The sequence below is a fragment of the Kocuria sp. SL71 genome, from assembly GCF_026672465.1.
Taxonomy (GTDB): Bacteria; Actinomycetota; Actinomycetes; order Actinomycetales; family Micrococcaceae; genus Kocuria; species Kocuria palustris.
In genome coordinates this window covers 338295-453637 of record NZ_JAPPRE010000001.1, presented here as the reverse complement: position 1 = coordinate 453637, position 115343 = coordinate 338295, and the positions used below count along the sequence as shown (strand labels likewise).

Below are 115343 nucleotides of genomic sequence, written 5' to 3'. Positions count from 1 at the left end.
GCCCTGCAGCGTGGTCGTCAGCAGGCGAGCTCGATTGAAGCTCACGACGACGGCGACCACCACGGGCTCGCTCGCAGAGACGGGCACAGCTTCAGCTCCAGACGGGAATCGAGGATTCGGGTCCGAGGACCGGTGCGCGGGGCTCGGGGGCTGCGCAGCCTGTCTCGGGTTCCGGAACATTAGCACCGGTGCCTTCGCCCGTTCTGTGATCCTCCAGGAGCCTGCCTGAGGCTCCCCTGGACGGTTCCTGCATCCACTTGCCGGATCCGCGGCCTCTGTACGATGAGCAGCGATGGACCGCGGCGCCGCGGTCCACGGGTCTGCAGACAGGAGAGTTCTCATGACGGCGAGGAACTGGCGGGTCGTGGGTGCGACCGGCTTCGCAGGATCGGCGATCACCGCCCGACTGCATGCCGAAGGCCACACCGTCCAGGCCGTCTCCGCTCCGCGGCTCTCCAGCAGCGCGCGCACCGTCCACCACCTGATGGGTCGCGCCCGGGACCTGGAATCCGTCATCGACTACCTGGCCGACTCGTTCGCCGGTGCAGATGTGGTCGTCAACGCCGCGGGACTCGCCCGCCCCGATGGCACCGATCAGGACGCCCTGGTGGGCGCCAACGCCCTCCTGCCGCTGCTGATCCTCGCCGCGGCCGAGCGCACGAGCGTCACCCGCGTGATCCACCTGTCCACCGCGGCGGTCCAGGGCAGCACGCCGTGCCTCGACGAGACCACGCAGACGGATCCCTTCTCCCCCTACTCGTTCTCCAAGGCCCTGGCCGAGCGCGCCCTGCTGCGCGTGCTGGACCGCGAGGCCGATACCCGCGAGGGCCTGCCCGAGCTCGTGCTGCTGCGCGCGACCTCCGTCCAGGGCCGAGGACGCTCGACCACCCAGCGCCTGGCCAGGTTCGCCGCGACCCCGCTGAGCTCCGTGGCCGGCGACGGCACCGCGCACACCCCGGTGACCTCCTCGGAGGCCCTGGCGGAGCTCGTGGCCAGTCTCGGCACCTTCAAGGGCGAGCTGCCCCGGATCGTGCTGCAGCCGTGGGAGGGGGCCACGACCGCCTCGATCCTGCGCGATGCCGGCCGTCGGGAGCCTCTGCACCTGCCCACCGTCCTGTGCCGGGCGGCAGTGCGCCTGGGCTATCTGATCTCCTCGGCCGCCGGGTCCCGCTGGCATGGCCCGCTGCGCCGGATCGAGGTCACGTGGTTCGGCCAGCAGCAGGTGCCCGGCTGGGTCCAGGAGCACGACATGCTCCCCGCCCCCGCCATCACGCCCGTGCTGCGCGCCGTGCACACGGCCCAGGGTCGCTGAGCCCCGGCACGCATCCGGCACCTGCGCCGCTGGGCGCTCGCCGCTGAGCGCGGAAGGGCCCGTCGGGCTGAGGATCGGCTCCTCTGCCCGACGGGCCCTTCGCGCTGCAGTCCCTGTGCCTCAGCGCTGCTGGTCCACCCCGGCCTGCGGCAGGGAGGCCTCCGCCTGGTCCTCCGGCACGGCGCGGGCCACGAGCGCGCTGGCCTGCGCCACCCCGAGCGGGCGAGTGCTCTCGGGATCCCTGCGCTGCGGACGGGTGCGGTTCTGGTCGGGTGCACCGTGCCTCCCGCCTCCTCCGCCGGCAGCCACGACGGCGGCTGCGGCCGAGACCCCTGTGGCGGCGCTGGCCCCTGCGAAGTCCTCGGGCCCAGGTGCCGCGGAATCCTGCTCGGCGCGAGCCTGCTCCACGATCCCGATCTCCGGGTCGGCGACGGTGCTGCCGCCCGAGCCCTCGGGTCTGCCCTGCGGCCCGGACGGCTCATCGGCTCCGGCGGGGTCCTGATCGGGACCGGTCTGCTCGCCGGAGGCATCCTGGCTGCGCTGACCGGGGCCCTGCACCGACGACTCGTCGGCGGCTTCCCCGTCCGCGGAGGAGACGGCGTCGGGCTGCGCCGTCTCCTCCTCGGCATCGCTCGGGGCGCTGCTGCCGTCGCGGGCGATCACCGAGGGGACGACCTCGCGCAGGCGGGTCAGGGAGATGCGGCCGTCGCGCACGACGACCGGAACGCCGCCGGTGCAGTCGACGATCGTGGAGGCCACGGGCTGTGCGTCGGCCGTGCCCTCCCCAGCGGGGTCCATGCCCTCGGTGCGCGGGCCGTCCTCCAGGTAGACGCGCACCGAGTCGCCGAGCATCTCGCGGGCCTGCTCGGCGGTCACGGCGGCTGTCATGCCGGTGCGGTTGGCCGAGGACACGGCCAGCGGCCCGGTCTCCTGCAGCAGCTGCTGGGCCACGGGATCGTCGGGCACGCGCAGCGCGACCGTGCCGCGGGTCTCGCCCAGATCCCACTGCAGGGACGCCTGCGCGTGGCAGATGAGCGTCAGTCCGCCGGGCCAGAAGGCTCCGGCCAGGGCGCGGGCCTCCTCCGACACGGAGTCCGCGAGCCCGTCGAGCACGCCGCTGTGGGCGATGAGCACGGGCGGGGGCATGGTGCGATCGCGGCCCTTGGCCTCGAGCAGGCGCTGCACGGCCTCGGCCGAGAACGCGTTGGCCGCGATGCCGTAGACGGTGTCGGTGGGCATCACGACGACCTGGTGGCGGGCCAGCTCGCGGCGGGCGGCATCGACAGCGGCGCCGCGCGAGCGCTCGTCCTTGATGCGGAAGAACTCCGCGGGCACAGGCGCCTCCGCCTGCTCCTCGGCCTCCTGCTCGGGCTCGACGTTCTCGGGGGCCTCCTCCAGGGACTGCTCGGCGTCCTCGGCCGGGATGGCGTCCCGGGGCTGCGCTGCGAGGTCGTCGGGGTTCTGGGGGCGATCGCTGGAAGTGTCGTTCACGCCGTTCATTGTTGCACTCCGCCGCCCCTGTCCACCCCCGACGGCCCCTGCGGTCCCGATCACGCGAGGACCCCGCTGGTGGCCCTGGGCCGACCCGTCAGGTCCTGATGCAGCTGCACCTGCTCGAATCCCGAGCTGCGCATCTGCTCCTGCATGTCCTCAGCCTGCGACTCGGCGTGCTCGAGCACGCACCAGCCGGCGGGGCGCAGGAGCTGGGCCGCCGCGGCGATGATCCGACGCGGCATCTCCATCCCGTCGTCTCCACCGCCCCACAGCGCTGCCGCGGGATCGTGCTCGAGCACCTCCGGCTGGGTGATGGGCTCGCGGGCCGGAACATAGGGGGGATTGCTCACCACGGCCGCGCAGCGCCCCCGCAGATCCTCGGGAGCATGCGTGGCGTCGCCCCCGCGCAGGTCCACCCGGGTGCCCTCGAGATTGCGCCGTGCCCAGTGCAGGGCCTGCGGGTCGAGCTCGATCGCGTGCACCCGGGCGTGGGGCACCTCGTCGGCGACGGCGGCGGCGATCGCCCCCGAGCCGGTGCACAGGTCGACGACTACCGGGCGCGCCTCCCCGTCCGCCTGGTCCTCGCGCAGGCGCTCGACGAGCAGCTCGACGAGCAGCTCGGTCTCCGGGCGCGGGATGAAGACCCCCGGCCCCACCTGGATCGCCAGGCGGCGGAAGGGGGCCGTGCCCACGATGTGCTGCAGCGGCTCGCGGGCCGCGCGCCTCTCGACCAGCTCGTCGAGGCCCTCGGGCGCGTCCGCGCCGATGATGGCGCGCGCGGCGACCTCTCCGCGCTGCAGTCCCAGCAGGTGCCCGGCCAGCTGCACGGCATCGGCCTCCGCAGCGGGCACCCCCGCGCGCTCGAGCCGTGCCGTGGCCCGGCGCAGCGCCTGGGCGAGGGTCTCGGCCATCAGCCGAGGCCCTGGGCGCCGGCGCCCTGGCCGATCTGCTGGAGCCGGTGCTGCTCGTCCAGCTCGATCGCGGATTCGATCACGGGCCCGAGCGCTCCGTCCAGGACGGCGTCGAGGTTGTAGGCCTTGTAGCCGGTGCGGTGATCGGCGATGCGGTTCTCGGGGAAGTTGTACGTGCGCACCCGCTCGGAGCGGTCCATCGTGCGCACCTGGCTGCGCCGGGCCTGGGAGGCCTCGGCGTCGAGCTGCTCCTGCTGGTGGGCCAGGATGCGCGCGCGCAGCACGCGCATGGCCGCCTCCTTGTTCTGCAGCTGGGACTTCTCGTTCTGCATGGCCACGACGATCCCCGTGGGCAGATGGGTGATCCGCACCGCCGAGTCGGTCGTGTTCACGGACTGCCCGCCGGGGCCCGAGGAGCGGTAGACGTCGATCTTCAGGTCGTTCTGGGTGATCTCGACCTCCTCCGGGGCATCGACCTCGGGGAAGGCCAGCACGCCGGCGGCGGAGGTGTGGATCCTGCCCTGCGACTCGGTGGCCGGGACCCGCTGGACGCGGTGCACGCCGCCCTCGTACTTGAGCTTGGCCCACACGCCCTCGGCCGGGTCCTGGGAGCGTCCCTTGACCGCGATCTGGACGTCCTTGTGCCCGCCCAGGTCCGCGGGGGTGTCGCTGAGGACCTCGGTCTTCCAGCCCTGGGACTCCGCGAAGCGCAGGTACATGCGCAGCAGATCGCCGGCGAACAGCGCGGCCTCCGCACCGCCCTCCCCCGCCTTGATCTCCAGGATGGCGTCACGGGCGTCGTCCGGGTCCCGCGGGATCAGCAGCCGGCGCAGCCGCTCGCGGGCCGGGTCGATCCGGCCCTGCAGCTGCTCGGCCTCCGCGGCGAATTCGGGGGCCTCAGGTGCCAGCTCGCGGGCCGCCTCCAGGTCCTCGCGCAGGGCCTGCAGGTCCCGATGGGCGCCCACCACCCGGTCCAGCTCCGCATAGCGGCGATTGAGCCGACGGGCCAGCAGCTGGTCGGCATGCACGGACGGATCCGCAAGGCGCTTTTGCAGCTGCTCGTGCTCCTGGAGGATCGCCTCCAAGGGCCCGGTACCCTCACGGGCTTCGATCTCGGTCACGGGTTCGCGCTCTCCTGAGGGGCTGCGGGCCGGGCGACGGCGGTCGCCGGGCGGGGATGGCATGCGACCGGTCGACGGACGCAGGACGACTCAACCCCGAGGACCGCTCGTCGAGCGGACCCCGGGGCTGGTCGCGAGGGACCTCAGCGGTCGTCGTCCGCCTTGACGTTCAGCGTGGTCTTCTGGACCTGCATGAGGAACTCGGCGTTCGACTGGGTGTCGCGCAGCTTGGAGGTCAGCAGCTCGAGGGCCTGCTGCTGATCCAGGCTCGAGAGCACTCGACGCAGCTTCCACATGATCTTCAGCTCATCGGCGCCCATGAGGTTCTCCTCGCGACGGGTGCCCGAGGAGTTGACGTCCACGGCGGGGAAGATGCGCTTGTCCGCCAGCTGACGGGACAGGCGCAGCTCCATGTTTCCGGTGCCCTTGAACTCCTCGAAGATGACCTCGTCCATCTTGGACCCGGTCTCCACCAGCGCGGTGGCGAGGATGGTCAGTGAGCCGCCGTTCTCGATGTTGCGCGCGGCGCCGAAGAAGCGCTTGGGCGGGTACAGCGCCGCCGAGTCCACGCCGCCGGAGAGGATGCGCCCGGAGGCCGGAGCCGACAGGTTGTACGCACGGCCCAGGCGGGTCATGGAATCCAGCAGCACCACCACGTCCATGCCCAGCTCCACGAGGCGCTTGGCGCGCTCGATGGCCAGCTCGGCCACGGTGGTGTGGTCGTCCGCGGGACGGTCGAAGGTCGAGGCGATGACCTCGCCCTTCACCGTGCGCTGCATGTCTGTGACCTCCTCGGGGCGCTCGTCCACGAGCACCATCATGAGGTGGACCTCGGGGTTGTTCGTGGTGATCGCGTTGGCGATCGACTGCAGCATCAGCGTCTTGCCCGCCTTGGGCGGGGAGACGATCAGGCCGCGCTGGCCCTTGCCGATCGGCGAGACCAGATCGACCACTCGCGGGCCGACCTTCTTGGGCTCGGTCTCCAGGCGCAGGCGCTCCTGCGGGTAGAGCGGCACGAGCTTGGAGAACTCGGTGCGATCGCCCTGATCCTCCGGCTTCTTGCCGTTGACGCTGGTCAGCTGCACCAGGGCGTTGAACTTCTGGCGCTGGCCGCGCTGGTTCTCCTCGCCCTCGCGCGGGGCGCGGATGGCGCCGACGACGGCGTCGCCCTTGCGCAGGTTGTTCTTCTTGACCTGGGCCAGCGAGACGTAGACGTCGTTCGGGCCGGGCAGGTAGCCGGAGGTCCGCACGAAGGCGTAGTTGTCCAGCACATCCAGGATGCCGGCCACGGGCAGCAGGACGTCGTCCTCGGTCAGCTCCGTGTCATCGACCTCGGGGCCGTTGCCGCCGCGGTTGCGACGGTTGTTCCGGCGCTCGTTGCGGTCGTTGCGATCATTGCGGCCGCGGTTGCGACGGCTGCGGCGCGAGCCGCCATCGTCGTCGCCGTTCTGGTCGCTGCCGCCCTGGCGCTTGGACTGCTGCTTGCCGCCCTGGCTGTTCTGGCCCTTGCCGCCGTCGTTCTGGCTGTTCTGGCCCTTGCCGCCCTGCTGGCCGCCGTCGTTCTGGCCGCCCTGGCCCTTGCCGCGGCCCCTGCCGCGGCCGCCGCCGTCGTTCTGGCCGTTGTGACGGCGCCCGCCCTCGTCCGAGGACTCGGAGTCGTCGTGGCCGCCGCCGTGACCGCCGCTGCTCTGGCCGGCGCTGTTCTGAGCGCCCTGATCGTCCGAGTCGGATTGACGCCCCCGGCCGCGTCGCTGGGAGCGGGAGGGGCGCCCGCCCTCGGAGCGCTGCTGGGAGTCATCGCCCGACGGGGTGTCCTGCCCGGACTCCGAGCCGGACTGGCTCTCGCGGTCCTGGCCCTGTTGCTCGCCCTGCGAGCCTTCGGAGCCCGAGGAGCGGCGGCCGCGGCCGGTGCGTGCGGAGACCTTCGGCAGATCGCCCGCCTCGGGCTCCACCTCCGGCTCCCCCGCCTGGGCCGAGGAGGCGTCATCGCCCTGGGCCTTGGCGGCGGCGCGCTGCGCGGTCTTCTCGATCTTCTCGGCCACCTCGACATCGCGCTCGGCGACGGCGCCGCCGCGCTGATGCGCTTGGATGGCGTCGACCAGCAGCGACTTGCGCATGCGGCGAGCCCCGGTGATGCCCAGCTGCGCGGCGAGGGCCTGCAGCTGAGCCAGCTTGAGGCCCGAGAGGCCGGTGCCCTGGTTCTGCTCGGAGTTCTGATCCGTACCTGAGGTCAGGTCGGTGGATTCGGTCACGAAGGTTTCCTTCTCCCTCGGTGGAAGGCCTCGGCACTCAGACGCCGGACCTCTTGTGCATGGTGGCGGGCCGCTAGCTGCGGGCCTGATCGCGCTGCAGATGGCGACGATCTCGCCGACGGAGCCCCCATCCGATGAGATGCCCGCCCGACGGCATGCACGCAGGCCGTGCCGAGGGCGATATCGCGATGGAGACTGGACGAGCCTTCCTGCCGGAGCAGGCGGGGCTTGCGTCGGGTCGGGCGGAGACTACGAGCACCCCCGGCGGACCTCGGTCTGCTGGAGCGGGCTCGAACGCCCGTGCGCATCCTAGATGCTGTATGGATGCTCGCTCACCTTAGCACCCTGCTGAGGCACGGACAGGCGCAGAACACGCCAGGTGACGTGCTCGCTGCCCGGGCCCTGGTGCGCGGCGAGCTCGCCGATGGCCTTCTCCGCGGCATCAGCGGAAGGCGCGGAATCGGAGAGCACCAGAACGGTGGGTCCGGCTCCCGAGATCAGCGCGGCGTGCCCCTGCTCCCGCAGCGCGGCCACCAGGGCCGCGCTGGGCTCCATGGCCGGTGCGCGGAAGGGCTGGTGCAGGCTGTCGGCGGTGGCGGGCATCAGGTGCTCGGGGCGATGCGACATGGCGTCGATCAGCAGGGCGCAGCGCCCGGCGTTGCGGGCCGCCTCGCGGTGGTCGACCGTCTGGGGCAGCAGCGAGCGCGCCAGCGCCGTGGAGACCTCGTAGTTGGGGATCGCCACGATCTGAACGATCTCCGGCAGCACGTCCACGGGGGCCGTCCGCCAGGCCCCGGGCTCGCCCCACGAGATCGTCAGGCCGCCGTAGAGGGCCGGAGCCACGTTGTCCGGATGACCCTCCATGCCGGCGCAGACCTGGAAGACGGCGTCCTCGTCGAGGCGCTGCTGCTCGGCGAGCAGGGCGTTGCCGGCCACCACTCCCGCCACCGCGCAGGCGGCCGAGGAGCCCATGCCGCGGCCGTGGGGGACGCGGTTGCGCGCCACGATCCGCATGCCGGGCTGGTCCTGAAGGCCTGCCGCGCGCCAGGCGGCGCGGACGGCGCGCACCAGGAGGTGGTCCTCCGTGCGGGGCACGGACTCGGAGCCCTCCCCCTGCAGCTCGAACTCCAGGCCCGATTCCAGGACGGTGAGCTCGATCTCGTCGCGGTGCTCCAGGGCCAGGCCCAGGGTGTCGAAGCCGGGGCCCACGTTGCCGGTCGAGGCCGGGACGCTCACGGCCACGGAGCGCCCCGGGACCAGGACCTCGCGCCAGTCGCGACGCGCCACGGGGCTCACTCGAGGCCCAGAGCGGAGGCGACGGACACGACGTCGAAGTCCACGCGCACCGGCTCGGCGGCATGCGGGTCCTCGGCCTCAGCGCCCTTCACGGCCCACTGCGGGTCCTTGAGACCGTGGCCCGTCACCGTGATGACGATCCGCGCACCGGCAGGGACCTGGCCCTGCTCGTGCTTCTTGATCAGGCCCGCCACGCCGGCGGCGGAGCCGGGCTCCACGAACACGCCGTCGCGCGAGGACAGGAAGCGCTGAGCGGCGATGATCTCGGTATCCGAGACGGCCTCGATCAGTCCTCCGGAGTCGTCGCGCGCGGCGATCGCGGTGTCCCACGAGGCGGGGTTGCCGATGCGGATCGCGGTGGCCACGGTGTCCGGGTCATCGATCGGATGCCCGGCCACCAGCGGCGCCGAGCCCTCGGCCTGGAAGCCCCACATGGTAGGGGTCTTCGTGGCCACGGCAGGCAGGACGTCGCCCTGGTCGTTGGTGAACTCGGCGGCGTACTCCTGGTAGCCCTTCCAGTACGCGGTGATGTTGCCCGCGTTGCCGACCGGCAGGATGTGCAGGTCCGGAGCATCGCCCAGGGCGTCGACGACCTCGAAGGCGCCGGTCTTCTGCCCCTGGATCCGGTACGGGTTCACGGAATTGACCAGGAAGACCGGGTAGGACTCAGAGAGCTTGCGCGCGACCTCGAGGCAGTTGTCGAAGTTGCCGTTGATCTGGATGATGTCGGCGCCGTGGGCAACGGCCTGGGCCATCTTGCCCATGGAGATCTTGCCCTCGGGCACCAGCACGGCGCAGCGCATGCCGGCCTGCTTGGCGTAGGCCGCGGCGGAGGCGGAGGTGTTGCCGGTCGAGGCGCACACGACCGCCTTGGCGCCTTCCTCCTTGGCCTTGGTGATGGCCATGGTCATGCCGCGGTCCTTGAAGGAGCCGGTGGGGTTCATGCCCTCGAACTTGACCCAGACCTCGCAGCCGGTCAGCTCGGACAGCGCGCGGGCGCGGATCAGAGGGGTGCCGCCCTCGCCCATCGAGACGACGGGGGTGGAATCGGTGACCGGAAGGCGGTCGCGGTACTCGTTGATGACGCCCTGCCACTGATGTGCCATTGCTGCTCCTCGCTTCGCTGCGGCTGCCTCGCCCGGTGGGCGGTGCCGCGGGGTTGTCACTGCGTTGTCGTGCCGGGGCCGCTGGGGCCCGTCGGACTCGCGGGTCCGCCGGCCCGTGCGGCTGCGGACGAATCCGTGCTCAGTCGTCGGCCTCGACCCGGATGAGCCCGGAGAGGTCGTAGACCACGTCCAGGCCGCGCACGGCCTCGACGGTGCGCACGAGGTCCGCGTTGCGGGCCCGGTGCGTCACGATGCGGATCTCGGCCAGGTCCTCCCCGGGGCGGCGGGGATCGTCGCGGACGTCGTCCTGGCGCATGGTCGAGACCGAGACGCCGTGCTCGGCGAACACCCCGGCCACCGCCGCGAGCACCCCGGTCTGATCGGGGCACAGCAGGGTCAGGGAGAAGCTGGTCTGGACGTCGTCGACGCCGGTGGCCGGCAGGCCCGCGTGCACGACCGGGCCGATGCCCGGTCCTCCGGCCACGACGCGGCGCAGGGCCGAGACCAGATCCCCGAGCACGGCAGAGGCGGTGGGCCCGCCGCCGGCACCGGGGCCGTAGAACATGAGCTCCTCGGCGCCGTCGGCCTCCACGAACACCGCGTTGTAACCGCCGTGGACGCTGGCCAGGGGGTGGGTGCGCGGGATCATGGTCGGCACCACGCGCAGGTTCACGCCCGAGGAGACCCGCTCGGCCACGCCGAGCAGCTTGATCACGAAGCCCGCGGAGCGCGCGGCCTCGACGTCCTCTGCGGTGATCCCGCGGATGCCCCGGCAGTAGACGTCGTCGATCGTGTACCACGAGTGGAAGGCCAGCCCGCCCAGGATCGCGACCTTGGCGGCGGCGTCATGGCCCTCCACATCAGCTGTGGGATCGGCCTCCGCGAAGCCCAGGCGCTGGGCCTCGGCCAGGGCGTCGTCGAACGAGGCCCCGGTGGTGTCCATCTGGTCGAGGATGTAGTTGGTCGTGCCGTTCATGATGCCGAGCACGCGGCGAATGCGGTCGCCGGACAGCGACTCGAGCACCGGGCGCACGATCGGGATGGCCCCGGCCACGGCGGCCTCGTAGTTCAGGGTGGTCCCGGAGGCCTCGGCCGCCTCGTGCAGCTCCTGTCCGTGCCGGGCCAGCAGCGCCTTGTTGCCGCTGACCACGGGCTTGCCCGCATTCAGCGCGCGCAGGATCCGGGTGCGGGCCGGTTCGATGCCGCCGGTCAGCTCGACGACCGCGTCGGCGGCGTCGATCAGCGACTCGGCGTCGGTGGTCAGCAGCTGCTGCGGCAGCTCGACGGTGCGCTGGGCGGAGGTGTCGCGCACGGCGATGCCGATCAGCTCGGGTCGGGCGCCGATGCGACGGGCCAGCTCCTCGGGCTGCTCGAGCAGGACGCGGGCCACCTCGGCGCCGACATTGCCGGCGCCGAGCAGGGCGATCCGGACGACGTCAGGACGGGTGTCGGGTGCGTGGGTCACGTGGAGGCTCCAGACGGGTGGGGTCGGGGCGTTCGGGTGGTCGGGTGCTGCGGGACTTCAGCGCTCGCCGAGGCGCAGCGGGCGGGAGGCCTCGGGGTCCTGGGAGACGTCGCGGGCGAAGAGGTCCTCCTCCGTCTCGCCGCGCACGATCAGCCGGGCCTCGGGGATGCCGTCGACAGTGCGCACCGCGACCACGCCCGGACGCGGCAGCCAGTTGTAGTTGCTGGACAGCGCCCAGCAGTACGCGCCGGTGGCGGGAACGGCCAGCAGGTCGCCGGCGCGCACGCCCTCGGGCAGGTAGGCGCTGTGCACCAGGATGTCGCCGGACTCGCAGTGCTTGCCGACCACGCGGGACAGCGCGGGGGCCTGCCCGCGATGCTCCTCGGCACGGTCGGCCACGACCACCGAGTAGTCCGCGCCGTAGAGCACGGGGCGGGCGTTGTCCGACATGCCGCCGTCGACCGAGAGGTACCGGCGGCGCAGTCCGTCCCGCACCGTGACGGACTTGCAGGTCCCCACGGTGTAGAGGCTGATCCCGGCGGGACCGGTGATCGAGCGGCCCGGCTCGACGGAAAGGTGCGGGATCTGCAGGCCCAGCCGCCGGCAGGACTCCTGGACGGCCCGGGCGATGTCCTGGGCGACGGCCGCGGCCGGGCGGGGAGCATCTGCGGCGGTGTAGCCGATGCCGTAGCCGCCGCCGAGATCCAGCTGCGGCAGCGTGACGCCGAAGCGGCGCTCGACCTCTCCCATGAGCCCGAGCACGCGATCGGCGGCCCGGGCGAAGCCGTCGGCGGCGAAGATCTGCGAGCCGATGTGGCAGTGCAGGCCCATCAGCTCGATGTCCGGGTGCGCCACGCAGCCGCTGATGGCGTGCAGCGCCGGGGACTCTCCGTCCTCTGCGGCCATGGAGAGCCCGAACTTCTGGTCCTCGTGCGCGGTCGCGATGAACTCGTGGGTCTCGGCGTGGATGCCCGGGGTCACCCGGATCATCACCGGCGCCTTCACCCCGAGCGTGCGGGCCAGTCGCCCGACGAGCTCGATCTCCTGCAGGGAGTCCACGACGATGCGGCCCACGCCGGCGTCCAGCGCCATGGTGATCTCCGCGGCGGACTTGTTGTTGCCGTGCAGCGCCATGCGCTCGGGCGGCATGCCGCCGCGCAGCCCTGCGGCCATCTCGCCGCCGGAGGCCGTGTCGAGGTTGAGGCCCTCCTCCTGCACCCAGCGTGCGATCTCCGGGGTCAGGAAGGCCTTGCCGGCGTAGTAGACGGAGGCCTCCGCGCCGATCGCGGCGAAGGCGTCCTGGAAGGCCGTGCGGAACTGTGCGGCTCGCTGGCGGAAGGCGTCCTCGGAGACCACGTAGAGCGCGGTGCCGTAGTGCTCGGCCAGTGCGGTGGCGGGGATGCCCGAGACGGTGAGCGTGCCCTCGTCATCGCGGCCGAACTGCTCCGGCCAGATCGCGGGATCCAGGCTGGTCCAGTCCTGCGGGACCTCGAGCCACTCGGGCGCCAGCGGACTGGGGCCAGTGTGGATCTGCTCCCCCCGGGCGGGCTCCAGCAGCGGGACCGGCTGCAGCCGGAACCCGGTGGTCACGACGTCCTCGGCCGGCTCCTGCGCCGGATCGCTGTCCAGGGGCATACTCACATCCTCTCCGGTGCGCTCACGCCCAGCAGCTCGAGGCCGTTGGCCAGGACCTGGCGCGTGGCGTCGTTGAGCCACAGGCGGGTGCGGTGGGTGTCGGTGATCTGCTCGTCGCCCTGCGGGGTCACGCGGCAGGCGCCGTACCAGCGGTGGTAGGACCCGGCCAGCGCCTCCAGGTGGCGGGCCACGCGGTGCGGCTCGCGCAGCTGCGCGGCCTCGGCGACGATCCGCGGGTACTGCCCCAGCCCTGCCAGCAACTCGGTCTCGGTCTCGTGGGAGAGCAGGGAGGCGTCGAAGGCGGCCGCGCCGTCCTCAGCGGTGCGGCGGACCCCGATCTCGGCGGCATTGCGCCCCACCGCGCAGGTGCGGGCGTGGGCGTACTGGACGTAGAAGACCGGGTTCTCGTTGGAGCGCTTGGTCAGCAGGTCCAGGTCGATGTCGATGTTGGAGTCGATCGAGTACCGGGTCAGCGAGTAGCGCGCGGCATCCACGCCGACGGCCTCGACCAGGTCCTCCATGGTCACCACGGTTCCGGCGCGCTTGGACATCCGCACCGCCGCCCCGTTGCGCACCAGGTTGACCATCTGCCCGATCATGACCTCGACCCGATCCGGGGAGTCGCCCAGCGAGGCGGCCACTGCCTTCAGGCGCGCCACGTAGCCGTGGTGATCCGCGCCCAGAAGGTAGAGGCACAGGTCCGCTCCGCGGTCGCGCTTGTCCTTGTAGTAGGCGATGTCGCCGGCGATGTAGGCGGCCTTGCCGTCCGATTTCACGACCACGCGGTCCTTGTCGTCGCCGTGATCGGTGGAGCGCAGCCACCACGCGCCGTCGGCGAAGTAGAGGGCTCCCTGCTCCTTCAGCTGTTCGAGCAGGGCCTCCACGGAGCCGTCGCGGAACAGCGAGTCCTCGTGGAACCAGACGTCGAAGTCCACGCCGAACTCGTGCAGCGACTGCTTGATGTCGCCGAACATGAACTCGACGCCGGCAGCGCGGAAGGCCTCCTGCGGGTCCTCGGACTCGAGCGCTCCGGGCTCTGCCTCCAGCACGCGCTGGGCGATGTCCGAGATGTACTCGCCGCCGTAGCCGTCCTCCGGGGCGGGCTGGCCCTGGGCCCGGGCCAGCAGGGAGCGTGCGAAGCGGTCGATCTGGGCGCCGTGGTCGTTGAAGTAGTACTCGCGGGTGACGTCTGCGCCCTGAGCCTGGAACACGCGAGCCAGGGAGTCGCCGACGGCGGCCCAGCGGGTGCCGCCCAGGTGGATGGGGCCGGTGGGATTGGCCGAGACGAACTCGAGGTTGATGCTGCGGCCCTGCATGGCGGTGCCGCGGCCGAACTCCCGGCCCGCCTCCACGATGGAGCGGGCGAGCTCGCCTGCTGCGGCGGCGTCCAGGACGATGTTGAGGAACCCGGGCCCGGCGATGTCGACGGAGGCCACGCCCTCGATCTGCTCGAAGCGGGCCTTCAGCACTGCGGCGACCTCGCGCGGGGGCATCCCGACCTTCTTGGTCAGCTGCATGGCCACGTTCGTGGCCCAGTCCCCGTGCTCTCGGCTCTTGGGACGTTCCACCTTCAGCTCGGGCAGCTGCGCATCCTCTGCGAGAGCGAGCTCCCCCGAGGCGACGGCCTGCTCGAGGCTGGCGGACAGGGCTGCGGAGAGTTCTTCGGGAGTCACCGGGACAGTGTACCTGCGGGCCTCCGCCGACCGGATCGTCCGACGGGGCCGCGACGGGCTGCCCGCCGATGCGACCCGGGGCGGCCGTGGTGATAGAGTCGTCGGGTCGATCACGGCATCCGTGCCGGAGCACCGACCCCCGCCCGAGTAGCTCAGGGGATAGAGCGCCTGCCTCCGGAGCAGGAAGTCGTAGGTTCGAATCCTATCTCGGGCACTTCCGGCCTGAGCCGCGACCCCGCCCACAGACGAGGTCGCGGCTCAGGCTTTTTGCATAGCTGTCGCCTTCGCCGTCAGAGCCGTGGGCCACGCCGGCTGAGGGCATCTCTGCCACCACCACGGTCGCCGCAGGTCAGGGACGCCGAGCAGTCTCGCGGACCTCGACCGCGCCACAGATAAGCCGCCAAGAAGTCACAGTTGAAAACATGTGACGGAATATAGGTGTGGGCTCTCACGTGGACCTACTCCGAGGCCATTCGCGACTCGTCGGTGACGCGTGGGCGCGCCCTCATCCGAGTCCTCACGTCGGCACCCCCCCCAGGCCGACAAGGCCTTTGGAGCACCATGCACAGCAGCGGAACCCCCTCCCCCACCAGCCTCTCGAGCGGGAGCGGACCCGCACCGCGTCGCGCGGCACGGCGCACGGCAGCCCGTCGGCTCGCCGCAGGCTCTCTGGCCCTGGCCTGCATCCTCCCCTCCTCGATGGTCGGCGCCGGGGCCGCAGGACCGTAGGCCTCGATCGCCTCGCCGGCAGTGCCGTCGCCCACCCGGGCCGTGAACGCCGACGGCACCGTGACCTGCACCTACGACTTCCCGTATATCCCCGCCGAGTCGCGCATGATGCTGAGCTTCCAGGGCCACGGGTACGTCAACGGCACCCAGCAGTTCGCCTCCGCGCTGCTCTACGGAACGCGCGTGAACCCGAAGATCGGCTACAGCCCGGGCCTGGGCACCGAGGAGGACCCCTACCTCTACGAGCTGCGCGACCTGATCCCGGGTGAGACGGTCTCCGTGCGCGTCCCGAACCCACTGAGGAACCGACCGCCGAACCGACGCCGGAGCCCGCACCGGCCCCGACTCAGGCACCCACGCAGCAGCCGTCGGAGGAGCCCGTCGTCCCGCAGCCGACGGCCACGTCGAGCCCGAGCGCCGCGGTCCCGGGCGACGGCTCCAGACGGCGCGGGCCCAGACGCCGGCCCCGCGCCAGAGCCGACCCCGGCCGCACCGGAGCAGGCCGCTCCTGCGCAGGAGGCCGAGCAGCCCCCCGCTGAGCAGTGGCGGGGCGAGCAGCTGCCGCACGCCGGTGTCTCGAACGGATCGGTGGTGATCGCCGGCGGCGTCCTGCTGCTGGCCGGAGCTGGCCTGGTGGGAGCGACCGCGCTGCGGCGCCGCCGGTCCTGAGAGCTGAACCGCCGAGGCGGCTGTGAGCGCTGAAGGGGCGCAGCACGGGGAGGATTCCCCGGTGCTGCGCCCCATCGGCGCCGTCTTGATGCCTCAGCCGATCCGGATCAGCTCCAGCGATCGCGCTCCCGCTGGCGAGCCGAGCGATGGCCGCTGTTGAACTCGGTCGGATCGAAGTCGATCATGGCGTCGTCGCCCCACTGCTCATCGAGCTCGCGGTCCTCCTCGGTGCGCGGCTCGCGGTGGGAGCGAGTGATCTGGAAGGCCGCGATGCTCAGGATGCCCCCGAACACAAGGGAGACAGGTCCGGCGATGATCGTCAGCAGCGCACCGTCGGTGAGCGGGACCGGGGCCTCCTCCGAGGTGGCCCGGGCCCAATAGATGATGCCCATGGGCACGGCATAGGTGGAGACCAGCAGCAGGACGATGCCCACGAGGGCCAGCAGGCCGGCGATCCGGCGTCGTCTGGCCCGCTGCTGCGGGGACAGGCTGGTCATCTCTGCGGCCTCCTCGGCCAGGGGCTCGGCGGTCGGTTGGGCGAATGCTTCGCCCGGGCGTGCGGATCCACCCTAATGGCGTCAGACTCGTGGCATGACACGTGATCGCAAGCCTGCTGAGCACCAGATCCACCGCAAGTCCTCCGACGGCTCTTCCCCCGGCGTCTTCGCCCTGGAGGCAGCCGGACTGCTGTGGCTCGATGAGGGTCCGGTGCGCTGCGCTCCCGTCCACAACGTCGGCGCGGACTTCCTGGAGCTGGGCCGCATCGGCTCCGCGCAGCCCACCCCTGAGGCGGCGCGGAGCTTCGGCCGGGCCCTGGCGCAGACGCATGACCTGGGCGCCGAGGCCTTCGGCGCGGCACCGCCGGTGCCTGCGGCCAGCTCGCAGTGGACGCGTCCCGCCCCGGAAGAGGCTGGCGCAGCGGCTGGTTCGGCCCGCTCGAGCAGCCGATCGAGGTCTCCCTCGAGCCGACGGATTCCTGGGGCGCCTTCTACGGCGGTCAGCGGCTGCGCCCCATGCTCGAGCGGCTGCGCTCCCGCGGCGTCACGGACTCGGAGCTCGAGGATATCGAGCGGGCGACCGAGGCCATCGAAGCGGGGAGGTTCGACGACGGCGACCGTCCCGCACGCATCCACGGCGACCTGTGGGCGGGCAATCTGATGTGGGACGACCAGGGCGCGGTGCTGATCGACCCCGCCGCCCATGGCGACCACCGGGAGCAGGACCTGGCCTTCCTGTCGATCTTCGGCGCCCCGCACCTGGAGGAGATCCTGGCCGGCTATCAGGAGGCGCATCCGCTGCGCGACGGGTGGCACGAGCGCACGGGGCTGCATCAGCTCTTCGTGCTGATCGCCCACGCGGTGCTCTTCGACCCGCCGCGCGGCGGGTCCTACCTGGAGCCGCGGACCGGGCCGCTCGCAGCGCCCTCGAGCTGCTCTGAGGCGCCGCGCTGCCCACGAGGGCGCCGCCAGAGGACGGCGGCCGCGGGGCGTCGTCCCCGCCCCGTAGACTGGCCCGGATATGACCACCACCGCGCACGAGGGCACCGGCCCCCGGATCGTCTATCCCGAGCAGCTGCCCGTCTCGGGCCGGCGCCAGGACATCCAGAACGCGATCCGCGACCATCAGGTCGTCGTGATCGCCGGCGAGACCGGCTCCGGCAAGACCACCCAGATCCCCAAGATGTGCCTGGAGCTCGGTCTGGGCGAGTCCGGCATGATCGGGCACACCCAGCCCCGGCGCATCGCCGCCCGCTCGGTGGCCGAGCGCATCGCCGAGGAGATGGGCGAGAAGATCGGGCAGACGGTCGGCTACCAGGTCCGCTTCACCTCGGAGGTGGGCCGGGACTCGCGGATCAAGCTGATGACCGATGGCATCCTGCTGGCCGAGATCCAGCACGATCGCCTGCTCTCGCGCTACTCCGCGATCATCGTGGACGAGGCCCACGAGCGGTCGCTGAACATCGACTTCCTGCTCGGCTACCTCAAGACGCTCCTGCCCCAGCGCCCGGATCTGAAGCTGATCATCACCTCGGCCACGATCGACCCGGAGCGCTTCGCCGAGCACTTCCACGAGCCGCTGCCGACCGATGGCTCGCAGGACGCGCAGCCCGAGCCCGCGCCGATCATCGAGGTCTCCGGGCGCACCTACCCCGTCGAGATCCGCTACCGGCCGCTGAGCGGCGAGCACGAGATCGACGAGGACAACGACGACGGCCTCGAGGACGAGGACCGCGACCCCCTGGACGCCGTGTGCGAGGCCGTCGAGGAGCTCTCGCACGAGGACCGCGGCGACATCCTGATCTTCTTCTCCGGCGAGCGCGAGATCCGCGATGCCCAGGACGCGCTCGAGTCCCTGGTGGCGGATCGTCCGCGGCTGCGCGGCACCGAGGTCCTTCCGCTGTTCGGCCGGCTGTCCATGGCCGAGCAGCACCGCGTGTTCTCCCGCGGCTCCTCGCGGCGCATCGTGCTGGCCACCAACGTGGCCGAGACCTCGCTGACCGTGCCCGGCATCAAATACGTGATCGACACCGGCACGGCGCGCATCTCCCGGTACTCCACCCGCACCAAGGTCCAGCGCCTGCCGATCGAGCGGATCTCGCAGGCCTCGGCGAATCAGCGCGCAGGCCGCTGCGGCCGCGTCTCCGACGGCATCTGCATCCGGCTGTACTCACAGGAGGACTTCGAGTCCCGTCCCGAGTTCACGGATCCGGAGATCCTGCGCACCAACCTGGCCTCTGTCATCCTGCAGATGACCTCTGCCGGGGTGGTCCACTCCCCCGAGGACATCGGCCGGTTCCCGTTCGTGGAGCCGCCCGAATCCCGCGCCGTGAAGGACGGCGTGATGCTGCTGCGCGAGCTCGGCGCCCTGCGTCCCGCCGAGTCCTCCCGCGGCCGTCGGGCAGAGCAGGACGGCGAGCGCTCCGGGCGCGGCTCGCGCGGACGCCGCGGGCGCGGTCGCGGCGACAGGGACGACGAGCGCTCTCCGCTGACCCGCACCGGTCGCACTCTGGCCGCGCTGCCCGTGGATCCCCGGCTGGGCCGCATGATCGTGGAGGGCCAGCGCCGCGGCTGCGCCCGCGAGGTCATGATCCTGGCCGCCGCGCTGACCATCCAGGACCCCCGCGAGCGCCCGCTGGAGAAGCGGGCTCAGGCCGATGAGCTGCATGCCCGCTTCAAGGACACGAGCTCCGACTTCCTGGGCTTCCTGCTGCTGTGGCAGCACCTCCAGGAGCAGCAGGAGCAGCTGTCCAGCTCGCAGTTCCGCAAGACCGTGCAGCGCGAGTTCCTGAATTTCCTGCGCATCCGCGAGTGGCAGGACCTCTACACGCAGCTGCGGCAGATGGGCCGCTCGGTAGGCATCGAGGTCGGCCGCGACCGGGAGATCGATCCGGCCGCCAAGGCCGATGACGTCCACAAGTCTCTGCTGGCCGGGCTGCTCAGCCATATCGGCCTGCGCGATGAGCGCACCCGCGACTACCAGGGCGCCCGCGGCACGCGCTTCGCGATCTTCCCGGGCTCGGCGCTGTTCAAGAAGAAGCCGGACTTCGTGGTCTCTGCCGAGCTCGTGGAGACCTCCCGCCTGTGGGCGCGCGTGAACGCCGCGGTCGAACCGCAGTGGATCGAGGAGGTCGCCGGCGATCTGGTCAAGCGCACCTACGCCGAGCCGCACTGGTCCCGCAGCCAGGGCGCGGTGATGGCCAAGGAGCGGGCCACCCTCTACGGCGTCCCGCTGGCGGCGGATCGGCCCGTGGGCTACTGGAGGATCGACCCGGTCGCCTCCCGCGAGATCTTCCTGCAGAAGGCCCTCGTGGAGGGCGACTGGCAGACCCGCCACCGCTTCGTGCAGCGAAACCGCAGGAAGCTCGCCGAGGTCGAGCAGCTCGAGTCACGGCTGCGCCGCAAGGACCTGCGGGTCGACGACCAGGCGCTCTACGAGTTCTTCGATGCCCGGGTCCCCGCCGAGGTCGTCTCCCAGACCCACTTCGACACGTGGTGGAAGAAGGCCTCGCGCCAGGACGAGCACCTGCTCGACTTCGACCCCGAGCAGCTGATCGACGACCAGGCCGAGACCTGGGACGACTCCGCCTTCCCGCGCCGCTGGATCGCCCGCACCGACGGCGGTGAGCTGAGCCTGGATCTGGACTACACGTTCGCCCCCGGCTCCGGCACCGGACCCTCCGAGCGGAAGGGGTCCGGGCGCGGGCGCCAGGCCGACGGCGTCACAGTGCGCGTGCCGATCCTCTTCCTGCACCAGCTGCGCCCGGGGCCCTTCCGCTGGCTGATCCCGGGTCTGCGCACGGAGCTGGTGACCGCCCTGATCCGCTCGCTGCCCAAGCAGGTGCGCAAGAGCGTGGTCCCGGCCCCGGATGTGGCCCGTCGGGCCGTCGAGCTGCTCGACGCTCAAGCCGATCCGGAGCAGGACGACCTGGAGCAGTCTCTGGAGCGCGCTCTGCGCCAGCTCAAGGGCGTCGTCATCCCACCGGGGTCGTGGGACTGGTCCGCTGTGCCCGAGCACCTGCGCATGCACTTCCAGGTCCGCGACTCCCGCAACCGGATCCTCGGCGAGGGCGAGGACCTCGAGCACCTGCAGGTCGCGCTGCGGGATCAGGTCCGCGCCGCGCTGGCCGAATCGCTGGGCACCTCGGCCTCGGCGCTGCCGGTGCCCGGCCCCGGTGCCGTCCCCGGCCCGGGAGGCGGCTCCGCTCCCAGGGGAAGAGCGGCGGAAGAAGAAGGGCCCTGCCTCCGGCGGCGGCAAGGAAACGGCCGGACCTGCGCTGGAGCGACGGGCTCACCGAGTGGCCCGAGCGGGACCTGCCGCGCAAGGTCGACACCGTGGTCTCCGGTCAGCGCATCACCGGCTGGCCGGCGCTCGTGGCCTCCCCCGGCGCCGAGGCCTCCGAGCCCACCGCCGACGTCCGCATCTTCTCCTCCGAGCAGGACCAGCGGGCGGCCCAGCGCTCGGGCACCATCTCGCTGCTGCAGCGCCGCCTGCCGAACACCCAGCGGTTCATCTCGGACCATCTGGACAACCGGGAGAAGATCGTCTTCACCCAGAATCCCCACGGGTCGGTCGACGCCCTCATCCAGGACTGCACCCGCGCCGCCGTGGACAAGCTCGTGCCGGCCGAGCCGCCGTGGACCCGCCAGGAGTTCGACCGGCTCTTCGACGACGTCCGCGCCGAGCAGATCGAGACCGTCTTCCAGGTCACCGCGCTGGTGGCCGAGGTCCTCACGCTGGCCAACTCCGTGCGCAAGCGGATCAAGCGACCGTCGTCCATGGCAGCCGTCAGCGCGTTCGCCGACATCCGAGAGCAGCTCGACCGCCTGGTCAAGCCGGGCTTCGTGACCCGTATCGGGTGGGCGCACCTGCAGCACCTGCCGCGCTACCTCAAGGCCATGGAGCTGCGCATCGACAAGCTCGTGGGCACCGCCAACATCCAGCGCGACGGCGTGAACATGAGCGAGATCCAGTCCCTCGAGGACGAGTTCGACAAGGCCGTGGCCGCCGTGCCGAAGGGCCTGCCGGTGCCCGAGGCGCTGGCAGTGATCGAGTGGGAGCTCGAGGAGCTGCGCGTCTCGCTGTTCGCCCAGGAGCTCGGCACCGCCCACACCGTCTCGGCCAAGCGCGTGCGCAAGGCGCTGCGAGACGCCGCTGCTCGCTGATCCGGGAAGGCACCGGGAGACGACGCCCGACCCGCGCCGTGCCCCGCCGCTCTGCCGCTGGATGCCAGCAGGCCCCGACGATCCGGGAATCGTCGGGGCCTGCTGACAAGGCGCCGTGGCGGCCGGGGTCCTGCGGGCCCCATCCGGTTCAGTCCTGCGGCACCTGGGCCTCGTGGCCGGCCGAGCGCAGTCCCTCGCGGATGCGCTGAGCGGCGTCGTCCATCACGGCCGGATCCGGATCGTGATCCGCATTGGCGAAGTCGAAGTCCGCGGTCGAGGACACGGGCCACACGTGGATGTGGACATGCGGCACCTCGAAGCCCTGGATCATCTGGCCCACGCGCTGGGGCTCGAAGATCTCTCGCTGGGCTCGGCCGATGACCTGGCTGACGCGCATGAGGTGTCCGGCCAGCGCCGGGTCGAGATCCAGCCAGTGGTCGATCTCCTGGCGGGGCACCACCAGGGTGTGCCCGGTGGACAGGGGATCCGCCGAGAGGAAGGCGACGCACTCGTCGTCCGTCCAGACGAATCGGCCGAGGATCTCGCCGTCGATGATGCGGGTGAAGATGGTCGTCACTGCGTCCTCCTGGGTGTGCGGGTGTCTCCGGGTGTGCTGTGCGAGCGGTGCGCTCAGGCCTCGACGGTCGTGCCGGGGTCCAGGTGCTCGTAGTCGGTGCCGTACTTGGCGGCGAAGGCCGTGACCTGCTTCTCCACGATGCCGAAGCCGTTGTCCGAGAGCAGGGCGTCGTGGATGGGGTAGGCCTTCTCGGCCCGGACCGCGATGAGGAAGTCGATGACCTCCGCCATCTTGGACCACGGCGCGTGCAGCGGGACCAGCACGGTGGACGGGGTGATGCCGTCCGGCACGATCAGCGAGTCCCCGGGATGGTAGACGCGCTCCTCGATGAGGTAGCCGACGTTGTCGACCGTGCGGATCAGCGGGTGGATCAGCGCGTGCTGCCCGCCGAAGGTGCGCACCCGCACGCCCGACAGATCGAGCTCGGTCTCGGCATCGACGTCGTGGATGCGCTCGCCTCCCTTCGGGTCGGTCGCGTCCGCGCCGAGCTGCTCGCGCAGATCGGCGGCCACCGAGCCCGGGGCCCAGACCTGCAGATCGCGCATCTGCCGCAGCTGCGCCGGAACGCGCTCGGGATCCAGGTGATCGGGATGCGTGTGAGTGATCAGCAGATGATCGGCCCCGTCCATGGCCTGCTCGACCTCGGAGAAGCTGCCAGGATCCAGCACCAGCACGGTGCCGTCGATCTCCAGGCGGACGCAGGAATGGGTGTACTTGGTCAGCTTCACGTGGGACTCCTCAGCGATGCCTGCACCGTGCGGTTCCGCCGCTAGCTGCGCGGCGCGGCCGGTGCTGTGCTCCCAGCCTACTGATCCGCTGCGACCTCGCGAGGGCCCCGTCCCCCGCGTCCACCGCACCGGGCCCGGGGCCGCGCCCGAGTAGCATGGAGGATCCCCCCGGTCGCCGTCCCCCAGGCACGGGTGCGATCGTGTTCAGGAGGTCCTTCGTTGTCCACGCCGTCAGCTCAGCAGCCGCACGCCGCCGTGCGCGTGACCCGCCAGCGCCGCGCGGTCCAGGCCGCCATGAGCGCGCAGTCCGACTTCATCTCCACCCAGGACCTGCACGCAGCTCTGCGCGAGAGCGGCGAGTCCGTCTCCCTGCCCACGACCTACCGGATCCTGCAGTCCATGGCCGAGGCCGGGGAGGTCGACGTCCTGCGCAGCCAGGACGGCGAGTCCATCTACCGCCAGTGCGCCGCCGAGCAGCATCACCACCATCTGGTCTGCCGCCGGTGCGGAGCGACCGTGGAGCTGCAGGCGCCGGAGATCGAGCGCTGGACCTCGCAGACCGCGCAGGATCACGGCTTCACGCAGGTCGACCACACCGTCGAGATCGTCGGGCTGTGCGCCCGATGCTCCGCTCAGGCCCCGGCCGAGGACTCGAGCGATGACGAGGGCGACGACGCCCCGGGTGCGGCATGAGCCGGTCCTCGGCGCGGACCGCGCCGCTGATCCTCCTGGTGGTCAATCCGCGGAGGCGCCGCGGCCCGGACACGGCCCGGCGCGCGGCGGCCATCCTGCGCACCGAGGCTTCCGCACCGAGACCGTCCGCACCGCCCCGGAGGACGCGACCGACCGCTCTGGCGTGGTGTGGGGAGCATCCCTGCAGCGCAGGCTGTCCCGGGCCGACGCCGAGGGCGAGGCCATGGCCGCCGTCATGGCCGTGGGCGGGGACGGCATGGTCCACACCGTGGTCAACGTCCTCAGGCAGCGCAGCGACCGGGGCCTGGAGCCGGTCCCGTTCGGGCTGGTGCCGGCGGGCACCGGCAACGACCTGGCTCGGCACATGGGCGTTCCGCAGAACGACCCGGAGCGAGCCGCCGGCCGGGTGCTGCGCGGTCTCGACGAGGGCCCGCGGTCCATGGATCTGGGGCGCATCGAGCCGCCGACGGCAACCGGCGCTGGTACGCGACCGCCGCCTGCTGCGGCATCGACGCCGCGGTCGCTCAGCGGGCGAACTCCTGGCGCTGGCCGCGCGGCGAGTCCCGCTATCTGGCCGCTCTTCCGGTGGAGGTGCTGCGCTACCCGTCTCCGTTCACGTCCCTGGAGATCGAGCAGCCGGGAGGGCGGACCGTGCTGTCGGCGCGGCGCCTGCTCATGCTCTCCGTGGCCAACACGTCCTCGATCGGAGGCGGTCTGCGGATCGTCCCGCATGCGGAGGCCTTCGACGGCGTCTTGGAGATCTTCCAGGTCCGGGCCATGCCGCGCACCCGCGTCGCTCGCCTGTTCCCGCTCCTGATGCGCGCCGCGCACACCGAGCTGCCCGAGGTCAGCATGGATGCGGCCCTGTCCGCGCGGATCGACGCCACCGGCCCGATCTACGCGGACGGCGAGCCCGTGGGCTCCGGCCCTGCCGTCATCTCGATCGAACCCGCGGCGCTGCCCGTCCTGCTCTGAGCCTGCGGCTGCCCCGCGGGCGGCTCGCTGCGCGGAAGCCGTCCGCTTGCCCGGCGGCGCCGCCCCAGCAGCCGGGCGATGCCCCACAGCAGGAACGAGATCGTAGTGACGTACGGGCTGATCGGCAGCGATCCGCCCAGCGCCAGAAGCGTCCCCCCGAGCATCGCCGCCTCGGCGAAGACCACGGACAGCACCACCACGCGTCCTGGGGAGGCCGTGAGGCTCATGGCCGCTGCGGCCGGGGTCACCAGCAGGGCCAGCACCAGCAGGGCGCCGATGATCTGCACCGACAGCGCCACGGCCACGCCCAGCAGGAGCATGAACACGATCGACAGCCCCCGGATCGGCAGCCCCCGCGCCTGGGCCACCGCGGGATCCAGGCTGGCGAAGCTCAGCGGCCGCCACAGCAGCCCCAGCCCCGCCAGGACCACGATCGACAGGATCGCGATCGAGACCAGCTGGATCTCGGAGACCGAGACGATCTGGCCCGTCAGCAGCGCGAACTGGTTCGCGCTGCGCCCCTGGTAGAGCGACAGCGCCAGGATGCCCAGGCCCAGCCCGAACGGCATGAGCACTCCCACCACCGAGTTGGCCGCCCGGGATCGGGCACCCAGCAGACCGATCAGCAGCGCTGCGATCACCGAGCCCAGCAGCGAGCCGGTCACGATCGAGGTCCCGGCCAGCAGGGCGATCGCCCCGCCGGCGAAGGACAGCTCCGAGACGCCGTGGACGGCGAAGGCCAGGTCGCGCATCATCACGAACGTGCCGATGATGCCGCCGACCAGGCCCACAAGGGCTCCGGCGTACAGGGAGTTCTGCAGCAGGACCAGGACCTCGCCGTAGCGCTCGAAGACGAAGACCTGCTCCAGCAACGTGCTCAGCGAGATGGCGTCGTCCACGGACGGCTCCCTTCGTCGTGGGGCGGTCGGACCGCAGCGCCCTCGTGGGCTGAAGGGTCCGAATCGAGATGGTGGGCGTGCTCGCGCTCGGCGCCGACCACGATGATCCGCCCGCCGGCGCGCACGACCTCGATCGGGGTCCCGTAGAGCTCGGAGAGCACGTCGGTGCGCAGCACCTCGTCCGGAGTGCCGATGCGGAAGGAGCCGTTCGCCAGGTACAGCACGCGGTCGACGTCGTCGATGATCGGGTTCACGTCATGGGTGACGAACACGACGGCCGCCCCGGTGCGCCGGCTCTGCTGCGCCACCAGTCCGGCGACGTCGCGCTGCCTGCTCAGGTCCAGCGACAGCAGGGCCTCGTCGAACAGCAGCAGGTCCGGGTCGGTGATCATGGCCTGGGCGATGCGCAGGCGCTGCTGCTCGCCTCCGGAGAGCAGTCCGACCGGGGCATCCGCGAAGTCCAGGGCGCCCACGCGCTGCAGGGCCTCGTCGATCCGGCGCCGGGCGGACGCGCGGCCGCGCAGGCGCGGCCCCCAGCGGTGCCCGTCCAGGCCCATGCCCACCAGGTCGCGGCCGCGCATGGGCACCTCGCGGGCGAAGGCCCTCTGCTGGGGCACATAGCCGATGCCGGTGGAGCCGCGGCGCGGGGCCTGGCCCTGCACCTGGACCTCTCCGCCGCTCAGCGGCTGCAGGCCGAGCAGGACCCGCAGCAGCGAGGTCTTGCCCGTGCCGTTGCCGCCGAGCACGGCGATGTACTCCCCCGGCGAGATCTGCAGGTCCAGCCCGGACCACAGGGTGCGCCGCCCCATGGACAGGCTCGCCCGGCGGAACTCCACCACGGGTGCCGCCTCGGTGCTGCCGGCGCTCATCGGATCTCCTCCAGCTGGTCGACGTTCGCGCTCATCCACTCCAGATAGGTGACGCCCTCCGGGACGGTCTCGGTGAAGGACACGACGTCCGCCCCGGTCTCCTCAGCGGTGTCCTGCAGCCGCTGGGTCTGCCCGCTGGCGGTGTGCTCGTTGTAGGCGAGCACGTCCGCCTCCCCGGATTCCAGGGCCTCCTCGGCCTCCAGGTACAGCAGCGGCGGGATGTCCAGCCCGTTCTCTACCGCGGCCGTGAGCTGCTCGGGAGTGGCGTCGTGGAGACCGGCGCGCTCGAGCAGGTGATCGGCGACGGGCTCGGTGGCCAGGAAGGAGCCCTCGAGGTGCAGGTCCTCGGCGCGCACGCCCAGCTCGTGGAGGCTGTGCGCGTACTGCTGCCCGCGCTCGGTCACCTCGGAGGCCTCCTCCGGCGCCAGCTCGCCGATGCCGTCGGCGAGGGCCCCGCTGAGGCGCTCCATGGACGGCAGGTCGTACCAGACGTGCTCGTTGAAGGCGGCGTGATCGTGGCCGTCGTGGGAGTGCGCCTCATGCGCGCTCTCGCCCTCGCTGTGCTCCTCGTGGTCGTGCTCGTCGTCAGCCTCCTCCGATGCCTCCAGGCCGGAGACCTCGACGGCGTCGATCACCCGGGCCTCGGAGCCCTCGAGCAGGCCGTCCATGAAGCTGTCGTAGCCTCCGCCGTTGACGATCACCAGGTCGGCGTCGCGCACGGTGAGGGCATCCAGCGGCGTGGCCTCGTAGGAGTGGGGGTCCTGGGCCGGGGAGTCGATGATGGCCGTGACCTCGACGTCATCCCCGCCGATCTCCCGGGCCATGTCGGCATAGACGGAGGTCGAGGCGACGACGCGCAGCGTCTCGTCGTCCGCCGCTGCCCGAGCCTGATCGCCGGAGGTGCACCCGGTCATCGCCAGGGCCCCGACGGCGGCCAGAGCCAGGAGGCCGGTCGCTGAGCAGCGGCTTCCGCGGCGAGGCCGCCCGCGGGCCGCCCTGCGCGGGCCGCGGCGGGAAGCTCGTCGGCCGCCCCGCCGGGCCGGCTCTTATTGATAATCGTTTTCATCTAGGCGCCGACAGTAGCAGATGCTGCCGCCCGGACCCAGCCCGAGCGCGATCCGACCGCTCTCGCACTCAGCTCCAGCTCTCGGAGCGCGCGCGGCCCTCCTCATATCCCGAGCGGCTCTGGATGCCGAGCACAGCGCGATCTGCAAACTCCGGCAGATCCGAGGCTCCGGCGTAGGTCATGGAGCTGCGCACCCCGGCGGTGAGGTGATCGATCAGGTCCTCCACCCCCGGGCGACGCGGGTCCAGGTACATCCTGGAGCTCGAGATGCCCTCCTCGAACATGGCCCGGCGCGAGCGCTCGAAGGCCTCCAGCCCCTCGGTCCGAGCCAGCACGGCGCGCGTGGAGGCCATGCCGAAGCTCTCCTTGTAGAGGCGGCCGTCGGCGGCTCGCCGCAGCTCCCCGGGGCTCTCGTGGGTTCCGGCGAACCAGGAGCCCACCATGACCTGGCTGGCGCCCGCGGCCAGCGCCAGGGCGGCATCCCGGGGATGCTTCACGCCGCCGTCCGCCCACACGGACCCGCCCAGCTCGGCGGCGGCCTCGGCGCACTCGAGCACGGCCGACAGCTGGGGACGCCCCACGGCGGTCATCATGCGGGTCGTGCACATGGCCCCCGGGCCCACACCGACCTTCACGATGTCCGCCCCGGCCCCCAGCAGGTCGCGCACGCCGTCCGCCGTGACCACGTTGCCCGCCACGATCGGGCGGGAGGCGGCCACCGTCCGCACGGTCTCCAGCGCCTGCAGCATCTTCCGCTGGTGCCCGTGAGCGGTGTCGACCACCAGCACGTCGACGCCGGCCTAGACGAGCGCTCGGGCCCGACCCTCCACATCGCCGTTGATGCCGATGGCCGCGGCGACCCTCAGCCGTCCGTCGGCATCCGTGCTCGGCGCGTAGATCGTGGCGCGCACAGCCGTCTGGGAGGTGATCACGCCGAGCGCGATGCCCTCGGCGGAGACCACCGGGGCCACCTCGGTGCCGGACTGCGCCAGGCGCCGGCTGACGGCTGCCATGGTCGGCACCAGCGACGACGGGGCCGCACCGATGCCCTCGACGGCCAGGTCCTGCTCCGGGATCGCCGGCAGGTCCGTGCGCATGACCGAGCGCAGCGAGGCGCCGCTGTCCGCCTCCTGGCAGTCCGGCTCCTGGACGAGCCCGAGCAGTCGACCGTCGTCGTCGACGACCAGCACGCTGCCGTGGGCGTACTCGCCCAGTCGCGTCCGGGCGTCGTGGACGGTGTCCTCAGCGCGGAAGGTGCGCGCCGAGAGGAAGCGCAGGGGACGCGCCTTGACCCAGTCGGTCTCCCGGGCCACGACCTCCAGCGGGAGGTCCTGCGGCAGCACTGCCAGGCCGCCGCGCCGGGCCATGGACTCGACCATCCGCTTGCCGGTCACCGCGGTCATGTTCGCGGCCACCAGCGGGATCGTGGAGCCGGTCGGATCGGGCGCCGCCAGGTCCACGTCGAAGCGCGAGGAGGTCGCGGAGGACGACGGGACCAGGAAGGCGTCGTCGTAGGTCAGATCCGTGACAGGGGTGTTGAGGAATCGCACGCACCGAAGTCTAGGACCGCCGTTCAGCCGCGCGGGCCACGGGCGCGGCCCCTGCTGGCCCTGGCCGACTCGCCCTACTAGACTCTGGATGCATATGACCGCACCCGGGAGCAGCGCCTCCAGCCGCGTCCCGGGCTGAGTCGGAACGGGCGGATTCGACGACGAGCCGCCCTTCAGGGTCCGGACCCGGCAGGGCGGTCCTCAGGCGCGGCCGACGGCGGCCGCGGCGATACTGACGACAGAATGAGGCGTAGGCACGTGCCAAGCACACCACGAGATCTGATCCCGGAAGAGTTCGCGGGCAACGAGTGGCTGGTCGAGGACCTCTACGAGCGCTACCGGAAGGATCGCGACTCGGTCGATCGTGACTGGTGGCCGGTGTTCGAGGCCATGGACCGCGCCGCATCCTCCGGCAGCGACAGCGCGGCAGCTTCCCCGGAGCCCCCGGCAGAGGCCACGACGAACGAGTCCGCAGCAGAGGCGGAGGCACCGGCGAAGAAGCCGGCGCCGTCCTCCGCCGCGCAGCAGAAGGGTCCGAGCGCCGCCGCCTCGAAGCCCGCCCCCCAGAAGACCACGAACAAGAGCACCCAGGAGAGCACCCCAGTGGAGTCCACCTCGGCAGGATCCGCAGAGCAGCCGCAGGACGAGCCGCAGGACAAGGTGGTGAAGCTGCGCGGGCCGGCCAAGGCCGTGGCCGCCAACATGGAGGCCTCCCTGTCGGTCCCCACCGCCACGACCGTGCGCGCGGTGCCGGCCAAGCTGCTGATCGACAACCGCATCGTCATCAACTCCCACCTGGCCCGCAACCGCGGCGGCAAGGTCTCCTTCACGCACCTGATCGGCTACGCCGTCATCAAGGCGCTGAAGAAGATGCCGTCCATGAACGTCACCTATGAGGAGCAGGACGGCAAGCCGGTGGCCATCCACCCGGCGCACGTCAACTTCGGCCTGGCGATCGACCTGCCCAACAAGGACGGCTCGCGCAACCTGGTGGTGCCCAACATCAAGGGCGCCGAGGACCTCACCTTCCGCGAGTTCTGGAATGCCTACGAGGACATGGTCGGCCGTGCCCGCAAGGGCGAGCTGACCATGGACGACTACGCCGGCACCACGGTCTCGCTGACCAACCCCGGCGGCATCGGCACCGTGCACTCCGTGCCCCGCCTGTCCAAGGGCCAGGCCACGATCGTGGGCGTCGGCGCGCTGGACTACCCCGCCGAGTTCCGCGGCTCCTCCCCCCGCACCTTGGCGCGCAATGCGATCTCCAAGGTCATCACCCTGACCTCGACCTACGACCACCGCGTCATCCAGGGCGCCGGCTCCGGCGAGTTCCTGAAGCTGATCGAGTCCTACCTGCTCGGCGACGAGTTCTGGGACGAGGTCTTCCACGGGCTGAGGATCCCCTACGAGCCCGTGCGCTGGGTCACCGACAACCAGGTGAACCCGGAGACCGAGGTCAACAAGGTCGCCCGGATCCAGCAGCTGATCCACGCCTACCGCGTCCGGGGCCACCTGATGGCCGCCATCAACCCGCTGGGCTACGAACAGCGCGCCCACCCGGATCTGGACATCCGCACCTACGGCCTGTCGCTGTGGGACCTGGACCGCGAGTGGCCCACCGGCGGCTTCGGCGGGGCGCGCATGCTGACCCTGCGCACCATCCTGGGCCTGCTGCGCGATGCCTACTGCCGCACGATCGGCGTCGAGTACATGCACCTGGACGCCCCCCAGGAGCGCGAGTTCTTCCAGGAGCGCCTGGAGAAGGGCTACACCAAGCCCTCGCGCGAGGAGCAGTTCCGCATCCTCAGCCGCCTCAACGCGGCCGAGGCCTTCGAGACCTTCCTGCAGACCAAGTACGTCGGCCAGAAGCGCTTCTCGCTGGAGGGCGGCGAGTCGCTGATCCCGCTGCTCGACGCCGTGATCTCCGATGCCGCCGATCAGAACCTCGCCGGCGTGGCCATCGCCATGGCCCACCGCGGGCGCCTCAACGTGCTGACGAACATCGCCGGCAAGTCCTACGCCCAGGTCTTCCGCGAGTTCGACGGCGGCCAGGATCCCCGCGCCGAGGGCTCCGGCGACGTCAAGTACCACCTGGGCACCGAGGGCACCTTCACCTCGGATGCCGGCAACCAGACCCAGGTCTACCTGGGTGCCAACCCGTCGCACCTCGAGGCCGCCGATCCGGTGATCGAGGGCGTCGCCCGCGCCAAGACCGATGTCCTGGGCGCAGGCCCCGAGGGCGACGGCACCTTCCCGGTGCTGCCCATCCAGGTCCACGGCGATGCCGCCATGGCCGGTCAGGGCGTGGTCTACGAGGTCATGCAGATGGCCGAGCTGCCCGCCTACGCCACGGGCGGCACGGTGCACGTCGTGGTGAACAACCAGATCGGGTTCACCACCGGTCCGGAGGCCGGTCGCACCTCGACCTACGCCACGGACGTCGCCCGCGCCGTGCAGGTGCCGACCTTCCACGTCAACGCCGATGACCCCGAGGCCGTCACCCACGTGGGCCAGATGGCCTTCGAGTACCGCGAGCGCTTCCACAAGGACGTCGTGATCGACCTGATCTGCTACCGCCGCCGCGGTCACAACGAGGGCGATGACCCCTCGATGACCCAGCCGGTGATGTACGACATGATCGATCAGAAGCGCTCCACGCGCCGGGTCTACACCGAGAACCTCGTGGGCCGCGGCGACATCAGCCAGGACGAGGCCGATCGCGCGCTCAAGGACTACCAGGAGCGCCTGGAGCGGGTGTTCACCGAGACCCACGAGGCCCAGACCTCCGAGGCCCCGCTGGTCACCGGCGATGCCGCCGCGATCTCGAACATCGAGCGCCCCTCGGCCCAGCAGGCCGATTCCGGGATCTCCATCCCCCGCTCGACCGCCATCTCCGTGGACACCGCCCGTCGTATCGGGCAGGCCCACCTCGAGTCGCCGGAGGACTTCACGGTCCACCGCAAGCTCACCAAGCTGCTCGAGCGCCGCGCCAAGATGACCGTCGACGGCGGCATCGACTGGGGCATGGGCGAGATCATGGCCTTCGGCTCCCTGCTGATGGAGGGCATCCCGGTGCGGATGTCGGGCCAGGACGTCCAGCGCGGCACGTTCACCCAGCGCCACGCGGTGCTCTTCGACAACGAGACCGGCAAGCCGTGGATCCCGATCAACGGCCTGGTCGATGACCAGGAGACGCTGGCGATCTACAACTCGCTGCTCTCCGAGTACGGCGTGCTCGGCTTCGAGTACGGCTACTCCGTCGAGCGCCCGGACGCCCTGACCGTGTGGGAGGCGCAGTTCGGCGACTTCATCAACGGCGCCCAGACGATCGTGGACGAGTTCGTCTCCTCGGCCGAGCAGAAGTGGGGCCAGCGCTCGTCGCTGGTCATGCTGCTGCCGCACGGCTACGAGGGTCAGGGCCCGGACCACTCCTCGGCCCGCATCGAGCGCTTCCTCGCGCTGTGCGCCGAGCGCAACATGATCGTGGCGCAGCCGTCGACCCCGGCGAACCACTTCCACATGCTGCGTCGTCAGGCCTACGCCCGTCCGCGCAAGCCGCTGATCGTGGCCGCCCCCAAGCAGCTGCTGCGGCTGAAGGCCGCCAGCTCGCAGGTCGAGGACTTCACCTCGGGCACGTTCCGCCCGGTGATCGAGGACCAGGCCGGTCTGGATGCCGAGAAGGTCACCCGCGTGGTGCTCGTCTCCGGCCGCCTGTACTACGACCTCGCCGCGCACCGCGAGAAGAGCGACGATCGCAGCACCGCCATCGTGCGCGTCGAGCAGCTCTACCCGCTGCCGAGCGAGGAGATCCGCGCGGAGCTGGCCAAGTACCCGAACGCCGAGGTCGTGTGGGCGCAGGACGAGCCGGCCAACCAGGGCCCGTGGCCCTTCATGGCCGTCAACCTGGTCCCGGAGCTCGACCGCCGCGTCTCGCTGGTCTCACGCCCGGCCTCGGCCTCCCCGGCAGCAGGCTCGGCCAAGCGCCACTCCCTCGAGCTCGAGACCCTCATCGAGGAGCTCTTCGAGGGCCGCTGAGCCGATCGCCGCGCCCCAGGGTGCACCTGACGACGGCGCCCGGTCCGCCTCCCGCTGCGGCGGCAGGAGGGCCGGGCGCCGTCGTCACGACCAGGCGTCACCCGTCGTCCCATGTCCCGCACGGTGCCCGTGCGCGGCCCCGCAGGATGTACCGTTGCCACAGCGGCGGCACAGGCTGCATGAGACGGGTGCCTGAGTCACCGGCGGCCCGATCGAGGCCCTCCCCCGAGGCCCGGACCGCACCGCCCACCATCCGTGCTGAACATCAAGAAGAGGAACCCCGTGGAGCAACGCAGGATCAGAATGGTCGCGGTCGGCGACGAGCTGCTGGCCGGCGCCGGAGACCCCCGGGCGCTTGGCTGGTACGGCCGTGTGCTGGCTCGCACGCCCCATGACGTGGTCCCGATCTCCTCCTACGTCCTCGCCGCCCCCGGCGAGGGCAGCGAGGCGCTCAACGACCGCTGGTTCGGCGAGGCCTCCCTCCGCTTCGCCGCCGGTGCGGACAACCGCCTGGTGATCGCCCCGTCCACGCGCGACGTCGACCTGGCCATCACCACGGCGCGCTCGCGCCTGCACATGGCCAACATGGTCGACACCGCGGCGCAGTCCAACGTGAAGGTGCTCGTGGTGGGCCCACCGCCCACCCTGGACCCGGATCGCAACCGGCGTATCGCCGATCTCTCGGCCGCCTTCGCGGACGTCGTCACTCGGCGCAACCACATCTACGTCGACACCTTCAATCCGCTGCAGCACCACGAGCAGTGGCGCAAGGACCTCTCGGCGAACGACGGCAGCCCCGGCCAGGCCGGCTACGGCCTCATCGCCTGGCTCGTGCTGCACCGCGGCTGGTACTCCTGGCTGGATCTGCCCGAGCCGCAGTGATCCGCGCGATGGGCGCCGCCTCGTTCCCGCCGCATGCGCGGATGTGGAACAATGGGCGGATGTCCGCGGAAGGCTGCGGGCGGTTGTGAGCCGTCCGCCCCCGTCGGATCCCCGACCACTCGACCGAGGAGGCACGCATGAGCAAGCGTGGACGCAAGCGCAAGGACCGCCGCAAGAACAAGGCGAACCACGGCAAGCGCCCCAACTCCTGAGCCCGTTCCCGGGCCGGACTGGGACAGCAGTGAGCGAAGGCCCCGACCAGGGCGGCTCAAGATCCTCGAGCTCCTCCGGTCGGGGCCTTCGTCATGCGCGCGGGGACAGCTCTCCCGCGACTGTGCTCACTGGGTGCTCTGGCGGACGGACTCCGACTCCGCCTGGGCACCGGCCTCGGTGCGGCCGCAGGCCTCGTTGATGCGGGACATGATCGAGGCCCGCAGGGTCTCCGGGGCGGTCTCCGCGCAGGATCGCCGCACCGCGGTGCGGATCTCCCGCTCGAGGTCGTGCTCGTGCGTGCAGTCCGGGCAATCGTCCAGGTGCTCCGCGATGGCGCGGACGTCGTCCACGGTCAGGGCGCCGTCAAGGTACTCGTGGATCCGCTCGAGCTGGGCCTGCGAGCAGCCGCAGGGAGCACCGTCGTCGTGAGCATCGCGCTGGGAATCGGTCATGGTCAGTCCTTCTGCTTCTCGTCGGTGGTGCGCTGGGCGGCCCGGGCCCTGGCGGCGGACTTGGTGTCGGGGGCCGCGCTCTGCGTGGCGGAGGACTTGCGGCGACCGCCCTTGGTGGTGTCGATCCCCCGGTCGGCCGCGTAATCGCTGAGCATCTCGCGCAGGAGCCGACGGCCACGATGCAGCCGCGACATCACGGTGCCGATCGGCGTGCCCATGATCTCGGCGATCTCCTTGTAGGCGAAGCCCTCCACATCGGAGAGGTAGACCGCCATGCGGAAGTCCTCCGGCAGCTCCTGCAGAGCGCGCTTGACGTCCGAGTCGGGCAGGTGGTCGAGGGCCTCGACCTCCGCCGAGCGCAGGCCGGCGGAGGTGTGCTGCTCCGCGCGGTGCAGCTGCCAGTCCTCGACCGTCTCGGTGTCCGCCTGCTTGGGCTCGCGCTGGCGCTTGCGGTACAGGTTGATGTAGGTGTTCGTCAGGATCCGGTACAGCCAGGCCTTGAGGTTCGTGCCGGGGCGGTACTGGTGGAAGGACGAGAACGCCTTGGTGTAGGCCTCCTGGACGAGATCCTCGGCATCGGCGGCATTGCGCGCCATGCGCAGCGCCGCCGCGTAGAGCTGGTCGACGTAGACCATGGCCTCGCGCTCGAAGCGCTCGGCACGCTGCTCCGGGGTCTCGGTCTCGAGGTCCACGGGCTGCTCCTCAGGGGCAGCCGGGCCGGACTCGGCCATCAGGTCGTCATCGGGCGCGGTCTCGACGGGGCCGTCCTGCGCGCTCGGCTTGGTCCGGTCCGCGGTGTCATCTGCTTCGCTCATCGCGGACAAGTCTAGGCGGGCCGGAGCAGTCGCGGCCGTGCGGGTCGCTGTCAGCGCCATGTCCCTCCTTTCCTGTCCTGTCGGGTCCGGCAGGGTCTGTCTGCCTCCCGGTGCGTCGACAACTCGCAACGGTCGGCGGGGCCTGTCTATTCCGCCGGGTCGCGGCCGCGACCTCCCGGACCTCCGCGCGGCGCAGGTGAAGCGCTGTGCAGGCAGCCCCTTCCGGCCGCCGGATCGTGACGCCGTCCCGACACCTCGGGCCAGCGCCGGTGCGGCGTCCGACAGCCTGGTTAGGATGGCCGGTAAGAAGGGCCACCGGTCCGCGCACGCCGGACCGCCAGTACATCCAGGAGGACCCCTTATGAGCATCGTCCGCATCATCGCCCGCCCGCTGCTGGCCACCGGCTTCGTGGTCAACGGCGTCGACGCCTTCCGCAACTCGTCCCGCTCGGCCGAGCACCTGGCCCCCGTCCTGTCCGGGGTCGAGCGCGCCGTCCCGCAGGCCAAGCCCGCCGTGTCCAACAGCGCCGTCGTGGCCCAGGGCCTTGCCGCCGCGCAGGTCACCGCCGGGGTGGCCTACGGCCTGGGCAAGTTCCCCCGCGCCGCCGCCTCCGTGCTGGTCGTGACCACCAGCCTCAACGCCTACCTGGACTTCCAGGCCGCCGAGCACGGCTCCAAGGAGCAGAAGGCCGCTCGCCGCAACTCCGGTCTGAAGAACGTGTCGCTGATCGGCGCCACCATGCTGGCCACCGTGGACACCAACGGCCGTCCGTCGCTGGCCTGGCGCGCCAAGCACTTCGTGGATGCGGCCACCAAGTCCTCCAGCAGCTTCGCCGCCGATGCCTCCAAGCGCCTCGAGCAGGCCCAGAAGTCCGCTGAGAAGTCCACCCGCGGCTCCCGCAAGGCGGCCAAGAAGGCTGCCGAGCAGGCGCAGAAGCGCTCGGCCGAGCGCATCAAGCAGGCGCAGAAGGCCGCCAAGAAGGCACAGAAGAAGCGCTGAGCGCCCTTCGCCGAACCACCTCGTCGAACCCCGAACGGAGCACTGCGTGACCCGCGATCTCCCGGAGGAGCCCGAGCACCAGGAGCCGGTCGCAGCCACGTCGCTGTGGCCGGCTCCTTTCCTCGGCTCCCGTCCCGTCCAGGCCTCCCTCACCGTCCCCGGGTCCAAGTCGCTGACCAACCGCTGGCTGCTGCTGGCCGCCGTGGCCGATGCCCCGTCGCGCCTGAGGGCTCCGCTGCGCTCCCGGGACACCGAGCTCATGGCCCAGGCCCTGCGCGAGCTCGGCGCCCGGGTGGAGGACGTCCCGGGCCACGGAGACTTCGGCGACGACTGGCTCGTCACCCCCATCCCGTTCGAGCACCTGCGGACGCAGGCGGCCGCTGAGGATGCCGCCGGAACGGCGACCGAGCGGCGGATCGAGTGCGGGCTGGCCGGCACCGTCATGCGCTTCGTGCCGGCCCTGGCGGCCCTGGTGCCCGGTCGCACCGAGTTCCACGGGGACGCCGCCGCCGAGCGCCGACCCATGGGGCCGGTCATCGAGGCCCTGCGCGGGCTCGGGGTGGAGGTCCAGGAGCTCGGCGAGCCCGGGCGCCTGCCCTTCGCCGTCATCGGCCGCGGTGCCCTGCCCGGCGGGCAGCTGAGCATCGACGCCTCCGAGTCGTCCCAGTTCGTCTCGGCGCTGCTGCTGGTGGCCGCCCGCTTCGAGCACGGCCTGCAGCTGCGCCACGTGGGCGCTGACGGCGCAGGCGTGCCGTCCCTGCCCCACGTGGAGATGACGCTGCAGACCCTGCGGGAGGCCGGTGTGCGCGTCGAGGGCTCCGAGCCCGCCGCCTGGTCGGTGTCCCCCGGGACCGTGCAGGCCGTCGATCTGAGCATCGAGCAGGACCTGTCCAATGCCGGGCCGTTCCTGGCCGCGGCCGTCGTCTCGGGCGGCACCGTCTCGATCCCCCGCTGGCCGTTGCGCACCACTCAGGGCGGAGCCCACTGGCAGCAGATCCTCCCCGCCTTCGGGGCGCAGGTGGGCCTGGAGCCGGAGGCCGACGGCCAGCACGGGACCTTCACCGTCAGCGCCTCCAAGCCGCCGCACGGCGTGGACCTCGATCTCAGCCAGGCCGGGGAGCTCGCACCGACCGTCGCGGCGATCTGCGCGGTGGCCGACTCGCCGTCGGTGCTTCGCGGGATCGCCCACCTCCGCGGGCATGAGACCGACCGTCTGGCCGCCCTGGTCACGGAGATCCGTCGGATCGGCGGCCGCGCCGAGGAGACCGCCGACGGCCTGCGGATCGAGCCGGGGCAGCTGCACCCGGCCGTCATGCGCTCCTACGAGGACCACCGCATGGCCACGGCCGCCGCCGTGATCGGACTGGTCCTGGACGGGGTGCAGGTCGAGGACATCGCCACGACCGCCAAGACCCTGCCGCAGTTCCCGCAGCTGTGGAATCAGATGGCCACCGACTCGGCGCTGGACACCGGTGCCGTGCCCGTCCATCCCGGGTCCTCCCCCGTTCCCCAGCGCTCAGACAGCCATGGCGCGCGCTGATCGCGGGGCATCGTCCTGGGACGAGCTGGACGAGTCGGACGTCCGCGTCCGGGCCAACAAGAAGGGCTCCCGGCCGCGCACCAAGGAGCGGCCCGCCTACGAGGACGCCGTGATCGGGCGGATCGTCGCGGTGGACCGCGGTCGGTTCACCGCTGTCGTCGACGAGTCCTCGGACGACGAGCGCCTGGTCACCGCGGTGCGCGCCAAGCAGCTGCGCCGCACCCCCATCGTGGCCGGTGACAGGGTCGGCCTCGTCGGGGACGTCTCCGGACGCCCGGACACCTTGGCCCGGCTGGTGCGCCTCGAGCCGCGCACCACGCTGCTGCGCCGCAGCGCCGATGACACCGATCCCGTCGAGCGTGTGGTCGTGGCCAATGCCGACCGTCTGGTGATCGTGGTGGCGGCCGCGGATCCGGAGCCGCGCACGGGCTTCATCGACCGCTCCCTGGTCGCCGCCTACGACGCCGGCATCGAGCCGCTGCTGATCATCACCAAGACGGATCTGCAGGACCCGTCGTGGCTCATCGAGCACTACCGGGCGCTCGAGCTGTCCGTGCTGACCTCCGGAGCCGCCGGCGATGGCGCGGCAGCGGCCGAGGAGGACTCGCTGCCGCTGGATCAGCAGCTGGTCGACGCGCTGCGCGAGAGGCTGCTGGGCAGCGTCTCCGTGATGCTCGGCCACTCCGGCGTCGGCAAGTCCACGCTCGTCAACGCCCTGACCGGCGCACAGCGGGCCACGGGCGGCGTCAACGCCGTGACCGGTCGCGGTCGGCACACCTCGTCCTCGGCGCTGGCGCTGCGGGTCCCCGACTCCCCCGCCGGCACGTGGATCATCGACACCCCCGGTGTGCGCTCCTTCGGCCTGGCGCATGTGGAGCCCGATCGGATCGTCGAGGCCTTCGACGAGCTGGGCCCGGCGATCGCCGAGTGCCCCAAGGGCTGCACGCACCTGGCCGAGGCGCCCGGCTGCGCCCTCGACGAGTGGGTCGCACAGGGACGCGCAGGTCAGGCGGGCCCCGAGCGCCTGGAGTCGCTGCGGCGCCTGCTGAGCTCCGGACACGAGCAGGAGGCCGAGTCCAAGACCCTGGGGGCCTGAGCCTCCGCTAGCCTGGAGCGCATGCGCCCTCACGGTTCCTACACGGACGACCTCCGCCTCGCCCACGTGCTCGCCGACACCGTCGACTCGCTCACCATGGCGCGGTTCCGCTCTCAGGAGCTGCAGGTCGAGACCAAGCCCGATCTCACCCCGGTGACCGACGCCGATCGCGACGCCGAGCAGCTCATCCGGGCGCAGCTGGCCCGGGTCCGGAATCGGGACTCCGTGCTCGGCGAGGAGTTCGGCACCACCGGCTCCGGGTCCCGGCAGTGGGTCGTGGACCCGATCGACGGCACCAAGAACTTCGTGCGCGGCGTGCCCGTGTGGGCCACGCTGATCGCCATGATCGACGACGGAGTCCCCGTGGTGGGGCTGGTCTCCGCCCCGGCTCTGCAGCGGCGCTGGTGGGCAGGCGCAGGCACCGGTGCCTGGGCGGGACGCTCCCTGGCCAAGGCCGAGCGGCTCAGCGTCTCGTCGGTGGGTCGGCTCGAGGACGCCTCGCTGTCCTACTCCTCGCTCAGCGGGTGGAAGGACCGTGGGCGCCGCGACGACTTCCTGGAGCTCACGGACCGCGTCTGGCGCACCCGCGCCTATGGCGACTTCTGGTCCTACTGCCTGGTGGCCGAGGGCACCGTGGACCTGGCGGCCGAGCCGGAGCTGAACCTGTACGACATGGCCGCGCTGGTCCCGATCGTGGAGGAGGCCGGCGGGCGCTTCACCGGCCTCGACGGGGCCCCCGGCCCGTTCAGCGGCAACGCCGTGGCCAGCAATGGACTGCTGCACGACCAGGCGCTCGAGCTGATCGGGGACTGATCCCCTGCGCCTTCCAGGAGGGCATGCAGGAGGGGCCGAGGCATCATGCCTCGGCCCCTCCTGCATGCCCTGGTGGGTGCTTGCCGCTGGGCTCAGCCCGCGGTGGCACACCGGCCGCGATCGATCAGCTGGCGGTCGCGGGCTCCTCGTCGAGCTGCTGGTCGACGGCGTCGTTGAGGCACTGCTCGAAATCCGCCTGGTCCTGCGTGGTGACCTCGGAGGACATGTAGGTGTCGATGCAGGCGCGCGCGTCCGGGTCGTTGAACAGCGAGATCATGCTCGCGCCCAGGATCAGCGAGAACACCAGCACGACGCCGTTGATGAGGATGCCCAGGCTGTTGAGGATCACGCCCGCGATCCCGAACCCCTTGCCCGCACGCGCCTTGGAGGCCCGCACGAGGGAGACGATGCCCAGGATCAGGCCGATCACGGCGGCGATGATGAACAGGCCCAGGAGCCAGAACAGCAGGACGCTGACGATGCCGAGCACCAGGGACGCGATGCCCATGCCCTTGCCGTCCTTGACCTTGCGGCCGGGCTGGTAGCCGCCCTGGGCGTAGGGGTCCTGGTTCGGGTAGCCGCTGTAGGACTGCTGCGCCGGGGCGCTCGCGCCCGCGCCGTAGCCGGCGGTCTGCACCGGCTGACCGGCGCTGCGGGAGCCCTGGGCGTCGTCATAGCGCCCGTACTGCGGCACCCCCTGCTGCGACTGTCCCGATTCCTGCGGGGCGCGCACGCCGTAGCGGGGCGCCTCCTCCTGGCCGGGATCGTGCGCGGGGCCCTGGGGCCCGCCGTCGCGGGCCGCGCCGTCTGCCCGTGCGCCGCCGTCTGACCACGGGGACGACTGGTCTGCGTTGTGCGGGGGCTGGTAGCTCAAGTCCGTCTCCTGAGGGAGGTCCGATGTTCGTGGGTCGCCTCCGATTCTCCCACAGCCGCACCGGAGGAGGCGCCGTGCACAGGCGTGAGAAGGGCCGCCGAGCGCGATGCTCGACGGCCCTCCTGGGGTTCGATCGCCGGTCACAGCCCCTCGGGGCGCTGACCGACGTTGGGGATCACTTCTTGTCGCTGCTCCTGAGTCGGCGCAGCGTGCCCGTGACCGGGCCCGTGGTGCGCGAGAGCCGGTAGTCGATCCGGTTGTCCACGCGCGAATCCACCTGGGAGCCGAACCGCGAGTCGAAGTCGTCCTGGAGCATCTCGGAGACGCGCCGGTAGCGCTGCTCCAGCTCCCGGTCCTGCATCTGCTCCAGGTCCGTGCGCATGGCCTTGACCGTGGCGATGGCCATGAGGATCAGGATCACGGAGAACGGCAGCGCCGTGATCAGTCCCGCGGCCTGGATGACGGTGAGCCCGCCGGCCAGCAGCAGAGCTGCCGCGATCAGGCCCTCGAGCACGGCGAACGTCACACGCGACCACGTGGGCGGGTTCGGGTGGCCGCCGGAGGCGAGCATGTCCACCACGAGCGAGCCCGAGTCCGAGGACGTGATGAAGAAGATCGCGATGACGACGATCGCCAGCACCGAGAGGATCCCGCCTATCGGCAGCCCGGACAGCAGGTCGAACAGAGCGGACTCGGCGATCACGCCCTCCTCCGGGTCGACCAGGCCGCCCTCACCGAAGAGCTGGCGGAACAGGCCCGCGCCGCCCATCACGGAGAACCAGAAGAACCCGACCGTGGTGGGCACCAGCAGCACGCCGGCGACGAACTGGCGCACGGTGCGCCCGCGGGAGATGCGGGCGATGAACACGCCCACGAAGGGCGCCCAGGAGACCCACCAGCCCCAGTAGAAGATGGTCCAGGCAGCGCCCCAGGCCGCGCCTTCCTCGCCCTGGTAGGCGCCGACGTCGAAGCTCATGTTCAGCACGTTGGCCAGGTAGACGCCCAGGGACTGGATGAAGTTCTGGAACATGAACAGCGTGGGACCCAGCAGCAGCACCGAGATCAGCAGCAGGCCCGCCAGCGACAGATTGATGTTCGACAGCCACTTGATGCCTCGACCGAGGCCCGTGACCACAGAGGCCGTGGCCAGGAACGTGATCACGACGATCAGGATGATCAGCAGCGTCATATCCGCCGACTCGACGACGCCCATGGCGGCCAGTCCCGCGCCGATCTGCTGGACGCCCAGGCCCAGCGAGGTCGCCACACCGGCGATGGTGCCGAAGACGGCCAGGATGTCGATCACGTCGCCCATCCAGCCCTGGACGCGCTTCTCGCCGAGCAGCGGCTCCAGCGCCCAGCGGATGGACACCGGACGGCCCCGACGGTGGATCGCGTAGGCCAGGGCCAGGCCGATCACGGCGTAGATGGCCCAGGGGTGCAGGCCCCAGTGGACGAAGGTCTGGGCCATGCCCAGCTGGGCAAGCTCCACCTCGTCGCCGGTCCAGCCCGGCTTGGGGGAAGAGGTCGCGTAGGTCAGAGGCTCGGCCACGCCGTAGAAGACCAGACCGACGCCCATGCCGGCGGAGAAGAGCATGGCGAACCAGCTCAGCCAGGAGAACTCCGGCTCCTCGCCGTCGCGCCCCAGCTTGATGCGGCCGAAGCGCGAGAAGCACATGTACAGGGCGAACACGATGAAGGCCGCGATGACCGTCATGTAGTACCAGCCCAGGTTGGTCACCAGCCAGGTCTGCGCACCGATCAGCACATCCGAGGTGAAGTCCGGGAAGATCAGCGCCGAGGCCGTGACCACGACGATCGCGATCAGCGACGGCCAGAACACCGCCGGGGCGATGCTGCCGCCGCGCAGGCGGACGCCCTGGGCCTTGAGCTTCTCGGTGATCTGGGCATCGGTGTCGTCATCGCCGATCTGGTGCTGGGGACGCAGATCGGAGTCCAGCGGGTCCTCGGGAGGCGGCCCGCCCGGGCTCGAGGTGGGGGATGTGGATTCGTCCGTGATCTCGGACATGCATTCCTTCCGCGCCGCCGCGGGATCTGCGGATCCGACGCGGACCCGCCCGGGCAGCGACTATCAGGCTTCTTTGAGATGTTGTGCTCCACCAGGTAAACACCTGGGAGCGCACTTGTCAGCTTCATGCGCTGTGAATCGCGCCGCAGGGGTCGCTCCACTGCCGCTCCCCCGCCGAATCGACGCCTCCCTGCTCGATCTCGGCGTTTGCGCGCAGGGAGGCGTCGATTCGGCGTTCTCCGAGCGGTCGCGGGGCGAACTGACGCAGAGTCGGCAAGGACATGGGGGCACAACGACAAGCGCCCCGGACCGCATGGTCCGGGGCGCTTGGTCGATGCCCTGGGGCATCACAAGTGGAGATGGGGGGAATTGAACCCCCGTCCGGTGCAGCTTCTTCCGGGCTTCTCCGGGCGCAGTGTGCTGTGGATTTTCTCAGCCCTGGTCCTTGTAGCACACGTCTCGACCAACAGGCTCAGTCGCGTAAGTGTTCACCAGCCGTCCGCGACGTACGGCTGAAGCAGTGGCCTTCTAGCTGATGCCAGACACCGGGGCGAAGGCGACCCCGGGCTGACAGACTGCTGTCGCTAGCTCAATCAGGCAGCGAGAGCGAAGTCAGTGCGCTTGGATTCGGCACTTATTGGTTTGCACAGGACGTTTACGAGATGACTGTGCTTTCTCGGCCCGCTTCACCAGAATCGACTCACACCGTCGAAACCGATCATCCCCATATGCTGTTGTCAACCAGCTCCGACGACTGCCCCTGAGGGCCGTTGCCGGACACATGAGTCTACTGCTCGACGCCCGGGACGACAACACCCCGCCGACCGCAGCCGTCGGGGTGAGCGGTGCTGGAGAGCGCTTCAGCGCATGTTGCGGTAGCGCATGGCGCGCTGGGCCTCGCGGTTGTCCTGGGCCTCGCGCAGTGCCTGACGCTTGTCGAACTCGCGCTTGCCGCGGGCCACGCCGATCTCCACCTTCACGCGCTTGCCGTCGCGGAAGTACATGCTCAGCGGCACGATCGTGAAGCCGGACTCGCGGGTCTTCTGCGCGATCTTGTCCAGCTCCGAGGCGTGCAGCAGCAGCTTGCGACGGCGCTTGGCGGAGTGGTTGGTCCAGGAGCCCTGCAGGTACTCCGGGATGTTCACGTTCTCCAGCCACAGCTCGCCGCGGCGGTCGAAGGCGCAGTAGCCGTCCACCAGCGTGGCGCGGCCCATGCGCAGCGACTTCACCTCGGTGCCCATCAGGGCGATCCCGGCCTCGTAGGTGTCGAGGATCTCGTAGTCGTGCCGGGCCTTCTTGTTGTTGGCGACGACATCACGGCCGTCGTCGTTCTGCTTCTTCTTCTTGGTCGCCATGCGGCCTTATCACCCCTCGGACGGATCGGGCGTCGCGCCGGCGCGCCAGCGGATGCCCGCGTCCACGAAATCGTCGATCTGGCCGTCGAACACGGAGGAGGGGTTGCCCTCCTCATGGTTCGTGCGCAGGTCCTTGACCATCTGGTACGGATTCAGCACGTAGGAGCGCATCTGATCGCCCCACGACGCCTTGACGTCTCCGGCCATCTCCTTCTTCTTCGCGTCCTCCTCGGCCTTGCGCTGCAGGAGGATGCGCGACTGCAGCACGCGCAGGGCGGCGGCGCGGTTCTGGATCTGCGACTTCTCGTTCTGCATGGACACGACGATCCCCGTGGGGATGTGGGTCATGCGCACCGCCGAGTCCGTGGTGTTCACGGACTGACCGCCCGGGCCCGAGGAGCGGAAGACATCGACCTTGAGCTCCGATTCCGGGATCTCGATCGTGTCGTCCGACTCGATCAGCGGGATGACCTCCACCGCCGCGAACGACGTCTGGCGGCGGCCCTGGTTGTCGAACGGCGAGATGCGCACCAGGCGGTGGGTGCCGGCCTCGACCGATAGCGTGCCGAAGGCGTACGGGGTCTTGACCTCGAAGGTCGCCGACTTCAGCCCCGCCTCCTCCGCGTAGGAGGTGTCCAGGACCTTGGTCGGGTAGCCGTGGCGCTCGGCCCAGCGCAGGTACATGCGCATGAGGATCTCGGCGAAGTCCGCGGCATCGACGCCGCCAGCGCCGGCGCGGATGGTCACGACGGCGTCGCGCTCGTCGTACTCGCCCGACAGCAGCGTGGTGATCTCGAGCTGCGCCAGATCCTTGCGCACGGAGACGAGCTCCTCCTCGGCGAGCGCGAGGGTGTCGGCGTCGTCCTCCTCCTCGGCAAGCTGGACCATGACCTCGATGTCCTCGATCCGCTCGCCGAGGGCGTCGAGCCGCTTGAGCTGCGACTGCTTGTGCGAGAGCTGCGAGGTCAGCTTCTGGGCGTTCTCGACGTCGTCCCAGAGATCCGGGGCCGCCGCCTGCTCATTGAGCTGCGCCACCTCTGCGCGCAGAGCGTCGATGTCGACGACCTCGGTGATGGACGAGTAGGTGGAGCGCAGAGAGCTGATCTCGGCGGGAAAGTCTGTGGTGGCCATAGGGACACAGCCTAGTTCATGCGCACAGGCCGCTCCCCTGCCCCGACCCCTGCGATCACGACGGTCGCAGGAAGTCGTCGCAGCAGCGGCTGACGCGGGCACGCCCGAGCCGTCACAATGGGAACGATCACCCCAGCGGACCCGGCCGTCGGTCCGTCGACCCGAGGAGCATCCGTGCCGTCCCTGTCGCTGAACCCGTTCAAGACCCTCGAGAACCTGCTGGACCGCGATGGCAGGCACCTGGGCCGCAAGGGCGAGGTGGTCGACGACATGATCGAGCTGCGGCGGAAGATCGACGCCTACGAGTCCGGCCAGGACACCTGGGACATCTGGTCGCAGGTCACCCGCGAGAAGATCCAGTGGGCGCGCGTGGACATCGTCCCGACCTACATCGTGGACCGCATCGACGAGGTGCTCGAGGTCATCGATCCGCGCCGCGGCGAGGACTGGCGGGACCGCGACATCGCCCTGCCCACCCTGGACCGGCTGGTCACGGATCAGATCCGGATCAACACGTGCCCCGACGCCGGCCTGCGCCAGCTCAAGCAGCTGAAGTACTGGCGCGACGGGCAGTGGAAGCGCTACCCGCTCCGAGCGGAGTCCTCGCGGTTGCCGGCGCGCTGAGCACCGTCCGTCCCGGGCCCGGCGGGCTGCCTGGCGCCGGGCTGCGGGTAGCGTCCGCGCACGAACCGGCGGAGGTCGCGGGCGAGCTCGGCCAGAGCGCCGGCGGCATGGTGGTCGGGGTCCCAGGCCGCGTGCAGTCGGAGGGTGAGGGGGCTGCCGTCGTCGGCGAGGATCGCCAGCGGCACGAGCTCGAAGCGCGGATCGTCGCTGAGCACCGTCAGACCGCGGCCCGAGGCGGCCAGCGCCTGGGCGATCACGGGCGAGCCGACCTCGACCGCCGGCTCCACGCCCAGCCCGGCGGCCTCGAAGGCGGCGTCCAGGCTGCGACGGGCGTGGAACGACCGCTCGAGCAGCAGCAGGTCGGTGTCGGCGAGCTCGCGCACCGTGATCGCCCCCGTCCCGGCCAGCGGGTGCCTGGGGGCCGCATAGGCCCACAGCCCCAGCTGCGCGACCTCGATGGACTCGAGGCCGGCGGTGGGGGCGATCGGAGCCACCGCCAGGTCCGCGCCGCGGCGCAGCGCCGGATAGAGGGAGTCCACGGGCGCCTCCAGGACCGAGGCCAGCGGGGCCTCGGGCGACCACTCGGCAAGCCAGGGAGCCACGACGTCATCGCGCGTGGTGCCGGCCGATGCGATCCGCACGCGTTGCAGGGATCCGGCGGCGGCGTCGGCGGCCGTTGCCTCGAAGGCGGCCGCGCCGCGCAGCAGCTCCCGCGCCTCGGGCAGCAGCTGCTGGCCGGCCGCGCTCAGGCGCATCCGAGCGCCCTCCCGGTCGAACAGGCGCACGCGCAGCTGCCGCTCGAGCTGGAGCAGCTGGCGGCTGACGGCCGGCTGACCCAGGCCGAGCCGGGCTGCCCGGCCGTGACGGTGCCCTCCTCGGCCACGGCGACCAGGCTGCGCAGCGCACGCAGGTCCATTCCCACCCCTATTCCTGATCGGCATGGCGATCATCGAGAACCGATATTGGACAGCATAGGCAGGCGCAGACGACAGTGGTGGCCATCACCGTCGTCGCGGTGCCCGCACCGGCTCGCAGCCGGCGCAGCCCGCGGCGAGCATCGCATCGATACGAGCACCAGGGAGCCGTCATGTCCGTCCCGCAGAAGCGCGAGCTGCGCACCGCCATCCCCGGCCCCCGCAGCCAGGAGCTGCACCAGCGCACCAAGCAGGCCGTCTCCTCCGGCGTGGGCGTGGGGCTGCCGGTCTACGTGGAGAAGGCCGGCGGCGGGATCGTCGTCGACGTCGACGGCAACCAGCTGATCGACATGGGCTCGGGCATCGCCGTGACCTCGGTGGGCGCCTCCGCCCAGCGCGTGATCGACCGCGCCCAGGCCCAGCTCGAGGACTTCACGCACACCTGCTTCATGGTGACCCCGTACGAGGAGTACACGCAGGTCGCCGAGAAGCTCAACGAGCTGACCCCCGGCGATCACGAGAAGCGCACCGCGCTGTTCAACTCGGGCGCTGAGGCCGTCGAGAACGCGATCAAGATCGCCCGCCACCACACCGGGCGCACCGCCGTGATCGCGTTCGACCACGCCTACCACGGCCGCACGAACCTCACGATGGCGCTGACGGCCAAGAACATGCCGTACAAGCACGGCTTCGGCCCGTTCGCCTCGGACGTCTACCGCATGCCGATGGCCTACCCGTACCGCTGGACCGGCGATGCCGCCTCGATCGCCGACGACGCCTTCGAGGCCTTCACCTCGGCCGTCTCCGCGCAGGTCGGCGCCCAGAACGTGGCCGCCGTGATCATCGAGCCGATCCAGGGCGAGGGCGGCTTCATCGTCCCGCCGTCGGGCTGGCTGGCGAAGATCGCCCAGTGGTGCCGCGACAACGGCATCGTCTTCATCGCCGACGAGGTCCAGACCGGCTTCTGCCGCACCGGCGACTGGTTCGCCTGCGATCACGAGGGCGTGGTCCCGGATCTGATCACCACGGCCAAGGGCATCGCCGGCGGACTGCCGCTGTCCGCGGTGACCGGCCGCGCCGAGATCATGGACGCGGTCCACGCCTCCGGACTGGGCGGCACCTACGGCGGCAACCCCGTGGCCTGCGCCGCCGCCCTGGGCTCGATCGAGACCATGGAGCAGGAGGGACTGGTCGAGCGCGCCCGCGAGATCGAGGCGATCTTCCGCGAGCGCCTGGGCCGCCTGGCGCAGAAGCACGAGGCCATCGGCGAGATCCGCGGCCGCGGCGCCATGATGGCCGTCGAGATCGTCAAGCCGGGGACCACCACCCCGGATCCCGATCTCACCAAGGCCGTCAACGCCGCCTGCCACGCCGCCGGGGTCATCACGCTGACCGCGGGCACCTACGGCAACGTGCTGCGCTTCCTCCCGCCCCTGGCGATCAGCGATGATCTGCTGGGCGAGGCCCTGGACGTCCTCGAGGAGGCCTTCGCGACCCAGGCCTGAGCCGCGGGCCCGTCGAGCACGGGACTGCCCGGGCGCGACCGGCACCGCGTCGACGGCCCCGCACGGATGAGGAGGAGCCCATGAGGCTGGCAGTTCTGCAGGAGCTCGCGGTCGTCAACGATCTCGAGGCCAATCTGGCCACGGCGGTGGACGGCATGAGAGCGGCCGCCGACCGCGGGGCCGACGTGCTCGTGACCCCGGAGCTGTTCCTGACCGGCTACGCCCCGCTCGCAGTGCGCGCCGCAGCGGATCCGCAGGCGATCGCCGGTGTCCTGGAGCGCGTGGCGCAGGCCTGCCGGGAGATCGGGATCGCCGCGGTCGTCAGCTTCCCCGCCCAGGAGCCGGGCTCGGGCCCGGACGGCCCATGGCAGATCCGCGCCGCGCTCTTCGACGCCGACGGCAGCCGGCTGCTCGACTACGGCAAGGTCCATCTCTTCGGCGGGGACGAGGCGGCCGCCTTCTCCCCTTCCGAGCAGGCTCCAGCCGTCGTCGACCTGCTGGGCGTGCCCGTCTCGATCGTGATCTGCTTCGACGTGGAGTTCCCGGAGATCGTGCGAGCCGCGGCGGTCGCGGGCGCGGAGCTGATCCTGGCTCCCACGGCGATGTCCGAGGGCTTCCCGGAGGTCTCGGAGGTGCTGCTGCGGGCGCGCGCTCTCGAGAACCACACGATCGTGGCCTATGCGAATCACGCCGGCGTGGAGGACGGGATCCGCTACGACGGACGCAGCGTGATCGTGGGACCGCACGGCCGAGACCTTGCCCGAGCGGGCCAGGAGCCGGAGCTGATCATCGCGGACCTGGACTTCGAGGAGGTGCGCCGGGCCCGCGCCGAGATCCCCTACCTGGACCAGCGCCGCCCCGATCTCTACTCCCGCTGGGAGCGCGGCTGAGCAGCGACGCACACCAGGCGGCGCACGAGGGGGACCGACCGAGCCTTCAGCGGCTCGCTCGGTCCCCGTCGTCGTCCGTCCGGGCCTCCTGAGCCTCCGCGGCGAAGCGCAGCGCGACCCACAGGTCGGCGCGCACGCCCATGTCGCCCAGATCCGTCCCGAGCTCCCGCTGCAGAGTCTCGATCTGGCGACGCACCGTGTTGCGATGCAGGTCCAGCTCACGGGCCGCCGCCTCCCAGGAGCCGCCGCAGGCCAGCCATGCGGTGAGCACGCGGCGCTGCTCGGCCGCCTCCGTGGTGGGCTCGAGCAGGGGCCCGAGCACTCCACGGGCCAGTGCGGCGCCCGCCTGCGGGCCCAGCAGGGAGGCCACGCTCGGCGGCTGCTCCCCCTGACGCAGGCTGCGGTCGCTGCTGCGCAGCTGATCGCGCACCGCTGTCACCTCCACGGCCGCCGTCCGCAGGGCGTCGGCCGCGACCGGATCGCCGATGGCCAGGAGCCATCCGCGGCGCCGGGCCTCGGAGACCGCCTGGGCGCTCGGATCGCGGCGCGTGATCGCCGTGAATCCCCAGTCCTCCGGGATCACCAGATCCGTGTCGAGCAGATGGCCCCAGAAGCGAGCACCGGCCGATGTCCCGCCCGGATCCCTGGGCACGCCCATGACGACTCGCAGCCGCCTGCGCTCCGAGGACCCCGCGCTGCGGCTGATCAGCGCCTCCGTGGCCGGTGAGGCCGCGCTGCCCCGCAGCAGCAACCGAGCCGCCAGCGCCCCGACGGCCTCCCTCCTGCCGTCGCGGCGATGCTGCAGGACCTCCAGCACGGTCACCGCCGCGCGGACGGTGCCGGCGGCCGAGGGCTCCAGCGGGCGGCGGGAGCCAGCCACCAGGACCGCCACGGCGTCGTCGCCGCGGGGGCGCAGCGGGTGCGCCTCCACGACCGGCTCCTCGATCTCGGGGAACCGGGCGATCTCCAGGCGTGATCCCGACCGGTCCATCACCCGCTCGACGAGCTGCTCGAGCTGCTGCGCGGAGGCCGGGCTGGCCCCGGCGCGCACCTGTCCGTCCGTGCCCAGCAGCACGGCCCACCCCACGCCGCCTCGCGTGAGCACCGACAGCACGTCCTGCTCGGGGCTCGAGCCCATGGCCGCACCGAGCAGGCGCCGGGTGCCGTCGTGCAGATCGCGCAGCGCCCGGGCCCGAGCCGTCTCCATGAGCTGAGCGAAGGCCAGCCCGATCGCGGCGAACGAGACCTCGGGCGGGATCTCGAACAGCCCCAGCCCGTGCTGCCGGCAGGCCTCGAGCACCGCCTCGGGGGTGCGATCGTGATGCGGAGCCAGCCCCACGCCCAGCGCGCGGACCTCGGCCTGCACCAGGGAGGCCACGTAGCGCTCGGCCTCGGCGGCCTCGGCGGCCTCGGCGTGCCCGTCGGCGCTGCGGAACGGCATCCCGGAGGTGAGCACGACCTCGCCGGGCACCAGGAACGGCACTGGATCATCGAGCTCGCTCGGACCGACCCAGCGCACGGCGCTGTCGCCGCGGCCCGGGTGCAGCACGCGCACGGTCTCCGGCAGCGCGTGCAGCAGCCGGTCCAGCGTCACGGTCACGAGCGGTGTCTCGAGCGATGGGTCCATGCTCTCCTCCTGGTTCGGGTGCGGCAGGGCCGCTGCTCGCAGCAGGGACGTGCCCCTGATCTGCGCCGATGCCGCCGCCGCGCCGGGGCATGCCCCGGGGGGCCGCATCTGCTGCTGCAGCCGATATGGTGCGTTTCGCACCTCATTGATGAATCTCAGGGCATATCATCCCACGATGAGATGCGGATCACGTCCCTAGAGTGGCATCCGATCCGCCGGAGAAGGGAACCCCATGGCCGATGCACCCGTCGAGCGACTCTCGCTCGGAGCCCAGCTGTCCAGGCGCAAGCCCCTGCCCATGTTCCGCCGCGAGAGCGGCGCTGATGAGGAGGGCAACGAGCTCAGCCGCAGCTTCGGCGTGGTCCAGCTGACCATGATCAGCATCGGCGCGACCCTCGGCACCGGCATTCTCGTGATCCTCGGCGAATCCGTGCCCATGGCCGGCCCGGCCGTGTGGATCTCGTTCGTGATCGCGGGCTTCGCAGCCCTGCTCTCGGCCCTGTCCTATGCCGAGCTCGCCGGGCGCGTCCCCGTCTCCGGGTCGAGCTACTCCTACTCCTTCGCCACCATGGGCGAGGGCATGGCCTGGGTCTGCGGCTGGTGCCTGGTGCTCGAGTACGGCGTCTCCGTGGCCGCCGTGGCCGTGGGCGCGAGCCAGTACGTCAACGAGACCCTGGCGGTCTTCGGCCTGAGCCTTCCGGAGTTCCTCACGGCCGCGCCGTCGGAGGGCGGGCTGATCAACCTGCCGGCCGTCCTGGTCGTCATCTTCGCCACGATCCTGCTGGTGCGCGGAGCCCGCGAGTCCTCGCTGACCAACGTCGTGATGGTGCTCATCAAGATCGCGATCCTGATCTTCTTCATCATCGTGGCCTTCACGGCCTTCGACTCGGGCAACTTCGAGCCCCTGCTGCCCATGGGCGTCAGCGGCGTGACCGGCGCGGCTGCCGTCGTGTTCTTCTCCTACATCGGCTTCGACGCCGCCTCGACCGCAGGCGAGGAGGCCAAGAACCCCAAGCGGGACCTCCCCCGCTCCATCGTGATCTCCATGGTCGTCATCACGGCCCTCTACGTCCTGGTCGCGGTCACCGCGATCGGCGCCCGCCCCTGGGACTGGTTCGAGGGCTCCGAGGCCCCGCTCGTGCACATCCTCGACTCGATCACCGGATCCCGTGTTCCCGGCCTGATCTTCGCCGTGTCCTCTGTGGTCGCGATCGTCTCGGTCGTGCTCACGGTGCTCTACGGCCAGACCCGCATCCTGATGTCCATGTCCCGCGACGGCATGGTCCCGGCGATCTTCCAGAAGGTCTCCCCGCGCACCGCCACCCCGGTGGCCAACACGGTGATCGTCGGAGCCATCATCACGGTGACCGCCGGTCTGATCCCGCTGGGCGAGCTCGCCAACGCCACGAGCATCGGCACGCTGTTCGCCTTCATGCTGGTCAACATCGCCGTGATCCTGCTGCGCCGCCGCGAGCCCATGAGCCGCGACAGCTTCCGCCTGCCGCTGTTCCCCATCACCCCGATCCTCGGCGCCCTGATCTGCGCGGCGCTGATGACCCAGCTCGGCGGCGTGACCTGGATCGTGTTCCTGATCTGGATGGCGGTCGGAGCGGTCATCTACCTGGCCTACAGCCGCCGCCACTCCCTCGTGGGCAAGCTCTCCGCCGACGAGTACGGCGTCCTCATGGCCGAGCCGTACCCCGCCACCGGCCCCATCGACTACGCGGCCGCTGACGGCCCCTCCCCCATCGGCGCGCCGAGGCGCCGCGACCAGGACAGCGCCCCCCAGCGCCGCGACCAGGAAGGCGAATCACGATGACCACTGCCACCGAGCATCCCATGGACGGCGGCCAGAACCGCCCGCTGACCATGCTGAACCCCGACTTCCCGTTCAGCTACGACCACTACCTGCAGCACCCCGCGGGCCTGGGCCAGGTGCCCGAGTCCATGCACGGCACCGAGGTCGCCGTGATCGGCGCGGGGCTCTCCGGGCTCATCACGGCCTACGAGCTGATGAAGCTCGGCCTGCGCCCGGTGGTCTACGAGGCCGGCCAGATCGGCGGTCGCCTGAAGACCGCGAGCTTCGACGCCGCTCCCGAGGTCGTCGCCGATCTGGGCGGCATGCGCTTCCCGGTCTCCGGACGCGCCCTCTACCACTACATCGACCTGGTGGGCCTGGAGACCGAGGCCTTCCCGAACCCGCTCTCGGACGTCACCCCCTCCACGGTGATCGAGCTGGGCGGTCAGTCGCACTACGCCCGCACGCCCGATGAGCTGCCCGAGTTCTTCAACGAGGTGGCCCGCGCCTGGCAGTCGGCGATCGATGACGACGCCGAGGCCGAGCAGATGAAGGACGCCATCCGCGACCGCGACACCGCCCGGATCAAGGAGATCTGGAACCGGCTGCTGCCGCGCATGGACGAGCAGACCTTCTACGGCTTCATCGCCGAGTCCCAGGCCTTCCGCGAGGCCGGCTTCGCCCACCGCGAGGCCTTCGGCCAGGTCGGCTTCGGCACCGGCGGCTGGGACACCGACTTCCCGAACTCGATCCTCGAGATCCTGCGCGTGGTCTACACCGATGCCGACGACGGCCACCGCCGCATCTTGGGCGGGGCCCAGCAGCTGCCGGAGCGGCTGTGGCGCCATGTCCCCGATCAGCTCGAGCACTGGCCCGCCGGCACCAGCCTGCAGTCGCTGCACGGCGGCGCCCCCGCCGGCGCCGTGAGCGCGATCCGTCGTGACGAGACCACCGGCGAGCTCGAGATCACCGAGCGCTGGGGCCGCACCCGCCGCTACGCCGCCGTCGTGACCGCCTGCCAGTCCTGGCTGCTCTCGACCCGGATCGACACCCAGGAGTCGCTGTTCCCCGCGCCCCTGTGGACGGCCCTGGAGCGCTCGCACTACATGCAGTCCTCCAAGACCTTCGTGATGGTGGACCGGCCCTTCTGGAAGGACGTCGATCCGGAGACCAGCCGCGACACCCTGTCCATGACGCTGACGGACCGCCTCAACCGCGCGACCTACCTGCTCGATGACGGCGACGACAAGCCCGCCGTGATCCTGCTGTCCTACACCTGGAACGACGACGCCATGAAGTGGCTGTCGCTGGATGCGGACCAGCGCGTGGAGCTGATGCTGCACTCGCTGAAGCAGATCTACCCGGACGTCGACATCGCCAGCCACATCGTGGGCCAGCCGATCACCGTCTCGTGGGAGTCCGACCCGAACTTCATGGGCGCCTTCAAGGCCAACCTGCCGGGACACTACCGCTACCAGCAGCGCCTGTTCACCCACTTCCAGCAGGACGACCTGCCCGAGCACCAGCGCGGCATCTTCCTGGCCGGCGACGACATCTCCTGGACCGCCGGCTGGGCCGAGGGCGCCGTGCAGACCGCGCTGAACGCGGCCTGGGGCGTCGTGCGCCATCTGGGCGGCTCCAGCGCCGCCGAGAACCCGGGCCCGGGCGAGCTGCTCGACGAGTACGGCCCCATCTCCCTGGACTGAACCGCCCCGCACCCACCACCGGAAGGACCCGTCATGGATCACCCCCGCGTCAACGAGAACGGGCACGTCGGCCCCGTCAACGCCGCCCTCACCCCGCGCTACGCAGGACTGGGCACCTTCGCCCGCCTGCCCCGGATCGAGGACGTCGACCACGCCGACGTGGCCGTGGTCGGCATGCCCTTCGACACCGGCGTCTCCTACCGGCCCGGCGCTCGCTTCGGAGCCACGCACGTGCGCGAGTCCTCGCGCCTGCTGCGCCCGTTCAACCCCGCCCAGTCGGTCTCGCCCTTCGCCGCCAAGCAGGTGGCCGATGCCGGCGACGTGGCCATCAACGCCTTCGACATCGAGGACGGACTGCGCGCCGCCCAGGAGGCCGCGGCCTCCTTCCTGGCCCAGGACACCTCGATCATCACGATCGGCGGCGACCACACCCTGGCCCTGCCGCTGCTGCGCGCCCACGCCGCCAAGCACGGGCCCATCGCCCTGCTGCACTTCGATGCCCACCTGGACACCTGGGACACGTACTTCGGCGCCGAGTACACGCACGGCACGCCGTTCCGCAGGGCCTTCGAGGAGGGTCTGCTGGACACGGACGCGCTGTGCCACGTGGGCACCCGCGGCCCGCTCTACGGCACGCAGGACCTCGACGACGACGCCCGCTTCGGCTTCGGGATCGTGACCAGCAACGACGTCATGCGCATGGGCCCCGATGCCGTGGTCGAGCTGCTGCGCAAGCGCGTGGGCGATCGCCCGCTGTACATCTCCCTGGACATCGACGTCCTGGATCCGGCGCACGCCCCGGGCACCGGAACCCCCGAGCCCGGCGGCATGACCTCGCGCGAGCTGCTCGAGATCCTGCGCGGGATGCGCGGGTTGAACCTGGTGGGCGCCGACGTCGTGGAGGTCTCCCCTCCCTACGATCACGCCGAGCTCACCGGCCTGGCCGCCGCGCACGTGGTCTACGAGTTCATGTCCCTGCTCGCACTCGGCGCCGGTGCCGAGAAGGGCGGACCGGCCTACGGCGAGTCCGGCACGGTCTACGGCGCCTGAGCCCTCCCCCGGGCGCAAGTCCCGGGAACCGGGCCCGCCTCCGGGCGGGCCCGTCCTACGCTCGGAAGCAGCGGCTGGAGCAGCCGCCAGAGCAGAGCCCAACGGAAGTGGTGTGCGATGTCCGTCGTGAAGATCAATGTCCTCAGCGTCCCCGAGGGTGCAGGTGCCGAGCTCGAGAAGCGCTTCGCCGCCCGGAAGCACTCGGTGGACGGCGCGGACGGGTTCGAGGGCTTCGAGCTGCTGCGCCCCACCGGCGGTGAATCCCGCTACTTCGTGGTGACCCGCTGGCGCGATGAGGCCTCCTTCGAGGCGTGGCGCTCCCAGCGCCAGCCCTCGCACGAGTCCACCGGCCGCCAGCCGGTGAGCTCGCAGGCCGAGCTGCTGGAGTTCGAGGTCGTCGACCTCGAGGGCTGAAGCCCCGCACCGGAGCAGCCGCCGCGACGGGCCCGCTTCTCGAGCGGGTCCGTCGTCGTCTGTCCACATCTGTCCCTCTTCCCTGCTCACGAACGGCGCGGAAGACTCGGGTGCGGCCCGCAGCACCGGATCGGGAGGAACTCCATGGGCATCGCCGAGAGGCTCGTCGCACGCAGGAACTGGCGCCTGGCACGGCTGGCCGCCCTGCCGCTGAACCTCTCCGTGCCCGCCGAGGTGCGCATCGGGGACGGACTGCAGCTGGTGCACTACGGCTTCGGGACCGTGATCTATCCGGAGGTCACGATCGGCGATCGCGTGCGGATCTATCAGCAGGTGACCATCGGGCGGAAGGATGCGCACCTCCCCCGCGCCGACTCGCCGTTCGAGCACCTGGAGATCGGCGACGACGTCGTGCTCTTCCCCGGGTGCAAGGTGCTCGGCGGTGCCGGGGTCACCCGCATCGGCCGAGGCACGATCGTGGGTGCGAACGCCGTCGTGCTGGGCTCCACCGGCGAGGACGAGATCTGGGCAGGGAATCCGGCGCGCTGCGTGGGGCGGCGCACCGACGGCTGAGCGGGCATGTGCCGACTCACACGAACGCGGAGACCCCGGTCAGCGCGCGTCCGACGATCAGGGTGTTGACCTCCGCGGTGCCCTCGTAGGTGAAGATCGCCTCCACATCGCTGAAGATCTTCCCCATCTCCCGATCGACCAGGATGCCGTTGCCGCCCATGAGCTGGCGGCCCAGCGCAGCGGACTCGCGCGCCATCTGGGAGGTCTTCAGCTTGGCCATGGCCGCCTGGCCCATGGTGGCCGTGCCCTGGGCGCGCAGCTGGCTCATCCGGTGGGCGATCCCGACCGAGGCGGTCGTGTTGGCCGCGATGCGCACCAGGTGATCCTGCGTGAGCTGGAAGCCGGCCAGAGGGCGGCCGAACTGCCGGCGCTCCAGGGCGTACCGGCGGGCGACGTCGAAGATCGCCATCTGCGCGCCCACGGACTGCCAGGCCAGCCCCGCACGGGACTGCTCCAGGATCACGTTGGTGTCGCGGAAGGAGCTGGTGCCCGGCAGGTGGTTCGACGCCGGGATGCGGACGTCCTCGAGGGTGATGTCCGCGTTCTGCACGATCTTCACCGCGATCTTGTGCTCGATCTTGGTGGCCGTGAACCCGGGGGTGTCCGTCTCCACGATGAAGCCCTTGACCTGGCCGTCGGCCTCGTCGCGGGCCCACACGATCGCGATGCGGGCGATCGTCCCGTTGCCGATCCAGCGCTTGGTGCCGTTGAGCACCCAGTGATCGCCGTCGCGGCGCGCCGTGGTGGCCAGCCCACCTGCCACGTCTGAGCCGTGGTCGGGCTCGGTCAGGGCGAAGCAGCCGGTGAACTCCATGCGGCGCATGGGCGGCAGCCACTGCTGCTTCTGCTCCTCGGAGCCCAGCTCGTCGAGGGTGGCCATCACGAGGTCGCTGTGCAGCGCCAGGTAGACGCTGATGGAGATGTCCGCCCGTGCCAGCTCGGCTGCCACGAAGCCGCGGAAGACCGAGTCGGTGTCCGGCGAGCGCAGATCGCCCAGCCCGAACTCGCCGCACTTGGCGGCCAGCTCGGGGGCGAACTCGTCGCGCGACCAGTGCTCGGCCGTATGCGGGCGGATCTCCGCGTCCAGGAACTCCCGCAGCTCGCGCAGCCTGCGCTGCTGGTCCTGCGGCAGCGCGCTGCGGTGATCCAGCAGGTCCGCCTCCGGCAGATCTGCGATGTCGATGTGCTCTGCGCTCATGATGGCTCTCCTTCTGCGATGCGACCGGGACGTCGCTGCTGCGGGCCCGGGGTCTGGGTCAGGGGGCTCCGGATTCGGGGCGGTCCGGGCTCGGGCCCGGACGCACGGGTTCAGCCAGAGCGGTGAGCGGGGCCCCGGCTCGGGCCGCCCAGTCCTCCCACTCCTGTGCGGTGCGCTCGGCCAGGAGCCAGGTGAGCTGCTCCGGGACGTCGCCCTGCGGGTCGAGGCCCAGGCCGACCAGCGCCTGCACGAAGTGCGGCTCCAGGGCCGCCAGCGCCACGTGGCCCTGGGCGGCCGGGTAGATGCGGTAGTACGGGCTCGCTCCCCCGAGCGGCGACTCCGGGCCGGTCATCCCCCAGCGCACCGGCAGTGCCAGATCCAGGGCGGCCTCGCTCAGCGCCATCTGCTCATGGCCGCCACCGCTGGCCCAGCGGCCGTCGGGCCCGCGGGTTCCGTGGCGCTCGCGGGACAGCAGCAGGGTCAGGGCTGCGCTCACGGCCTGCTCGGCGCCGTGCATGTCCGCGCTCAGCGTGCGGGGCAGACGGTCCGGGTCGAGCAGCCCCGCCCCGGCCTGGAAGCTCAGATCGTGCCCGGGACGATCGGCGTGGTCGCCGGGGAAGCCCACCAGGTCGACCTGGCACAGCCCCGGGTGCCGGGGATGCACCGAGGCGAAGTCCAGGCCCAGCCGTCGCAGCGCCCCGGCCCGCGAGGAGCTCAGCAGCAGGTCCGCGCCCTCCAGCAGGCCCTCGAGGCGCTCTCGGCCCTCGTCCGACTTGAGGTCCAGGCTCAGGACCTCCTGGCCCCGGTGGAGGTGCTCGAACAGCTCGGGCAGCTGGTGGCGCAGAGGAACTCCGGACGGCGGCTGGATCGTCACGACCCGCGCGCCCAGGCCCTGCAGGCGCGCCGCGGCCACCGGTCCCGGGAGGTTCTGGGCGATCGACACCACCACGAGGTCCTCGAGCGCCCCGGACGGCACCGCCCCTCCGCGCGCGGCGGGCTGGGCGGGGCCGGGCTCGGGGCGCTCGGTCATGCCAGGGTCCCCTCGTCCGCTCGGGCCCGCAGCCAGTCCGAGGGCGCGAAGCGCGGGCCATAGGCCGCTGCCAGCTCCTCCGCCCGGGCGATGAAGCCGGCCAGGCCGCCCTCGTAGTTCGTCATGAAGGTGGCCGGGCCGCCGGTGGCCGGAGGGAAGCCGATGCCGAAGATCCCGCCGATGTTCGCCGAGGCCGTGTCGGTGAGCACGCCCTCCTCGAAGCAGGCCGCGGTCTCCAGGGCCATGCGGAACAGCAGCCGGTCCTTCATGTCCTCGGCCGGCAGCTCGGTGCCGCGTGCGAAGTGCTCCCTCAGCCCCGGCCACAGGTGCTTGCCGCCGTCGTCCGGGTAGTCGTAGAAGCCCGCCCCGGCAGCGCGTCCGGGCCGCTCGAACTCCTCCACCATGCGGTCCACGAGCGCCTCGCCGGGAGCCACCGGGCGCTCTCGGCCCTCGGCATGGGCGGCCTGGATCTCGGTATCGCGGATGTGGCGCATGAGGTTCATGGAGATCTCATCGAACATCGCCAGCGGCGTGCCCGGGAACCCCGCCTGCGAGGCGCGGCGCTCGATCACCTGCGGATCCGCGCCCTCGTCGAGCATGGCCACGGCTTCGAGCAGCAGGGTGCCGAACACGCGCGAGGTGTAGAAGCCCCGGCCGTCGCCCACGCTGATCGCGATCTTGCGGATCTGCTGCGAGAGGTCATAGGCCCGCTCGAGCGTGCGCTGGGAGGTCTGCTCGCCGCTGATGATCTCGACCAGCTTCATCTTCTCGACCGGCGAGAAGAAGTGCAGGCCGATGAAATCCGCCGGCCGCTCACGACGGGACTGCAGCGAGGTGATCGGCAGGGTGGAGGTGTTCGAGCACATCAGCGTGTCCGGCCCGACGACAGCCTCCACCTCGGCGAACACGGATGCCTTCAGATCGGGGTCCTCGAAGACCGCCTCGATCACGGCCTCGACGCCCGCCAGATCCGACGCTTGATCGGTGGGCAGGATGCGGCCCAGGACCTCATCGGCCTCCTCCTGCGTCATCCGCCCGCGCTGCACGGCCTTGGCCAGCAGCGACTCGCTGTGCTGACGGCCCTTCTCCGCCTTGTCCACGGAGACGTCCTTGAGGTGCACGGTCATCCCGGCGCGGGCGCACTCGTAGGCGATGCCCGCGCCCATCATCCCGGCGCCCAGAACGGCCACCGAGGAGACCTTCTGCGGCTGCGTGGTCCGCTCGCCCAGGAACCGGCCCGCTCGGGCGGCCTGCAGGTCGAAGTGGAAGGCCTGGATCATGGCGGTCGAGACCCGGCCGGTGACCAGCTGTGTGAAGTACCGCGACTCGATCCGGCAGGCGGTGTCGAAGTCGACCTGCGCACCCTCGATCGCGGTGCTCAGCGCCGCCAGCGGAGCGGGCAGGTCCGCTCCCTTCAGCTGCTTGCGCAGGTTGGCGGGGAAGGCGGGCAGGTTCTGGGCGAACGACGGCTGCGAGGGGCCGCCGCCCGGGATGCGGAAACCCTTGACGTCCCAGGCCTTGACCGCGGCGTCCTCGCCCTGGGCGTGCTCGCGCAGCCAGGCCTTCGCCGCGGGCAGCAGCTCCTCCGGCGACTCGACGACCTCGTCGATGACTCCTGTCTCGAGTGCCTGTGCCGGGGACTTCTGGGCCCCGGGCAGGATCCAGCCCATCAGAGCGGCCTGGATCCCGAGCATGCGGGTCAGGCGCGAGATGCCGCCGGCGCCGGGCAGCAGGCCCAGGCTCACTTCCGGCAGGCCGAGCTTGACCCGGGAGCCGCCGACGCAGATCCGGTGGTGGCAGGCCAGCGCGATCTCCAGCCCGCCGCCGAGCGCTGAGCCGTTGAGCGCAGCCACGACCGGGATGCCCAGGGTCTCCAGGCGGCGCAGCTGCCCCTTGATCGACTGGGTGAGGGCGAAGATCTCCTCCTCGTCGCCCGGCCCGGCCGCCCGCAGCGCCTTGAGGTCGCCTCCGGCGAAGAAGTCCTTCTTGGCGCTGGTCAGCACCACGCCGCGGATCGAGTCGCGCTCGGCCTCGAGCCGCTCGAGCGCCTTCTCCAGAGCGTCCTGGTAGGCATCGTTCATGGTGTTCACGGGGGCGCCGGGGTCATCCATGGTGAGGATGACCAGGTCGTCGTCGCGCTGCCAGGAGATCATGGTCGGCTCGGTGGTCGTGGCGTCGCTGTCGTGCTGCGTCATCGGTGGGGGTCCCTTCGAAGGATCGTGCAGGCCGGGGAGGAGCTGCCTCAGGGGTGTCGGAGGACGTCGGATCTGGTGTGCGCCGTGCTGCCGCGGGCGGATCCTCGGTGCTCAGATCCGCTGGACGACGGTGGCGATGCCCATGCCGCCGCCGATGCACAGGGTCGCGATCCCGTGCTCCAGGTCCCGGCGCTCGAGCTCGTCCACCAGCGTGCCCAGGATCATGGCGCCGGTGGCTCCCAGCGGGTGGCCCATGGCGATCGCGCCGCCGTTGACGTTGGTCTGCTCCTGGGACCAGCCCATGTCGCGCAGCAGCTTCAGCGGGATCGCGGCGAAGGCCTCGTTGATCTCGACCAGATCGATGTCCGAGGCGCTGAGCCCGGCGACGTCCAGGGCCTTGCGGCAGGCCGGAGTGGGCCCGGTGAGCATGATCGTGGGCTCCGAGCCCACGACGGCGGTCGAGACGATCCGCGCCCGGGGCCGCAGCCCGTGGCGCTGCCCGGCCTCCTGGCTGCCCACGAGCACCAGGGCCGCGCCGTCGACGATCCCCGACGAGCTGCCTGCGTGGTGCAGGTGCTCGACCCGCTCGATCTCGGGGTAGCGGTTGGCCGCGATGAAGTCGAAGCCGCCGGCCTCCCCCACCTTGGCGAAGGCCGGGTTGAGCTCGGCCAGCGATTCGACGGTGGCCTCCGGTCGGATGGTCTCGTCCCGGTCCAGGACCTGCAGTCCGTTCTGGTCCTTCACCGGGATCACCGATCCGGAGAAGCGGCCGTCCTCCCAAGCCCGAGCCGCGCGCTGGTGGCTCTGGACGGCGAACTCGTCGAGCTCGCGGCGGGTGAAGCCCTCGCGGGTTGCGATCAGGTCGGCGGAGATGCCCTGGGGGATGAAATCCGTGGCGATCGCGGTCGCCGGGTCCATGGCCCACGCGCCGCCGTCGGAGGCCATGGGCACCCGGGACATCGATTCCACGCCGCCGCCGATCAGCAGCGACTCCCAGCCCGAGCGCACCCGGGCGGCCACCTGGTTCACGGCCTCCAGGCCCGAGCCGCAGAAGCGATTGAGCTGCACGCCGGCCACGTTCTCCGGCATGCCGGCCTTGATGGCTGCGGTGCGGGCGATGTCGGCGCCCTGGTCCCCCACCGGGGTCACGCAGCCCAGGACGATGTCCTCGATGCCCGCCGGGTCCATGTCCGGGTGGCGCTCGCGCAGGGAGTCGAGCAGACCGCCGAGCAGGTCGACGGGCTTGACCTCGTGCAGGCTGCCGCGGGGCTTGCCCAGCCCGCGCGGGGTGCGGATGGCGTCGAAGATGAGTGCTTCGGCAGGTGCCGTCATGGAGGGGCCTTCCTGGAGGTTCGGGAGGTCGGGCTGCGTGGTCCGTCAGGACTCAGGCTGGTAGGCGTCGGAGTACTCGTCGCGCAGCTTCTTCTTGTTGATCTTGCCGACGGAGGTGCGGGCGATCTCGTCGATGAAGCGGATCTCGTCCGGCAGCTGCCACTCGGCGAAGGCGCCGGCCAGGTGCTCGCGCACCGAGGCGTCGGTGACGTCGGAGCCCTCGGAGGTCACCACCAGCGCCAGAGGGCGCTCCTGCCACTTCGGGTGAGGGACGCCGATCACCGTGGCCTCGACGACGCCGTCCAGAGCCATCAGGCGGTTCTCCATGTCGATCGAGGAGATCCACTCGCCGCCGGACTTGATGACGTCCTTGAGCCTGTCGGTGATCTTCAGGTAACCGTGCTCGTTGAGGTAGCCGACGTCGCCGCTGCGCCAGTAGCCCTCCTCGTCGAAGCCGGCCTCCGTGGCCTCGGGATTATCGGCATAGGAGGAGACGATCCAGGGGCCGCGCAGGCGCACCTCGCCGGCCGTGCTGCCATCGTTCGGGACCTCCTCGCCTGCGGGGTCCACGATCTTCAGGTCCACGCCGGCGACCACGAGGCCCTGGTACTTGCGCATCTCCCAGGCCTCCTCCTCGGAGACCTTCGAGGCCACAGACGGCTTCATCCAGTTCAAGGACACCACGGGCGAGGTCTCGGTGGCTCCGTAGGCGTGGATCACCTCGGCACCGGTGAGCTCATGGAAGGCGCGCATCATGGACACCGGCGGCTCGCTGGCCCCGCACAGGAAGCGCAGGCCGTCCAAGCGCGGAGGGGTGTCCATGCGCTTGAGGCTGCGCAGCATGGGCATGAGGATCGCCGGCGCCGCCGGGGCCAGCGTGACGTGCTGCTCCAGGATGGCCTCGGTGAGCATGTCCATGTCATCGAGCGTGAAGCGCCCCGGCAGCACCATCTGCGCGCCCACGGCAGTGGCCGCGAAGGGCAGGCCCCAGCACTGCACGTGGAACATGGGCGTGAGCATCATGACCTTGTCCGCGCCCGTCAGACCGCTGTTCGAGCTCACGGCCATGGCGTGCAACCACACCGAGCGGTGGGACAGGAAGACGCCCTTGGGCCGACCCGTGGTGCCCGTGGTGTAGCAGGCCGCAGACGCCGTGGTCTCGGCCACGTTTGGGATCTGCGCCAGCGGCTGGGAGCCGGCGATCAGCTGCTCGTAGGAGGAGACTCCCGGGAAGCCGTCGAACTGCTCCAGGGAGGAGTCCGGGCCCACGACGATCCACTGGGTGACCTGCGGGATGTGCTCCTTGAGCCCCTGGGCCAGGCGCAGCAGGGTGTGATCGACGATCAGGGTCGTGGCCCCGCTGTGCTCGATCACGTACGCCAGATCCGCCGGCGCCAGGCGCATATTCAGCTGGATCATGGTGGCGCCCACAAGCGGGATCGAGAAGTACGACTCGTAGTGCTCCAGGCTGTTCCACAGCAGCACTCCCACGCGGGAGTCAGGGCCGATGCCCAGACCCTCCACCGCCGAGCCCATGCGCAGGACCCGGTCCCAGGTGGCGGCGTAGTCCGTGGACTGCCACTGCCCGGAGTCGTCCCGGTAGGAGATCTGCTGATCCCCGAAACTGCGGGCCGCGTCGCGCAGCATCCGGGTGGTGGTCAGCTGCTCGTGATCGCCCATGGTGGACGGTGCTCCGTGGACCAGCGGCGGCTCTGCGGCCATGGTGGGACTCCTGTGGTCTGACTCACATGGTTGGTGCCCGCAGTCAAGCACGAGATTGCACAGTCGTGCAATACTCCGGCTCAGGACGACGGCCGCACGGGGCGGCTCGCCTGGTCGAAGGGGGACTCCGGATGGATGCGACGACGAGCGACGCTGCCCCGGAGCTTCCCGCCGCAGCGCAGCGCCTGCGCGCCAGCGCCCTGAAGCTCTACGCCCGGCAGGGCCCGGCCGGCACCGGGGTGCGGGAGATCGCCGCCGACGCAGGGGCCGCCCCCGGGCTGATCCGCCATCACTTCGGCTCCAAGGCGGGTCTCACCCGCGCCGTGGACGACCTGGTGCTCTCGGTCATCGCTCAGACGCTGGAGACGGCCACCGCGCAGGCTGCACCCTCGGACACGGCAGCAGCCGTGGGGGCGGCGCGCGACGAGGCCTTCGCGCGCATGCTGCGCGAGCACCCAGAGATCGCCGGCTACCTGCGCTGGTGCCTGATCGCCCCGGTCTGGAACGACCCCACGGGGTCCGAGCCCGCAGCCCACGACGACGAGCACAGGCCTTCCGCGCGCACCCACTCCGCACGCGAGGCCGCACCCGCGGAGGACGGTCTGGCCGAGCGGCTGGTCGACTTCACGCTGAGCGAGGCCCGGCGCCTGCGCCGTGCAGGCGCCAGCAGCCGGGATCTTCGGACCTCGGTGCTGTCCACGCTGCTGCGCCAGATCGGCTCCATGGTGGTCCAGCCACTCACCGACCGGCTCTGGCAGCGGTTGGAGCCGGCGGCCGATCACGCCGCGCACGATGCCCCGGCACCGCTGGTCAGGATCGCGATGCCCCCCGAGGAGCCGACCGCGCAGGGCTGAGGCCCGCGCAGCCCCGCCCGGTCGAGCGCCCCTCAGGACTGCTCGGTGTAGGCGTCCTCGAACTCGGCCCGCAGCTTCTTCTTGTTGATCTTGCCCACCGAGGTCCGTGCGATCTCGTCCACGAAGCGGATCTCATCCGGCAGCTGCCAGGAGGCGAAGCTCGAGGACAGGTGCTCGCGCACCGACTCGTCCGTGACCGCCGAGCCCTCCGAGCGCACCACGAGCGCCAGCGGCCGCTCCTCCCACTTGGGATGCGGCACCCCGATCACGGTCGCCTCGACCACTCCGTCCAGGGCGACCAGCGCGTTCTCCATGTCGATCGAGGAGATCCACTCGCCCCCGGACTTGATGACGTCCTTGAGCCTGTCGGTGATCTTCAGATAGCCGTGCTCGGTCAGGTACCCCATGTCGCCGCTGCGCCAGAAGCCATCCTCGTCGAAGCCGTTCTCCGTGGCCTCCGGGTTGTCCGCGTAGGAGCGGGTGATCCAGGGGCCGCGGTAGCGGAACTCGCCCACGGTCTCGCCGTCCCAGGGCAGCTGCTCCCCCGCCGGATCCACGAGACGGACCTCCACGCCTGCAGGCACCAGCCCCTGGTACTTGCGCATCTGCCAGGCCTCCTCCTCGGAGACCTTGGCGGCCACGGCCGGCTTCATGCGGTTGATCGTCACGAGCGGAGAGGTCTCGGAGGCGCCGTACAGGTGCATGACCTGCGCGCCCGTGAGCTCATGGAAGGACCGGACCATGGACACCGGGGGCTCGCTGCCTCCGCTGATGAAGCGCAGTCGATCCAAGCGCGGCGGGTCCTCGCGGCGCTTCAGGGCGCGCAGCATGGGCATGAGGATAGCCGGGGCCGCCGGGGAGAACGTGACGTCGCACTCGACGATCGAGTCGATCAGCCCGTCGACGTCATTGAGATCGAAGCGCCCGGGCAGCACCACTCGCGCCCCAACCATGGTCGCCGCGTACGGCAGGCCCCAGCACTGGACGTGGAACATGGGCGTGAGCATCATGACGCCGTCATCCAGGGTGATCCCGGCGTTGCAGGCCATGGCCGCGGCGTGCAGCCACACGGAGCGGTGCGAGTAGTAGACGCCCTTGGGCCGACCTGTGGTGCCGGTCGTGTAGCAGGCGCCCGAGGCGCTGCGCTCGGACATGTCCGGGATGTCCGCGAGCGGCTCGGATCCCGCCACGAGCTGCTCGTACGTGTCGCCGTCGGCGATCTCCTCCCACCCCTCCTCCAGCTCGTCGTGGGAGGCGACAATCCAGCGGATGCCCTCGGAGACATGGCGGCGCAGCGTGCTGGCCAGATCCAGCAGGCAGTGATCGATCACGATCACGGACACGCCGCTGTGCTCGATCACGTAGGCCAGATCCGCCGGGGCCAGGCGCAGGTTGAGCTGGACCATGGTGGCCCCGGTCAGCGGCACGGAGTAGTAGGACTCGAAGTGGTGCAGCCCGTTCCACAGCAGCAGGCCCACCTTGGAGCCGGGACCCACGCCCATCCCGCTCAGCGCCGAGCCCATGCGCAGGACGCGGTCCCAGGTGGCGGCGTAGTCGGTGCGCTGCCAGGCGCCGTCGTCCGTGCGGTACAGGATCTCCTGGTCGCCGAAGCTGCGCGCGGCGTCGCGCAGCAGGCGCGTGGTGGTCAGCTGCTCGTCGTCGCCCATGGTCGACGGCGTTCCCATGATGTGCCCGCCCTGCGATGGCATGGTCTCCCACTTCCTCTGTGATCCAGATCATGTCCTGATGCTCCGCTCAGTAGATCACAGCTCGCCGACGGCACAGGCACGGCCTGGACCCCGCCCCGACGACCCATGGCATAGTGGCGCGCATCACTGCGCGGCGTCGTCGTGCACCATCCGGCGGGAGGACACTCACATGGCCCAGAGCATCAGCGTCAGCCTTCAGGACCGCGTCCTCACCGTGACGCTCGATCGGGCGGACAAGCGCAATGCGCTGACCCACGAGATGTACACCGGGCTGGCCGAGGCTCTCGAGCGCGCCGATGCGGATCCCGACGTCCGCGTGGTCGTCCTGCGCGCCGAGGGCGGGCTGTTCACCGCCGGCAACGACCTGGCGGACTTCGCGGATCTCGCCGGCGACGACCGCCCGGCCGAGCAGTGGCCGGTCACCCGGTTCCTGCGAGCGCTGATCTCCTGCGGCGCCCCCGTGATCGCCGCGGTCCAGGGCCGCGCGGTGGGAGTGGGGACCACCATGCTGCTGCACTGCGACCTGGTGGTGCTGGCCGACGACGCCTCGCTGACCGTCCCGTTCGTCGATCTGGCGCTGGTGCCGGAGGCGTGCTCGACCCTGCTGCTGCCGCAGCGCATCGGCCACGCCCGAGCCTTCGCGATGTTCGCCCTGGGGCAGCCGATGGGCGTCCAGGAGGCCCTGTCCACGGGGATCGCCACCTCCGTGGTCGGCACCGATCAGCTCGACGACGAGGCCCGCCGCTTGGCCGCAGAGCTGCTCGCGCGCCCCTCCACGTCGCTGGCCGAGACCAAGGCCCTGATGCGCGATGTCCCCGCGCTGCTGGAGCACATGCAGCGCGAAATCGAGGTCTTCGCCGACCGCCTGCGCAGCCCCGAGTCAGCGGAAGCGCTGGCGGCCTTCCAGGAGAAGCGACGGCCGGACTTCGCGCAGTTCGAGTGAGGACGACGGCACCACCGCCAGCAGGACCCCTCAGGCGACCTGCACGCGGGCGTCGCCGCTGACGAACTCCAGGGCCAGCTCGCCGCCCACGGCTTCGAGATAGCCGCGAATGGTGCAGACCTTGGCGCTGTCCAGATCCCCGCGCTCGATCTTGGACACTTGCCGCTGCGACACGCCGATGCGCTCGGCCACCTGCTGCTGCGTCAGCCCAGCGTCCTGCCGCAGCTCGCGGAGCTTGAAGGCGCGCACCTCCGCGAGCATCCGCTGCTTATGCGCCTCGATGTTCGCCCGATCCGCCGGATGCTGCGCGAGGAACTCGTCCATCCTCATGGCCATGTCGATCCTTCTCCCTTCAAGGTCCGCAGGTGCTCGTCGAACAGGTCATCAGCCTTCGGAATGCTCTGCCGGTACCAGCGCTTCCAGGCACCGGCCTTGTCGCCGGCGACCAGGATGATCGCGCGGCGCTCAGGATCGAGCGCGAAGAGCAGACGAAGCTCGGATCGCCCCGAGAATCCTGGACGAAGCTCCTTCATGGTCTTGTGTCGGGAACGCACGACACTGTCCACCAGCGGTCGGCCGAGGTGCGGACCATGCTCCTCCAGCAGCTCGACGGCAGCGACGACCTGCTCGCGCGACCCGCCGTCCAGGGAGGTGAGCCATTCCGCGATCAGCTCGATGTCCACGATCCATGTCATCACAGTTTAGAACCTCCGGGTTCTGCACACAACGCTTGATCGCGATTGCCGGACTCGATCCCGAGCACGATGGAGCAGACGCTGAATGCTCCGCCTTCACCGGCTGAACTCCGCCCTGGCCTCCCCGCTGGCTTCGACGGGGATGCCTGCCGGGATGAACCACGCGACCACCGGCGGGCGAGCCACCGCGGTCAGATGCACCCGGGCGGTGCGACCGTCGGCGGAGCCCGTTCCCGATCCGACCGCGAGGCTGTCCAGGTCATGCTCGGCATCGACCGTCACCAGGTAGGACGTCGCTGCACCGGAGACGGAGGCGTCATCGAGCACCGCGGTGGGGGCCGATCCCGCTCCCTCGGTGCCCTGCAGCTCGGTGAAGGTGTCGGCGGCCGCGAGCGCGGCGTGGTCGGCGTGCGCCTGCAGCTTCCGCTCGGCCAGCTGCACGGAGGTCACCGCCATCACCACGATCACCGCCATCAGCAGGATGAGCATCATCCCGATCACCAGGATCGAGATCTGTCCGTCGTCCTCCTGCCCTGGGTGATCCGGCTGCATCTCCTCTGGCCTCATGAGTACCGCCCGACCACGACTGTCGAGGAGTGCTCCATCTGGACGATCTCGGCCGTGCCCACGAACGGAATCCGGGGCAGTCGCACGGTGGCCACGGCAGTGACCGTGGCCGTGGCACCGGCCTCCTCGCACGTCCTGTCGGAGCAGGTCACCGAGACCTCGATCTCGCCGTCGTCGAAGCCCTGATCCGCAGCCGGAAGCGCCGCGGCGGACTGGACCTGCCCCGTCGAGACTTCACCGGCAGGCTGGGAGGCCAGCACCTGCGAGCCCTGCTGGGCAGCCGCCACGGCGGCGAAGGCCGCGGCCTGCGCCTGGGCCAGGACGCCCACGAAGATCAGGATCGGAACCAGCAGGACCACACCCACGAGCAGGAACTCGACGACGGCCGAGCCCTCGTCGTCCTCGTGCCCGGAGCGTGCAGCCTCAGGACCAGTCGACGGCATGGCCGCTCACCTCGATCGCCCCGGGTGGCCCGAAGGGACCGACGATCGGCAGCGGCGCGACCACTCGGACCTCGAGCGTGGGAGTTCCCTGCACCTCGGCGGGCACCGCGGTGACATCGCCGGCGAATCGCGCGCCCACCGAGCCGGTGATCAGCTCGCGCGTGCGCTCCTGCGCATCGGCGGGACCGCGGTCCGCCAGCGTGCCGTAGCGCGCCCCGTGGGAGGCCGCATCGATCAGCACGTTGCGCACGTGCAGGGCGAAGACGAGCTGCAGCGTGAGAGCGAAGAGGATCGCGCTGAGCCCGGCGACCATGGCCCACTCGGCGACCACGGAGCCGTCGTCCCCCTCCCTCTGCGGGCCGCGAGTCGCAGGCTCAGCCACCGGTCACCCGGGAGATGGCGTCATTGAACAGGCCCTCCAGGGCAGGCTGTGCGATCAGCAGGAGTCCGGCCACCAGCACCGCCGACATCAGGGTCAGCATGACCCAGCCGGGGACGTCCCCGCGGTCGGGATCATCGAGCGGCCGGAGAGCCGCCGGCTCAACTGGTCTGTGCGCATGGACAGCCGCAGCGGGGACATCGGTGACGGCGTCGGGAAGGGAGGAGTGCTCGCGGTTCATGGTGCTGCCTTTCGGGAGAGGGTGACGCGGATGGGAAGTCATCACAGATCGAGCTGGAGGATGGCGATGCCGGGGAACACCGCGAAGAGCACGGACAGCGGGAGCACCATGAACACGAGGGGCACCATCATGGCGATCTCCTTGCGCCCGGCCATCTCCATGAGCTCGCGCTTGTCCTGGTCGCGGACGTCCTGGGCCTGTGAGCGCAGGACCTCGGCGAGCGGCGTGCCGCGCTCCATGGCCACGGCGATGCCCGCGACGAAGCGGGAGATGTGCGTGACCTCGACCCGGTCGGCGAACTCCTGCAGCGACTCGGTCAGCGGGATACCGGAGCGGGTGCGATCGAGCACGGAGCGGAACTGCTCTGCCAGCACTCCATCGGCGATCCGGCTCACGCGCTCGAGGGCGCCCAGGGTGGACTCGCCTGCGCCGACGGACAGGGCCAGAAGCTCGGCGATCGCGGGGAACTCGGCGAGCATGCGGGTCTCGCGGCCGGAGATCCGGTTCCCGAGCCACCAGCTGCGGGCCCAGGCCCCGCTGAGCGCACCGCCGATGAGCAGCAGCAGGACCGCAGGCCCCGGCGCACCGAGTCGCAGGACAGCCGCCGCGCCCCAGACGCCGCCGATGACCGCACCGGCCAAGGCGCAGAGGACCTGCTCCGTCCGGTAGTCGGCGAGGCTGCGGCCCGCCCCCTCGCGCTCCAGCCTGCGCAGGAGCTGACGCTGGGCATCCCCGCCGAGGCGCCGCCCCAGCCCCAGTCCCACCGGAGAGGCCAGTGCCATGCCGACGGCCAGCAGTCCGCGCTGGTCGCGGGTGCGCACGTGTTCGGCATGGCGCACCGCTGGATCCGTGGCGCGCATCTGCATCACCACTCGACGCGTGAAGCGACGACGGGAGCTGGACGGCGCGGGCACGAGCATCAGCCACAGCCCGAGCCCCAGCACGGTGCCGATGATCAGCGGGATGGCGAAAGGCAGGCTCATCGGAGCACCCGCTCCGGTTCGGGCAGAGCACCGAGGCGCAGCATGAGGCGATAGGCGATCGCGGAGATCGCCAGACCGCCGAGCAGCACGACCGCGCCAGCCGGGCTGTCATAGGCGCTCACGGCCGCCGGCTGGCTGGCCATGAGCAGCAGGATGAGCCAGGGCGCGGCCACGGACAGCCGCGCCGCATTGACCGTCCACGACTGCCGGGCCTCCAGCTCGCTGCGGGTCCGCGAGTTCTCGCGCAGGAAATCGGAGAGCGTGCCGAGCAGCCGACCCAGGTCCGTGCCGCCCACCTCCCGGGTGACGCGCAGGGATTCGATGATGTTGTCGGCCACCGGATCGGCGAGCTCCTCCTTGAGGGCGTCCAGCGCCGGGAGGAACTGCCCAGTGGCCCGGTAGTCGCCGGCGAAGCGCTCGAAGGCCGGCTGCACGATCTCCGGGCCCCGGTGCTGCAGCTGGGCCAGGGCCTCGGGCAGCGAGAGCCCCGCGCGGATCGCCGAGCGCAGCATGTCCACCACGTCCGGCCACACGGTGCGCAGCTGGTGCGAGCGACGGCGCATGCGCCGCCCCAGCAGGGACCACGGGACGAACAGCGACGCGATGCCCGCGCACAGGCCGAACACCGCACCCCCGGACACGGCCCACACGATCACCGCGGCCAGGGCCGCCACGACGACGGACAGCAGCACGAACGAGCCGGGGCGCACCGCATGCATCCCGGCACGATCCAGGCGCCGGCGCAGAAGTCCCTCACGACGCCGTCGCTGCGCACGCGGCGTGACCTGGGTCCAGAACGACCACCAGATCAGGCACAGTCCGGCCCCGAGCAGCAGCCCGAGCAGGACACCGGTGATCATCGTCCCGACCCGTCGTCACGGCTGCGGCCCAGGCACTCGCGCACCTGCTCGGTGGAGATGCCCGCAAGAGCGAACTTCCCCGGGGCCGGAACCTCGGCACCGGCTGCGACCAGATCGCCGCCGACCCGATGGAACAGAGTCGACGTCTCGATGATCCCGTTCTCGACCCGGGTGCCGACGGCCAGGATCTCCTCCACCTCTCGGTGCCCGTCGGGGCGACGACGGCAGTGGACCACCAGATCGAAGCACGCGGCCACGGTGGGCACCACGAACGCCGAGGAGATGTTCTCGCCCGCGAGCAGCGGCAGCGTGCAGATCTTGGTGACGGCGTCCCTCGCGGAATTCGCATGCAGGCTGGCCATCCCCGGGAGGCCGGCGTTCAGCGCGATGAGCATGTCCAGGGACTCGGCCTCGCGGACCTCCCCCACGATCAGCCGATCAGGTCGCATCCGCAGTGCCTCCTTCACGAGCCGGCGCATGGGGATCTCGCCGGTGCCCTCGAGGTTCGCCTGCCGGCACTGCATCCCGACCACGTCGCGCAGCGGGATCTGCAGCTCGAAGATCTCCTCGACCGTGACCACGCGCTGCCGCGGGTCGATCTGCGCGCACAGGCAGTTGAGCATGGTGGTCTTGCCCGCCTGCGTGGCTCCGGAGACCAGGATGTTCAGCCCCGCCCGCGTGGCCTCCGAGAGGAACGTCCCCGCCTCCTGGCTCATGGAGCCCAGTCGGACCATGTCCGCGATCCGTCGTGCCGCCACCACGAACTTGCGGATGTTCACCGACCAGTGCTCACGGGTGACATCCGGAATGACCACGTGCAGGCGCGAGCCGTCGGGAAGGGAGGCGTCCACGAACGGCGAGCTGAGATCCAGGCGTCGGCCGGAGCGTCGCAGCATCCGCTCCACCAGTTGCCGGACCTCCTCCGGCTCCACGTGCAGCCCCGTCAGCTCGGACTCTCCGCTGCGGGCCACGAACACCTCATCGGGGCCGTTGATCCACACTTCCTCGATCGAGTCGTCGTCGAGCAGCGGCTGCAGCACCCCGAAGCCGGCGACAGCGTCCAGGATCCGATGGCGGACCTCCTCCAGGTCCTCGAACGACGCGGAGCCCGTGCGCGCCGAGATCTGATCGTGCTCATTCAGGACGGCGTCGACGATCGAGGCCACCTCGGTGGGCGCATCGAACGGATCCAGACCCCGACGACGCACCTGCTCGCGGACCTCGGCGATCACCCGTGAGCTGAGCTGCGACTCCTCGACCTGTCCGGCTCGACGACGCCCACGCACCGCAGACAAGCCCCGTGGGCGCGTCTGCCCCTGCAGCACTGCAGCCATCACGGACCCCCATCCGCTCGACAACCCCGATTGCCGAGGAATCTAGAGCTCAGGGGGCAGGCGGTACATGGACCTTGGTCCAGGGTGTGGATAACACTTCTCCGACCTGGGGGAACACACCCGTGCAAGCCGGGAAGTGACCGCAAAGTAGCGACGCAGAATGATCATTCGTGCAGTTATGACCCGCTTAACGCATCCGCTGACCCTCGCAGGGGCCCTCCCTTCGATGTCGCTGCCGACCCTTTTGCTTCCTCGCAGGCTGCGACCTTCCCCGCGACCGGTCGAAGATTCACTGCAAGGGCGTTGGAGCGGTGGAGAGACGCTCGGTCATAGTGACGGACGGGAAGAATCGGCCTCTCGCGATGGGACAGGGCGGGATGTCGATCGTGTGTCGTCATCTCGGGGAACACTGAGTGGCACGTCAGGTGAGGAGGGACTGCCGCATGGAATAGGTCAGGTCATCTTGACCTGACCTGATCGTGCGGCAGTCCCTATCGACGGCTCTTCGAGCGCTGACGTTGCGTGCCATCCTCCCGTCCCGCGGCACCGCTAGCCAGCATGTTCAGGCAGAATGCAGCGGTGTCTCACTCAAGCTCATCCCCCCGGGGCATAGCCGGAAGACTCCGCACGGAGTCGGGATCGGCCATGCTGCTCATCATTGTCACGGCCTTCGCCCTCCTCTGGGCGAACTCGCCGCTGTCCTCTTCCTACTTCGAGTTGTGGCACCAGAACGTAGGGATCGACGTCGGCCCGTTCGGGTTGCACCTGGATCTGCACCACTGAATCAACGACGGGCTCATGGTCGTGTTCTTCTTCGTCGTGGGTCTCGAGGTGCGCCAGGAGTTTGCGTATGGGGCCCTGCGGGACAGCAGTCGCGCACGCCTGGCAGCGATCGCCGGTGTCGCGGGCGTGGCGTTGCCCGCGCTGGTGTATGTCCTGGTCGTCGGAGCGTCCGGTGGCGAGGGGCTTCGCGGGTGGGGGGCGGTCGTCGGAACGGACACGGCGTTCATGCTCGGTGCTCTCGCGATCGTCGGCCCCCGGCTTTCCGGGCAGCTTCGCGTCTTCCTTCTGACTCTCACGGTGGTCGACGACTTCCTTGCGGTGTCGATCATCGGGGTGTTCTACAGCGAGGAGATCCGGCCCGTCCCGCTGCTGGTCGCTCTCGGCTGCCTCGTCGCCCTGTGGTTGCTGGGCCGTTCCCGGCAGTGGAGTGCTGCTCCGTATGTGGGGATCGTCATCGTGCTGTGGCTGGCGACTCTGTCCTCCGGCATCCACGCCTCGCTGACGGGCATGATCGCCGGCCTTCTGATCCCCGCCTACCCAACGCAACGGCACGAGGTGGTCGCCGCCCGGCAGCTGTTCCGCGACTTCTGGCAATCCCCGAGCGCTTCCTCGGCGCGTGCCGTCGGACGGGGGCTGTCCAAGGGCGTGTCGGTCAACGAGCGGTTGCACGAGTACCTCCGTCTCCCCACGGCGTTGCTGGTCGTGCCGATCTTCGCTCTGGCCAATGCCGGGGTCGACCTGGGCGGCGGGGTGGTGGCCGACTCGCTGGGCTCGCCTGTGACGTGGGGCGTCATCGCGGGGCTCGTGCTCGGCAAGCTCCTCGGAATCGGGATCGCGACGCTCCTCGCCGTTCGGATGGGCGCAGGCCGACTGCCGGAGGGAGTCGGAATGGGCAGCGTGTTCGGCGGGGCAGCACTTTCGGGCATCGGTTTCACCGTGTCGCTGCTGGTCATCAGCCTCGCTTTCGACTCCTCCTCTGATCTGGGGCGCCAGGCGACGCTGGGCGTGCTCGTGGCGATGGTGCTCGCTACTGTTCTGGGCTGGTCGATCTTCAAGGTCGCGGCCCGTCGGTGGGGAGAGGAGACGGCGGATCTCCCGATGACGCTCGACTCTCCGGTGGACCCCGAGGTGGATCACATCCGCGGACCGGAGGACGCCCGGCTCACCCTCGTGGAGTTCGTGGACTTCGAGTGCGAGTTCTGCGCGCACGCCACTGGGTCATGGGAAGACCTGCACGGGCGCTTCGGTGACGATCTGCGCTATGTCGTGCGGCATCTGCCTCACCATCCTCACGGCCCCCTCGCCGCACGGGCCGCCGAGGCGGCCGCGAAACAGGAGATGTTCTGGCGGTGGCTCGACTTCGTCTTCACTCGGCAGCACGCGCTGGAGAGGGAGGATCTCATCGGCTACGCGGCTGAGCTGGGCCTCGATGTCGAGGCGTTCATCGAGGATCTCGACAGCGACGAGGTTGCTGAGAGGGTGCAGCGGGACATCGCGAGCGCGGAGGCGAGCGGCGCCAAGATGACCCCGACGTTCTTCGTCGATGGTTGTCGGATGATGGGCAGCTATGACGCGCGCTCACTGACCGAGATGCTGGAATCCAGCCGTCGCGGGAGCCGCACCCAGGCGGCGAAGGCCTGAGGCCGATCCGCGAACCCGGAACACGGTGGGACGCGGGCGGTGCCGGAGCGTATCAGTCACAGCTGCGCGTTCACCGCTCTCGCGTCGGGCTGGTCATGGACACCGTGCGGCATCGCCTTCACCGCCGGCCACCAGCTCTTCGAGGTCACGGCCATGAGGTTCACGACGCAGTGGGTGCGACTCCGCCGCCGGGCCGCCCCGGGCAGATGCGCGGCGATCGCCGTGACCCCCCCCGCATGCGCATCCGATGTCACCATGCGCTCCCCGGCGAGGTCGCGGGCGACCATGCCGGCGAGGAACCCGTTCCACGCAGGGCACTGCCGCACGGAGAGGTGACATCTGATCTGGCGTGGCCGATGGGCGGCCCAGAAGGATGCGCACCATGTCCGCTGGTGGTCACCGTCGCTCGACAGCCCGGACCCACGCCCATGCTGCGGGTACGCCACCGCTCGCAGTGCCGGCCGACCGGTGATGGTGGGATCTTCCGCGCCGGGTGCCAGGTCGGGGCACCGCAGTCACCGTCCGGACCGAGGCCCGCTATCGAGTCCGGGAGCTCGGATGGTGCGCATCATCGGAGTGAGCGATGCTTGCGAGCTCGGCGCGCGTGCGGGCGCCGTATTTCCGCAGCAAGTTGGCCACGTGGTACTTCACGGTGTTCGCCGTGATCCCGAGCTGGTCGCCGATGCGCTGGTTCGAGATCCCGGTCGCGACCAGGCGCAGCACCTGCTTCTCGCGGTCGGTGAGTTCCTCGGCGCCCTCCACGGTGAGCGCTGCGCTGGGTGGGTCCAGCGGGATCTCGATCCGCAGCGTCGTCCCCCAGCCCGGGGTCGTCTCCACGTCCATGGTTCCGTCGAGCGCCACCACTCGCTCCACGATCGGACGCAGTGTGTCGTCGTCCGCCGTCACCGCGGTTCCCCCATCGTCACGGACCTCCATCAGCAGGTTGCGGCCATCGCAGTCCCAGCCGATCCGGGCGCGTGCAGCGTCCGCGCGGTCCATGAGCGAGAGCACTGCTGTGCGGGAGATGGCGCGGGCTTCCCGAGCGACCGGGCCCGGCAGCGCCCGTCCTCGCGCAGGAGGCTCGGCGAACTGGACCTGCAGTGGCCCGGAGCGGATCAGAGGACGCAGTTCGGTGCGCAGGCGCGAGAATGCCTCGGCCACCGGCTCGAGCACGCTCTCCTGCTGCGCATGGACCGAACGAGCACGGATGAGTGCGGAGGAGGCGATCTCCGTGGCCTCCCTGCGCGCGGCAGCATCCGCGAGTCGGCCGGAGCGGAGCACGGCGAGGATCGATTCGAGGGTGATCGCATGCTGATCGGCCTGCTCGGTCAGGGCACGGTCCCGCGACAGGGAGCGGGCACGTTCCAGCGGGGTCGGGAGGTCGCTCACCCCGCTACTCTAGCCCGACCTGGGAGACCTACCCGATTGAACGGGGCGCCCCGCTCATCGGGCAGCAGTGGACCGCCGCGAACCGGCCCAAGATGGTCGACATGGAAGAACGAGGCATTCAGGATTCGCTGACGCGGATCGTCAACGAGATCGAGGGGGCAGCTGCCCTTCCCGACGCGCCCGCGCTCGCGGCCGCCGTCGAGCTGACAGCGGACGCCCGGCGGGTCTTCGTCCACGGCGCTGGACGCTCCGGGCTCGCGCTGCGGATGACGGCCATGCGCCTCATGCACCTCGGACTGGAGGTCCACGTCGTCGGTGAGACGACGACCCCGGCGATCGGAGAGGGCGATCTGCTCCTGACCGCCAGCGGTTCCGGCACGACCTCGGGGGTGGTGAGCGCGGCTGAGACGGCGCGATCCGTCGGTGCCCGCGTCATCGGGATCACGACCGACCCCGAGTCACCGCTTGCTCAGCTGTCCCACGCCGTCCTGGTCATCCGTGCGGCGACGAAGACAGACCGGTCCGAGCAGCAGTCGGCCCAGTACGCCGGCAGCCTCTTCGAGCAGCTCCTCGTCCTCGTCGGCGACGCTCTCTTCGACGTCCTGTGGCAGAAGAGCGGACAGAGTGCGGATGCGCTCTGGCCCCGTCATGCCAACCTCGAATGACCTTTCTTCCCCGTTGCATCATCGACACCACCACGAGAAAGAGACACCCTGACATGCGACTGCAGTTCGCCATGGACACCCTGACCACCGAATCCGCCCTCGACCTCGCCGCGAAGGCCGCCCCCTACGTCGACATCCTCGAGCTCGGCACCCCTCTGATCAAGAGCGAGGGCCTCGCGGTGATCACGGCGGTCAAGGCCGCCCACCCCGACAAGACCGTCTTCGCCGATCTCAAGACCATGGATGCCGGCGAGCTGGAAGCTGACATCGCCTTCTCCGCCGGAGCCGATCTGGTCACCGTGCTCGGCGTCGCCGGTGACAGCACGATCGCCGGCGCGGTCGCCGCGGCGACCAAGCACGGCAAGGGCGTCGTCGTCGATCTGATCGGCGTGTCCGACAAGGCCGCACGGGCCCGAGAGGTCGTCGCCCTCGGCGCCGTCTTCGTGGAGATGCACGCCGGCCTCGACGAGCAGGCGGAGGACGGCTACAGCCTCGACGCCCTGCTCTCCGCCGGCAAGGCCGCCGAGGTCCCGTTCTCCGTCGCCGGCGGCGTCAGTGCGGACTCTGTCGAGGCCGTCCAGCAGGCGGGAGCAGACGTGGCCGTCGCGGGCAGCGCCATCTACAGCGCATCGGACGTCGCCGCCGCGGCCGCCGCCATCCGCTCCGCCATCCGGTGACCACCGCCCACCGCATCCCGTGGTGAGGGGGCAGGTGACGGCACGCCCGGACCCTGTCCCCTCCCACCGGATGCGGTGGACTGATGCCGCAGACGATCCCCGCGTGGCGCAGAGCGCCACGTGAGCCTCCTCCCCGCAGGACGTGCCCGGCATCGGCGCCGGTCGGAGGCCCGCTCGATCCCGGCGATGGCTGCTGTCATGACGCGCATACGCCGGACTCCCCACAACGGCTCGATCGACAGCAGCGGACTCCGGCTCGTCGACCGCCGTCCGGGCCTCGGAGCACACGATCTCGCCGAGCTCCCGGCGCGGGCGGCGACGGTGCTCTCGCAGAAGCGCTCGATCCGCGTCATGATGATCGTGACGTTCTGGATGGCGCGGTGGCACGTCCCGACGGCCCCGCCATGGGCGATGTCGCTGCAGCCGCGTCAAACCTTCTCAGTGCCGGTCCCCTCGGTGGACCGGCACTCGTCCGCGTGACACCCCCCGCTGGAGCTCCCCGCCAGGACCGGCGCCGGGTGACACCGGTCCCTCCGCGACGTGCGCGCGCCGGCGGCCCTGGCACCAGTGATCGCCCCCCTCGCCCCGCGAGGCGATCCGGAGCGGGAGGTGAGGGGCGTCAGGAGCGTCGCAGCGACCTGCCCCGTCTCCCCCGATCACGCCCTTGCGCACTCGTCACCGCCGCTGAGCTCCGGCATGCCGGCCCCACCGGCGCCAGGCCCGCCCCGGGCATCGTCCAGGACCGGATCGTCGAAGGATCCGTGCAAAGAACCGGCCCGCGACCGCCGCTGGAGCGACGATCGCGGGCCGGGTGTATGACATCCCTGAATCAGGCGGGGATCATGCCATGCGGGTCGATGATGAACTTCTCCGAGGCACCGGTGTCGAACGTCGCGTAGGCGTCGGGGGCCTCGTCGAGGCTGATGACCTTGGTGTTGAGCATGTCGCTGAGGTAGGGCATGCGGTCCCACAGGATCGACATCATCAGCTCACGGTTATAGTGCATGATCGGGGCCTGGCCGCCGGAGATCCGAGGCGACTTGATCCACGCCTTGCCGAAGTCGAGCGAGAAGGTGCCCTCCTGCTCGGCCTTGGAGGAGGCCAGCGGGTCGGGACCGTAGACGCCGACGATGCCGGTGGCACCGCCTGCGCGGGTGGCGTCCATGACCTGGTTGATGGCGTGGGCCGGGTTCATGTCCTCGGCCTCGCGGCCGATCCCGTGGGCTTCGTTGCCGACGTAGTCGACGGCGCAGTCCACCATGGGTTCGCCGAGGATGGCCTCGATCTGATCGGTCAGCGGCACGTCCTGGTTGAGATCGATGGTCTCGCAGCCGTTGTTCTTCATCAGCTCCAGCCGGTCCTGATGGTAGTCACCGACGATGATGCAGGAAGCGCCCAGGAGACGGGCCGCCGCGGCGCCGCAGCGTCCCACAGGTCCGGCGCCGGCGATGTAGACGGTCGAGCCGGGCTTCGCCCCGGCCTCCATGAGGCCGTGGAACGCGGTGGGCAGGATGTCCGAGAGAAGGGCGAGGTCACGGATCTTCTCCATGGCCTGGTCCTTGTCCGGGAAGCGGAGCAGCTGGAAGTCGGCGTAGGGGACGAACATGTACTCCGCCTGTCCGCCCTGGAAATCACCCAGGTTGAACCCGTAAGCGCCGCAGGACACGTCGGGGTTCACGGTCTCGCACGCCTCGGTGTGGCGGGCGCGGCAGTTGCGGCATCGGCCGCAGGCGACGTTGAAGGGGACCGAGACCAGGTCGCCCTCGGAGAGGAACTCGACGTCAGAGCCGACCTCGACGACCTCGCCGGTCATCTCGTGCCCCATCACCATGCCCTGGGGTACGGGGAAGGAACCGCGGTAGATGTGCAGGTCGGAACCGCAGATGTTGGTGGCGACGATCTTGAGGATGACGCCGTGCGGGGCGCTCTTGCCGTTCGGCATCTCGAGCTTCGGGAAGTCGAGGGTTTCGACGCGCATGTCCTTGACGTTCTGGAACACGACGGCGCGGTTGCTGCTTGCCATGACGATCTCCTCCAGTTGTGGATGGCCCGGTCGCGGAAGTGCCACGGTCATTTGGATGCCCGTCGCCCGCGACCTCGGCTCTCGTCGAGCTTAGGCGGGGAGGAATCTCGCCGTCCACCGAGGTGCCCGCCCTGGCTGCGGCGATAGGCACCACGGGCAGGTGGACCGTGGAGGACCGGGCCATGCTCCGACCGATCGGTGGAACGTGTTGCTAATCTCGCCGGCATGGCCGAAGCACGCAGGTCCTCATCGTCGGACTCCTCACCCGTTCAGCCCGACGTGCTGGTGCTCGGCGCGCGCGAGCACAACCTCCAGGACATCGACCTGGCGGTCCCCCGCGACGCTCTGGTGGTGTTCACCGGCGTCTCCGGCTCGGGAAAGTCCTCCCTGGCCTTCGGAACCCTGTTCGCGGAGTCCCAGCGCCGTTACCTCGAGTCCGTCGCTCCCTACGCCCGTCGCCTCATCGACCAGGCAGGCGTCCCGGACGTCGACTCCATCACGGGCATGCCGCCGGCCGTCGCTCTTCAGCAGCAGCGCGGGGGCCGCAGCGCGCGGTCCTCGGTGGGCAGCATCACCACGCTCTCCTCGCTGGTGCGCATGCTCTACTCCCGGGCCGGCCACTACCCCGATGATCAGCCGATGCTCTACGCCGAGGACTTCTCCGCCAACACCGTGCAGGGCGCATGCCCGGAGTGCCACGGCATCGGCCGGGTGTACGAGGTCACCGAGGACATGATGGTGCCGGACCCTTCATTGACGATCCGCGAGCGGGCCATCGCCTCCTGGCCGACGGCCTGGCACGGTCATCAGCTGCGCGATGTCCTCGTCGCGCTCGGCTATGACGTCGATGTGCCCTGGAAGGATCTGCCGAAGGAGGATCGGGACTGGATCCTCTACACGGATGAGACGCCGTACGTCCCGGTCCACTCGCGGCTCACGCTCTCCGAGGCGCAGGCCGCGACCGCGGCCGGCGTCGAACCGACCTACTCGGGCACCTTCGTAGGAGCTCGTCGATACGTCCTGGACACGTTCGCGAACACCAAGAGCGGGTCGATGAAGCGGCGCGTGGCACAGTTCCTCACGGCCGCGCCCTGCCCTGCCTGCCACGGCAAGCGGCTGAAGCCGCAGGCTCTGTCGGTGACCTTCGAGGGCCTCGACATCGCCGATCTCTCCGCGCTGCCCCTCGCGGAGCTCTCGACGTTGATCGAGGAGGCAGTCGAGCGGGCCACCGGCGATCTCGACGGGACCGAGACTGCCGGTCAGGCACTGGACGAGGCAGCCCGACGCGACGCTGTGCAGCAGCGCGTCGACGCTGGCGGATCAGCCCATGAGGCAGCCCCCGACGTGCGCAGGACGCCGAACCACTCGGTGGAGAAGCTGGCCGCGACAGCGCGCCTGGGCGCAGAACTCGTCAACAGACTGCGGCCCATCATCGACCTCGGTCTGGGGTATCTCTCCCTGAGCCGCACCACCCCCACCCTCTCGGGTGGGGAGCTACAACGACTGCGGCTCGCGACTCAGCTGACCTCCGAACTGTTCGGTGTGGTCTACGTGCTCGATGAGCCTTCCGCAGGGCTTCATCCGCAGGACGTCAGCGCGCTGCTCGGCATCCTCGACGGGCTCAAGCACCGGGGCAACAGCCTGTTCGTGGTGGAGCACTCGGTGGACGTGATGCGGCACGCCGACTGGCTGGTCGACATCGGGCCCGGCGCGGGTGAGCGCGGCGGCCGCGTCGTCTACAGCGGGCCCTACGAAGGGCTCGCCGAGGTGGAGGAGTCCGTCACCCGCGGATACGTCTTCGGGGGCAGCGGCCTGCCCCACCGGACGCCTCGCGAGCCGCAGGGATGGCTGAAGCTCGAGCACGTCATGCGCAACAACCTGCGCGACGTGACGATCTCCTTCCCGCTCGGGGTGTTCACGGCCGTCACCGGAGTGTCGGGATCAGGCAAGTCCAGCCTGGTCAGCCAGGCCCTACCCGCGCTGCTCGACGAACGACAGGGACGAGCAGACGAGGCGGAGGACGCTGACGCCGCCGACGGGGACGAGCTCCTGCTGTCGGACGAGCCCGACGAGCTCGAGGGTGAGATCCGAGGCGACGTCAACGGGGTGCGCCGCGTCGTGAGCATCGACCAGAAGCCCATCGGTCGCACCCCGCGCTCGAACGTCGCCACCTATACGGGCCTGTTCGACCACGTGAGGCGGAGGTTCGCGGAGACGCCCGAGGCTCGCGCTCGCGGGTACAAAGCGGGCAGGTTCTCCTTCAACGTCACCGGCGGTCGCTGCCCTACCTGCAAGGGCGAAGGATCCGTCATGGTGGAGCTGCTCTTCCTCCCCTCGGTCTACACCGAGTGCCCCGACTGCCACGGCACCCGCTACCAGTCCAGCACGTTGGAGATCTCCTGGCGTGGCCGCAACATCGCGGAGATCCTCGCCATGAGCGTCGAGGAGGCCCACGACTTCTTCCAGGGCGAGTTCGACATCATGCGCTCGCTCACGGCGCTGGTCGACGTCGGCCTCGGATATCTCCGTCTCGGACAGCCGGCCACCGAGTTGTCCGGAGGTGAGGCGCAGCGAGTGAAGCTCGCCTCCGAGCTCCAACGATCCCAGCGCGGGGACACCCTCTACGTCCTCGACGAGCCGACGTCCGGGCTGCACAGCGCCGATTCCGATCGGCTCGTGACGCATCTCCAGACCCTCGTGGACGCAGGCAACACCGTCGTCGCGGTCGAGCTCGACATGCGCATCGTCGCCGTGGCCGACCACGTCATCGACCTCGGGCCCGGGGCGGGGGACGACGGCGGCACGGTGGTCGCCTCAGGCACGCCCGCGCAGGTCGCCTCGTCCAGAGCCGGTGCGTCGGCACCGTACCTCGAGGCCGCGCTCCGGGAGGCCGCCTCCCGGACGTGAGCGTCGTACGGCTGCGACGAGGGCGATGACCTCGTCGCAGGGAGCGCATCGGACGAGCAGGCTGCGTCACCTGATCGGTGACCCTCGCCGTGTGACTTCCCCGCGCGGTCAGCAGGCGCTCCGCCCCGTCTGCGGATGAGGTCGGGAACCGGTGACCCTCGAACGACGCTGACCGGACGTCCTGCGGCGGCGTCGACGTCCTCGTGCCCCCGGCATCCCGGCGTCCCGGAGGAGATGGCCACGTGCGCCCCGTCCCTGACGTACGAGGTCTACACTGGCTGAGGGTTCGGCCAGGCCCCGGCGAAGAACGACAGCCGTCGATGGCGGCAGGTCATCGTCGACCACAGGGCCGAAACTTCTTCACCGTCTCCCAGGATCCGGCCCGAGAATCGGCAGCCACCACCTGCCGGCACTCCGATGAGCGCAACGACGACTGCACCCGAGTCGTCCTGCACCCGAACCACGCTGCCCGGTACGGACAGCGTGCGGCTCGCCCCCACGGGCAAGCCGTCATCTCTCGCAGAACGGAGCAGAACATGGCAGACGAATTGCATGGCAAGCGGATCGCGATCCTGGCCGCGGACGGCGTCGAGCGCGTGGAGCTCGAGCAGCCGAGACAGGCTCTTCAGGACGCCGGGGCCACGACCGTGCTGCTCTCGCTGCACGAGGGCGAGATCAAGGCCCGCGAGAACGACCTGGACGAGGCTGGGACATTCTCGGTCGATGCCCTGGTGAAGTCGGCCTCGGCCGACGAGTACGACGCCCTGCTGCTTCCCGGCGGCACGGTCAACCCCGATCAGCTGCGCGTGGATACCGACGCCGTCGGATTCGTGCGCGACATCATGGTCGCCGACAAGCCGGTCGCCGCGATCTGCCACGGACCGTGGACGCTGATCGAGGCCGGTGTCGCGAAGGGTCGGACGCTGACCTCGTACCCGAGCATCCGCACCGACCTGCGCAATGCCGGAGCGAACGTCGTCGACGAAGAGGTGGCGCGCGACGGGAACCTGATCACCAGCCGCTCGCCCGAGGATCTCCCGGCCTTCAACGCCGCGATGGTCGAGCTGTTCAGCCAGGACAAGTGAGGACACCATGATCAACTCTGCATTGTCGGTCGTCGTGCACGCCAAGCCCGGGAAGGAGCAGGACGTCGCGGACTTCCTCCGCAGCGCCCGTCCCATCGTCGAGCAGGAGGAGGGTACGCGGGCCTGGTTCGCTCTGCAGTTCGACGAATCGACCTTCGGGATCTTCGACGTGTTCCCCGACGACGAGGCCCGCCAGACCCACCTCTCCGGAGGCGTCGGTCAGGCACTCGCTGCACAGGGAGCAGATCTGTTCAGCACAGAACCGAGCATCCAGAACGTCGACGTGATCGCGTACAAGCTGCCCGGCGAGACCTCCTAGAGAAACAGCGTCGATTGACCTCGGGGTGCGCCCCCGATCGGCTCCACAGCCGTGGCCAGGGCTGTGGAGCCGATTCCCGGGGTGTCCCGTCCAGGACCGTGCGAGTTGCGCTGCCCGCTGACGGCCGATGGTCCCCAACAGCGGGGCACCCAGACCGCCAAGTCGCCCCGGATTCACTTGAAATCCACGCCGGGCATCTCGTGACAGGCCTGTTCAGCGAGCAGTGCCGACCACTTCAACGCGACACCCCGGGCCCTACTCCTCGGCCACCCGAGCATCTGCGGCACGCGATTCGATCGTCGCTGGGCACGGATCGGCTGCTGCTCCGCCATTTGGCTCGGCACGAGCGCGGCGAACTCGTCGGTCTCTGAGAGATGCCCGCCGAGCGGAGGAATCGGACAGCTTCCCGCGAATCCCGGCCCGCGTCCTCAGGGTCGTGCCGCAGGCCACAGCACTGCACCTCCGACAGATCGTGCGAGAACGCACGACATGGGGACTGCCGCACGATCAGGTGACAGTTTGACCTACCCATGCGGCAGTCCCCATGACGTCGCAGTACCCCTGGATGTTCGGGCTTAACCACGACGACCGAGCTCGATGCGCTCAGGATCTGATCGACGCCGCGCGATCCTCCTTCTCCACCTCGCAGCCGCACCTGGCGATCGCCAAGCTCACCTCATGGCGCGAGACCGCTGAAGCCATCGCCGCGGGGCTGGGAGAGGAGGTCGTCGAGTGGCTCGACTCTGACGACGAGAACGGCGCGACCTTCATCGTCGAGCGGCCCCGAGCAGTGGGCAGGCACACCTCGGTACCGCAACCGACCAAGAAGTCCGAGTACACCCTGAGGTCCGGATCCTCGTCCGCGATGAAGAGATTCCGCAGTTCTGGTTCTGCGTCGACGGGATGACCGTCCATCTCGAACAGGTCCATACGGCCTATCCGAAGCAGACCCTGTATCCCGTTCCGGGAGTCGCCTGGGGAATCACCTCCCCAGGCTCTGAGCCACCCTCTGCACCAGGCCCTGGGCGTTCTCCAGGGTACGCTGCGAGCGCTCCTCCAGGGAAAGGGTCTCCTCCATCTGCCGCACGCCGTCGGGCTTGTACCGGCCCACGGTGTAGTCGCTGCAGGCGAGGTCCGTGCAGATGTAGGTGCCCACGCTGCTGTACCGGTCCTTGGCCGACTTCGAGCGCTGGATCGAGAACATGGACACCCCGGTGGAGGTGTGCAGGGTCAGGCACAGCTGGCACATCCGCGCCCCGCCGTTGCCCTTCAGCGTCGACTTCTCCATCACCAGCCCGCGCAGGCCGTCGTCGGTCTCGACCACCAGGTAAGCGGCCTTGGGCGACTTGGGATCGGTCCAGCCCAGGATGATCTGGGCGTCCCAGTCGATCTGGTCCAGGTCCTTCGGCACCGCCAGGCGCTGCGCGGCTCCCTTGGAGCAGTTCAGGAAGCTCTTGCGGATCTCGGACTCGGAGTGGGCGTGCACGGGGGTCGGCTCTCTGCGGAAGGAGGGACGGGTGCTCGGAGCACCCGCAGGGCGGCGGCGAACGTATCACAGCCCCTGCAGTTGTAACCGTGAGCACAGCGGACGATAGATTGCGCCCATGGCCGCCGTACCGCCGCTGTTCAGCGATCTCGCCGCCGCCGTCGACCTCGACCCGTCCCAGGCGGCCCCCATCCGCGGTCCGCGCCTGTGGTGGTGCGGACCCCTGGACGTGGAGGGCCTGGCCCTGGGCTCGGCACAGGCCGCCGCCACGGGACTGTCGCATCTCACCGGGCGGGACCTCTCGGTGGATGCCGAGACAGTGGCCGCCTCCTTCGCCTCGATCTCCCACCTGCGCGTCAACGGCCGTCGTCCGCAGACCGCGGGAGCGCTGTCCGGATTCCATGCCACCGCCGACGGCTGGGTGCGCCTGCACGGCAACTACCCGCACCACGCCCGCGCCATCGAACGCGCCCTCGGCGCCTCGGATCCGCAGCGCCTGACGGAGGTGCTGAGCCGTCGTCGGGCCCTGGAGGTCGAGCAGCGCGTGCGCGACGCCGGCGGGGTGGCCGCCGCCGTGCGCACCCCTGAAGCCTGGGCGCGCAGCGCACCGGGACGGGCCGCCGCGCAGGGCCCGTGGCTGCGCTTCCAGTCCTCCGGCATCCCGGTGCGCCGCTGGGCTCCGCCCAAGGACGGCGGCGACGCTCCCCTGAGGGGTCTGCGCGTCCTGGATCTCACCCGCGTGATCGCCGGCCCCAGCGCCTCCCGGCTGCTGGGCGCCCTGGGGGCGGATGTGCTGCGAGTGGACCCGCCGTCGATCCCCGAGCTGCGCGGCCAGCACCTGGACACCGGCTTCCACAAGCGCAGCGTCGTGCTCGACCTGCGCAACCGCCGCGGACTGCAGACCCTGCAGCGCCTGCTCGACGACGCCCACGTCCTGCTGCTCGGCTACCGCGGCGGGGCGCTGTCCCCCTTCGGCGTGGAGGACGACCAGCCCGTGATCGAGCGCCCCGGGCTGCGCGTGGTCCGCCTCAGCGCCTGGGGCTCGACCGGTCCGTGGGCGGGCAGGCGCGGCTTCGACAGCATCGTCCAGGCAGCCTCCGGGGTCGCCCACCTCTACCGCTCCCCCGACGGCGCACCCGGTGCCCTGCCCGTTCAGGCGCTGGACCACGCCACCGGCATGGGCGTGGTGGCCGCCGTGGGGGCCCTGCTGGCCTCGGATCACGCCGACGTCGCCCACCTGTCCCTGGCCCGCACCGCCGCACTGCTGCTGGAGCACCCGCAGACCACGGGGCCGCCGCGGCACACGCGCGTGCAGCTGCGCAGCACGCGCACCGAGGAGCACGGCCACCTCCAGTTCGTGCCGCCGGCGCTGCTGCCCGACGACCGCGGGGTGGAGTACACGCAGGGGCCGGGTCGATACGGCGGGTCCGAGGCCTGGTTCCTGGACCGGCCACCGGGTTCCTGACGGCAGCGAGTCCGCTCAGCCCATCGTCGTGCCGGGTTCGCCCAGTCCCGATCCCAGGGATTCGCGGATCGAGTCCATGTGCGTGCGCATGGCCGCCTCGGCGCGCTCGGGGTCTGCGGCGGTGATCGCCGCCAGGATCTCGCGATGCTCCCGCAGCTCGATCTCCTCGCTGAGGTGCCAGCGCAGCTGCGGCAGGACGTGGTGCGCCCGCACCATCTCGTGATGCAGGCCCTCGAGGATGCCGGCCAGTCGATGGCTGCCGGAGGCCTGGGCGATGCCCGCGTGGAAGTCCCGGGCGCGCAGCGTCCGCTCGAGCGGCTCCAGTCCCAGCGCATCGCGCTGAGCCTCCCACCGCCGCGTGAGGTCCTCGACCTGCTCGGGATGCGCCCAGCGCGCGCAGCGGGCGGCTGCTCGGGATTCCAGGAGGGTGCGCAGCTCCAGGACCTCACCGAGATCCGTCAGCTCCATGCCCCGGATGCGGTAGCCCTTCTTGGGCAGCACCTCCACCAGGCCCTCGGCGACCAGCAGCTGCAGGGCCTCGCGCACCGGCGTCTTGGAGGCGCCGAAGTGCTGGGCCAGCTCGGGCTCGATCACGCGCTCCCCGGGCTGAAGCGCCCCTTCGAGGATCTGCGAGCGGAGCGCGGCCGCGATCTCGGCCTTCAGGGAGGGTTTCTTCTGCGCACTGACCACTTGTGAAAGATATCACTGTCACGTAGAAATATCTTTCATGGACGACTCTACCACCGCGCCCGCCGCCGAGGCCCCGGATCGACTCACCCCCGGGGCCCGCCGCGCCGTGTTCGCCGCCGTCACCGGCACCCTGATCGAGTGGTACGACTACGCCCTCTACGGCGCGGCCGCAGGGCTGGTGATCGCTCCGCTGTTCTTCGCCGGCACGGACACCGGCGCCACCATGGCCGCCTTCCTGACCTTCGCCGTCGGGTTCATCGCACGCCCTGTGGGCGGACTGGTGATCGGGCATATCGGCGATGCCATGGGACGGCGTCCGGCCATGCTCATCACGATCATCCTCATGGGCATCGCGACCGTCGGCATCGGCGCGCTGCCGACTGCCCAGGCGATCGGCGCCCTGGCCCCCGTCCTGCTGGTGCTGCTGCGCCTGATCCAGGGCATGGGCGCCGGTGCCGAGCTGGCGGGTGCCATGACGATCGTCGCCGAGTTCGCACCGCCGAAGCGCAAGGGGCTCTACACCTCTCTCGTGCTGTCCACTCCCCCGGCCGGCATCGCCCTGGCCACCGCCGCCTTCCTGGCCGCAGCCAGCCTGGGCGATCAGGCCCTGCTCGGCTGGGCCTGGCGGCTGCCCTTCCTGGTCTCGGCCGTGCTGTTCCTGCTGGCGATCTTCATCCGCCGCAACCTGGAGGAGACCCCGGAGTACCGCGCCGCCGTTGAGGACGCGGAGCAGGGGCGCACCAAGCTGCCCGTCATGGAACTGCTGCGCCGCAGCCCGCGCGAGCTGCTCATCGGCTTCCTGGCCATGACCGGGCACAACTGCCTCAACTACGCCATGGCCGTGTTCGGCATCTCCCTGATGACCTCCCCACAGGTGGGCCTGGAGCGCACCCCGGCACTGCTGGCAGTGACGCTCGGCAGCCTCGTCGGCGTCGTGGCCACGCCGTTCGGAGGCGCGGCCACCGACCGCTTCGGCGCCGCCAGGATCCTCGGACTCGGCTGCGCCATCGGCGCCGCCTACGCCTTCCCCCTGCTGCTCGGGCTCTCCAGCGGCAGCGCCGTCGTGGCCGCCGTGGCCATCGCCGGCGGCTACGGACTGGTCATCGCCCTCACCTCAGGCTCCCAAGGCGCCTTCCTGGCGCAGCTGTTCCCCGCCGCCGAGCGCTACAGCGGGATCGCGATCGCCCGAGAGATCAACGGCGCGATCGTGGCCGGGCTGACGCCTGCAGCGCTCGTGTGGATCATCGACCTGGCCGGCGGACGCGTGCTGGCCGGTGCCGTCGCCGTCAGCGCCGCCTGCCTCATCTCGCTGCTCGCGGTGATCCTCGGATCCCGCCTCTCCCCCGACCCCCAGACCACAGGAGCCCACTGACATGAACCGCACCCGCCTCTCCCGCCAGGTCCCGCGCTGGTCCGAGCTGCGACCGCTGCTGTCCTTCGAGCGCCCCGGCCTGCCGGATCGGGCGCACCGGCTGCAGCGCGCCGCCGACATCGGCGACCTCCGGCGCATCGCACAGCGCCGTACGCCCAAGGCGGCCTTCGACTACGTCGACGGCGCCGCCCTGTCCGAGCAGACCGCCCGCGGGTCCCGCCGGGCCTTCGACGCGGTCGAGCTGACCCCACGGGTCCTGCGCGGGATCGGCGAGGTGGACCTGCGGGTGCGCATCGCCGGCGGTGAGTCGGCCCTGCCCGTGGGCATCGCGCCCACCGGCTTCACCCGCTTCATGCATAGCGAGGGCGAGGACGCCGGGGCGGCCGCCGCGAGGCGCTTCGACATCCCGTTCAGCCTCTCGACCATGGGCACCCGCTCGGTGGAGCAGGTCGCCGAGGTCTCCGGCGAGGGACGGCGCTGGTTCCAGCTCTACCTCTGGAAGGACCGCCGCGCCTCCGAGGAGCTGGTGCGCCGCGCCTGGGAGACCGGCTACGACACCCTGCTGGTCACTGCCGACACCCCCGTGGCCGGACTCCGCCTGCGCGACACCCGCAACGGCATGACCATCCCGCCCAAGCTGCGCCTGTCCACCGTGCTGGATGCCTCCTACCGCCCGGAATGGTGGCTGAACTTCCTGAGCACGGACCCCCTGAGCTTCGCCTCGCTCTCCGGCAGCGGCGCCCCCCTTCCCGAGGTCATCAACTCGATGTTCGAGCCGACCCTGGACTTCGAGGACCTCGAGTGGATCCGCTCGGTCTGGCCGGGGAAGCTCTTCCTCAAGGGCGTGCTCGGCGTCGAGGACGCCCAGCGGGCCGGCCGCCGGCGCCGACGGCGTCTTGGTCTCCAGCCACGGCGGCCGCCAGCTCGACCGCGTGGTCCAGCCGCTGCGTGCGCTGCCGCGCATCCGCGAGGCCCTCGGCCCGGACGCAGAGGTCATCTACGACTCGGGCATCCTCTCCGGCACGGACGCGATCATCGCCCTGGCCCTGGGGGCGGACTTCACGCTGATCGGCCGCGCCTATCTCTATGGGCTCATGGCCGGCGGGCAGGAGGGCGTGGAGCGCGCGCTCGAGCTGCTCGAGCAGGAGATGCGCGTGACCATGCACCTGCTGGGGGTGGCCACGGTCGACGAGCTGCACCCGGGTCTCATCACAGGGGCCTGAGGCTCGACCTCAGGAGACGATGAAGGGGGCCGGTCGGATGACCGGCCCCCTTCAGTGCGCCTGCACGACCCTCGTTCCTCACAGGCCCTTGGTCCGGCGCACCTTCGAGGGGTCGTCCAGATCTGCGGGGTCGTCGAGCTCGGGGTCGTACTCGGGCACGTAGGCCTCCCCGCGCTCGGCGGCCTCCTCGGCCGCCTTCTCCCGGTCCACGCGCTTCCAGTGCAGGCGGCGCTCCACGCGTTCGTTCTGCTCCCGCTGGACCTCCTCGACGGGGCGATCGCGCAGCATGGCCACTGCGCCCACGGAGGAGCCGTCGTACACGACCTTCCCGTGCTCGAGCACGATGCCGCGCTCGCAGATGTCCATGATCAGGTCCAGGTCGTGGGAGACGACCACGAGGGTCTTGCCGCGGCGCACCAGGTCCTTGATGCGCCGGATGCACTTCTTCTGGAAGGGCTCATCGCCCACGGAGAGGATCTCGTCGACCAGGAAGACCTCCGGGTCGGTGTGGATCGCCACCGCGAAGGCCAGGCGCAGGTACATGCCCGAGGAGTAGAACTTCACCTGCGTGTCGATGAACTCGCCGATCTCGGAGAAGGCCACGATCTCGTCGAACTTGGCGTCGATCTCCTCCTTGTCCATACCCAGGATCGCGCCGTTGAGATAGACGTTGTCGCGCCCCGACAGATCCGGGTGGAACCCGGCGCCGACCTCGATCAGGCCGGCCACCTTGCGACGGGTGCCTACGCTGCCGGAATCGGGGTGCATGACCCCGGAGATCATCTTCAGCGACGTCGACTTGCCCGAGCCGTTGAAGCCCAGCAGCGCCACGGTCTCACCGTCGTGGATGTCGAAGGTGATGTCGTCGAGGGCCTTGAACTTGTCCGAGAGGTCGTTCTTGCGCCCGCGCAGGATCCACAGCACGGCTTCCTTGATGGAGCGCGTGTGGCGCAGGGTGAACCACTTGACCACGTGATCCACGCGGATGGCCACGGAGTCCTCGGTGAAGACGGCACCGGGCTTCTTGAAGGGAAGAGCGGTCATGGGGATCAGAGCTCCTGGGCGAAGTTGCCCTCGTAGCGGCGGAAGATGCGATCGCCGACGAGCACGGCAGCCACGGACACCAGTAGGGCGAACGGGGTCCAGAACGTCATCAGGTGATCGGCCACGTGCCAGCGCGGCTGCTCGAGCTCCACTGAGGCGAACCAGAACCCGTAGTGGAACAGCTCGACGGCCACGGTCAGCGGATTGGCGAAGTAGATGTAGTACACCCACTGCGGCAGCTTGTCCTGGACCATGGTGAAGGGGTAGAGCACCGGGGACGCCCACGTCGAGACCATGAGGATCAGGTCCACGAAGTTCTCCGCATCGCGGAAGAAGACGTTGAGCGTGGCGAAGATCAGTCCCAGGCCCAGGGCGAAGATCGCGACGATGAAGAATCCGGCGATCATGCACAGGAACTGCTTGGGCCCCGGGTGCCATCCTGCGGCCAGACATGCGATGAGCAGGATCAGCAGCTGCGGCAGGAAGTGCACCAGGGCCACGAAGAGATTGGCCACCGGGAAGAGCTGCCGCGGCAGGTAGATCTTCTTCAGCAGCCCGCCGTTGTCCGTCATGGACCGCGAGGCATTGCCGAAGATCTCCCCGAAGAGATTCATCAGCACGATCCCGGAGAACAGATAGATCGCGAAGTTCTCCAGGCCCTTCTCGAGCCCTAGGAAGATGCCCATCGCGATGTAGTAGACGAAGAACTGCACGGCCGGCTTGAGATAGGACCACACCAGGCCCAGCACGGTCCCGCGATAGCGGACCTGGATCTCCTTGTCGACCAGCAGCCTCAGCAGATAGCGGTTCCGGAAGACGTCCAGCAGTCCGCGTCCCTTGCCGGGTGTCATCAGCTCCGGCGCTGTCGTGCTCATCCTTGCTCCTTGCGTCAGTGCGCGCACTGCGGCGCTGGGGCGGCCGTGCGCTGGGATCACGACGACGCCGGGCGCAGCGGCTGGGTGCGCCGCTGCGCCCGTCGTCGTGGTGGATCGGTCATGCGCGGCGGATCAGCGCTGGACGTCCACCGGCGGGTTGTCCTCGAAGGTCTTCGCCCACGCCTCGGGCGAGGTGATCTCGCCCAGAGCCTCGCGGTACTGCTCGGACAGCGAGTCCCAGCGCGAGAGCAGCTCGGCGTGCAGCTTGGCGCTGCGGGCGGTGAGCTCGCGCACCGCCTTGGGGTCGCGCTTGTGCCAGGCCGCACCGGTGCCGTCGGCATTGGAGACCACGGCCGAGTCCAGGGTGGCCAGGTGGTACCACTTGCCGTCCTGGTGGGCGACCCACTCCTCGGGATGGCTCTGCGCCAGCTCGCGCACCGGCAGGACCGTCTGCTTGAGCAGGGTCTTGACCGCCCACGGCGGCAGCTGCCAGTAGGCCGGCGGCTTGGGCAGGCCTCGGCGCTTGGGCGGGCGACGCCGCTTGGCCGCCGGGAACGCGCCCTGGTCCTGGCTGAACTGGGCGTCCGAGAACTCGGACTTCAGGGAGCGGATCTCCGGCATCCTGGTGCCGATCATCCCGTGCAGGCCCTCGGGGCCGCGCAGGACGTCCTCGATGGCCATCAGCACGCACGTTGCGGCGTAGTACTGCATGGAGACCGTGTGCTTGGTGTCCACGGCCAGGGACTCGCGCACCATGCGCCCGCCGCGCGGGAACGGCGAGTGCAGCAGGGCCGCGATCAGGCGGTTGCGCTCGTGGAAGTAGGCCTGCCAGTCGACGGCGTCGTCCTTGTCCATCCAGGACACGTGCCACACGGCCGCCCCGGGCAGGGAGACGGTCGGGTACCCGGCCTCGGCGGCGCGCAGCGAGTACTCGGAGTCGTCCCACTTGATGAACACCGGCAGCGACAGCCCGACGTCCTGCAGCACCTTGCGCGGGATCAGGCACATCCACCAGCCGTTGTAGTCGGCGTCCCAGCGGCGGTGCAGGTTCGGTCGCGAGCGCAGGCCCGCCTCCGAGAAGTCGATGCCGCCCAGATGCTCGATCGGGCCCCACAGGAAGCGGTAGCGGTCGACGACCTCGGCGTAGCCGTTGAGCACCGGGCGGTTGTACATGTCGAACATGTGCCCGCCCACGATCGTGGGAGTGCGGCAGAAGTCCGCGAAGGCGACGGCGCGCAGGACGCCCTCGGTCTCCAGGAGGATGTCGTCGTCGAGGATCAGGACGTAGTCGGAGGCCGAGCCGTCCGCGCGTCCCTGCACGACCTCGTACATGTTGCGGGAGAAGCCGCCCGAGCCGCCCAGATTGCCTTGGCGGATCATGCGCAGCTTCCCGCCCATGGCCTTCTCGGCCTCGGCGAAGTCGTCCTCGTCCTCCACGAGCCTGTTGCCCTGGTCCACGATGATCAGCTCGTCCAGGACGTCGTCGAAGCCGTCGGCCTCAGCGATCGTGCGGATCGTGTTCACGCAGTAGTCCGGGCGGTTGAACGTCGTGACGCCCAGGGTCACGGTCCCCTGGGGGGCCGTGTCCGGAACCGACCAGGCGGCCGAGTCGAGGACCATGCCCTCCTCATCGGCGATCAGGTCGAACCAGTACCAGCCGCCGTCGCCGAACGGCGCCAGGGTGAGGTCGAACTCGCTGGTCTGCGAGCCGCCGGGCAGCCGCACGTTCTCCACGCGCTGGGAGATGCCGCGGGCGTTCGAGCGGTAGACGATCAGGGAGCCGGCGCCGGTGGTGGCCACGGTCAGTACGACCTTCTCGGCGACCGTCCAGCGGCGCCAGTACGAGGCTGGGAACGCATTGAAGTACGAGCCGAAGGAGACGCGGCGCCCCGAGCGGATGCGCATGGAGCGCCGGCTCAGGATGTCGTCCGGGTGCTCGGCGACCTCGTCTGACGAGCCGGAGGAGCGCTCCTTCCTCAGCGGCCCGTCGACGTACAGCGGGAGTGCGTCGAGGTCCTTGGCCTCGGGCAGGACCACCCGGGCCACCTCGCGCAGGGAGCCCTGCGACGACGACGGCGCGTTGGTGATCCGGCCCAGGAAGCCCTGGGCGTCCTGCTCGGCGCCGGTGCTGCCGTTCTGCTCGCTCACGCGTCGATGCCTCCGCTCGTGATCCGATCCCCGCCCCGGAAGTGGGGGGCGATCCTGTTGTCCACCATGGACAGCGCCGACCCGATGGCCATGTGCATGTCCAGGTACTTGTAGGTGCCCAGCCGCCCTCCGAACAGGACCGAGGACTCGCCGGCGGCCAGGTCGCGGTAGGCGAGCAGCTTCTCGCGGTCCACCGTGGTGTTGACCGGGTAGTAGGGCTCATCGCCCTTCTCGGCGAAGCGCGAGAACTCGCGCATGATCACGGTCGCGTCCTTGGTGTAGTCCCGCTCCGGGTGGAAGTGGCGGAACTCGTGGATGCGGGTGAAGGGGACGTCGGCGTCCGGGTAGTTCATGACGGAGGTGCCCTGGAAGTCCTCGATCTCCAGGACCTCCTCCTCCAGATCGATCGTGCGCCAGGACAGATCGCCCTCGACGAAGTCGAAGTAGCGGTCCACCGGGCCGGTGTAGATCACAGGGACCTGGCCGACGACCTTGGACTTCGAGAACTCGTGCGAGTCGTCGAAGAAGTCGGTGTCCAGCCGGACCTCGATGTTCGGATGATCCGCCATGCGCTCGAGCCAGGCGGTGTAGCCGTCGGTCGGCAGCCCCTCGTGGGTGTCGTTGAAGTAGCGGTTGTCGTACGTGTAGCGCACGGGCAGCCGCTTGATGATCTCTGCGGGCAGGTCCTCGGGGGCGGTCTGCCACTGCTTGGCCGTGTAGTGCTTGATGAACGCCTCATAGAGGGGGCGTCCGATCAGCTGGATGCCCTTGTCGTTGAGGTTCTGCGGGTCGGTGCCCGCCAGCTCGCCGGCCTGCTCGCGGATCAGCTCCCTGGCCTCGCCCGGTGAGTAGGCCGAGCGGAAGAACTGGTTGATCGTGCCGAGATTGATCGGCATGGGGAACACCTCGCCGTTGTGGCGCGTGTACACCTTGTGCACGTAGTCCGTGAACGTGGTGAACCGGTTCACGTACTCCCACACGCGCTCGTTCGAGGTGTGGAAGAGGTGAGCGCCGTAGCGGTGCACCTCGATCCCGGTGCGCTGCTCCTTCTCGGAGTAGGCATTGCCTCCGATGTGCGAGCGGCGGTCCAGGATGACGACCTTCAGGCCCAGCTCATCCGCAGCGCGCTCGGCGACGGTGAGCCCGAACAGGCCCGATCCGACGACCACGAGGTCAGCATTCATGCAGTCTCTCCCGTTCCGGTCCGCTTCCGAGCCTGCTCGGGCAACGGACCACATCTCACCCGGCGCGACGCAGCGCGACCGGTCGGCGTGGCCCCCACGGTACCGGAGCGATCCTGGGAGCTCCTGTGGGACGCGCATGATGAGGCGCTTGCCACACCCGGCCGTGCGACCGGTCACGGACTGCTCACGGGCTGGGCGGGACGACGGAGACTGACCGTCAGCGCCGATCCGGCGCGACGTCCTGCGTGGTCCAGTCCACGACGTCCTGGCGGAAGAGGGAGCCGCCCGCGACCAGGGCGGCCGCCGCCACGAGAAGGGCGAGCCACCGGCTCAGCGGCAGGAGGATCGCCACGGCGATGATCACCGCGAACAGCTGGAAGGTCAGCGCCGCGGCACGGGGCCAGCGCCTGCCGGCCCACAGCGCCATGGAGGTGCGCGCCACCCACAGCCCTCCGACTGCCAGCAGGACGGTGAGCATCAGCGTGGTGACCGCGGAGGCGGCGTGGCCCGTGAACAGCCCGGAGAGCACCCACAGCGCGCCGGCGAAGACCACCACCGACTCGGCGGCCACAATCACCACCAGGGGCACGAGGGCCTGGGGGCGCAGAGGCCGAGCGGCCTCGGCGGCGTCTCGGTGACCGGCGGATGCCACGGGCAGCTCCTGGAAGGGTCTTCGGGGCAGCCGCGGACTCGCGCGGCTCCTTGCCGCATCAGCGTATCGCCGCAGGGCACGGACCACGTCCACGAAGGCCGATCCCGCCCGACGACCCGGCCGCGTGATCGGCGCTCGCAGCGAGCTTCAGGAAATCTTCGGGGATTCGGGAATTCACCCCCGAGATCCCCGTCCGGAAGGTGTGTGACGAATGTCCCAACCCCTTGTTCACGTGCCGTTCACATGGAAAAGTAGAGGAAATCTTGAACGGGTCACTGACGACCTGTCACCCGCCCTCCAGGGCACCCCTCACCTCGCCGGGCATTGCCCCTGCCCGGCCGTCGCGTGCCTTCTGAAAGGAGTCGAATCGTCATGGATTGGCGTTCACACGCAGCCTGCCTCGAGAAGGACCCCGAGCTGTTCTTCCCCGTGGGCAACACCGGCCCGGCCCTGCTCCAGATCGAGGAGGCCAAGGCCGTGTGCCGCACCTGCGATGTCATGGACGAATGCCTCTCGTGGGCCATGTCCTCCGGCCAGGACGCCGGAGTCTGGGGCGGCATGAGCGAGGACGAGCGCCGGTCCCTCAAGCGCCGCAACGCCCGCGCTCGCCGCGCTTCCTGATCAGCTCATCGCCTCGTCACGACGAGGCCTCGTACACCGGCACGGTCATCTCGATGACCGTGCCGGTGTCGTCTCCGGGGCGCCAGCTCACCGATCCGTCGAGCTCCCCCAGCACCAGGCTGCGCACGATCCGGCTCCCCAGACCCGCCGAGGGCATCGACGATCCCTCGGGCTCATCGGCCGACCATCGTCCGCTGCTCATGGAGGGATCCATGCCCACGCCGTCGTCGGCGATCGTCACGACCAGCTCCGCGCACGGAACCGGACGGCCTTCGGCGCGAGCCTCCCGGCAGGTCGAGGGGTCCGGATCATGGCGCTGCGCGCTGACCTCGATCGTGCCGTCGCGACCGCTCAGCCCGTGCTCCACGGCATTGGTGAGCATCTCGTTGAGCACCAGGGCCATGGCCGTCACCTGCTGACCCGGCAGCCGGCCGAACCTCCCCGTGACGCGCGTGCGCACGGTCTGCCCGGTCGCGGCCAGCTCGGCGATCGCACGGATCTGGCGGCTGAAGTGCTCGTCGAAGTCCACCGAGCCCTCGGGAGTGTGCGACAGCGTCTCATGCACCGCCGAGACGGCCTCGAGCCGTCGCATGGCGTCCGACAGCCCGCGCCGGGCCTCCGGGCTGTCTGCGCGGCGCGACTGCATGCGCATCATGGCCGCCACGGCCTGCAGGCTGTTCTTCACGCGGTGGTGCGTCTCGCGGATGGCGGCGTCCTTGGAGGACAGCTCGCGCTCGCGCCGACGCAGCTCGGAGACATCGCGGCACAGCAGCAGCGCACCGACCCGCTGACCGTCCTCGGTCAGCGGGACCGAGCGGAACATCACGACCACGCGGCCCCGGCGGACCTCCGCGTGGCTGGGGACCCGACCGCGCAGCACGCCCATCAGGCCCTCGTCGACCTGCTCCCCCGCGAAGGCTCCGGAGCCCAGCGCCTCCGTGAGCCGCTGCCCGAGCGCGGCCTCCCCGGCGCCCAGTCGGGCGACCGCGGAGACGGCATTGGGGGACATGAAGGAGACGCGGTCGTCCTGGTCCAGTCTGATGACGCCATCGCCCACGCGCGGATTGCCGCGCCGGGGCGACGGCTGGGTACCGGCCTGAGGCCACTGCCCCGTCCCCGCCATGCGCATCAGCTGAGCGGCGACCTCGCGATAGCTCTGCTCCCCCGGAGAGGTCGTGGTCCCGATGCTGCGCTCCGAGATCAGCGAAAGCAGCGCGATCGGCTGCCCGTCGAAGACGACGGTGGTCACTAAGGCCTGGACGTCGGCGGCCAGCCCCGGCAGCAGCCGCTGGCCCGTGTTGCGGTGGGAGCTCACACCGGCAGTGCCCCAGATCTCGCGCAGCAGAGCGCTGAGCGGGGGGCCGAGATGCTGGCCGATCTGGTCAGCAGGGAAAAGGGTCTGCGTGGTCCCCGGCCGGGCGTGATCGAGGATCAGGAAGTCCGTGTCGCGAGCCGGCAGGCGCATGGCGCCCGGAGCGGGCTCGAAGCTGCGATCGGGGAAGGTCAGGTGGACATCGCCGAAGCCCAGATCGGCGAGCATCTGCCACTCGCCCACGAGCAGATGGAGGTGCTCGACGGCCTCCTCGGAGAATCCATCGCGGCTGCTCAGCTCGACGAGGGACACGCGCTCGGGCTCCTTCCGCTGCAGCGGGCGGCATTGCCCGCACAGGATCGCGGCTTCGAGGCTATCACCGGCGCAGCCAGCCTCCCACGGCCCGTCCCAGACGGGTTCCGCGGACGTCCTCGATCTCCTCCGCATCCTGCTCAGGGCCCAGATCTCCGTCCAGGCGGCGCAGCACCGAGCCGGCCAGATCACGCAGCTGCGCGCGCAGGCTCGACGACGGCGCGGATTCTGCCAGCACGGAGCCGGCAAGGGCCGCCGCATCCACGGTCTTCGGCTCCCAGGACAGGTGGGCGTCCCACTGCCCCGGTGCACCGATGGCCGCCCATGCCTCCTTCAGGGCGGCCCGGGGCGAGCTTCCGGCGGCAGAGCGTCGCACCCGGTTGGCCACGAGCATGACCGGGGCCGGCGTGAGCTCGAGCAGTCCCGGAAGCGCCCGGGCCGCACGCGGGATCCCGAGCACCTCGGCCGAGCAGACGGCCAGCACCAGGTCGGCCTCGGCCAGCGCGGCCGTGGTGGCCGCCGATCGCCGCGGCATCTCGATCTCCGAGACCAGCTCCTCGTCCTCCTCCAGGCTCGCCCCGACGTCGACCACGATCACCGGCGCTGGCCCGCGCGACGGGGCGGCACGGGAGCCGTCGGCGAGCTGAAGAGCCCGGGGCATGTGCTGGCAGGCGCGCAGCAGCCGGCGCACGCTGCCGGCGCGCAGCTCAGGCCAGCGCTCGGGGCGCGTGATTCCGGTCAGCACCATGAGCCGGCCGCGGCCCACCTGGACCTCCACGGCCGCCCGCTCGAGGGCCTCCGGGCTCAGCCGATCCCGGTCCGCGGCTCGACAGGCCAGGGCGACGCCGGCCGTCTCGTCGAGCAGCCCCAGCAGCGCCGCCGTGGACGGGCCCCAGGTGTCCAGGTCCACGAGGGTGGTCTCCACGCCCTGCTGGGCCAGCTCCGCCGCCAGGTTGATCGCCACCGTCGACCGACCCGGGGAGCCGTGTGGTCCCCAGACCACGACCACGCGCCCTCGAGGAGGCAGACCGCTCGAAGCGTCGAGGCCCACCGTCTGCTCGGGCCCCTCGAGCAGGCGGTGCCATGCGGCCTCTGCATCCTCATGATCGGGATCGAGCCGATTGCCGCTCCCCTCGGACTGCCCGGGCGCGCCCCTGCCAGGGTCGACGACGCCCACGACCTCGTCGCCGCCGAGCATCAACGGCGGATCGCCGGGGCGGAAGCGCGGCCCCTCAGCAGCCTCCAGGAGGCGCTGGGCGATCTGTCGCGCCGGAAGCTGGGCAGGGACCTCGAGCGCACCGAGGCGCTGCCAGTCGATGGCATCGGAGGCAGGAGCGTGGGCGTCGTGGGCCAGGCGGTCATCCGGCGCGTCCTCTGCCTCCGCCCCGTCGAGCACGGCGACGAGCGGCTCGTGGACGACCACGGCCACCACGGCGCCGTCGCGGTGCAGCGCATCCAGGGCCGGTGCCGTCAGCTCGGGCTCATCGGAGTCCACCAGAACGGCCAGTGCCAGGCCCGAGCGCACCACGGCCAGCAGCTCGACCAGGTCCCCGCAGCGGCGCACGAGCGTCACCGGCCCGTGCAACCGGTCGACCTCCTGCCCGAGCAGATCCGCCTGCTGGCCGAGGCAGGCCATCGGAAGGCTCATCGTCCGCCGCCCAGGTGCGGCACCAGCGTGATCCTGGATTCGCCGGACAGCGCCCCCACGACCGCCTCCACGTCCGCGGAGTCCACGAGCACCTGGGCGGTGGCGTCGTCGTCAGCGGCCAGCCCGCCGGCGGTTTCCTCCACGCCGGCGAGCTCCGCCCCCTCCAGGATCTGCACCGGTTCGTCCCACTGCCCGCCGGTCCGATCGCGCTGGGAGGCCCAGATGTCCACGTGGTCCCCGGGCGCGGTTCCCGACGGAAGCGGAGTGGCCAGCGGGATCCCGATGGGACGACGGTCGATGTCCTCCTGCCGCCCCAGGGATTCCGTGGGGATCAGCTGCCCCTCCGGAACGCGCTGGAGCACGACCGAGCCCTCGTGCAGCTGCTGCGCCCCGGCCACATACTGCTCGCCCGTGGACTCCAGCCGCAGGTCGACGGTGCGCAGGTCCTCGGCCGTGACGGTCTGACCGACCTCCAGATCCCGATCGGCCACGGCGAAGGACTCCGTGGCATCGCCGTAGGTCACGGTGGCGGTCGTGGCGGCGATCGCCACCACGACGAGCCCCAGCCCGACCAGCAGCCGAGGCTCGCGCCAGCCGGGACGACGCAGCCGTCCGGCCGTCGCGGTGCTCGAGGCGCCCGAGGCGCTTCGGGATGTCGTGGTCGAACCGGATCTGAGCACGTTCGCCTCCTGGACTCGGCACAGCGCCGCGGGCCGTCCGTGGCGCTGCGATCGGCCATGCGCGCTTGCGAGCGGACCGATCCGGTGCTCATCGTGACCCGGCGAGGGCCCGCCCGGGAGACCTCGACTGGAACTGTGGACGACTCGATGACTTCAACTGCGCTCAGACGGCACGAACTGCATGCCTCTCCACGGCAGTGCGCATCATCCGGGGGCGAACCGCCTCAAGGCGGCTCATCCACAGCCTCTGCCCACGTCAGCGCACTGGATGGCACAATGTCCACGGCCGCAGCCGGCCTTGGCCCCGACCCCGGAATCTCAGGAGATCACCATGGCAGAGCCGCAGTTCCTCACCCTGGCCGATGTCGCCGACATTCTGGCGATCTCGGCCTCCCAGGCCCGGGCCATGGTCCGCTCGGGCGAGCTTCCGGCCATCCAGGTCGGCGGCCGCGGTCAATGGCGGGTCGAGAAGGCGCGCTTCGAGCAGTGGATCGAGAAGCGTCACCAGGAGACCGCCGAAGCCGTGCGCGCGGGCGCCTCCCTGGACTGAGGCCTCAGGCGCGCCCGGCCGCCGCAGCGTCCGAGACCACGCAGGCGATCGCCGAGAAGGGCACCGTCCGCATGGCGCGCACCGCCCGACGACGCCGGAACTCGTCATCCGGATGCATCGCCAGATCCAGGTGATCGCGCCCGGCCCGGTCGATCGTCCCCTCCAGCGCTGCCCCCGGCACGCCGTCGACCAGGATCACCCGCACCCCCGCCCTGGCCTGCGCCAGCGCCCGCACCGCCTGTCCCAGCCCGAGTCGGCTGCGGCGCTGCGGATCGCCGCGACGCCGATCCAGCCCCTCGACCCACAGCACCGACTCCAGCGGGATCAGCAGCTGGACCGCGGAGCCGTCGAGCATGACCCAGCCCATCCCGGCACCGGCCGCCTCGCCGCGCACCGACGAGCCCCCTCGCAGCCCCACATGGACCGCTGCGCCCTCGCAGCCCAGGAACCGGTCCTGCAGCAGCGCCTCCGCGGTCTCGGCGCGAGTCAGCTCGGCCGCCTCCCGCTCCACGTCCCGGAAGCGCTCGGCCGCCAGCTGCGCTTCCATGTCAGCGAACAGCTCATCCCAGCGCATCGGCTCCCCCGTCTCCCGAACGCCCCGCCCGCGGCAGGCCACTGCGACCAGCCGTGGACCGACCTGCCCGGAGTCTACGAAAGACATCCCTTCTCGGCACTTCATATTGAGAATCATCGTTGATTGACACCTGAGGCGCCCTACTGGAAGCTATAAGCATCAAAGGTCACCAGATGGCATCAAATGGCAGCATCCGAGAGGATCTGACGCTCCGGGCCTCCGGCTCGGGCGGGGTGCGCAGAGCAGGTGACCATGACGCCTGGAGGCAACCATGTCGGTGCAGTGCGCAGCCCGCTTCGCTCCCCCGCCGCCCGTCGAATCCACCGCCGGACTCAGCGCATCCGGCCGGTCTCACGGCTCGTCCGCCCGGCGCGGTCTGGGCACCGGGACCGTCCTGCTCCTGGCCGGCGGTGCCGCCGCGAGCGCCTGGGCGGCCCCCGCCTCCGCAGACGCGCAGGTCGAGGCCCCGGCACCTGACGAGCAGCGCGAGAGCGCCAGCGATCTGCCGGTCCAGAGCCCCCCGCACCGCGGTCGGCTCGCCGGTGAGCCCCTTGTGGAGCGCTGCGACGATGCCCGGCGCCCTCGACGCAGCACCCACCGGAGTCGCGACCGCAGAGTCCGCACCCATCGTGCATGCGTCTCCGCCGCAGACCTCGCCGGAGCGGATCCAGGACCGCCTGGCCCAGGCCACGCTGGTCCTGCGCAGCGGAGAGAGCCTGTGGTCGCTGACCGGTCAGCTGCTGGGGCCCGATGCCTCGGCGGCGGAGATCGCCCGGTCCTGGCCTCTGCTGTGGGAGGCCAACGCCGATCAGATCCGGGACCCGGATCAGGTGGCCGCCGGGACCGTCCTGCAGGTCCCGCCGCAGCTGCTGCCCGAGCAGTGAGACCGACCGGCCCGGCCCGCTCGAGACGCTGTCACCGGCCCGGCCCCGCCCCGCTGCCGTCTCTTCCACCCGCCCTTCCGTCCCTGACTGCCCCAGGAGTCCGCCATGCCCATCACCTCGCACCGCCCGCCGACCCCGCGCACCGGGGATCGCACCGCCGCACCAGGCACGGCCCGCCCGTACGTCTGGCGTCAGCAGCAGCGCACAGCTCCGCGACCGAGCGCACCTGGCACCGAGCGCGAGCGCGCCACGGCTCTGATCCGAGCCGTCGCCGTCGCTGCCGTCGAGGTCCTGGCCGGCGCCCGGCCCGCCAGGCAGCTCGCCCGCTGGGCCGAGCCGGAGATCGTGGATCGTCTTCATCGCCGAGCCGTCCTCCTGCAGAGGCGCAGAGCTCTGGAACCCGCTGAGGCGCCCGTGCACCGCGTGCATCAGCACTCGGAGGTCCGCAGCCAGCGCGTGTGCGCCGTGGACGCCGGAATCTACGAGGCAGCCCTGGTCATCTGCGACGACGCCCGCTCCCGCGCGGTCGTGGTGCGGGCCGAGCGGCAGGAGCAGGCCTGGCGCATCACGGTCCTGGAGGTCGGCTGAACCATCCCTGCGGGGCCGCCCGAGCACGGAAGAGGGGCCGGCGGAGGCACTCGCCTCCGCCCGGCCCCTCCGACCTGCCCGGACCGTCCCTCATGGGCGCAACGTCCTCAGTCCTCGGACGACGCCCGCTTCTTGGCCTCGCGCGCGGCCTTGGCCTCTGCGGCACGGCGCTCGGCGCGCGATCGCGGCTGGGCCGGGGCCTCGCCGCCGGAGGCCGCCGGATCCGAGACCGACGACGCGGTCGGAGCCGAGGCCTCTGCCGATCCCCGGGAGGAGGCCTCGGAGGACTTCGCGCCGCTGCGCTCGGTGCGCACCTGGGCGCGTCCGCTCTCGCTGGGTGCGGAGTACTGGAGGAACTTGGGCTGCTTCGGCAGCCCGGCCCCCAGCGGTCCGCCGCCGGCGTTGGCGCGCTGCGAGCTGAGATCCACCGAGAAGAGGTAGGTCACCGTCTCCTCGCGGATGCCGTCCATCAGGTTCTGGTACATGATGTGGCCCTCGCGCTGGTACTCGACCAGCGGATCGCGCTGAGCCATGGCGCGCAGCCCGATGCCGTCCTTGAGATAGTCCATCTCGTAGAGGTGCTCCGGCCACTTGCGGCCCAGCACGGAGAGCACCACTCGGCGCTCGAGGTTGCGCATGGCCTCGGAGCCGATCTGCTCCTCGCGCTCCTCGTAGACGACCTCGGCGTCCGAGACCAGCTGCTCCCGCAGGAACTCGGTGCTGAGCTTGTCGCGCCCGCCCGCTTCCTCGATCAGCTCGTCCTGGGAGACCGAGACCGGGTAGACCGTGCGCAGGGCCTCCCACAGCGCGTCAAGGTCCCAGTCCTCGGGGTGCCCCGAGCTGGTCTTCTCGACCACGATCGAGCCCACGACCTCCCGGAGGAACTGCTGCACCTGATCCTGGAGGTCGTGGCCCTCGAGGATCCGGCGGCGGTCGGCGTAGATCGCGGTGCGCTGGCGGTTCAGGACGTCGTCGTACTTCAGGACGTTCTTGCGCTGCTCGGCATTGCGGCCCTCGACCATGTTCTGCGCCGAGGCGATCGCCCGGGAGACGATCCGGAACTCCAGTGCGGTGTCCTCCGCGGCGTTGGCCATCAGGCGAGAGGCGCCGCCGGCGTTGAACAGGCGCATGAGGTCGTCGTTCAGGGACAGGTAGAAGCGCGACTCGCCGGGGTCGCCCTGACGGCCGGCGCGCCCGCGCAGCTGGTTGTCGATGCGACGGGACTCGTGGCGCTCCGTGCCCAGCACGTACAGCCCGCCGAGCTCTTTGACCGTCTCGTGCTCGTCGCCGATCTCCTGCTCCGCGGCCTCCAGGATCTCGGGCCACTTCTGCTCGTAGCCCTCCGGGTCCCGGTCCGGGTCCAGGCCGAGCTCCTTCATGCGCTCCATGGCGATGGCCTCGGCATTGCCGCCCAGGATGATGTCCGTGCCGCGACCGGCCATGTTGGTCGCCACCGTGACGGAGCCCTTGCGCCCGGCCTGGGCCACGATGGCGGCCTCGCGCTCGTTGTTCTTGGCGTTGAGGACCTCGTGCCGGATGCCCCGCTTGGACAGCAGCTTGGAGAGGTACTCGGACTTCTCCACCGACGTGGTACCCACCAGGATGGGCTGGCCCGTCTCATGGCGCTGCTCGATGTCCTGGACCACGGCCGCGAACTTCACGACCTCGTTCTTGTAGACCAGATCCTCCCGGTCCTCGCGGACCATGGGCCGGTTGGTCTCGATGGCCACCACGCCGAGCTCGTAGGTGTTCATGAACTCGGCCGCCTCGGTCTCGGCGGTGCCGGTCATGCCGCCGAGCTTGTCGTAGAGGCGGAAGTAGTTCTGCAGGGTGATGGTCGCCATGGTCTGGTTCTCGGGCTTGACCTTCACCTTCTCCTTGGCCTCGATCGCCTGGTGCTGGCCCTCGTTGTACCGACGGCCCTTCAGGATGCGTCCGGTGTGCTCGTCGACGATCTGGACCTCTCCCTTGACCACGACGTAGTCCTTGTCTCGGGCGAAGAGCTCCTTGGCCTTCAGGGCGTTGTTCAGGAAACCGATCAGCGGCGTGTTGGAGGTGTCGTAGAGGTTCTCGATGCCCAGCCAGTCCTCGACCTTGTCGATGCCGGGCTCCAGCACGGAGACCGTGCGCTTCTTCTCGTCGGCCTCGTAGTCCTCGTCCAGCTCCAGCCGCTCGACGAGCGAGGCGAAGACCGAGTACCAGCGGTTGGCCTCGCCGGAGGCCGGACCGGAGATGATCAGCGGGGTGCGGGCCTCGTCGATGAGGATCGAGTCGACCTCGTCGACGATCGCGAAGTTGTGCCCGCGCTGCACCAGCTCGTCTACCGACCAGGCCATGTTGTCGCGCAGGTAGTCGAAGCCGAACTCGTTGTTCGTGCCGTAGGTGATGTCCGCGGCGTACTGCTTGCGGCGGACATCCGGGGACTGGCCCGCCAGGATCGTGCCGGTCTCCATGCCCAGGAAGCGGTAGACGCGGCCCATCTGCTCCGCCTGGGAGGAGGCCAGGTAGTCGTTGACCGTGATGACGTGGACACCCTTGCCGGACAGCGCATTGAGGTAGGCGGGCGCGGTGGCCACCAGGGTCTTGCCCTCGCCGGTCTTCATCTCGGCGATGTTGCCCAGGTGCAGCGCGGCCCCGCCCATGAGCTGGACGTCGTAATGGCGCTTGCCCAGCACGCGGTGCGACGCCTCGCGGACCACGGCGAAGGCCTCCGGGAGCATGCGGTCCAGGGACTCGCCGTCCTCGAGGCGCTGGCGGAATGCGTCCGTCTCCGCACGCAGCTCGGCGTCGGTGAACTTTCTGAAGCCGTCCTCGAGCGTGTTGATCGCATCGGCATAGGACCGCAGGCGGCGCAGGACCTTCTTGTCGCCGGTCCGGAGCACCTTCTCCAGGATGGACGCCACTGGCACACGCTCCTTGATCGTGGGGGCTGCATCGCCGTGGTCGATCCGAGGCACGGCACGGGACCTCCCGCGACGAGCTCCCCGGTCCGAGGCCGTGGGGTCGGCCGGCGACTCAGGACAGTCTACGGCAGGGCGCATGAGCGCAGACGCGACCGGGAGTCCTCCGGTCGCGTCTGCGGTGCGCTGAGCGCGAAGTCCGCACGAGCGGCTTCCAGGCCGAGCCCGCGGCCCGGCGGGGGGGGTTCCGCTCAGCTGGCCTGGTAGGCCCTCTCCTCCACGGTCTCCGGCTCGGCGACGGAGGCGCTGAGGGAGATCACACCGTATTCCCAGCCCTTTCGGCGGTAGGCCACGGAGGGCTCGTCCGTGGCCGAGTCGATGTAGAGGAAGAAGTCGTGCCCGACGAGCTCCATGCGGTCGATGGCCTGGTCCGCGCTCATCCGCTCTGCCGGAAAGCTCTTGCGGCGGATCTCGACGGGCGGGACGTCCTCGCTCAGCGCGTACTCGGTGTCGAAGGCCTCGGACTCCGCCGCCGAGAGCTCCTCCGGGGACGCGTAGGGGCGGTCGCTGATCGGCAGGACCGGAAGGGCGGCGGTGGCCTCGTGGACGGCGGTGGGGCGGTGGTTGCCGCGGTGGATCTTGCGGCGATCGCGCGCGCGGCGCAGCTGCTCGATGAGCTTGGCGTAGGCGGAGTCGAAGGCCGCCTGCTTGTCATCGCCGCGGGCCTCGGCGCGCACCACGGGTCCGCGGCCGATGACGGTGGCCTCGACACGCATGCCGTCGTGGCCGGGCTGGGGGTTCTCCTTGAGGACCTTGATCTCGATCCGCTGGACCTTGTCGCCCAGCTCCTCGAACCTCGTCACCTTGGTCTCGACGTATTCGCGGAAGCGATCGGAGATGGTGACGTTCCGGCCCTGGATGGTGAGTTCCATGATGTCCTCCCAGTCAGCGGACCGGCTCCCGCAGGACGGGGGACAGTCCGTGGTAGACCCTGCGGAGGCCGACGAGGGCGACCCCCACCCGGGACGAGGGGTCCCGGTAACAGGATATTACCCGGCTCACACCTGCGATTCATCCACCGGCCTCCGGAGATTCGCGCGCCGACCTTGCGGTCTGCGCTGAGGGCGCGCCCACCGCGCCCAGCACGACGGCGCCCCGCACCTCGATGCCGCCCGCCTCGAGCCGGCGCGCCGCCCGGCGCAGTGTGGAGCCCGTGGTGAGGACGTCGTCGACGAGCACCGCCGAGACCGGCACCGGCGAGCGCAGCCGCCGCCCCGGGCGCTGCAGCACGAACGGGTCCTCGGCACGTGCTCGTCCGGCGGCGTCGCGGGTCTTCTGCGACCCCGTCCACGGCGCGGGCCCGAGGTGCAGAGCGGCCCCTGCCGTGCGCGATCGGTGGGCGAGCCACGGCTCGATCCGCGCGCCTGCCGGCAGCAGGCCCTCGCGCCCCGCCCTTGCCAGCAGCTCGCCCACCGGATCGGACCACCGGCGCCGCAGCGCTCGAGCGGACGTGGGGATCGGCACGAGGACCTGATCCGCAGAGTCCTCCCCGAGCCCGGCGCGCACGGCGCGAGCGAGGACCGGTGCGAGCACGGGAAGCAGATCGGACCGCCCGCCGTCCTTGAAGGCCATCAGGCACACCGCCAGCTCGAACTCGTACGACCCAGCGGCCACGACCGGCAGCCCGCCGAGCTGAGCGGCGCCGGTCTCCACCCGGCGCGGTCGCGAGCAGCTTCGGTGCAGCAGGCGACGACAGGGACGGCACACCGACTCCCCCGGCTCCCGGCACACCGCGCACTGGACCGGCACGAGAGGCTCGATCCCTCGAAGGGCGACCTGGCCCGCCCGGGCCAGGCGCAGCTCCAGGGACTTCCCAGAGGCCGCGCTGCTGCTGCGCCCGGACCGGGCTCGACGACTCACGGGCTGGCTCACGGCGGCAGGATCTCTGATCGGCAGAGGACCCGGACCGCCTTCGTGGCGCCCCGCGACTCCCGCGGCCCGCGCAGCGGAGGCGAAACGGCCTGTGGAGCCCGGACGACCCGGCGGCGGCTCAGCCGGCGTAGGCGACGTCCGAGACCTCGTCGGTCTGCGGCGACCAGGCCTCGCCGGTGAGCAGGCGCAGCTCGCCGTCGCTCTCCACGTAGATCTCGCCGTCGCCGTCGCCGCCGGCGATGTTCTGCACGCCGTCGACCACGGTCGGCAGGCTGCGGTGGCGACCCGAGACGTCATAGACCTCCGGCGTGCTGCTGGAGTCCCGCTCGGCTGCCACGACGAAGGCCGAATCGCTGATCCAGGCGGCGTAGGCCGGAGGCTCGACGGCGTCCAGATCCACCAGCTGCGGGTCGTTGAGCCGCACGGGCTCGCCATCGCCGCGGCGGATGATGCCGGCCAACAGGATCCGGGAGTCGTCGCCCTCGTCGGTGAGGATGAGGGCACGGGTGCCTCCGCGGGAGACTCGCAGGCTGGCGATCGGGACGCCCTCCAGCGAATCCGCCTGCACCTGCAGGGCCGGGCGGCCGGGCTCGTCGATGCTCGCGGTGCTGATCGCTCCCTCGTCGTCGGCGGTCCAGGCCCAGCCGTGCTGATCCACGGACGGATCCGTGAGCCCGGAGCCGCTGACGCGGTCCACCGGCCGGGGAGCGGCCGAGGAAAACGTCACCATGGTCTCGGCGTCGTCGGCCAGCGCCGCGAACTGATCCATCTCCCGGCTCATGGCCGGCGCGGCGGGCGAGCGCCCCTCGAGGGCATCAGCGAGCTCGGGCACCGGGCTGATCTGCCCGCCCTGGTGGAACACGAGCTCCTCGTCGCGCAGGGCGATCTGTCGCCCGGGCACGGAGGCGACGGTGGAAGGCAGGTCGGCGGCCTCATCGGGTGCCAGCTCCACGACGGAGTCGTTGACGGACATCGCGACGCTGTCGACCGACTCGAGGTCCTGGAGCGTGAGCATGATCTGCCCGTAGATGCCCTGCGTGGTCTCCAGATCAGCGGTGCTGAAGTCCGGGATGGTCATCTCGACCGAGGCCTCCCCGTCCTGGATGGGCACCGTGGAGCCCTCTGCGAGCTCGGCTCCCTCCGGGATGTGGGAGCGCACGGCACCGTCCAGGTAGGGAGCCGGGCCGTTGATCAGCGCGCGCATCAGCTGCGTGGAGACCACGGGCCGATCCGGGAACCAGCGGGGGTCCGGCACGGCGTATTCGCCGCCCGGCTCCATGAAGTACAGGTTGTAGGGCTGATAGACGTCGTCCAGGTTCGTGGCCGGGATGAGCACGGCGTCCGGGGCCGAGGAGATGCGCCATTCGCCGTCGACCTGGGTGAGCTCGAGATCGAACTCATCGGTCGAGCCGGGCTCCTGCCGGTTCATGATCCCGTTGATGTCGATCTGGGCGCGGGTGTCCACGCTCACGCGGACCTGGTCGTCCTCGAGCCCCTGCTGGATCCCCGCCTCTCCGGAGAACACATAGGTCTGCTGCCCGGGGCGCCAGCTGTCGGCCAGCTCCGGAGCCAGGTACCGGCGAGCCGCGGCGTAGTCCTCCGCGGCGCCCTGTCCGGCTGCCAGGAAGTCGGTCACGATCTGCTCGGGACTCGCCCCGGGGGCAGGAGCAGCGAACTCCGGCTCGGCGGACTCGGTGGTCGAGGACGTTGGCGGCTCGGCCACGTGCACGGGACCGGACGTGGGGATCGACGCGCAGCCGCCCAGCACCAGGGAGCCGACGACGCCCATGGACAGCGCCAGGCGAGCGCGCGAGCCGCGCGCACCTGCTGCCCGCGGATCGGGGATGTCCTGGCTCATGACGAGCTCCTTCCATCGGCGTCGTCGTCATGGGGGCCCTCCGGATCGGCCGGCTCGGAGCCGCGGCGCTCGGGATCGGGCAGCTGCTCCGGCAGCTCGCGGAAGGCCGGGAGCTCGCCGGTGTCATCCGGGAACAGGTCCTCGTAGGACTCGTCCAGGTCGTCCTCCTCGAAGTAGGCGGGCGGCTGATCGGGAGCCGGAGCATCGCGGAAGGCCGTGCCGCCGATCTGCTCATCAGGCAGAGGGGCGCTGCGTCCGCCGTCGAGCGCGCCGCTGCGCATGCCTGAGCCGTCGCCGTGCCCGCCTGTCGGATCGCTCGGCGCGCCGGAGGCCTCGGACCCCACGGGCGTGAAGCGCGGGCCGCCCTCCGAGCGACCGGCCGCCGAGGCCCCCACGAACGTCCCGCCGATCGACTCGTGCGCCGCCCCCGAAGGCGCCGGTCCGGAAGCCTGCGCCCCGTCCTGCTCCGGAGTCCGGGACGCCTCGGGAGCGGTCTGCTCCTCCTCGTCCTCGGCCTCATCGGCCGCGCGACGGATCTGCGCGAGCTGCAGCTGCCCGGTGGAGCGCGAGACCACCGAGTCCTGGTCCAGCGGGATGACGACCATGGTCCCGGTGTCCGTCACCACGCCGACGACCGGCATGGACTCCGGATCCGGCGGCAGCTCGACGGGCGGCTCGTCGTCCTCGGACAGCGGGCGCGACTGCAGCAGCGGCAGGGACAGCCGGAAGCAGGCGCCCTGTCCGGGCGAGCCCCAGGCGTCGAGCCAGCCGCCGTGCAGACGAGTGTCCTCGGCGGCGATCGACAGCCCCAGCCCCGTGCCGCCCGTGGTGCGGGCGCGCGCCGGGTCCGCACGCCAGAAGCGGTCGAAGACCTTGGCCGTCTGCTCCTCGGTGAGCCCGATGCCGTGATCGCGCACCGCCACGGACACCGCGGTGCCCGAGGCGCGCACGACGATGTCGATCGGGCGGCCCTCGCCGTGCTCGATCGCGTTGACCACCAGGTTGCGCAGGATCCGCTCGATGCGGCGCTGATCCATCTGCACCAGGATCCGCTGGCGGTCGGCGTGCACGCGGATCACCGTGTCGGCATTGGCGGCCAGGGGGGCGGCGGTCTCGAGCACCCCGGTGATCTGCTGGATGATGTTGACCCCGGTGATCTCCAGGCGCGCCGCACCGGCGTCGAAGCGGGAGATCTCGAGCAGGTCGGCGAGCAGGACGTCGAAGCGGTCGACCTGGTGGTACAGCAGCTCCGCGGAGCGCCGGTTGACGGGGTCGAAGTCGTCGCGCGCATTGTGCAGGACCTCGGCGGCCATGCGGACCGTGGTCAGCGGCGTGCGCAGCTCGTGGGAGACGTCCGAGACGAAGGTCTGCTGCATGGACGAGAGCTGCTCGAGGCGGGTGATCTGATCCGCGAGGTTGTCGGCCATGCGGTTGAACGATCGGCCCAGCCGGGCGACCTCGTGCGAGCCGTGGACCTCCATGCGGGCATCGAGGTTGCCGTCGGCCAGCGACTCGGAGGACCGGGCCGTGTAGGTCACCGGGCGCACGATCTCGCGGGTCACGTACCAGACCACTCCCGAGACCAGCAGCGCCTGGACCAGCGTGGCCAGAACCAGCACCGCGTGCATGGCATCCAGGGTGCGCTGGGGCTGGGAGAAGTCGTGGACGAAGTAGAGCCCGTACGGCGAGCCCTGCCTCGGCTCCACGACCTGGCCGACGATCACGACGGGCACGGAGGGTCCGTTCTCGTCGATCTGCGCCGAGCCGGACTGCCAGTACATGCCCTCGTCCACGCCCACGCTGTCGGCGACCTCCTCCTGCAGCTCCGCCGGGATGGTCTGCTCGCCCAGCCACGGCTTCTCCGACTGGGGCGGGAGCGAGTCGTCGCCGCTGTCGTCCTCGTCGTGCAGCGGCAGCAGCACCCAGCGGCTGCGCGCCCGGTCGCTGCCGGAGTCCAGCCCGCTCAGGGTGGAGGACACGAGGGTCTGCAGCTGCGCCTGGTCGCCGCCCTCGGAGGCATCGAAGCTGGCCTGCACGCTGCGGTAGTCGGCCTCGGACTGGCTCAGCGCCTGGCCCAGGGTGTCGTTGAACAGCCGCTCGGAGATCTGGTGCGAGAGGAAGCTGCCCGTGACCAGGAAGACGATCAGCGCCCCGACCAGCGCGATCGACACGGCACGGAACTGCAGGGAGTGCCGCCAGCGCCGCAGCACCAGCCGAAGGCGCAGGCGCGCCCCGCCGATGGGTCCGCGGTACCGGCGCCGCCGCCTGCGTGCGGCGCGGGGGTCGGTATGGACGACCGTCTCCTGTCCGGGGACATCGACGACTCCCACAGGAAGCGTGGGTCCCGCCGAGCCCGCCACGGACTCGTCGTCCGGGCGCGCGCCGGCGACCGCGGACGAGCCGTGGGCGCCGGTGGAGGAGGGGTCGGTCATGACGAGGGGGTTCTGGGAGGTTCTCAGCGGTGCTCGTGCCCGGCCCGGTAGCCGACGCCGCGCACGGTGACGATGATCTGCGGGTTCTCGGGGTCGCGCTCGACCTTGGAGCGCAACCGCTGGACGTGGACGTTGACCAGGCGGGTGTCGGCGGCGTTGTGGTAGCCCCACACCTGGCGCAGCAGCATGTCGCGGGTGAAGACCTGCTCGGGCGAGCGCGCCAGGGTAGCCAGCAGCTCGAACTCGAGCGGGGTCAGGGCGATCTCCTCCTGTCCGCGCAGCACGCGGTGGCCGGTGATGTCCACGGTGACGTCGCCGACCACGAGCTCGGTCGAGGTGGCGCGCGAGCCCGGGCGCAGCCGCGCCTTCACGCGGGCCAGCAGCTCGGCGGGCTTGAAGGGCTTGGGGATGTAGTCGTCGGCCCCGGCCTCCAGGCCGCGCACGACGTCGTCGGTGTCCGACTTGGCGGTCAGCATCACGATCGAGGTGTCCGAGAACTCCCGGATCTCGCCGCAGATCTGGATGCCGTCCTTGCCGGGCAGCATCAGATCGAGCAGCACCACATCCGGCTCGGCCTGGCGGAAGGCCTCCACGGCCTCGGCTCCGTCGGCGCAGAAGATCGTCTCGTAGTCCTCGGCGTTGAGGATGATGCCGATCATCTCCGCCAGTGCTGCGTCATCATCCACCACGAGGATCTTTGCCTTGGCCACCGGATCGCCTCTCTGCTTCGCGACATCTGCCCGGATCCCTGCGGCAGCGCGGCGTGCTGGTCGTGCGAGGGTGGGCTCCCGTCCATCATGTCAGCTCTGCCGCCCGCAGGCGGGCACCCCAGCCGCGGAAGCGTGGCCGATGCGGATCCGCCCGACGACGCGCCCGCTCGAGCTCACGCCTCCCGGGCGGTGTCCTCGAGCCCTCGGGCGATGTCCGCGACGCGGCCGAGCACGGACTGCAGCCGGTCGGGGGCCAGCTCCTCGAGCCCTGGGCCGACCGCGACCATCAGCCGCGACAGCTCCTTCAACGGCATGCCGACCTCGCTGATCGGCCGGACGATCGCCTCGACCTCGCGCGAGGTCGACGACGGCCGGGACAGGCCCTCGACCAGGTGCGGCAGCAGCAGGCACAGGTCCGTGCCCGAGTCCTGGATCTCGGCCAGCGACTCCCAGTCGCGAGCGCTGGGACCGGGGGCGGACACCACGATCCGGTCCGCGCCGACCCCCAGGGCCCGCGCCGGCTCCAGGCCCTCCGGAAGCTGCAGCTCGACGCTGAGCGCCCCGGCGGACCGCGCGGCTTCGACCACGCGCTCGAGCCCTCGCGGACCTCCGACCACGGCACGGCCCGCAGGGTCTGATAGCCGCTGGCGGTGGGGATCCGACCCTCGAGCACGCGCAGCAGCTCGGGCTCGGCCAGGCGCACGACGATCCCCCGCGGGCCGATCGACTGGCGCAGCGCTGAGAGGTGCTCGCCGAGGCCGTCTGCCAGCGAGTCGACCAGGTCCCGGCGAGCGCCGTGATCGCGCAGCACTCGCTCGCCGCCGTGCAGGTGCAGACGGGCGGCCAGGGCGGTCGGGCCCAGCAGCTGCGTGGTGACCGGCTCCAGGTCGCCGTCGGACTCGGCGCCGATGACATCGGCCAGCACATTGAGGTCGCTGGCCAGCAGGGATCGGGCGGCCCGGGATTCCTTGGAGTCGTGGCGCTGCAGGCGCCAGCCGTGCGGCTGCAGGTCGCACCACAGCTCGGTGAGCACGGCGACCGTGCGCGGCAGGTCATCGGCCACGTCCGAGCGCTGGGGCAGCGGCAGCAGCCCGCTGCGATGCGGCGCCCGAGCTCGCCGCGCATGACCGTGAAGGCCTCCACCGCGCTGGTGCCGGGCAGTCCGCCCACGACCGTGGCGCGCGTGCGCGTCGGCTCCTGAGGCAGGACGGCCGTCTCGGAGGATCGTGCGCTCACCGCTCGGTTCCCGCGCGGTGCTCCTCCGCGATGCGCTCGTGATGGCGGATGACCTCGCTGATGATGAAGCTGAGGATCTTCTGCGCGAACTCCGGATCCAGCTCGGCGTCCTGGGCCAGACGGCGCAGCCGCTCGATCTGCTGGGACTCGCGCTCGGGGTCCCCTGCCGGAAGGTCGTTGGCCGCCTTGAGCTCTCCCACGCGCTGGGTGGCCTTGAAGCGCTCGGCCAGGACGTTGACGAGCACGGCGTCGAGGTTGTCGATGGTGCCGCGCATGGCCCGCAGCTGGGCGAGGACCTCTTCGGTGCCGAGGGACTCGGCCGGGCGCGGGGCGCTGGCGGTCTGATCGTCGGAGCTCATGGTCTCGATCCTAGGTCAGCGGGCGGGCGAGGAGGCCCGGGAAGCGGCCTGGGCGGAGGCGATCGTGGCCTGCCCGAGCACGCGGGTGCCCTGGTAGACGACGGCCGACTGCCCCGGGGCCACCGCGCTCAGGGGCTCGTCGAGCTCGAGCACCAGCTCGGTGCGCAGCTGCCCGTCGTCCTCGGCGTCCTCGAGCCGAGCCTGGCCGGGCAGGGCCTCGCCGTGGGCCCGCACCTGGACCTGGACCTCGATTTCCTCGGAGACCCGGCCCGCGCTGGTCCGGGCATCCTGCTGGAAGCGCTCGAACTCGGGCAAGGGGCGACCGGCCCAGGACAGGCGGATGCCCCGGATCTCGTCGACCGCCAGGTGCTCCCGCGGGCCCACCACGACCTCGTCGGTCTTGGGCCGGATCTCCAGGACGAAGCGGGGCTTGCCGTCGGGGGCCGGAGTGCCCAGGTGCAGGCCCCTGCGCTGGCCGACGGTGTAGGCCAGCGCGCCGTCGTGGCTGCCGAGCTGCCGGCCGTCGTCGTCGACGATCGCCCCGGGACGCATCTCGACCCGTTCGGCCAGCCAGCCGCGGGTGTCGCCGTCGGGGATGAAGCAGATGTCGTGCGA

At 70.8% G+C, this 115343-nt stretch carries 97 protein-coding genes, 1 tRNA gene, 1 other RNA gene and 8 pseudogenes (2 of these 107 cut by a window edge); 42 read left to right on the top strand and 65 right to left on the bottom strand.

What is annotated here, in order from left to right; all coding sequences use genetic code 11:
* Positions 1-87, bottom strand: partial view of a glycosyltransferase gene (locus OVA15_RS02145; RefSeq protein ID WP_268142801.1) — the start only. It extends 1740 nt beyond the left edge of the window; the window shows 87 of its 1827 coding nt (coding positions 1-87); it begins with the start codon at positions 85-87; its stop codon lies off the left edge, out of view.
* 253 nt (positions 88-340) lie between these two features.
* Here OVA15_RS02145 and OVA15_RS02140 point away from each other — a divergent pair, with 253 nt between their 5' ends.
* Complete coding sequence (locus OVA15_RS02140) at positions 341-1312, top strand: NAD-dependent epimerase/dehydratase family protein (protein WP_268142799.1); 972 nt, start codon at positions 341-343, stop codon at positions 1310-1312.
* Between the two features lie 120 nt (positions 1313-1432).
* On the opposite strand, the gene OVA15_RS02135 is transcribed toward OVA15_RS02140, so the two are convergent.
* From OVA15_RS02135 to argS, 9 genes are all read right to left on the bottom strand, one after another.
* Positions 1433-2803, bottom strand: a complete 1371-nt coding sequence (locus tag OVA15_RS02135) for an L-threonylcarbamoyladenylate synthase (protein ID WP_268142797.1) — start codon at positions 2801-2803, stop codon at positions 1433-1435.
* Between the two features lie 59 nt (positions 2804-2862).
* On the bottom strand, positions 2863-3717 hold the full coding sequence (prmC, locus tag OVA15_RS02130) for a peptide chain release factor N(5)-glutamine methyltransferase (protein ID WP_268142795.1): 855 nt from the start codon (positions 3715-3717) through the stop codon (positions 2863-2865).
* On the bottom strand, positions 3717-4838 hold the full coding sequence (gene prfA, locus OVA15_RS02125) for a peptide chain release factor 1 (protein WP_268142793.1): 1122 nt from the start codon (positions 4836-4838) through the stop codon (positions 3717-3719). The genes prmC and prfA overlap by 1 nt, the downstream gene beginning before the upstream one ends.
* A 143-nt stretch (positions 4839-4981) precedes the next feature.
* Positions 4982-7090, bottom strand: coding sequence for a transcription termination factor Rho (gene rho / locus OVA15_RS02120; protein WP_268142791.1), 2109 nt, complete (start codon positions 7088-7090; stop codon positions 4982-4984).
* A 309-nt stretch (positions 7091-7399) separates the two neighbouring features.
* Positions 7400-8377 (bottom strand): homoserine kinase, encoded by a 978-nt coding sequence (gene thrB / locus OVA15_RS02115; protein ID WP_268142789.1) that lies wholly within the window; start codon positions 8375-8377, stop codon positions 7400-7402.
* A 5-nt stretch (positions 8378-8382) separates the two neighbouring features.
* On the bottom strand, positions 8383-9492 hold the full coding sequence (gene thrC, locus OVA15_RS02110) for a threonine synthase (protein WP_006215225.1): 1110 nt from the start codon (positions 9490-9492) through the stop codon (positions 8383-8385).
* Between the two features lie 139 nt (positions 9493-9631).
* Positions 9632-10957, bottom strand: coding sequence for a homoserine dehydrogenase (locus tag OVA15_RS02105; protein ID WP_006215226.1), 1326 nt, complete (start codon positions 10955-10957; stop codon positions 9632-9634).
* 57 nt (positions 10958-11014) lie between these two features.
* Positions 11015-12592, bottom strand: coding sequence for a diaminopimelate decarboxylase (gene lysA / locus OVA15_RS02100; RefSeq protein ID WP_268142785.1), 1578 nt, complete (start codon positions 12590-12592; stop codon positions 11015-11017).
* Positions 12593-12594: 2 nt separating this feature from the next.
* Positions 12595-14265: an arginine--tRNA ligase gene (gene argS, locus OVA15_RS02095; RefSeq protein WP_058871265.1), complete on the bottom strand. Its 1671-nt coding sequence runs from the start codon at positions 14263-14265 to the stop codon at positions 12595-12597.
* 141 nt (positions 14266-14406) lie between these two features.
* Between argS and OVA15_RS02090 the strand changes: the two genes are divergently transcribed.
* Positions 14407-14479, top strand: a tRNA-Arg gene (locus tag OVA15_RS02090).
* A gap of 536 nt (positions 14480-15015) precedes the next feature.
* Entirely contained in the window at positions 15016-15663 is a 648-nt protein-coding gene (locus OVA15_RS02085; RefSeq protein WP_268142782.1) for an LPXTG cell wall anchor domain-containing protein, read from the top strand.
* Between the two features lie 107 nt (positions 15664-15770).
* On the opposite strand, the gene OVA15_RS02080 is transcribed toward OVA15_RS02085, so the two are convergent.
* The gene (locus OVA15_RS02080; RefSeq protein WP_268142781.1) at positions 15771-16160 is read right to left on the bottom strand and encodes a hypothetical protein; all 390 of its coding nucleotides are present in this window, start codon (positions 16158-16160) and stop codon (positions 15771-15773) included.
* Between the two features lie 516 nt (positions 16161-16676).
* Here OVA15_RS02080 and OVA15_RS02075 point away from each other — a divergent pair.
* The 3 genes and pseudogenes from OVA15_RS02075 to OVA15_RS13200 all read left to right on the top strand — a co-directional run.
* A pseudogene (locus OVA15_RS02075) lies at positions 16677-16973 on the top strand (fructosamine kinase family protein); the annotation flags it as partial.
* Between the two features lie 208 nt (positions 16974-17181).
* Positions 17182-20238 (top strand): annotated as a pseudogene (gene hrpA / locus OVA15_RS02070) (ATP-dependent RNA helicase HrpA); the annotation flags it as partial.
* Entirely contained in the window at positions 20151-21326 is a 1176-nt protein-coding gene (locus OVA15_RS13200) for a DUF3418 domain-containing protein (protein WP_326493302.1), read from the top strand. The pseudogene hrpA and the gene OVA15_RS13200, both read left to right, overlap by 88 nt.
* 148 nt (positions 21327-21474) lie before the next feature.
* Here OVA15_RS13200 and OVA15_RS02065 read toward each other — a convergent pair whose 3' ends face one another.
* Positions 21475-21903, bottom strand: coding sequence for an HIT family protein (locus tag OVA15_RS02065; RefSeq protein ID WP_268142779.1), 429 nt, complete (start codon positions 21901-21903; stop codon positions 21475-21477).
* A gap of 53 nt (positions 21904-21956) precedes the next feature.
* Positions 21957-22631 carry an MBL fold metallo-hydrolase gene (locus tag OVA15_RS02060; protein WP_268142777.1) on the bottom strand — a complete coding sequence of 225 codons (675 nt, stop codon included), beginning with the start codon at positions 22629-22631 and terminating at the stop codon, positions 21957-21959.
* A 219-nt stretch (positions 22632-22850) separates the two neighbouring features.
* Between OVA15_RS02060 and OVA15_RS02055 the strand changes: the two genes are divergently transcribed.
* The 3 genes and pseudogenes from OVA15_RS02055 to OVA15_RS13365 all read left to right on the top strand — a co-directional run bounded on the left by OVA15_RS02055 (position 22851) and on the right by OVA15_RS13365 (position 24299).
* Complete coding sequence (locus OVA15_RS02055) at positions 22851-23324, top strand: Fur family transcriptional regulator (protein WP_053447142.1); 474 nt, start codon at positions 22851-22853, stop codon at positions 23322-23324.
* Positions 23290-23763: pseudogene (locus OVA15_RS13370) on the top strand (acylglycerol kinase family protein); the annotation flags it as partial. The gene OVA15_RS02055 and the pseudogene OVA15_RS13370, both read left to right, overlap by 35 nt.
* Positions 23764-23831: 68 nt before the next feature.
* Complete coding sequence (locus OVA15_RS13365) at positions 23832-24299, top strand: hypothetical protein (RefSeq protein ID WP_442786743.1); 468 nt, start codon at positions 23832-23834, stop codon at positions 24297-24299.
* On the opposite strand, the gene OVA15_RS02045 is transcribed toward OVA15_RS13365, so the two are convergent.
* The 4 genes and pseudogenes from OVA15_RS02045 to OVA15_RS02030 all read right to left on the bottom strand — a co-directional run bounded on the left by OVA15_RS02045 (position 24221) and on the right by OVA15_RS02030 (position 28683).
* A complete protein-coding gene (locus OVA15_RS02045; RefSeq protein ID WP_268142774.1) occupies positions 24221-25198 on the bottom strand; it encodes a metal ABC transporter permease in 978 nt (325 codons plus the stop codon). The genes OVA15_RS13365 and OVA15_RS02045 overlap by 79 nt on opposite strands.
* Entirely contained in the window at positions 25177-26067 is an 891-nt protein-coding gene (locus OVA15_RS02040) for a metal ABC transporter ATP-binding protein (protein WP_268142772.1), read from the bottom strand. The genes OVA15_RS02045 and OVA15_RS02040 overlap by 22 nt, the downstream gene beginning before the upstream one ends.
* Complete coding sequence (locus OVA15_RS02035; RefSeq protein WP_268142771.1) at positions 26064-26981, bottom strand: metal ABC transporter solute-binding protein, Zn/Mn family; 918 nt, start codon at positions 26979-26981, stop codon at positions 26064-26066. The genes OVA15_RS02040 and OVA15_RS02035 overlap by 4 nt, the downstream gene beginning before the upstream one ends.
* A 220-nt stretch (positions 26982-27201) precedes the next feature.
* Positions 27202-28683, bottom strand: a pseudogene (locus tag OVA15_RS02030) (GuaB1 family IMP dehydrogenase-related protein).
* A gap of 258 nt (positions 28684-28941) precedes the next feature.
* Between OVA15_RS02030 and OVA15_RS02025 the strand changes: the two are divergent.
* The 3 genes from OVA15_RS02025 (at position 28942) to OVA15_RS13360 (ending at position 33812) form a co-directional block, all read left to right on the top strand.
* Positions 28942-32718 (top strand): multifunctional oxoglutarate decarboxylase/oxoglutarate dehydrogenase thiamine pyrophosphate-binding subunit/dihydrolipoyllysine-residue succinyltransferase subunit, encoded by a 3777-nt coding sequence (locus OVA15_RS02025; RefSeq protein WP_268142769.1) that lies wholly within the window; start codon positions 28942-28944, stop codon positions 32716-32718.
* A gap of 282 nt (positions 32719-33000) precedes the next feature.
* Complete coding sequence (locus OVA15_RS02020) at positions 33001-33600, top strand: GDSL-type esterase/lipase family protein (protein ID WP_024290807.1); 600 nt, start codon at positions 33001-33003, stop codon at positions 33598-33600.
* Between the two features lie 137 nt (positions 33601-33737).
* On the top strand, positions 33738-33812 hold the full coding sequence (locus OVA15_RS13360) for a 50S ribosomal protein bL37 (protein WP_014300525.1): 75 nt from the start codon (positions 33738-33740) through the stop codon (positions 33810-33812).
* A 126-nt stretch (positions 33813-33938) separates the two neighbouring features.
* Here the strand turns inward: OVA15_RS13360 and rsrA are convergent, their stop codons facing one another.
* Both rsrA and OVA15_RS02010 read right to left on the bottom strand, forming a co-directional pair.
* A complete protein-coding gene (gene rsrA / locus OVA15_RS02015; protein ID WP_006215243.1) occupies positions 33939-34265 on the bottom strand; it encodes a mycothiol system anti-sigma-R factor in 327 nt (108 codons plus the stop codon).
* A gap of 2 nt (positions 34266-34267) precedes the next feature.
* The gene (locus tag OVA15_RS02010) at positions 34268-35080 is read right to left on the bottom strand and encodes a sigma-70 family RNA polymerase sigma factor (RefSeq protein WP_442786716.1); all 813 of its coding nucleotides are present in this window, start codon (positions 35078-35080) and stop codon (positions 34268-34270) included.
* A 361-nt stretch (positions 35081-35441) separates the two neighbouring features.
* Here OVA15_RS02010 and OVA15_RS02005 point away from each other — a divergent pair, with 361 nt between their 5' ends.
* From OVA15_RS02005 to hisN, 4 genes are read left to right on the top strand one after another with little or no spacing between them, the layout of a single operon-like run.
* On the top strand, positions 35442-36080 hold the full coding sequence (locus tag OVA15_RS02005) for a DoxX family membrane protein (protein ID WP_024290810.1): 639 nt from the start codon (positions 35442-35444) through the stop codon (positions 36078-36080).
* Positions 36081-36126: 46 nt separating this feature from the next.
* Entirely contained in the window at positions 36127-37620 is a 1494-nt protein-coding gene (aroA, locus tag OVA15_RS02000; RefSeq protein ID WP_268142765.1) for a 3-phosphoshikimate 1-carboxyvinyltransferase, read from the top strand.
* Positions 37607-38716 (top strand): ribosome small subunit-dependent GTPase A, encoded by a 1110-nt coding sequence (gene rsgA, locus OVA15_RS01995; RefSeq protein WP_268142763.1) that lies wholly within the window; start codon positions 37607-37609, stop codon positions 38714-38716. Before aroA ends, rsgA begins: the two co-directional genes overlap by 14 nt.
* Positions 38717-38737: 21 nt before the next feature.
* Positions 38738-39529: a histidinol-phosphatase gene (gene hisN / locus OVA15_RS01990; RefSeq protein WP_268142762.1), complete on the top strand. Its 792-nt coding sequence runs from the start codon at positions 38738-38740 to the stop codon at positions 39527-39529.
* Between the two features lie 124 nt (positions 39530-39653).
* Here hisN and OVA15_RS01985 read toward each other — a convergent pair whose 3' ends face one another.
* From OVA15_RS01985 to prfB, 5 genes are all read right to left on the bottom strand, one after another.
* A complete protein-coding gene (locus tag OVA15_RS01985) occupies positions 39654-40403 on the bottom strand; it encodes a DUF4190 domain-containing protein (RefSeq protein WP_268142760.1) in 750 nt (249 codons plus the stop codon).
* Between the two features lie 175 nt (positions 40404-40578).
* Complete coding sequence (locus OVA15_RS01980) at positions 40579-42432, bottom strand: BCCT family transporter (protein ID WP_268142758.1); 1854 nt, start codon at positions 42430-42432, stop codon at positions 40579-40581.
* Positions 42433-42783: 351 nt separating this feature from the next.
* Positions 42784-43158, bottom strand: a transfer-messenger RNA (tmRNA) gene (gene ssrA / locus OVA15_RS01975).
* 134 nt (positions 43159-43292) lie between these two features.
* Positions 43293-43787 (bottom strand): SsrA-binding protein SmpB, encoded by a 495-nt coding sequence (gene smpB, locus OVA15_RS01970; protein WP_006215252.1) that lies wholly within the window; start codon positions 43785-43787, stop codon positions 43293-43295.
* Between the two features lie 9 nt (positions 43788-43796).
* Positions 43797-44918: a peptide chain release factor 2 gene (gene prfB, locus OVA15_RS01965; RefSeq protein WP_024290816.1), complete on the bottom strand. Its 1122-nt coding sequence runs from the start codon at positions 44916-44918 to the stop codon at positions 43797-43799.
* A 174-nt stretch (positions 44919-45092) separates the two neighbouring features.
* Between prfB and OVA15_RS01960 the strand changes: the two genes are divergently transcribed.
* Entirely contained in the window at positions 45093-45542 is a 450-nt protein-coding gene (locus OVA15_RS01960; protein WP_268142755.1) for a hypothetical protein, read from the top strand.
* On the opposite strand, the gene OVA15_RS01955 is transcribed toward OVA15_RS01960, so the two are convergent.
* Both OVA15_RS01955 and OVA15_RS01950 read right to left on the bottom strand, forming a co-directional pair.
* Positions 45500-46327 carry a LysR family transcriptional regulator substrate-binding protein gene (locus tag OVA15_RS01955; RefSeq protein WP_268145569.1) on the bottom strand — a complete coding sequence of 276 codons (828 nt, stop codon included), beginning with the start codon at positions 46325-46327 and terminating at the stop codon, positions 45500-45502. The two genes, OVA15_RS01960 and OVA15_RS01955, sit on opposite strands and share 43 nt — an antisense overlap.
* A 3-nt stretch (positions 46328-46330) precedes the next feature.
* Positions 46331-46483 (bottom strand): annotated as a pseudogene (locus tag OVA15_RS01950) (hypothetical protein); the annotation flags it as partial.
* Positions 46484-46629: 146 nt separating this feature from the next.
* On the opposite strand from OVA15_RS01950, the gene gabT reads away from it, so the two are divergent.
* Positions 46630-47961, top strand: a complete 1332-nt coding sequence (gene gabT / locus OVA15_RS01945; protein WP_268142753.1) for a 4-aminobutyrate--2-oxoglutarate transaminase — start codon at positions 46630-46632, stop codon at positions 47959-47961.
* A gap of 80 nt (positions 47962-48041) precedes the next feature.
* On the top strand, positions 48042-48851 hold the full coding sequence (locus OVA15_RS01940; RefSeq protein WP_268142751.1) for a nitrilase-related carbon-nitrogen hydrolase: 810 nt from the start codon (positions 48042-48044) through the stop codon (positions 48849-48851).
* 46 nt (positions 48852-48897) lie between these two features.
* Here the strand turns inward: OVA15_RS01940 and OVA15_RS01935 are convergent, their stop codons facing one another.
* Positions 48898-50478, bottom strand: coding sequence for a PucR family transcriptional regulator (locus tag OVA15_RS01935; protein ID WP_268142749.1), 1581 nt, complete (start codon positions 50476-50478; stop codon positions 48898-48900).
* 232 nt (positions 50479-50710) lie between these two features.
* Here OVA15_RS01935 and OVA15_RS01930 point away from each other — a divergent pair, with 232 nt between their 5' ends.
* The 5 genes from OVA15_RS01930 to OVA15_RS01910 all read left to right on the top strand — a co-directional run bounded on the left by OVA15_RS01930 (position 50711) and on the right by OVA15_RS01910 (position 56019).
* Positions 50711-52297, top strand: a complete 1587-nt coding sequence (locus tag OVA15_RS01930) for an amino acid permease (RefSeq protein ID WP_268142747.1) — start codon at positions 50711-50713, stop codon at positions 52295-52297.
* Positions 52294-53982: a flavin monoamine oxidase family protein gene (locus tag OVA15_RS01925; protein WP_268142745.1), complete on the top strand. Its 1689-nt coding sequence runs from the start codon at positions 52294-52296 to the stop codon at positions 53980-53982. Before OVA15_RS01930 ends, OVA15_RS01925 begins: the two co-directional genes overlap by 4 nt.
* 33 nt (positions 53983-54015) lie before the next feature.
* Positions 54016-55032, top strand: a complete 1017-nt coding sequence (speB, locus tag OVA15_RS01920; RefSeq protein ID WP_058871289.1) for an agmatinase — start codon at positions 54016-54018, stop codon at positions 55030-55032.
* Positions 55033-55149: 117 nt separating this feature from the next.
* Complete coding sequence (locus OVA15_RS01915) at positions 55150-55446, top strand: antibiotic biosynthesis monooxygenase family protein (RefSeq protein ID WP_053447124.1); 297 nt, start codon at positions 55150-55152, stop codon at positions 55444-55446.
* A gap of 144 nt (positions 55447-55590) precedes the next feature.
* Positions 55591-56019, top strand: coding sequence for a hypothetical protein (locus OVA15_RS01910; protein ID WP_268142743.1), 429 nt, complete (start codon positions 55591-55593; stop codon positions 56017-56019).
* A 16-nt stretch (positions 56020-56035) separates the two neighbouring features.
* Here OVA15_RS01910 and OVA15_RS01905 read toward each other — a convergent pair whose 3' ends face one another.
* The 5 genes from OVA15_RS01905 to OVA15_RS01885 form a co-directional block, all read right to left on the bottom strand.
* A complete protein-coding gene (locus tag OVA15_RS01905) occupies positions 56036-57217 on the bottom strand; it encodes an acyl-CoA dehydrogenase family protein (protein WP_053447122.1) in 1182 nt (393 codons plus the stop codon).
* A gap of 58 nt (positions 57218-57275) precedes the next feature.
* Positions 57276-58247 carry a CoA transferase gene (locus tag OVA15_RS01900; RefSeq protein WP_268142741.1) on the bottom strand — a complete coding sequence of 324 codons (972 nt, stop codon included), beginning with the start codon at positions 58245-58247 and terminating at the stop codon, positions 57276-57278.
* Positions 58244-60442 (bottom strand): 3-hydroxyacyl-CoA dehydrogenase NAD-binding domain-containing protein, encoded by a 2199-nt coding sequence (locus OVA15_RS01895; protein WP_268142739.1) that lies wholly within the window; start codon positions 60440-60442, stop codon positions 58244-58246. Before OVA15_RS01895 ends, OVA15_RS01900 begins: the two co-directional genes overlap by 4 nt.
* A gap of 111 nt (positions 60443-60553) precedes the next feature.
* Entirely contained in the window at positions 60554-61774 is a 1221-nt protein-coding gene (locus OVA15_RS01890; protein WP_268142738.1) for an acetyl-CoA C-acetyltransferase, read from the bottom strand.
* Positions 61775-61819: 45 nt separating this feature from the next.
* Positions 61820-63496 carry a long-chain-fatty-acid--CoA ligase gene (locus tag OVA15_RS01885; RefSeq protein ID WP_268142736.1) on the bottom strand — a complete coding sequence of 559 codons (1677 nt, stop codon included), beginning with the start codon at positions 63494-63496 and terminating at the stop codon, positions 61820-61822.
* Between the two features lie 131 nt (positions 63497-63627).
* Here OVA15_RS01885 and OVA15_RS01880 point away from each other — a divergent pair, with 131 nt between their 5' ends.
* Positions 63628-64350: a TetR/AcrR family transcriptional regulator gene (locus OVA15_RS01880; RefSeq protein WP_268142734.1), complete on the top strand. Its 723-nt coding sequence runs from the start codon at positions 63628-63630 to the stop codon at positions 64348-64350.
* Positions 64351-64382: 32 nt separating this feature from the next.
* Here OVA15_RS01880 and OVA15_RS01875 read toward each other — a convergent pair whose 3' ends face one another.
* Entirely contained in the window at positions 64383-66059 is a 1677-nt protein-coding gene (locus tag OVA15_RS01875) for a long-chain-fatty-acid--CoA ligase (RefSeq protein WP_268142732.1), read from the bottom strand.
* A 169-nt stretch (positions 66060-66228) separates the two neighbouring features.
* On the opposite strand from OVA15_RS01875, the gene OVA15_RS01870 reads away from it, so the two are divergent.
* Complete coding sequence (locus tag OVA15_RS01870; RefSeq protein WP_206389961.1) at positions 66229-67002, top strand: enoyl-CoA hydratase; 774 nt, start codon at positions 66229-66231, stop codon at positions 67000-67002.
* Between the two features lie 30 nt (positions 67003-67032).
* Here OVA15_RS01870 and OVA15_RS01865 read toward each other — a convergent pair whose 3' ends face one another.
* The 9 genes from OVA15_RS01865 to OVA15_RS01825 all read right to left on the bottom strand — a co-directional run bounded on the left by OVA15_RS01865 (position 67033) and on the right by OVA15_RS01825 (position 72456).
* Entirely contained in the window at positions 67033-67338 is a 306-nt protein-coding gene (locus tag OVA15_RS01865; protein ID WP_268142729.1) for a helix-turn-helix transcriptional regulator, read from the bottom strand.
* The gene (locus OVA15_RS01860; RefSeq protein ID WP_268142728.1) at positions 67329-67685 is read right to left on the bottom strand and encodes a type II toxin-antitoxin system RelE/ParE family toxin; all 357 of its coding nucleotides are present in this window, start codon (positions 67683-67685) and stop codon (positions 67329-67331) included. The genes OVA15_RS01865 and OVA15_RS01860 overlap by 10 nt, the downstream gene beginning before the upstream one ends.
* Positions 67686-67793: 108 nt before the next feature.
* Positions 67794-68249: a pilus assembly protein TadG-related protein gene (locus OVA15_RS01855; RefSeq protein ID WP_268142726.1), complete on the bottom strand. Its 456-nt coding sequence runs from the start codon at positions 68247-68249 to the stop codon at positions 67794-67796.
* 11 nt (positions 68250-68260) lie between these two features.
* On the bottom strand, positions 68261-68707 hold the full coding sequence (locus OVA15_RS01850) for a hypothetical protein (RefSeq protein WP_268142724.1): 447 nt from the start codon (positions 68705-68707) through the stop codon (positions 68261-68263).
* Positions 68688-69089, bottom strand: a complete 402-nt coding sequence (locus OVA15_RS01845) for a TadE/TadG family type IV pilus assembly protein (protein ID WP_024290839.1) — start codon at positions 69087-69089, stop codon at positions 68688-68690. The genes OVA15_RS01850 and OVA15_RS01845 overlap by 20 nt, the downstream gene beginning before the upstream one ends.
* Positions 69082-69327 (bottom strand): hypothetical protein, encoded by a 246-nt coding sequence (locus OVA15_RS01840; protein WP_006215278.1) that lies wholly within the window; start codon positions 69325-69327, stop codon positions 69082-69084. The genes OVA15_RS01845 and OVA15_RS01840 overlap by 8 nt, the downstream gene beginning before the upstream one ends.
* Before the next feature lie 41 nt (positions 69328-69368).
* Positions 69369-70310: a type II secretion system F family protein gene (locus tag OVA15_RS01835; protein ID WP_053447111.1), complete on the bottom strand. Its 942-nt coding sequence runs from the start codon at positions 70308-70310 to the stop codon at positions 69369-69371.
* Entirely contained in the window at positions 70307-71170 is an 864-nt protein-coding gene (locus OVA15_RS01830; protein WP_053447110.1) for a type II secretion system F family protein, read from the bottom strand. Before OVA15_RS01830 ends, OVA15_RS01835 begins: the two co-directional genes overlap by 4 nt.
* Positions 71167-72456 (bottom strand): CpaF family protein, encoded by a 1290-nt coding sequence (locus OVA15_RS01825; protein WP_144792223.1) that lies wholly within the window; start codon positions 72454-72456, stop codon positions 71167-71169. Before OVA15_RS01825 ends, OVA15_RS01830 begins: the two co-directional genes overlap by 4 nt.
* 606 nt (positions 72457-73062) lie before the next feature.
* Between OVA15_RS01825 and nhaA the strand changes: the two are divergent.
* Positions 73063-74325, top strand: a pseudogene (gene nhaA, locus OVA15_RS01820) (Na+/H+ antiporter NhaA); the annotation flags it as partial.
* Entirely contained in the window at positions 74305-74928 is a 624-nt protein-coding gene (locus tag OVA15_RS01815) for a DsbA family protein (RefSeq protein ID WP_326493301.1), read from the top strand. The pseudogene nhaA and the gene OVA15_RS01815, both read left to right, overlap by 21 nt.
* A 62-nt stretch (positions 74929-74990) precedes the next feature.
* Here OVA15_RS01815 and OVA15_RS01810 read toward each other — a convergent pair.
* Together OVA15_RS01810 and OVA15_RS01805 are read right to left on the bottom strand one after the other, a co-directional pair.
* Positions 74991-75239 (bottom strand): annotated as a pseudogene (locus OVA15_RS01810) (transposase); the annotation flags it as partial.
* A gap of 226 nt (positions 75240-75465) precedes the next feature.
* Positions 75466-76317, bottom strand: a complete 852-nt coding sequence (locus OVA15_RS01805; protein ID WP_058871302.1) for a LuxR C-terminal-related transcriptional regulator — start codon at positions 76315-76317, stop codon at positions 75466-75468.
* Positions 76318-76409: 92 nt separating this feature from the next.
* Here OVA15_RS01805 and hxlB point away from each other — a divergent pair, with 92 nt between their 5' ends.
* Positions 76410-76982: a 6-phospho-3-hexuloisomerase gene (gene hxlB, locus OVA15_RS01800; RefSeq protein ID WP_006215287.1), complete on the top strand. Its 573-nt coding sequence runs from the start codon at positions 76410-76412 to the stop codon at positions 76980-76982.
* 53 nt (positions 76983-77035) lie between these two features.
* On the top strand, positions 77036-77659 hold the full coding sequence (gene hxlA / locus OVA15_RS01795; protein WP_058871303.1) for a 3-hexulose-6-phosphate synthase: 624 nt from the start codon (positions 77036-77038) through the stop codon (positions 77657-77659).
* A gap of 829 nt (positions 77660-78488) precedes the next feature.
* Here hxlA and OVA15_RS01790 read toward each other — a convergent pair.
* Entirely contained in the window at positions 78489-79682 is a 1194-nt protein-coding gene (locus tag OVA15_RS01790; RefSeq protein ID WP_058871305.1) for an alcohol dehydrogenase catalytic domain-containing protein, read from the bottom strand.
* A 225-nt stretch (positions 79683-79907) separates the two neighbouring features.
* On the opposite strand from OVA15_RS01790, the gene OVA15_RS01785 reads away from it, so the two are divergent.
* The 4 genes from OVA15_RS01785 to OVA15_RS01770 all read left to right on the top strand — a co-directional run bounded on the left by OVA15_RS01785 (position 79908) and on the right by OVA15_RS01770 (position 84900).
* On the top strand, positions 79908-82589 hold the full coding sequence (locus OVA15_RS01785; protein ID WP_268142717.1) for an excinuclease ABC subunit UvrA: 2682 nt from the start codon (positions 79908-79910) through the stop codon (positions 82587-82589).
* 536 nt (positions 82590-83125) lie between these two features.
* Entirely contained in the window at positions 83126-83674 is a 549-nt protein-coding gene (locus OVA15_RS01780) for a type 1 glutamine amidotransferase domain-containing protein (protein WP_062949524.1), read from the top strand.
* Between the two features lie 7 nt (positions 83675-83681).
* On the top strand, positions 83682-83993 hold the full coding sequence (locus tag OVA15_RS01775) for a putative quinol monooxygenase (RefSeq protein ID WP_006215294.1): 312 nt from the start codon (positions 83682-83684) through the stop codon (positions 83991-83993).
* A 544-nt stretch (positions 83994-84537) separates the two neighbouring features.
* Positions 84538-84900 (top strand): hypothetical protein, encoded by a 363-nt coding sequence (locus OVA15_RS01770; RefSeq protein WP_268142713.1) that lies wholly within the window; start codon positions 84538-84540, stop codon positions 84898-84900.
* A gap of 75 nt (positions 84901-84975) precedes the next feature.
* On the opposite strand, the gene OVA15_RS01765 is transcribed toward OVA15_RS01770, so the two are convergent.
* On the bottom strand, positions 84976-85479 hold the full coding sequence (locus OVA15_RS01765; protein ID WP_268142711.1) for an FBP domain-containing protein: 504 nt from the start codon (positions 85477-85479) through the stop codon (positions 84976-84978).
* Positions 85480-85597: 118 nt separating this feature from the next.
* On the opposite strand from OVA15_RS01765, the gene OVA15_RS01760 reads away from it, so the two are divergent.
* Positions 85598-86944: a CoA transferase gene (locus tag OVA15_RS01760; RefSeq protein ID WP_268142709.1), complete on the top strand. Its 1347-nt coding sequence runs from the start codon at positions 85598-85600 to the stop codon at positions 86942-86944.
* A gap of 15 nt (positions 86945-86959) precedes the next feature.
* Here the strand turns inward: OVA15_RS01760 and OVA15_RS01755 are convergent, their stop codons facing one another.
* Positions 86960-87634 carry a GntR family transcriptional regulator gene (locus OVA15_RS01755; protein ID WP_268142707.1) on the bottom strand — a complete coding sequence of 225 codons (675 nt, stop codon included), beginning with the start codon at positions 87632-87634 and terminating at the stop codon, positions 86960-86962.
* A gap of 37 nt (positions 87635-87671) precedes the next feature.
* Here OVA15_RS01755 and OVA15_RS01750 point away from each other — a divergent pair, with 37 nt between their 5' ends.
* Together OVA15_RS01750 and OVA15_RS01745 are read left to right on the top strand one after the other, a co-directional pair.
* The gene (locus OVA15_RS01750) at positions 87672-89006 is read left to right on the top strand and encodes an MFS transporter (protein WP_268142705.1); all 1335 of its coding nucleotides are present in this window, start codon (positions 87672-87674) and stop codon (positions 89004-89006) included.
* Between the two features lies 1 nt (position 89007).
* Positions 89008-90229 (top strand): annotated as a pseudogene (locus OVA15_RS01745) (alpha-hydroxy acid oxidase).
* Between the two features lie 78 nt (positions 90230-90307).
* Here OVA15_RS01745 and OVA15_RS01740 read toward each other — a convergent pair.
* From OVA15_RS01740 to OVA15_RS01720, 5 genes are all read right to left on the bottom strand, one after another.
* On the bottom strand, positions 90308-91273 hold the full coding sequence (locus OVA15_RS01740) for an ABC transporter ATP-binding protein (protein ID WP_024290855.1): 966 nt from the start codon (positions 91271-91273) through the stop codon (positions 90308-90310).
* A gap of 5 nt (positions 91274-91278) precedes the next feature.
* Positions 91279-92148 (bottom strand): ABC transporter permease, encoded by an 870-nt coding sequence (locus tag OVA15_RS01735; RefSeq protein ID WP_024290856.1) that lies wholly within the window; start codon positions 92146-92148, stop codon positions 91279-91281.
* Between the two features lie 132 nt (positions 92149-92280).
* Entirely contained in the window at positions 92281-94296 is a 2016-nt protein-coding gene (locus OVA15_RS01730) for a glycosyltransferase (RefSeq protein WP_268142702.1), read from the bottom strand.
* The gene (gene glf, locus OVA15_RS01725; protein ID WP_268142700.1) at positions 94293-95480 is read right to left on the bottom strand and encodes a UDP-galactopyranose mutase; all 1188 of its coding nucleotides are present in this window, start codon (positions 95478-95480) and stop codon (positions 94293-94295) included. Before glf ends, OVA15_RS01730 begins: the two co-directional genes overlap by 4 nt.
* A 217-nt stretch (positions 95481-95697) precedes the next feature.
* A complete protein-coding gene (locus OVA15_RS01720) occupies positions 95698-96132 on the bottom strand; it encodes a hypothetical protein (protein ID WP_268142698.1) in 435 nt (144 codons plus the stop codon).
* A gap of 372 nt (positions 96133-96504) precedes the next feature.
* Between OVA15_RS01720 and OVA15_RS01715 the strand changes: the two genes are divergently transcribed.
* Complete coding sequence (locus OVA15_RS01715; protein ID WP_006215304.1) at positions 96505-96753, top strand: WhiB family transcriptional regulator; 249 nt, start codon at positions 96505-96507, stop codon at positions 96751-96753.
* A 16-nt stretch (positions 96754-96769) separates the two neighbouring features.
* Here OVA15_RS01715 and OVA15_RS01710 read toward each other — a convergent pair whose 3' ends face one another.
* The 3 genes from OVA15_RS01710 to OVA15_RS01700 form a co-directional block, all read right to left on the bottom strand.
* Positions 96770-98377, bottom strand: coding sequence for a sensor histidine kinase (locus OVA15_RS01710; RefSeq protein WP_053447096.1), 1608 nt, complete (start codon positions 98375-98377; stop codon positions 96770-96772).
* A 64-nt stretch (positions 98378-98441) separates the two neighbouring features.
* Positions 98442-100013, bottom strand: coding sequence for an AAA family ATPase (locus OVA15_RS01705; RefSeq protein ID WP_206389946.1), 1572 nt, complete (start codon positions 100011-100013; stop codon positions 98442-98444).
* 8 nt (positions 100014-100021) lie between these two features.
* Complete coding sequence (locus tag OVA15_RS01700; protein WP_206389945.1) at positions 100022-100705, bottom strand: SAF domain-containing protein; 684 nt, start codon at positions 100703-100705, stop codon at positions 100022-100024.
* Between the two features lie 331 nt (positions 100706-101036).
* On the opposite strand from OVA15_RS01700, the gene OVA15_RS01695 reads away from it, so the two are divergent.
* Positions 101037-101255 carry a helix-turn-helix domain-containing protein gene (locus OVA15_RS01695; protein WP_006215308.1) on the top strand — a complete coding sequence of 73 codons (219 nt, stop codon included), beginning with the start codon at positions 101037-101039 and terminating at the stop codon, positions 101253-101255.
* Between the two features lie 4 nt (positions 101256-101259).
* Here OVA15_RS01695 and OVA15_RS01690 read toward each other — a convergent pair whose 3' ends face one another.
* The gene (locus tag OVA15_RS01690; RefSeq protein ID WP_157796658.1) at positions 101260-101802 is read right to left on the bottom strand and encodes a hypothetical protein; all 543 of its coding nucleotides are present in this window, start codon (positions 101800-101802) and stop codon (positions 101260-101262) included.
* 596 nt (positions 101803-102398) lie between these two features.
* Here OVA15_RS01690 and OVA15_RS01685 point away from each other — a divergent pair.
* Together OVA15_RS01685 and OVA15_RS01680 are read left to right on the top strand one after the other, a co-directional pair.
* A complete protein-coding gene (locus OVA15_RS01685) occupies positions 102399-102713 on the top strand; it encodes a LysM peptidoglycan-binding domain-containing protein (protein ID WP_268142691.1) in 315 nt (104 codons plus the stop codon).
* A gap of 105 nt (positions 102714-102818) precedes the next feature.
* Positions 102819-103301: an Rv3235 family protein gene (locus tag OVA15_RS01680; protein WP_268142689.1), complete on the top strand. Its 483-nt coding sequence runs from the start codon at positions 102819-102821 to the stop codon at positions 103299-103301.
* Positions 103302-103408: 107 nt separating this feature from the next.
* Here the strand turns inward: OVA15_RS01680 and secA are convergent, their stop codons facing one another.
* The 7 genes from secA to OVA15_RS01645 all read right to left on the bottom strand — a co-directional run bounded on the left by secA (position 103409) and on the right by OVA15_RS01645 (position 113720).
* Positions 103409-106204: a preprotein translocase subunit SecA gene (secA, locus tag OVA15_RS01675; protein WP_268142687.1), complete on the bottom strand. Its 2796-nt coding sequence runs from the start codon at positions 106202-106204 to the stop codon at positions 103409-103411.
* A gap of 248 nt (positions 106205-106452) precedes the next feature.
* Entirely contained in the window at positions 106453-107133 is a 681-nt protein-coding gene (hpf, locus tag OVA15_RS01670; protein WP_024290868.1) for a ribosome hibernation-promoting factor, HPF/YfiA family, read from the bottom strand.
* Positions 107134-107272: 139 nt separating this feature from the next.
* The gene (locus OVA15_RS01665) at positions 107273-108133 is read right to left on the bottom strand and encodes a ComF family protein (RefSeq protein ID WP_268142684.1); all 861 of its coding nucleotides are present in this window, start codon (positions 108131-108133) and stop codon (positions 107273-107275) included.
* Positions 108134-108251: 118 nt separating this feature from the next.
* The gene (locus OVA15_RS01660; RefSeq protein WP_268142682.1) at positions 108252-109991 is read right to left on the bottom strand and encodes an LpqB family beta-propeller domain-containing protein; all 1740 of its coding nucleotides are present in this window, start codon (positions 109989-109991) and stop codon (positions 108252-108254) included.
* Positions 109988-112423, bottom strand: coding sequence for an MtrAB system histidine kinase MtrB (mtrB, locus tag OVA15_RS01655; protein ID WP_268142680.1), 2436 nt, complete (start codon positions 112421-112423; stop codon positions 109988-109990). Before mtrB ends, OVA15_RS01660 begins: the two co-directional genes overlap by 4 nt.
* Before the next feature lie 23 nt (positions 112424-112446).
* Positions 112447-113133: an MtrAB system response regulator MtrA gene (gene mtrA / locus OVA15_RS01650; RefSeq protein WP_006215317.1), complete on the bottom strand. Its 687-nt coding sequence runs from the start codon at positions 113131-113133 to the stop codon at positions 112447-112449.
* Between the two features lie 173 nt (positions 113134-113306).
* Positions 113307-113720: a hypothetical protein gene (locus OVA15_RS01645; RefSeq protein WP_268142678.1), complete on the bottom strand. Its 414-nt coding sequence runs from the start codon at positions 113718-113720 to the stop codon at positions 113307-113309.
* Between the two features lie 158 nt (positions 113721-113878).
* Between OVA15_RS01645 and OVA15_RS01640 the strand changes: the two genes are divergently transcribed.
* Positions 113879-114334 carry a hypothetical protein gene (locus OVA15_RS01640; protein WP_268142676.1) on the top strand — a complete coding sequence of 152 codons (456 nt, stop codon included), beginning with the start codon at positions 113879-113881 and terminating at the stop codon, positions 114332-114334.
* A gap of 31 nt (positions 114335-114365) precedes the next feature.
* Here the strand turns inward: OVA15_RS01640 and OVA15_RS01635 are convergent, their stop codons facing one another.
* Entirely contained in the window at positions 114366-114728 is a 363-nt protein-coding gene (locus tag OVA15_RS01635) for a chorismate mutase (protein WP_006215319.1), read from the bottom strand.
* 15 nt (positions 114729-114743) lie between these two features.
* On the bottom strand, positions 114744-115343 hold the 3' portion of the coding sequence (gene mnmA / locus OVA15_RS01630; RefSeq protein ID WP_268142673.1) for a tRNA 2-thiouridine(34) synthase MnmA. 579 nt of this gene lie beyond the right edge of the window; 600 of the gene's 1179 nt are visible here — the last part of the coding sequence; its start codon lies beyond the right edge, outside the window; the stop codon is at positions 114744-114746.

Excerpts from the sequence above, each read along its gene's own strand:
- OVA15_RS02140 (WP_268142799.1), top strand. The coding sequence starts at position 341 with ATGACGGCGAGGAACTGGCGGGTCGTGGGTGCGACCGGCTTCGCAGGA.
- prmC (WP_268142795.1), bottom strand. The coding sequence starts at position 3,717 with ATGGCCGAGACCCTCGCCCAGGCGCTGCGCCGGGCCACGGCACGGCTC.
- thrC (WP_006215225.1), bottom strand. The coding sequence starts at position 9,492 with ATGGCACATCAGTGGCAGGGCGTCATCAACGAGTACCGCGACCGCCTT.
- lysA (WP_268142785.1), bottom strand. The coding sequence starts at position 12,592 with ATGCCCCTGGACAGCGATCCGGCGCAGGAGCCGGCCGAGGACGTCGTG.
- OVA15_RS02080 (WP_268142781.1), bottom strand. The coding sequence starts at position 16,160 with ATGACCAGCCTGTCCCCGCAGCAGCGGGCCAGACGACGCCGGATCGCC.
- OVA15_RS02040 (WP_268142772.1), bottom strand. The coding sequence starts at position 26,067 with ATGAGCGCCGGCAGCACCGAGGCGGCACCCGTGGTGGAGTTCCGCCGG.
- OVA15_RS02035 (WP_268142771.1), bottom strand. The coding sequence starts at position 26,981 with ATGACCGGGTGCACCTCCGGCGATCAGGCTCGGGCAGCGGCGGACGAC.
- rsrA (WP_006215243.1), bottom strand. The coding sequence starts at position 34,265 with ATGACCGATTCCCAGCGCGATGCTCACGACGACGGTGCTCCCTGCGGC.
- OVA15_RS02010 (WP_442786716.1), bottom strand. The coding sequence starts at position 35,080 with ATGAGCGAAGCAGATGACACCGCGGACCGGACCAAGCCGAGCGCGCAG.
- OVA15_RS02005 (WP_024290810.1), top strand. The coding sequence starts at position 35,442 with ATGAGCATCGTCCGCATCATCGCCCGCCCGCTGCTGGCCACCGGCTTC.
- rsgA (WP_268142763.1), top strand. The coding sequence starts at position 37,607 with ATGGCGCGCGCTGATCGCGGGGCATCGTCCTGGGACGAGCTGGACGAG.
- hisN (WP_268142762.1), top strand. The coding sequence starts at position 38,738 with ATGCGCCCTCACGGTTCCTACACGGACGACCTCCGCCTCGCCCACGTG.
- OVA15_RS01980 (WP_268142758.1), bottom strand. The coding sequence starts at position 42,432 with ATGTCCGAGATCACGGACGAATCCACATCCCCCACCTCGAGCCCGGGC.
- smpB (WP_006215252.1), bottom strand. The coding sequence starts at position 43,787 with ATGGCGACCAAGAAGAAGAAGCAGAACGACGACGGCCGTGATGTCGTC.
- prfB (WP_024290816.1), bottom strand. The coding sequence starts at position 44,918 with ATGGCCACCACAGACTTTCCCGCCGAGATCAGCTCTCTGCGCTCCACC.
- gabT (WP_268142753.1), top strand. The coding sequence starts at position 46,630 with ATGTCCGTCCCGCAGAAGCGCGAGCTGCGCACCGCCATCCCCGGCCCC.
- OVA15_RS01940 (WP_268142751.1), top strand. The coding sequence starts at position 48,042 with ATGAGGCTGGCAGTTCTGCAGGAGCTCGCGGTCGTCAACGATCTCGAG.
- OVA15_RS01935 (WP_268142749.1), bottom strand. The coding sequence starts at position 50,478 with ATGGACCCATCGCTCGAGACACCGCTCGTGACCGTGACGCTGGACCGG.
- OVA15_RS01930 (WP_268142747.1), top strand. The coding sequence starts at position 50,711 with ATGGCCGATGCACCCGTCGAGCGACTCTCGCTCGGAGCCCAGCTGTCC.
- OVA15_RS01925 (WP_268142745.1), top strand. The coding sequence starts at position 52,294 with ATGACCACTGCCACCGAGCATCCCATGGACGGCGGCCAGAACCGCCCG.
- speB (WP_058871289.1), top strand. The coding sequence starts at position 54,016 with ATGGATCACCCCCGCGTCAACGAGAACGGGCACGTCGGCCCCGTCAAC.
- OVA15_RS01915 (WP_053447124.1), top strand. The coding sequence starts at position 55,150 with ATGTCCGTCGTGAAGATCAATGTCCTCAGCGTCCCCGAGGGTGCAGGT.
- OVA15_RS01910 (WP_268142743.1), top strand. The coding sequence starts at position 55,591 with ATGGGCATCGCCGAGAGGCTCGTCGCACGCAGGAACTGGCGCCTGGCA.
- OVA15_RS01905 (WP_053447122.1), bottom strand. The coding sequence starts at position 57,217 with ATGAGCGCAGAGCACATCGACATCGCAGATCTGCCGGAGGCGGACCTG.
- OVA15_RS01900 (WP_268142741.1), bottom strand. The coding sequence starts at position 58,247 with ATGACCGAGCGCCCCGAGCCCGGCCCCGCCCAGCCCGCCGCGCGCGGA.
- OVA15_RS01895 (WP_268142739.1), bottom strand. The coding sequence starts at position 60,442 with ATGACGCAGCACGACAGCGACGCCACGACCACCGAGCCGACCATGATC.
- OVA15_RS01890 (WP_268142738.1), bottom strand. The coding sequence starts at position 61,774 with ATGACGGCACCTGCCGAAGCACTCATCTTCGACGCCATCCGCACCCCG.
- OVA15_RS01885 (WP_268142736.1), bottom strand. The coding sequence starts at position 63,496 with ATGGCCGCAGAGCCGCCGCTGGTCCACGGAGCACCGTCCACCATGGGC.
- OVA15_RS01880 (WP_268142734.1), top strand. The coding sequence starts at position 63,628 with ATGGATGCGACGACGAGCGACGCTGCCCCGGAGCTTCCCGCCGCAGCG.
- OVA15_RS01875 (WP_268142732.1), bottom strand. The coding sequence starts at position 66,059 with ATGCCATCGCAGGGCGGGCACATCATGGGAACGCCGTCGACCATGGGC.
- OVA15_RS01870 (WP_206389961.1), top strand. The coding sequence starts at position 66,229 with ATGGCCCAGAGCATCAGCGTCAGCCTTCAGGACCGCGTCCTCACCGTG.
- OVA15_RS01865 (WP_268142729.1), bottom strand. The coding sequence starts at position 67,338 with ATGGCCATGAGGATGGACGAGTTCCTCGCGCAGCATCCGGCGGATCGG.
- OVA15_RS01855 (WP_268142726.1), bottom strand. The coding sequence starts at position 68,249 with ATGCAGCCGGATCACCCAGGGCAGGAGGACGACGGACAGATCTCGATC.
- OVA15_RS01850 (WP_268142724.1), bottom strand. The coding sequence starts at position 68,707 with ATGCCGTCGACTGGTCCTGAGGCTGCACGCTCCGGGCACGAGGACGAC.
- OVA15_RS01840 (WP_006215278.1), bottom strand. The coding sequence starts at position 69,327 with ATGAACCGCGAGCACTCCTCCCTTCCCGACGCCGTCACCGATGTCCCC.
- OVA15_RS01835 (WP_053447111.1), bottom strand. The coding sequence starts at position 70,310 with ATGAGCCTGCCTTTCGCCATCCCGCTGATCATCGGCACCGTGCTGGGG.
- OVA15_RS01830 (WP_053447110.1), bottom strand. The coding sequence starts at position 71,170 with ATGATCACCGGTGTCCTGCTCGGGCTGCTGCTCGGGGCCGGACTGTGC.
- OVA15_RS01815 (WP_326493301.1), top strand. The coding sequence starts at position 74,305 with ATGGTGCTCGCTACTGTTCTGGGCTGGTCGATCTTCAAGGTCGCGGCC.
- hxlB (WP_006215287.1), top strand. The coding sequence starts at position 76,410 with ATGGTCGACATGGAAGAACGAGGCATTCAGGATTCGCTGACGCGGATC.
- hxlA (WP_058871303.1), top strand. The coding sequence starts at position 77,036 with ATGCGACTGCAGTTCGCCATGGACACCCTGACCACCGAATCCGCCCTC.
- OVA15_RS01790 (WP_058871305.1), bottom strand. The coding sequence starts at position 79,682 with ATGGCAAGCAGCAACCGCGCCGTCGTGTTCCAGAACGTCAAGGACATG.
- OVA15_RS01785 (WP_268142717.1), top strand. The coding sequence starts at position 79,908 with ATGGCCGAAGCACGCAGGTCCTCATCGTCGGACTCCTCACCCGTTCAG.
- OVA15_RS01780 (WP_062949524.1), top strand. The coding sequence starts at position 83,126 with ATGGCAGACGAATTGCATGGCAAGCGGATCGCGATCCTGGCCGCGGAC.
- OVA15_RS01775 (WP_006215294.1), top strand. The coding sequence starts at position 83,682 with ATGATCAACTCTGCATTGTCGGTCGTCGTGCACGCCAAGCCCGGGAAG.
- OVA15_RS01770 (WP_268142713.1), top strand. The coding sequence starts at position 84,538 with ATGACGTCGCAGTACCCCTGGATGTTCGGGCTTAACCACGACGACCGA.
- OVA15_RS01760 (WP_268142709.1), top strand. The coding sequence starts at position 85,598 with ATGGCCGCCGTACCGCCGCTGTTCAGCGATCTCGCCGCCGCCGTCGAC.
- OVA15_RS01750 (WP_268142705.1), top strand. The coding sequence starts at position 87,672 with ATGGACGACTCTACCACCGCGCCCGCCGCCGAGGCCCCGGATCGACTC.
- OVA15_RS01740 (WP_024290855.1), bottom strand. The coding sequence starts at position 91,273 with ATGACCGCTCTTCCCTTCAAGAAGCCCGGTGCCGTCTTCACCGAGGAC.
- OVA15_RS01735 (WP_024290856.1), bottom strand. The coding sequence starts at position 92,148 with ATGAGCACGACAGCGCCGGAGCTGATGACACCCGGCAAGGGACGCGGA.
- glf (WP_268142700.1), bottom strand. The coding sequence starts at position 95,480 with ATGAATGCTGACCTCGTGGTCGTCGGATCGGGCCTGTTCGGGCTCACC.
- OVA15_RS01715 (WP_006215304.1), top strand. The coding sequence starts at position 96,505 with ATGGATTGGCGTTCACACGCAGCCTGCCTCGAGAAGGACCCCGAGCTG.
- OVA15_RS01705 (WP_206389946.1), bottom strand. The coding sequence starts at position 100,013 with ATGGCCTGCCTCGGCCAGCAGGCGGATCTGCTCGGGCAGGAGGTCGAC.
- OVA15_RS01695 (WP_006215308.1), top strand. The coding sequence starts at position 101,037 with ATGGCAGAGCCGCAGTTCCTCACCCTGGCCGATGTCGCCGACATTCTG.
- OVA15_RS01690 (WP_157796658.1), bottom strand. The coding sequence starts at position 101,802 with ATGGAAGCGCAGCTGGCGGCCGAGCGCTTCCGGGACGTGGAGCGGGAG.
- OVA15_RS01685 (WP_268142691.1), top strand. The coding sequence starts at position 102,399 with ATGCCCGGCGCCCTCGACGCAGCACCCACCGGAGTCGCGACCGCAGAG.
- OVA15_RS01680 (WP_268142689.1), top strand. The coding sequence starts at position 102,819 with ATGCCCATCACCTCGCACCGCCCGCCGACCCCGCGCACCGGGGATCGC.
- hpf (WP_024290868.1), bottom strand. The coding sequence starts at position 107,133 with ATGGAACTCACCATCCAGGGCCGGAACGTCACCATCTCCGATCGCTTC.
- OVA15_RS01660 (WP_268142682.1), bottom strand. The coding sequence starts at position 109,991 with ATGAGCCAGGACATCCCCGATCCGCGGGCAGCAGGTGCGCGCGGCTCG.
- mtrB (WP_268142680.1), bottom strand. The coding sequence starts at position 112,423 with ATGACCGACCCCTCCTCCACCGGCGCCCACGGCTCGTCCGCGGTCGCC.
- OVA15_RS01635 (WP_006215319.1), bottom strand. The coding sequence starts at position 114,728 with ATGAGCTCCGACGATCAGACCGCCAGCGCCCCGCGCCCGGCCGAGTCC.